Here is a 115,343-nt window from a genome sequence, read left to right as displayed (position 1 = left end):
AGAAGTTTAACTATAGTAGTCTTGCCTGCTCCTGTAGGCCCTACTATGGCTACCTTTTGTCCTTCTTTTATATCACTTGAAAAGTTATTAATTATTATCTTGTCTTCATTATATCCAAACTTAATATTCTCAAATCTTACTCTTCCTTCCACTTCTTCCAATTTAATAGGTATTTCTGATTCCTTAATTTCTTCCTCTTCTTCTAAGAATTCAAATACTCTTTCAGCTGCAGCAACTGTAGATTGAAGCACATTGGATATTTGAGCCACTTGGGTTATTGGTTGAGTAAAGTTTCTTATATATTGAATAAAAGAAAGTATATCTCCTACTTCAATTTTCTTTCTAATAGCATACCATCCCCCTAGAACAGAAACTACTACATAGCCAATATTTCCAATAAAATTCATAATAGGCATCATCATACCAGAAATAAATTGTGCTTTCCAAGCGGAATTATAAAGCTCACCATTGATCTTGCTAAATTTTCCAATTACCTCTTCCTCTGCATTGAAGGCTTTCATTATATTATGGCCTCCATAAACTTCTTCTATATGACCATTTACTTGGCCAAGGGAGCTTTGCTGTTCCTTAAAGTATTTTTGTGATCTCTTAACTACTGTCATAACTAAAATCATGGAAATAGGTAACATGAGTATTGCAGCAATAGTCATCTGCCAAGATATGGAAAGCATCATAATAAGGACACCTATTAAAGTAGTGGTGGAAGTTATTATCTGACTCATACTTTGATTTAATGATTGACTCACTGTATCCACATCATTTGTGACTCTTGACAATACATCTCCATGAGATACCAAGTCAAAATATTTAAGAGGAAGTCTATTAACCTTTTCAGATATATCCTTTCTTAAATTATAGGATACTTTTTGTGCCACACCTGTAACAATAAAACCTTGTATAAAGGAGAACAATGCTGATAATACATATAGACCTATTAAAAGTAGGATTATATTCAATATATATTGAAAGTCTATTCCTCCGCCTTTTACACCAGATATTTTACTTACCAATCCTTCAAATATTTTAGTTGTAGCCTTACCAAGTATCTTAGGTGCTCTTATGGTAAAAATAGTACTTCCTATAGCAAAGATTACTACTATAATTAATCTCAACCTATAGGGTCTTAAATACTCTAGAAGTTTTGAAAAAGTTCCTTTGAAATCCTTAGGTTTTTCAAATCTTCCTCCAATTGGTCCCTGCCCCATTGGTCCTCCTCGTCTTCCACTTTTTATATTTCTTTCACTCATATAGCCAATTCCTCCTCTGATAGCTGAGATAGAGCAATTTGTCTGTAAACATCACAATTTCTTAAAAGCTCCTTATGAGTTCCCATACCCACTATTCTTCCCTCATCTAGAACTATAATATTTTCAGCATTCATTATTGTATTGATCCTTTGTGCAACTATTAATAACGTCCTATTATTAAGTTCTTCACTCATTGCCTTTCTTAAAGCTGCATCAGTTTTAAAATCCAGAGCTGAAAAACTATCATCAAAGATAAATATTTCTGGTTGTTTAATTAATGCTCTAGCAATTGAAAGTCTTTGCCTTTGACCTCCAGAGACATTAGTTCCTTCCTGAGATATTTCAGATAAAATACCTTTATCCTTTTCATCTATAAATTCTTTAGCTTGAGATATTTCTATAGCCTTTAGAATATCTTCATCACTAACATCAGAATTTTTACCATACTTTAAATTACTTTCTATAGTTCCTGTAAATAAAACTCCCTTTTGAGGAACATATCCTATTCTTTCTCTTAAGTCATGGAGTTTTATATCTCTTATATTTATACCATCAAGAAGAATCTCTCCTCCCGTAACATCATAAAATCTTGGAATAAGATTAATAAGAGTTGATTTTCCACTTCCTGTACTTCCAATAAAAGCTGTAGTTTCTCCAGGTCTTGCTGTAAAGGATATATCTTTTAAAACACATTCTTCTGCCCCGGGATATTTAAAACTTACATTATTAAACTCAAGTAATCCCTTTATATCTTTATTAAACTCTTTAATGTTTTCAGATTCTTTAATTGTAAGCTCCTTATTTAATACCTCAGCAATCCTCCCTGCTGATACTGAAGCCCTTGGAAGTATTATTGAAACCATTGATAGCATAAAGAATGACATGATTATCTGCATTGTATACTGCATAAATGCCATCATATCTCCTACTTGTATTGCACCTTTATCTATTTCATGAGCCCCCACCCATATGATAAGAAGCATAATACCATTCATAATAAGCATCATAGTGGGCATCATAGTAGTCATTATTCTTGATACAAATAAATTAGTCTTTGTTAAGTCATTATTTGCATTGTCAAATTTCTTTTCTTCAAACCTTTGAGTATTAAAAGCCCTTATTACCATAAGCCCATTAAGGGATTCTCTCATTACAAGATTAACCCTATCTACTAACTTCTGTAGCTTTTTAAATCTTGGCATGGCTATAGAGAAAATAACTATAACCAAAGTTAAAATAGACATAACCCCTACTGCAACTATCCATGCCATTGAAGTATTTGTTCTAAGAGCTCTTATAATTCCTCCAACTCCAAGTATTGGTGCATAAAATACCATCCTAAGCATTAACATACTAAACATTTGTACCTGCTGTATATCATTTGTACTTCTAGTTATTAAGGACGCTGTTGAAAAATCATCAAATTCACTATTTGAAAAGGCGGTTACTTTTCTGAACACCTTATCCCTTAGGTTTCTGCCTAAACTAGCTGAAACTCTAGCAGATATAAATCCTACACTTATTGATGCTGTCATACTTAAAAGAGCAATAAATAGCATTATTCCACCAGTATATAGGATATAATTAGATTGAGCTTTTTCCATGTTTATTCCTATGGTTTCATACTCTGACTTAATATAATTTGTTGCCGATTGATTTATCATAGTTTCAGGTAGATTTTTAAACTGCTCATCAATCTCACCTTTCATAGCATCAAACTGATCTTTTGGTAAATTCTTCAACAATATAAAAAGATCTGTTCCTTCAGAAAGACTAATAAAAGGATTTTTTCCTTTATTTTTTGCAGCAATTCCTTGGAAAGTTCCATTTTCTATTCCCCATATAATAAGCATTGGTTTACCTAAAAAAGAATTCATTTTTTCAATATCTTCTTTAGCTTTTGTATTTAAAATATATAGTTCTTCTTTTGCTAATAATGGATATTTCTTTACAAAATCTTTATATTCCCTTTCAGTTAAATCTTCCTTATTTATCAGTCTATAGCTACTGTCTAATAAATTTCTTTCATCTTCATTTAAAAACATCTTAATTTTTTCCAATTCTCCTGCCCTAATAACCTTAGGCACTATATCTTCTATTCCATTTTGCTGTATCCCTACATTTACTATATTTGACATATAATCAGGAAGTGCTAATTCCATACTAGCCTGAAATAACAATAACCCTATTATAATAATTATTAATATAGTAAATGGTTTGAACTCTTTAAATAACTTTAACATATTTCCCTCCTACTCTAGTTCATCCCTTTTCATTTATTATTTTTAAGATTATCCCTAATCTGCAGAAATAATCTCTTTAAATTTTCCTTATCTTCTAAGGAAAGATTTCCAAAACACTCTTCTTCCAATATACCTAATATTTCTTTAGATCTTTTACATATTTTCCTTCCTTCTTCAGTAATATATACTCTAGATATTCTTTGATCCTTGTCATCTTGTTTACGCTCCACCAAATTTGCCTTTTCCATTCTCTTCAGCATTATCGTAATAGTTGAAGGCTTTACATTTAATTTTTCTGCCAGTTCTTTTTGACTCTGCCCACCCATTTTATTTAGAATAAATAATAAATGCGGCTGCCCTGGATATACTCCTATTTCATCAAGAAGGAGCAGAGAACGATTATAATGAAGTTTTTGTATTTCCAAGAACATATAATATAAAGACTCTTTATCCATAAAGTGCATTCTAATACCTCCTATTTTAGTTAGCCGTCTAACTATATTGATTATATTACTACCCAGATTTTCGATTGTCAATATGTGAATTATTTCCTATTTAAAAATGTTATAAATAATTAACATAAATAACTTGAATAATTATCCTAGAAGTGATATATTTCTAACTATAGTTAGAAATATATCACTTCTAGGAGGGAAAGATTCATGAGTTCTAAAAAAATTAATCTGTCAACACAATATGTTCTAAAGGCATTGATAGTATTTATGATATTAGTCCTATATATTGTAAATATAGAAGAATTTGGTTTTAAGGAGTATAAACCTATTATTTCTAGGATCTATAGTATAGGATTGCTTTCCTATTATATTATTGGATTAATAAGAAAGAATGAAGAAATTGATGAATCTGCAGAGAAAATACTAAGTAAAGTAAATAAAATATGTCTAAACATGACTCTTGCAGGATGAATATTTTTATTTCTTCTTCTTGGGGAACCAATATACAATGAAATAGTTATTCCACGAGATACCATTGGACTCCTAATGCTAATCATGCTATTTATAATTGTAAGCCTCAGGGCAATTCTATTTTACTATTATGACAGAAAGGGATTATAAAATGTCGACTTTAAAAACCAATTTAAAAGAATATAGAGAGAATAAGAATATGACACAAGGGCAATTGGCTGAATTAGTTGGTGTAAGACGTGAAACCATTGTACACTTGGAAAACGGAAAATATAACCCTTCTTTGAAATTAGCTATGGATATCTCCAAGGTATTTAAAGTTACAGTAGAAGATTTATTTGAATTTGTAGACTAGGACTGTTACATATATAATATGTAACAGTCCTATACATACATCTTATACTCCTAATTAATCTTATTTTATTATATTCACATACTATTAAAATAAAATAATTACAACTATAAAGGGATTGATAGTTATTTATTATGACCATCAATCCCTTTAAAATAAATTTCTATTTAGCTTTTTCTAATGCATTGTTAACTGCAGATATGATTCCCTTGCTAGAATTTGTAGCTCCTGTTACAGTGTCTACATTAGAGGAACCATTATTTTCTATTATTCCTGAAATAATATGTTCTACAGCTGAACCAAAAATTTCCTTAGTATCATTTTGTTCAAGTATTTCAACATTTGATACTTTACCTTTATCTACAGTAACTAGTACTTTAATAGTTGAAGCATGACCTTTACCCTCTCCCTCATATTTACCATCTTTATAAGTTAAAGTTTTAGTATCTGCTTTATCTTCTTTATCATTATTGTCTGCATTATTAGATATCTCGGTTTTATCTTCCCATACAACTACCTTGGCAGTTTCCCTTGTTTCTGTTGCTGCTGCATTCCCAGCGGCTCTTCCAAATACAAATGCTTGTAAAAGCCCATTTCCTGACATATAACCAGGGCCTGCTGTATCAGAAAATCCTTCCATTACTCCACCAGCAGCATATAATCCTTTTATAAGACTTCCGTCTTCTCTAAGAACATGTCCTGCAACATCGGTAACTAGTCCCCCTTGAGTATGTCTCAAGTCAGCTGTTATTTTTATAGCATAATAAGGTCCATTAAAATTTGTTGGAAGATTTGTTCTGTTAAATCTGTCCTCACCTTTTTCTATTCCCTTTTTATATTCATCAAAAGTATTTAAAAGAGTTTTTTCCTCCACTTGCAGTTTAGATGCTAATTCTTCAGGGGTTTTTGCAGAGATAACAATTCCCTTTTCCATATATTCATTAAATTTTGCAGTTTTATCTGCATTTTCTTTGTTAAATACCATATATACATGACTAGTTGGCTGAGCTAAAACATGAGGTGAAAGCTCAGAATATCCCATATGCTCATTAGTAAATCTATCACCTAAAGTATTGACTAATATTCCTCCTCTATATAGGATAAATAAATCCATACTTCCCCCAAACTCCTCACTATATACACCATGACCTTGATATGATTTCATATTTGCAGTATTAGCCCCAAGATCCATTCCCCATAAAATACCATCTCCAGTTGCTCCTGGTGCAACTAATTTAAAAGCATTTTTCATTTCAGGGATATATTTTTCTATCATCTCTGGATTTGCACCATATCCACTAGTTGCTAGAATAGTATTTTCAGCATTAATTCTAATTACCTTGCCATCAGAAGTTTTTGCATAAGCTCCTAAAACTTCACCATCTTTTTCTATAAGTCCTGTTCCAGGAGTATTTAACATAACTGTAATGTTTTCATCATTTTCTACAGTTTCAATTATCTTTTCAGTCATCCCTTTACCTTTACCATCTGCTATATGCATACGATAATTAGATTGTCCATAATATAAGTAATCAGTTATAAGTGTCATTTTTACTCCTAATGATTCAAGCCACTCAACAACATCTTTTGCATTTTCTGCCACAGTATATACCAAATCTTTTCTTACACTATAAGAACTAGGCCTAAAGATATCTCTTGCAAAAAGATCTACATTATCTACTATACCTGCTTCTTCTTGCTGTTTTGTTCCAGAAGCAGGTACTATTCCTCCAGACATAAGAGTAGCTCCTCCTAAGTATCCTACTTTTTCAATTAATATAACCTTCTTTCCATTCTCAGAAGCTGTCAATGCAGAGGTTAAACCAGCACCGCCTCCTCCAATAACCAATACATCAGTATCAAAAGTTTCATCAACTTTAACTTCATTGCTATTTTCTTGTCCCTCAGTCTGAGGTTTAACTGTATCATTAGGTTTGCAACCTACACCTAAAGAGAGTACTAAGAAAGTAGCAAGAATTAATGATAAGATTTTTTTCATTTTCATCTCTCCTCAATCATATTTTGTTTGTATTTTAACAACTTGTTTCATTATAACATAACTTTTTATATTGAGAAGAATTTTGTCGAATTTTTGATTTTTGGTAATTTTCTAAATTTCTTTCTTAAGTTTTCTGTTCTTTTCGTCAACAAACTTTAGATGCCGTTATGTTACAATAGAAGATTTTAATAATCTGCTTGCTTGACTACCTATAAATGGATGATATATTCATATGTACTTAGAAATATGTTAATCAAGGGGTGATTAGAATGTTATTTGACAGAAAAAATATGACTAAAAGTTTAATGATTATTTTATCAATTATCTTTGTTTTTAGTATTACTTCTGATGCAAGACCATCTAATTTAAAATCTCCAATAAGACCTCCATTGGAATCTCAAGATATTATTTCTAGAAGCTTAGAATCAAAGATTGACACTGGGAAAGTTTGTGAATATTGTAATGATACTATTTATAAAGGAATTGATAAAATACATAGTAGAACTTATATAGCTGGCAGTAGATGTTATCATTGTAATAGAGTAAGTGGTACTCATACAACTAAGGTATATACCCGCAGAAAAGTTTCAACGTGTTTGAATGGATGCACTTATAGTACTATAGAATATAATAGAGACTGTCTTAAGATGTCATCTTAGGACAGTCTCTATTTATTATTTTAACATCAATTCTTCTAATTTTAATGGCTCAATATATTCTCCATCTTTGTAAGCCCTCATATTTCCACCAGAGATTTCATCTATTAGTGCTATATGATTATCCTCTCCAACCCTACCAAATTCAAATTTAATATCATATAATTCCATATCCTTTTTAGCCAGTTCATCCTTGACTACTTGACTAATTTTTTTAGTTAAATCAGATAAAGTTTTATATTCTTCTTTGGTCATTATACCTAGCATCTCTAGCCCTTCATCAGTTATTAGAGGGTCATTTCTATCATCATCCTTTAAAGTAACCTCTACATAAGCGTCCAGTGGTTGGCCTTCTGTTGCATACATTCCATATCTTCTTAGGAAACTACCTACTGCTCTATATCTACAGATTACTTCTACACCTTTCCCAAACATCTTTGCCGGTAATACTGTCATGGTAGCATTTTCTATATCTGCATCTACATAATGAGTTGGTATCCCCATATCATTTAATTTTTCAAAGAAAAATTTAGTTAGCCTAAGTCCAGCCTTACCTACCCCTTCTATACTTAATCCTACAGTATTGGCTCCTGGGTCAAAGACTCCATCAGTTCCTGTTACATCATCCTTGAATTTTAATAAATAGTTTCCATTTTCTAATTCATAAACATCCTTAGTTTTTCCTTTATAAACTAAATTCATAATATTAACTCCTTTATATAAAGTTTTTCTACTATATATTAATATATAGTTTTTACAAAAATATATCAAGGCATACTGCAAAGAAAATAAGTATCAAAAATGATGTCATTTTTGATACTTATTGGTTAAATAAATTATTGTGCCTTTACTGTTTTATTTCCTTTTACCTTTACAAGGAATAGTACAATAGCTCCTATTGCTATAATAGCTCCTACAGGATATGCTATTGTTGTAGGTAGCTTAAATCCTTCTGGTGCTTGTAGAAGATACGTTGCTGATACTGCAGTCATAAAGGTTGCAGGGATACTTGTCATCCAATGACTCTTATTATTTTTAACTAAATAAGCCGCTGCTGCCCATAAAACTATCATTGCCAATGTTTGATTTGACCATGCAAAATATCTCCAGATTATATTAAAATCTATTCTTGTTAATCCAAATGCAATGACAAATAAAGGTAAAGCCAAGATTAATCTCTTCTTTACAGGTCCTTGCTCATATTTTATAGAATCTGCTATAGTAAGTCTTGCTGATCTAAAAGCTGTATCTCCCGAAGTAATAGGACAAGCTATAACTCCTAACATAGCTAATATTCCACCAATAGGTCCTAAAAGTGAAGTTGAAATAGTATTTACTACTCCACCAGGTCCACCACCATTAGCTAAAGCATCTTGTAATCCTGGAATTCCATCAAAGAACACCATTGCTGCTGCTGCCCAAATCATAGCAATAACACCTTCTGCTATCATAGAGCCATAAAATATTCTTCTACCATAACTTTCCTTAGTGGTACATCTAGCCATCATTGGTGATTGAGTAGCATGGAAACCACTAATGGCACCACAAGCTATTGTTGTAAATAGAATTGCCCATATTGGTAATCCTGCTGGATGTAGACTTGATACTGTAAAGGCTGGTAATTGGTATCCTTTTATTAATATCATAGTACCAATGCCAAATGCCATTGTAAGTAATGCCAAACCAAATAGTGGATAAATCTTGCCTATTATCTTATCTACAGGTAATATTGTCGCTAGGAAATAATAAATAAATACCAATGCTAACCAGATATCTGCATTACCAAGTCCAAATAATTTAATATTAGCCATTAAGTTAGCTGGACCTGTCATAAATACTGTACCTACTAAAATAAGTAATATGACAGAAAATACTCTCATTATCTTTCTTGCACCTTCACCTAAATAAATTCCAACTATTTCAGATATAGACTGTCCATCATGTCTTATGGAAAGCATACCTGAATAATAATCATGAACTGCCCCTGCGAATACAGAACCTAATGCTATCCATACAAATGCCATAGGTCCAAATAATGCCCCTTGTACAGCCCCAAATATAGGTCCTAATCCTGCAATATTTAATAACTGGATTAAGAAAATTCTTGGCCAGCTCATAGGAACAAAATCGATACCGTCTTCAAGTCTTGTAGCTGGTGTTTCTATGGTATCATCAGCTCCAAAATGATTGTCAACTACTTTTCCATAGACAAAGTATCCTACTATAAGTATAATAATTCCAATAATAAATTGTATCACTAAAAAAACCTCCTTATATTATTTTTGTTTCATTATAATAATACAATAATAAAATATAATTTATTCATCTTTTTAGATAAGAGGTTATATTTAATACCTAAGATGCAGGTTTTGAAGTTGAAATGCATTTCACTCAATATTCATAATCTCTTTGAAGTTTTTTGAATAATACCTGCTTACTGGAATTACTTCTTTACTATTTTTTAGATTAATATTATAAGTAGAGTTAAACCATGGTTCTATGGACTCTATATAGTTTAAGTTTACTATATACGATTTGTGAGATCTGAAAAAGTTTGGAGAATCTAGCTTCTCCATTAGATCATTTAAAGTATAATTTGTTTCAAATTTTCCCTTGTTACTGACAATTATAGTGCTTTTATCTTCTATTGTTGCATATATAATATCTTTTATCTCTATGGGAATAAGTTTATTATTATAATAAAGTGATAACCTTTTATGAGTTGTATGAGCATTAGATTTTATACTTTGAATTAATTTATGCAATTTATTATAATCAAATTTTTCTTTATCTTCATTAAAAATTATATTCTCTAGTCTTTTTTCTAACCTTTCCTCAGATATGGGCTTTAATAAATAATCTATTGCATTTACTTCAAAAGCCTCTATTGCAAATTGATCATATGCAGTTACAAATATTATCATTGGTTTATAATCTTCATGTAATAATTTTCTAGCAACATCTATACCGCTCATCTGTGGCATTTGAATATCTAAAAAAACAATATCTGGTTTAAGTTTTTTGATTAATTCCAAAGCTTCTATACCATGAGAAGCTTCTCCTGCTACTTCTACTCCTTCTATACCGCTTAAAATATATAATAGTTCTTGTCGAGCAGGCATTTCATCATCTACAATTAAACATCTTAACAAATTAACCATCTCCTTAAAATTTAGGAATTACCATAGTAACAGTAGTTCCCTTATTAATTTCAGATTCAATAATTAATCCATATTCCTTTCCATATTTGTTTTTTAATCTTTCATTTACATTTATAAGTCCAATACTTTCCTTGTTACAATTTTCTTCAAATAAGGAATCTAAACATTCCTTAGGTATTCCAACTCCATCATCTTTTACAATTAATTCTGTTTCCATATCATTATCCCTTGCAATTATTTCAACCTTTCCTCCCTCAATCTTACCTAGAACCCCATGTTTTATTGCATTTTCTACTATAGGCTGAAGAAGCAATGGTGGAAGTTTACAATCAATGTTTTCTGGGACATTATAGACAATCTTTAATTTATCTCCAAATCTTGCCTTTTCAATTTCAACATAAGAATTTATATGTTCTATTTCCTTATATAAGTTCACAACTTCTGTTTCTTGCTGTAAATTGTTTCTAAAATAATTACCAAGATGGATTAAAAGCCTACGAGCATTATCTGGTTGGGTTCTAGTCAATGACACTATAGTATTTATAGCATTAAATAGAAAGTGAGGATTTATCTGAGCCTGTAAAGCCTTTAATTCTGCTCTAGACAATAACTCTCTTTGGTGGTCTATCTTACTTAGTTCTATTTGAGTAGAAAACATTTTAGCTAAGCCTAATGCCAATTCCACATCTACTTTCGTTATAGAATTTTCCTGCCCTTTATATAGTTTTAAAGTTCCTATAACCTTATCTTCTTCTCTAATAGGTACAATTACAGCAGATTTTAATGGACAATTACTATAATCACATCCTATTTCTCTTTCAGTATTTGCTACTATATATTCCTTAGTTAATAAGGTTTCTCTTGTTAAACTGGTCTTTATAGGAGTTCCCACTAAATGGTGGTCTGCCCCTATACCAATATGAGCTAATATCTTTTCTGTATCAGTAAATGCAACAGCTTTAATTTTAGTCATATTATAAATTATCTTTGCCGTATCCCTTGCTGTATCTTCATTATATCCTTTTCTAAAATATGCAAAAGTTCTATCAGCAATTTTTAAAGTCAGTTGAGCCTGATATGCAGCTTCATTTTCTATCTCTTTAAAGATGGTATCCGTTATAGCAATAAATGCGGCTATACCTATTCCATTTCCTATAATCATTGGAATCCCTATTACTTTAACTAAATTCACTGCATCAGAAAATGGTCTTGCCACCAAGAGAATTATTAGCATTTGCATTACCTCGGCTATTGCCCCAGATACCAACGCAAAAGTTATTCTATATGGACTATTTTCAAATTTGTTTTTCAATAATCCTGCCATAATACCTTCTGATAATGTTGACATACCACAAGCAATAGCCGTAAAACCTCCAATATCTATTAAAAATCTATGACCTCCTGCAATAACACCTGATAGAACTCCAACTAAAGGTCCTCCAAGTAGTCCTCCTACAAAAACACCAATAACTCTAGAATTTACTAATGCACCTTTTAAATGTATTCCCGTATAAGTTCCTATTATTCCAAAAAAACCAAAAATAATAGATAGCAATAATTTATCTTTAATATCTATATTTTCCTTTGAAACTAGCTTTCTAAATAATCCAACCTTTGAAAGAAACAGTGCCAAAACTAATATAACTCCAACTCTATTGGATAAGTTTTTAAGTAAAATTATTAACACAAAAACACCTCTTTAAATATTTACTTCATCATTAGTATATCATATTTAATTTATTGAAAAAACAAAAAGACAACTTGTATTTAACAGTCAAATTGTCTTTTTCCATGCTTATTTACTTATCTATTTCTTCTTTTATAGTTACTTCCTTTCATTAAATCTACATTTCTAATATGGAAATAATTTCTGTTTCTATAGATTTCTGTGCTCTTTCCATTGTATTCAAATCTCTACTTAAATCCGATAATATACTCTCTACTCGATTATATGCATCATCTACATTTGATATAGATTCATTTATCTTTGATTGTACAAACCAATCAGCAAATAATCCATCGAAGAAAAAGTCTGCAAACTTGGCAAAAGATCCTATGTTTACTTCAATATCTGTAAACTGGTTTACATCTGCCAATTCTTTCTGAAATCTCTTTAGATGATGCTGTACATCATAGGAAAGCTTATTAGCATCATCTATTTTAGAATGTTTTATAATATCTGTAAAAAATCCGCCACCTAACATATCCCAGACTCCCCAACTATGAGCAGACTCTAGAGGCTGCCTTATATCTAAGAGTGCCTTTGATGCATTTTCTCCAGCATTTATAGCTTCTTTTACCTCTTTTATATCTAGTTTTAATTCATTTAATTTATCTAATAAGCTACGAAGTCTTCTTCCTACATGAGTATCATCATTTATTAACATTTCTTGCTTTTCCTTTATGGCTTTTTCATATTCTTGTTTTACTCCCGAATATTTCATTAACTCTTTATTACATTTTTCAATCTCATTTTCTAGTTCTTTTATGGCTAAAACACATTCATCATATTTAATTTTAGCAGCTAAGAATTCTTTCCTTTCTTTATCTAATTTATCTTCTTTTTTTCCAATGAGATTAAAGAAAAATGAACTTAAACTCATACCCTCAAGTTTAAATACATCCTTTTCTTCTTTTTTTAGTGTTTCTTTTAGAACCTCTAAAGACTGATTTTTCTTTTTTAACTCCTCAATGGCAATAGACTTTAATGAATCTAATTTTTCTTTAGAGCGAAGCCTTTCTTTTAAATCATAAATCTCTTCACTGATATCTTTATACATCCATATCACCCCAATACCTTATTTGTTTAAATTATAACATAAAAGGGGCTGTTTAATAACTTATTTATCAGTTATGAAAGGAGTTCCCAAACTTAATGTGATTTAAACCTTCTTTCATTTCACTTGTTAAATTATTATATCTTATTAATTCCTCATCCCTTAATTGATAAGAACCGTCTTCATAATATGTCCCAACATTTTCAATTGATACCCCATAGCTACTTATTGATGGTATTAAGATTATTAATGCAAATAACTTTCTATTCATAGATTATTTATTATTTTTTTGTAAAACATACGATTTGTGGTATATACTATTATAAAAGATAATTAGATGAATTATTCAAATAATTCTAATAATTCATTAAAATCATAGCCATCTTTTTGTAATATGTGAATTCATTATGAAAAGTAATTACATTAATTTAAGTAAAAATATTTTATATGTATCATAGGTAGGAGGAATATATATGAGAATCTTTAAAACTTTATTTTTATTTGTTATGATAATTATTTTATCTTCCTGCAGTAAAACAAAAATTAATATTTATAATGAAATTCTTGATGAAAAACAAGTAGAAAAAATGAAAATAGATACTGATTTAATAAAATTTGATGATTTTGAAATTATAGAAGACTATAATTGGCTTATACTTTTAGCCTTAGATGAAAAAACAATGGAATCAGAGAATAGGGATATTGCTGAACAAAGAGAAAATAAAAAGATAGAAGAAGAACTTTTTAAAATGATGAAAGAAGCTAATGTAGATATCAATGGGATGAATTTAGTAATCAACAAGAATGGCTTTTTAGTCTTCTGGAATAAAAACATTGGAAAAATTTATTTATATGATACTGATAAAAAGTCCTTACAATTCTTGTTAGATACTTATATAGTCCAAAATGAAATATCCCATGAAAAACTTGTTTTCTTAGCAAACACAAATGAAAATACCCTTTATTTAGCAAATGAAAATTATTTATATCTATTTAATCATGAAGGAAGGCAAATGCAGTCAAAAAAGATTCCAGAAAATTTTAACATATCAACTTTAAGAGATAATTTTGCTGTATTGACAAAAGAAGAAAAGTTATACATATATTTATATAGCAGTGATTCTATAAAATATGTATTTCAAAATGATTCTTCTCCTTATTATTATAATGAATATTTAATACTTCAAAAAGGTAATATGATTTATTGTATAGATTTTTTGAATAATAAAATATACCCTTATAAAGAGGAAAATATTGAATCTATGCAAGTATTAGTTATTCCTGGAAGTGATAAAATCACAATTATTGATAATGAAAACTTAAACAAAGCACCTAAAAAATATAAAATAAGACTACCAAAATTATAATTTTATTCTATGAATCTTTTTCTTTCATCCCTTCCTCCAGCTTTAATAATTATTTAGTTTATTAACAATAATATTTATATTATCTTTATCTGATAAATCAAAATTACTGTCTATATAGAATATTTCATTATTCTTTAATAAAATTATACTTCTAGTAAAATCATAATCCATAAAAAAAGCCTCATCAAAATAATCATAATACATATCTGCAGGAATTGCCGTTCTTCTGTATCTTTTAGTATCTTTTTCAATCATTCCATCAAATACATATTTAGCCATCTTATTATTTATAGCCTTTATATATTGAGTTCTTACATAATCTCTATTCCCATCTGAGGACTCTTCATAATAGGTAGATATCTTAGGCAGTAATATACTTCCTTCCCTATAAAAATTTGAATAATCAATTTCCCTTTGGTTAAAATCATTTAAAGTAAGACCTTTATATCCTTCTCTCAATTCTTCTGTTTCCCCTGCATCATATAATTTAGGAATAATTATATTAACCCCTATTACCACTAAAACAATAAGAACTCCAAATAATACTACGTTTCTATCCTTACTTCTTTTTTTCTTATTTTTATTTTTTCTAAATAAAGTTCCTGCTGTAATACCTATGATTACAGGCAATAATGAAAGAGCTCCTTGAAAGTTCCCATTGACCAAATCAGTAATTAATGCAGCTATAGTTAAAACTGCAAATAACAACGCTGGATATAAAAGGGAAAATGTTCTAAATTTTAAATATTTATAATTTATTTTAGGTAGTTTTTCCCCATTTTTAATAGCCACCTTAGCTCGAAATATCCAAAAACCATGTGAAAATATATAAACAACCACAGGTATGATGAATATTAAACTCATTATTGTAATAATCATATCTGAATTGGATTTTAGTCTATTATAATCAACTGGGAATAAGCTACGTGAACTCCTAACAAAAATAAAAAGACAAACTATATATACAATTATTTCAAATAATAAAGATTTATTTATTATGGATTGTTTTTTTCTGTCATCAGTTTGAATGGGCAGTAAATTATCTTCCTTTTGTGAATAAAAAACTTGAATTTTATCAGAAGCTGTTAAAAAATTCCAACCCGAATTTATATATAGATTTCTATATCTCACTACATCTTCATTATGAGGATAGTCAAAAACTGAAAGCTTAGGAAGTAAATCTACACAAAACTTCAACTCTTGGGGCTTTGTCCTCTTATACCTAATTGAATATTCACCAATCTTATCTAACATCCAGCCTTTTTTAGCCATTTCTTCAAAATGTTCTTCCATTGTACTAATATCAGATGCTGAAAATGCAAATAATTCTCTTTTTATATTGGTCATTGTCCCTTCACCCCTAATAGTATATTATCAATGTCCATTTAATATTTGTGTTGTTAATATATTATAATATCATGAATTAGTAAATAAAAAAACTTTATTTATACTGTTTTTTATTATATTAATCTTTACATTTATATATAAATACTATATTTCCTATGTAAGCTATGATTATAAAGGAAGATTTAAACTTAAAAAAACTATATTAGAGCCTTACAAAATTTTATATAAAAAAGGTTGAGCCAAATTGCTCAACCTTCTTTATAACTTATTACTTATTTAAAACCAAGGAAGTGCCTTTATTATCATAGATACCACTATTGTTGTGACTCCCATGGAGGTTACATTTCCAATAGTTGGATGATAATCTTCTGGCAGTTTATCACAGAAATACTCTGCTAAAGGTGGTCCTATTATACCTCCTAATATACCTGCAGTAACAGCTACTCCCACCGATGAACCAAACATCAAAACACAAGCTGGTCCAACACTTACTACTGGTACATAGGTTCCGTACCATCCTTTTTCAACATATTTGTTAAAGTATAAAAATACTCCTACTGATGATCCAACAAACTGGGATAATATAATTGCTGGGATTGCACCTGAAGCATAGGCACCATGGTTTATATTTAATATCCAGTCTAAAGAAGCTCCTATTATAATAAATAATCCAGCTATTTCATTTCCATAAAATTGAGCTTCAGAGAAATCTGCTAAAACTCTCCTTACGGACCATAATGGCTTCTCCATTTCCCTTAGAGCTTCTTCTTGTGATTTCACTGGTCTATTTAATGTCTTGGATGGTACCTTTTTCATCCATGGCAGTGCCTTAGCTATACCACAAACTAATACTCCAGTTATTGCCATAGTAAATACATTTGAAACTACTCCAGGTACTCCTAGGACAGGTATAATATTATTTGTTATCCAAAAAGCCACTGGAAAACCCATAACTCCTCCGAGAATAGAACCTGTGAGTAAAGCCTTTACACTTGGGCCATATAATAACATTATAGCTGGTGGAGCTCCTACTACTGTAATAAATGTTGGTAACCAAGTATATTCTCCATTTTCAAAGAAGGATGTAAAATTTAGAACAAATATTGCAATGAATAATGATAATAACTGAGATGCTAATACCCAAGGCCATAAATTTGAACCATAAGAAACATTGAAGCCTGCTAACCTGGAGTTTTTAACATCTAATCTCCAAGCTACAAATCCTCCTATAATTACTCCTAGAGAAGCAAAAAATCCTGCATAAAATTGAGCTTCTGTAAAATTCATTATATACCAAATAAGTTTATAAAATGGATTATGACCTGCATTAGCCACTATTATATTATAATCTAACCAACTACTTTGAATAGTTATACTGCTTAAAACAAAATATATTAAAAATCCTATTCCAAGTGATATAACAAGACCTGTTAACGAACCTGCATTGTATTGCTTCTTATTAGTTTTCATATTTTCCATATTAATCCTCCAATCTTAGCAGCTAACAATATAAGAAATATAAAATTTTGTCATTCTTTCTATTGATTCTATTTTTATCCTTTCGTTCTTCTGATGACACATATTTTCCTCACCAGGTCCTAGTATTACAAAAGGAATATTGTGATAAGGGATAAGTTGTGAAGCATCAGTATAAAAATTTATGCCTTTAAGCTTCACTTGGTAAGATAATTTCTCATATACAGATATTATCTCTTTTATAAAATTATCTTCTTCATCCATGGTTAAAGGAGGTCTGTTGTTATCTATTTCTACATCTATAGTCATCCCTTGGTTTTCAATCTCCATGTCTTTAGCAATTCTATTAGCATTATTTATAATTTCTTCATGATTAAAACCTGGAATAGTTCTAATATCTAAAGTTGCATTTGCATTTTCAGGTATAATATTAGTTTTTACTCCTCCATTAATTGTAGTAGTTGCATAACTGGAGTTTCCTAATAAAGGATGCTTCTTTTCTAAATCTAAAGTATTCTTAAGCTTATTTATATACTCGTATAATTTTTCTATGGCATTTATTCCTAATTCGGGCTTAGAACCGTGGGAAGACTTCCCTTTTATATGGATACTTAACCATAAAGTTCCCTTCTCGCAAATGCCGATTTGTTCATCAGAAGGTTCTGCGATAAAAACTTTTGATATATCTTGCAATAATTCTTTATCTCTTAAAGTTCGTACTCCTAATCCTCCTGATTCTTCATCAGCTGTAAATACAAACTTTAATGTATGGGGAGGAGTTATGTTGTTTTCTATAAAGTATAGGGCTGTTAGTATCATCGCAGTAACTCCACCCTTCATATCAGAAGTACCTCTGCCATACATATAGCCATCCTCAATTACTCCATCAAAAGGAGGATGTATCCAACTGACCTCATCAGATACTGGTACAGTGTCTATATGCCCTATAAATCCAATTTTATCACGATTTTTCCCCTCTATTTCTATTACTAAGGATCCTCTATTATTTCCATGATCTACTATTTTATATTCTATATCCTGAGGGAAAAACTTTAGAATTTCATTTACTGCATCCATTTCATTTCCAGGTAGGTTAGTAGTATTTATACTAATCAGTCTTTTTAATATTTCTTTTATTCTGTCCATTACCTTAACTCCCCTCTTTTAAATCCGATTCTATCTTTTATATGAGAACATTACTAAGTCTCCTACTCCTATCCTCTTAACCATACCAAATTTACTTACAAATCCACCTGCTCCGCTACCACGTCTCACTGCCCTATTTTCAAAACCTACTACTTCTCCATTTACTATAGTATAAACTGCTGATTTTACTTCTCTATTGATAACAGTTATATTAGCTAAAGCACCTTTACCTAAATGACCTATTTTTTCAATCCACCAAGCATTACCTGTTCTTTCAGCTACCAATCTTGCTGGATTAGAAGTCATAGTGGCAATTGAACTACTTAAGTCTAAAACTCCCATTTCTGCTAATTCTAATATTGCTGGAATATTATCTCTTGTATCTCCAAAACCTTTCATTGTAGCATCGTTCTGTCCATCAGATATAAGAACATCTACTATTCCTTTTTCTAAAGCTTCATAAGCTAGTTGCTGAGATTTTTTAGGTAGAATAAGTCCTTCTCTACTTCCTCCACCTTCTCTTAACATTGTAGTTACAAACTCTCCAGTTATATTTTCATTTTTACATAAATCTATTACTGTCTTCATACCTTCTGCTGCTTCCATATGAGTACCGCATCCCGCAGCTGTTGTATGACCTAGATGAAGTGGTCTTCCTTTAGATAATTCAAATAATCTAATAGCATGATCTGGGTCCTGAGTATGAGTCATGTATAGTAGCTTAGCCTTAGAAGTTATTTCAAATATCTTCTCTATATTTTCATCAGACATTATAAAATGTCCCATATGGTCTTTAATTCCTACTACTAAAGGCGCTGTAGTATTAGTGATTGCATTTCTTGTCATTCTTGATGAAGCTGTTTCTACATCTAATTCACCTTTATATAACTTTATTAATTCATCTACTGATAACATGGTAGATAATACACTTGCTGCCCCTTGATATAAACCAATATTTACTGGTAATCCTCTATCTACCTCAGCTCCTAATAAAGCTGGTGCCATAAAAGTATTTCCTGCTCCAGGGGAAAGTCCCATTGTCACTCCATTAGCTACTGCGCCATAGATTGGGTCTGTACTTACTTCAAATAAATCTCCTAAGTGAAGGTGCATATCTACTATTCCTGGCACAACTAAAAGTCCTTCACAGTTTATTACCATATCTCCTTTTTCCGCGTAAATATCATTTCCTACTTCTACAATTTCATCATTTAGTATAGCCACATCTTGTACTTCTTCAATTCCATTTTTAGGGTCTACTACTAGTCCCCCTTTTAAAATAATTCTCCCTGTCTTTTCTAAATCCTTAAAAGGATCTGATAAGGTATCGTTTTTAACTGAAGCTAACACATCTTTTAACATACCTACTGTTGTTTTATACATGTCTTTTCCTCCTTGTTAACTTTTGGTTTAATACTATTATATAGTTAATAACCTATATACACACTGTTCCTAAGGTATAAAAAAGAAGACTATATTTTAGTCTTCATGTACAAAGAGTATTGGCTACTCATATTCATTAGTTTTAAACAGAACTCTATTTTAAACTTCTCCTCTCTATTGTTTAAATCTAAATTCATTATCTCACAAATCTTGCTAAATCTATATTTTATGGTATTGTAATGAATAAACATCTCTTCTGAAGTCTGTTTTAAATTCCAATCATTTTTTACTATAGTTCTTAATGTATTCATGTATTCTGAATTATTTTCAATATCATAGTCAATTATCTTCTTCAAATATTCTTCACAAAAACTATGGGCATCATCTTCAAGAGAAAGATTATAAAGCATTCTATAAACTCCTAGATTAGAATAAATATGAGTCTTATCTTCTTCATAAACTGTTCTACCTATTCTTACAGCTTTTTGAGCTTCTACAAAACTAATATATACATCTATAATAGACTCTTGATATGTCCCTATTCCTATAGAAACTGTAAATTTACTATTTTCCTTGACTTCTTCTCTTATTTCTTCTGAAACCTTTTCTAACTTTTCAAAAAAATCCTCCATAGAGCCTATATCTTGCTCCACTAGAAACACTATACTATCACTATATATTGTATAAAAACACTGTTTAAAGTTTCTTCTCATTTTAGAATTAACCAAACTGAATATTTTATTCTTCTCATTTTCTAGCTCCTGTGTGTTTTTTAAAGACATAAACTTCTCTTTAAAATTATCTATATCTACTATTAAACAAACAAGACCATTTTCTATTTTCCAACCATATAATGCTGCCCTATTATTTGCCTCTTCTACAGTCCTTATATTATTTATTATCAAATCTTGAATAAATTCATCCCTATATTTTTGCTCTATTTGATAATTTGATATCTCTTTTTGTATATTAAGTTTTAGTACTGTACTAGCATGCTCTATAGTTATATTGTCTAAATCCTCCAAAGAACTTTCTTCACTTTTTTTAAGAATCAAATATCCATAAATAGAATTACTTATTTGAACAGGATAACTATAATATTTATCTAAGATATTTTTAAGTCCTGTATCCTCAACATCTTCCTTGAGTTCATGAGAAGTACCCCTTATATAATTTCGATTAAAAACCAAATCTATGAATGCTATGTCTTTACCTAATATTTTATATAGTATATCCATTATGTCACTAGTACCCTTCCCCTGTATGACCATCTGTGTGAAGGTCTTATGTATATCTTCAGACATCATTAGTTTTTTAGCTTGAGTATTAACTATTCTTGAAAGAACAGGATTTATAATGTCTGTAAAAGCATACCATTTAGGAACATATATAATAGGGAAATTTAACTTATCTCCTGTTTCTTTTACCTCTTCTGGCAACATTTCAATAAATCTACCTATCTTTATTCCTAATGCTGCTGCTCCACGCTCATGTAATTTAATTACTAAATTTTTTAACTCTAAGGGATTGTCTTTCATTATATAACCTGTAGTAACTAAAAATTCTCCACCTTTCATCCAATTGTATATATCTGGAGCATCCATAATACTAACTGTACTTACAGTTTTGTTTAATCCTCCTTCACCTGCCAATATTTGAAAATCTTCGAATTGTTCTATTAGATTTTTAACCTTCATTTCCATATTACTCACCCCTCATAATAAAGTATCACCATCTCCTCAATCTTTATATCTTCAACAAAAATAAATTCCATAATGTAAATTATTCCTTTCGCCTAATTACTATCTTCTAATAAATCTAGTTTTTCTTTAAGTCATCTATATATACTAACTTTCTAAACATCTTGTGGGTTAATTATAACATAAAAAAACTCCCCTCTTAAAATCAGATTTTCTTTTCTAATCTAATCAACCTTAAGGGGAGAAAACTACCATATACTTTTTATATTATGTTGTCAAAAAATTTATTAAATAAGTCACTTCCTTTACCATATTTCCTCTAACAGGATAGCTATGCTCTCTATTAATCCATTCTAAGAGATATCCTCTGATTATCACAAAAATCATAGTTATAAGTTCCTTGGGGTCAATTTTAACTTTGAACTCACCATTATTAATACCCTCTATAATTATTTCTTCTAATATTCCATATAATCGTCTTCCTCTATTATAATCATTTCTAGTCATATGAGATCTCATAATTAATAAATTTGCATAATAGCCCCATTCTTCAACATAGATACCAAAATGATTTACAAAATCAACTATTTGTTCTGACACTGTAGGATGTTGTAAAATATTTTGTTGATTGACTAAAAAGAATTCATCCATTAAAAAAAACATCTCATCTACTATGGCATCTTTAGAATGGAAATAGTGATAGAAAGCTCCAATAGATATATTAGCAGCCTCACAAATATCCTTAACCGTTACATTTTTAAGTCCTTCTTCATCCATAAGATTTACAATAATATTTATTAACTCTTGTTTTCTTCTTACAGATCTCTCCATTTTATAGGACATATAAATATCACCACCTTACAAAAATTATATCATAATAAAAAAATAATTCCCTATGTTTTATAGAGAATTATTTTTTGTTCTATTTATTTTTCCAATGCTGCTGATTGTCCAGCTATCTTACCATATACTACTGTATCTGGTATGGCATTACCACCAAGCCTATTAGAGCCATGTATACCACCAGTAACTTCACCAGCCGCATATAATCCTTTAATTATATTACCATTTTTATCAACTACTTGTGCATCTGTATTTATTTCAATTCCGCCCATAGTATGATGTATTGTTGGCACACGAACAGATGCGTAGAAAGGTCCCTTATTAAATTCATCTTGAAGCAGATTCTTTCCTAGTGGATCAGACATCTCACCTCTAACAGCTTTATTATAGATATCAACTGTGTTTTTCAATGTAGCAGGATCTACCTTCATTTGTTCTGCTAGTTCTTCAATAGTATTTCCCTTAACAGCAATGCCACTTTCAACTAATTTACCTATTGATTCATTGAAATCATTTTTAACATCTTCATTATAATATTCATGTGCATCATGTAGTATCCACATAATTTGATCTGGCTGTTCTAAAAGTCCCTTTGTAAGAGTATCTCTTCTTGAATCTTCAGCTACAAAACGTTCCCCTTTGTTATTGATGAAAAGCTGGTTAGCAGCATTTATACTAATATTTCCAGACATTCCACCAGTTTCAGGATGTCCAACTGGTAATAATTGAATATATTCCATTCCAACTAGATTAGCACCTATAGCTTCAGCCATTACGATACCGTCACCAGTTGCACTAACACTGTTTGTAGAATTAAGGTTTGATAAATCTCCCCAAAGCTCATCATATTTAGCTACTAATTCTTTATTTCTTGCAAAACCACCAGTAGCTATAATCACACCTTTATTTGCATTAACAATTATTTCATTATTTCCCTGTAATCCTTTAACTCCTACTGCCTTACCGTCTTTCATGATAATATCTGTTATTTTAGTTTCTAATATTATTTCAGCATCATCACCTTTTGAGGATATGAATTCAACATAAGCATCTATGGGCCCAGTAGTAAGTGGTTTAATAAATTGATGTGTTCTTGGCCATAATGCTCCTGTAACAGTAGCAATCTCATCTGATATTTTCACTCCTAAACCTTCAAGCCAACCAACAGACTCCTTAGCTCCATATGCAAATTTTTCTATTAGCTCAAGATTACCTTTTTTATCTCCACCGTTAAATGCTTGTAACGCATGAAGTTGTGGTGAGTCAAACATATAAGTGGATTTATTTTTTTTGTATTCTTTAATTTGATCTGCTAATTCACTCATTAACCTCTTATGTATTTCATTAACAGGCTCTTCCTTGGTAATTCCTTCAATTTGCTTAATCAATTCAGGACGCATAGTAAGAGCTTCTTGACGTTTACTATCAACTGCATTATATTGTCCGCCAGCCATTATAGTAGAACCACCTAATGTAGGCATTTTTTCTAATACAATAACCTTAGCATTATTCTGTAATGCAGAAACAGCAGCTGCAAGACCAGCACCGCCACCACCAACAATAACTACATCTGTAGTTTTTTCTATTACTTCTCCATTACTTGAGGACTTATCCACTTCTTTTAATAAATCATCAATATTAGCCCCAGCTTTTTCTAAAGCTTGTTTTACAGCCTCAAGAATAGCTGTACTAGAAACAGTAGCTCCTGATATAGTGTCAATATTTAAACTTTGGTATTCAACTATTTCTTTTGGAATACGCTCTATAGCAGTATCTGATATACCAGGTGTTTCACTATGATTAACAATTTTTACAGATAAAATATTTTCCTCATCTACCTCTACTTCAAGAGTAAGAGTATCACTAATACCTTTTGCTTCACCAGTATATACACCAGGTACAAACTTACCTTCTCCTTTGCTAGAAGAAGTAGGTGCTTTATCCTTGCCACAGCCAACTAAAGATAGTGCCATAGTTAATACTAAAAACAAAGCAATATGCTTCTTAGTAAATTTGAACATAAAAAAACCCCCTTTTATTTTACAGAATGTTTGGCTAGAATATTCTATCAACATATTCTAGTATATATTAAGTTAAAAAAATGTCAATAGTTTTGTCCAGAATTTACAATAAATATAATGATTATAATAAATTGACTTTAATATTCATAATTAAATTTCCTACTTTAGTCTGATATTGTTAGTTATTGCAAAAATATAAGTATTAAGCTAATATGGTGAATGGTGTTTAGTTTTTAACAATACATAGTACACCAAGGTATTCAGGTCATAATTTTAAAAACAGGAGGTATTAACGTGAAAAGCATTAAAGTAAAACTTGTTGTATATTTCTCCATATTAATTTTATTATCATCTATAATTATTGGATCCATTTCTGTAATAAAGGCTGGCAATACAATTAGCACTGAAGCAGAAAACGCACTTATAGACATGGCTCTTAATGGAGCGAAAATAGTAGAAAGTCGAATTAAAACTGAAAAAAGAATACTAGAAACCATAGCATGCAGCCAAGAAATCCAAAGTATGGATTGGGAATTACAAAAAGACGAGCTAGTAAGGCAAGTAAAAGGAACTAATTTTATTGAGCTAGCAATCTCTCATCTTGATGGAAGTACATATTCTTCTGATGGAACAATTATTCAATTGGGAGATAGACCCTATCTAAAAAATGCTTTAAGTGGTAAAACAAGTATATCTGATCTACTGGTTACTCGTGGTGTAAATCAACTAAACTTACTTTATGCTACACCTATAAAAAAAGATGGTGAAATAGTAGGTGCCTTATCCACTAGAGCTGATGGAAATATTCTAAGTGAACTCATTGCAGATATTGGCTTTGGCGAGACTGGATATAGCTATATACTTAATAATGCAGGAACAGTAGTAGCTCATCCTAATAAAGAGTTGGTATTTGAACAATCTAATGCAATAAACTTAGTAGAAAATGATGAAAGCCTAAAAGGTATAGCAGAATTAACTGAAAAAATAATAAAAGAGGAATTCGGCGTAAATAGCTATTCCCTCAATGGTAAAAAGCTATATGCTGGATATGCACCAATTGAGGATACCAACTGGACATTCGTTATTACAGCAGATGAAGCTGAGGTCTTAAATTCAATACCAGAAATGAGAAGAAATGTTATTATATCAATAGCCATAACTTTATTATTTGGTATGGGTATTACATATATTATGGGTGCATTTATTGCTAAGCCAATAATTGAAGCAACTAGATATTCAGAGTTCTTAGCCAATTATGATATTACACAAGATATTTCTGAGCACTTCATGTCACGGAAAGACGAACTGGGATATCTAGGAAAGTCTATGCAAAGTATAACAAATAGTCTTAGAAAGATGATTAATGAAATTCGCAATTCCTCGGAACAAGTAGCAGCTACTTCAGAGGAAATGACTGCAACTATTCAGCAATCAACCATTTCGTCAGAAGAAATATCTAAAACAGCACAAGAAATAGCCAATAGTACCTCGAAACAAGCATCAAGTACGGAATTAGGCTCCTCTAAAGCTAATTTATTAGGTGAAATAATTGAAAAGGAATTAATGTATTCAACAAATCTAAAATCAAGAGCATATGAAATAACGGAGATTATTAATAGTGGTTTAAAGGAAATCGAAAATTTATCTAGAATAACGGAAGAAAGTAATATTGCTTCAAAGGCAATCCAAGAGGTTATATTAAAAGCAAATGATAGTTCTATTAAAATAGGACAAGCCAGTAATGTAATTGCCTCAATTGCAGAACAAACCAATCTTTTAGCATTAAATGCAGCAATAGAGGCTGCTCGAGCTGGAGAGGCAGGAAAGGGCTTTGCAGTTGTAGCAGAAGAAATTAGAAAATTGGCGGAGCAATCTTCAGCGTCTACAATGTCTATAGATGAAATAGTTAATGATTTACAAGCAAACTCTAAAGATGCTGTAACAACAATAGAAAGAGTATCAAATATAGCTAATGAACAAACACAAAGTGTAATTAATAGTAAGGATAAATATATGTTAATATATGAAACCATGAAAAAAGCTGATAAAGAAATTGAGCAATTAAATGTTTCAGGCTTGGAAATGAATAGCATGAAAGATACTATACTAGATACCTTACAAAGTCTTTCTGCCATAGCACAAGAAAACTCCGCTGCTACAGAAGAAGTGACAGCAACAATTGAAGAGCAAGTTGCCTCTATGGGAGAAATTGCAAATGGCAGTGAAGCTCTATCAGAATTAGCACAGGAGTTACAATCAATTATTGTTAAATTTAAAATTTAAGAATATAATTGGTATTTAATTTTCCATATTTAATTGAGTGCGATTAGTCTGCACTCAATTTTTTATGTTCAAATTACAACTTACTCTTTGGAGTAAAATAAAAATAATGGGTAAAATATCCTTAAGGAGTGTGACAGTAATGAATAAAAAGTATATTAAACCAATGGACAAAGAAATTAGAAATAAATTAAATGATATTGAATATCGTGTAACTCAAGAAAATGCTACTGAAAAACCTTTTTCCCATGAGCTTAATAATAATTATGGAGAAGGCATTTATGTGGATATAGTGTCAGGAGAACCACTGTTTACCTCAAGGGATAAATTTGATGCAGATTGTGGATGGCCTAGCTTTACTAAACCTATAAAAGATGAGTATGTAGTTGAAAAAATAGATTCTAGTCATGGAATGATTAGAACAGAAGTAAGAAGCAAATATGGTGATTCACATCTTGGTCATGTATTTAATGATGGTCCTAAAAATAAAGGCGGATTAAGATATTGCATAAATGGTGCTTCTCTAAGATTTATTAAAAAAGAAGATTTAGAAAAAGAAGGATATGGCGAATATATTAGCTTATTTGACTAATTTATGAATTATTATTTTAAATTTACTCTTTACTAATTCACCCTTATGGTTTATATTATAAATACCCCCATATGGTATATATAATATAATTATAAAGGAGGATTTAGACTTGAGCAATCAGTATATTAAAACAAATCGTACTTTTACTGCTATTAGAAAATATGGTTGGCTCTTTACATTATTAGTAGCAATTGGTGGCTTATGGGAACCAAAACTAGGTTTATTAGTTATCCTAATTATGACTGGGTTAATTGTAACTTCATTTTTTACCGGAAGATATTGGTGTGGTAATTTTTGTCCCCATGGCAGTTTATTTGATAGACTGTTACTACCCATAAGCAAAAATAAAAAAATTCCTAAATTCTTAAAATCCAAACCTATGATAATTGGTTTTTTTGGATTTTTTATGTTTAATTTTTCTAAGAAAATAATAAAAATATCAAAGTTATGGGGTAGTTATGCTTTCTTGGATAAATTAGGATTAATCTTTGCTAACACATACCTAATGGTACTAATTATTGGTGGGCTATTAGCTATTTTTACTAACCCTAGAACTTGGTGTCAATTCTGCCCTATGGGCTCATTACAAAAATTATCATATACTTTAGGAAAAAACTTAGGCATTCCTAAGAAAACCGAAAAAAAGGTTACTATCTCTGATAAAAGTAAATGTTATAATTGCGGAAAATGTTCTAAAGTATGTCCTTTCCAACTGACACCTCATTTAGAGTGGTCTGATAAAAATCAATTTGATAATATAAATTGCATTAAATGTTCCACTTGTATAGAAAATTGTCCAGCTAAGATTTTATCACTTAAGACTGAAGAAGAAGCAATGAAGCTAAAAAGTTTATAAGTATAAAGTATTAAATACTGAGATTATGGAAAACTCCTTGATTTAAGAAATGGTATTATTTAAACAATTAATTTTCAAGGAGTTTATCCATTGATTCTTTTAAATTTGGTACTTTTCCGATAGTCTGACTTTTATTTATTTTCTTTATATATATTTTATATCCTATTTATGCTATAATATAATGATATAAATTTTAAGTAAGGGATTGAAGTATATTGATTAGTGTAAATAATATAAGTTTAAGATATGGATCACAAAAATTATTTGATGATGTAAATTTAGTTTTTACTCCTAGTAATTGCTATGGTGTAATAGGAGCTAATGGTGCTGGTAAAAGTACTTTCCTTAAAATCTTATCTGGGGAAATCGAACCAAATACTGGTGATGTTTCTATTGATAAAAATGTTAGAATGTCTGTGCTTAAGCAAGATCATTTTGAATATGATGAATGCCAAGTAATTCAAACGGTCATTATGGGAAATAAAAGACTTTATGAAATAATGATAGAGAAAGATGCAATATATGCTAAAGAAGATTTTTCTGATGAAGATGGTATTAAGGCATCAGAACTTGAGGCAGAGTTTGCTGAAATGGATGGATGGAGTGCTGAATCTGAAGCTTCTTCATTATTACAAGGTTTAGGTATAGGAACTGAACTTCATGAAAAGAAAGTAGCAGATTTAACTGGTAATGATAAGGTCAAGGTATTGCTTGCACAAGCATTATTTGGTAAGCCAGGTATATTAATATTAGACGAGCCTACTAACCACCTTGATGTAAAGTCAGTAAGATGGCTGCAGGAATTTTTAGGAGATTTTGAAGGTACAGTTATAGTTGTATCCCATGATAGACATTTCCTAAATGAAGTATGTACTCACATGGTAGATATTGACTTTGGTAAAATAAAAATGGTTGTAGGTAACTATGATTTCTGGTATGAATCAAGCCAGCTAGCTCTTCAAATGATGAAAGACCAAAACAAGAAAAAGGAAGAAAAAGTTAAAGAATTACAATCATTTATTGCTAGGTTTAGTGCCAATGCATCTAAGTCAAAACAAGCAACTTCACGTAAGAAATTACTAGAAAAAATTACTTTAGATGATATACAACCTTCTACTAGAAGATATCCTTTTGTTGGGTTTACTATGGAAAGAGAAGTTGGAAATGAAATTCTAACAGTGGAAGACGTTTCCAAAACAATAGATGGAGTTAAGGTATTAAACAATGTTAGTTTCAGAGTAAATAAAGGTGATAAAATTGCTTTTATTGGAGATGAAATAAGTATTACTGCCTTATTTAAGATTATAATGGAAGAAATGGAACCTGATAGTGGGAGCTATAAATGGGGACTTACTATTACAAAATCATATTTCCCTAAGGATAACTCAGAATTCTTCAATGATGTAGAACTAAATTTAATAGATTGGATGAGACAATTCTCAGTTGACCAATCTGAAATATATCTGAGGGGATTCTTAGGCAGAATGTTATTCTCTGGTGAAGAGGCGTTAAAGCAAGCCAAAGTATTATCTGGGGGCGAAAAGGTAAGATGTATGTTATCTAAAATGATGCTAAGTAATGCCAATGTTTTAATTCTTGACCAACCTACTAACCATTTAGACTTAGAATCTATTACTTCAGTAAATAATGGATTAAAGGATTTTAAGAGTAATGTATTATTTACTTCTCATGACCATCAATTTATTCAAACTATTGCAAATAGAATAATTGAAATAAAGCCTGATGGATTTAACGACAGAATGATGACTTATGAAGAATATATAGAAAAATTCTATTAAAAGGCTTAGCCTTTTAATAGAATTTTTTATTATCTTTTATGAAAACTTATTTCTCAAATATTGACTTAGTCTATCTATTATAATTATCATAATGGAAACTCCTAGAAGTAAAAGTCCAACCTTTTCCCAATTTCTCCATGTTATATTCATAGCTAAAATAGTACCAATTCCTCCTGCCCCTATTACTCCTAAAATTGCAGAATTTCTAATATTTGATTCTAATCTATATAGTACAAGACTTATAAATGTTGAAAATGTATGAGGTAGAAGTCCATGTCTATAAGCTTGAAAATTTGCTGCTCCTGTTACAAGTATACTGTCTTTTACATTTTCCTTAGTGTTTTCTAATACCTCACTATACATCTTTGTAAGCACCCCCATTGTATAAATACTAAGAGCCATGGCTCCAGCTAATGGTCCTGGTCCTATACCACGAAAAAATATTATTGCCGTTATTAGCGGGGGAAAGGTTCTTGATATATTTATAATCCCCTTAAAAAGTACAGATATGATCTTATTTGGTGATGTATTATATGCAGTTAGATATGCGAATAACAAAGAAAATAATGCACCCATTATTGTCGCAAAAATAGCTATAAAAAAACTTTCCCCTATTCCCTCAATAAGCTTAGGAAAATAATTCACATCTATTTTAACCATTCTTACTACTATATTTCTCCCTTGATTTAATCCAAGTATCAATCTATCATAATCTATACCTAGAGATTTAAACGCTAAATATATTAATCCTATTAAAAACATAGGTATAAATATTATCTTTACTATTTGAAATCTTTTATACTCTGCTATTGATTTAAACTTAATAGATGAATGCTTTAAATATCTTCTAATATACAAACTTAAAAAATCTATTAATAAAATTGTCAAGAATAAAACCAATATTATAGTGGCCAAGTTATCATATCTTAGATGATTTAAATCTCTCCACATAATCTGACCTATTCCGCCAGCCCCTACTAAACCTAAGATAGTTGCAGATCTAATATTTGTTTCTAATACAATAAAAAATATGGATATTGACAATTCAAATATATAGGGTAAAATACAATACCTTAATATCTGTATGGAATTTGCACCTATAGCTCTAATTGAATTTAATTGATTTTCTTTAATAGACTCAATATATTCTCTAAATAATCTTATGGAAATTAAGAATCCAATAATTGTAAGAGCAATAATTCCTGAAAATCTTCCTATGCTAAATATACTAACCAACAGGGCCGCCCATATTAAACTTGGAATAGTTCTAAAAAAAGAAAATATCCCATTCAATATTCCTGCCAAATATCTATTTGGTGTTATATTATCTGAAATAAAAAGAGAAAATGGTAAAGCTAATATAACTCCTAATATAGATGAAATTATGGCAATTTGAATTGTTTCAGTTAATTTTTCAAATACATCAATACTATAGGATAAATTAGGTCTTAAAATCCTACTAAGAAGATCAAGCATACTAGGTACGCCCTTGTATAATTTAATAAAACTAAAATTTACATTTAATCCTAAAAAAACTAGAAATATAATAAATCCAAACAAATATAAGAATTTACTTCTTATCCTTTTAGTCATATATTCCTTTGAGGATTTTATCATCTAAATCACCTGCTCTTCCGTCAAATAAAATCTTTCCCTTTTTAAGAGCTATGATTCTATTACAATATCTTTTGGCTAAATTTACATCATGTAAATTAATAAGTATGGTAATATTCTTCTTTTCATTAATGGTTTTAAAATAATTCATTATGGTTTGAGAAGAGGATATGTCCAAACTTGCTACAGGTTCATCAGCCAATATTATCTTGGGTCTTTGGCAAAGGGTTTTGGCTATTGCAACTCTTTGTTTTTGTCCTCCACTTAACTGATCTGCCCTCTCAAATATTTTTTCACTTAATCCAACCTGATTTAATGCCCTGTTTGCTCTTTCATAATCTTCATCATTAAATATACCAAGAATTGATTTAAAGGAAGACTTATATCCAAGCCTTCCCATCAATACATTATCTAAAACTGAAGATCTATCAATTAAATTATAATCTTGAAAAATAAAGCCGATTCCCCTTCTCATGGCTCTAAGGTTATAGTTATTAAGTTCTATTATATCCACATTATCTATATAAATCTTTCCATTTATAGGTCTAACTAGGAGATTTATAGTCTTTAGCATAGTAGATTTTCCGCTACCAGAAGAACCTATTATCCCTACAAACTCACCTTGCTCTACTTCTACATTTGCATTATCCAATGCCAATACATTTCCATCATATGAAACCGTAACATTCTCCAATTTTAGCATTAGACCAACTCCTAATTACCTTCTTTTAAATCCACATCCATAGATTCTGCTGTAGTCCTTATAATATCATAGTCACTATCTGTCGCTTCTTCAAATCCATACATATTAAATAGATCCTTTAAAAGTTTTGCACCTTCTTCAGATTTTGCTACATTTAACAAAGCATTTTTTATATTCTCTTGCATTTCTTTATCCATATCTCCTCTTACGGTCACAGATATATTTGGAATATAATCTGTATATCCTAAGACTTCCGTTTTTTCCATAGCTTCTGGAAAATCTTCTTTATATCTATCTCTTGCATCTACAAAGGTAGTGGCTACATTAACATCACCATTTAAAAGTAATTGTAATGCCTTATCATGCCCTCCAGCATATATATATTCCATATCCATTTCCAAATCTATTCCCTCTTTAATTAAATGTGCCCCTGGAAATAAATAACCTGATGTAGAAGATGGATCTACAAAGGCTACTTTCTTACCTTTTATGTCTGAAAAACTTTTAATCCCACCATCTTTTCTTACTAAAAATTGAGAACGATATTTTGCTTCTCCTGATTTATTTAATGCTGTTAATATGACATCTGCTTTACTTTCCTTATTAGCTAAGACATAAGCAAATGGAGGAATAAATCCAAAGTCAACTTGCCCCGAACCTAATCCCTCTACTACACCAACATAGTTAGTAGCAGTAAAACCTTCTACTTTAATTCCAAGTTCCTTAGATAAGATTTCTGTCAAAGGCTCAACTGATTCAATTAATTTATCCCCGTCTTTCATAGGAACAAAACCCATTTTTATAACTTCTTCTTTTTTCTGAGTACATCCGACAATGGATATCACTAAAATTAAAACTAATAATAAAACGATTATCTTTTTCAACTTATTCCCTCCTACTCTTAATTTATTGATTACAGAATACTACACTTTTATATTAATTGCAATACACTTTTGTAATATTTCAGATACACCACTTTTTATATCGGTATGCTTTTGCTCATTAAAAAAGACAGCTAGTAGCTGTCTTTTTTAATACTTAAATGAAAGTTTTTCTTATTTTATTAGTTTTAGCAAAATCTCTAGTTTCAATCTATTCATAGGATTATCTAAATCAAAATTTATTAACTCATTTATTTCTTCTATTCTTTTTCTTACTGTATTTATGTGTACATAAAGTTGTTTTGCTGCAAGGCTATAATTCATCTTACATTCTAAATAGACTCTTAGAGTTTCTACAAGCTCCTTATACTCAGGATTATCAAGTAAGATATTTATATCTTTTGCCATTAATTTAATTTCATCTTCCTTTATATCCATCCATGCAAAAACTCCTAATTCAGAATATTTCAGATACTCTTCATCTGGATATAGTATTTGACCAATTTTTATAGTTTGTTGACATCTTAAATAATTTCTCTTTATTTCATATATTGTACTTTCATTATCTGAAATACCAAAAACCATTTTTATATTTTCAATTTTTGATTCTATTCTCCTTTTAAAAACCTTAGCTGATTCCTCAACTTGTTCTAAGTTTTCTTCTTTTGAAATCCTATTATTTGCTGGAAGTAAAAAAATACAACTGTTATCATCTACCATAGCCATTCTAACTTCCATATGGGATATACTACTATTTATGGCTTCTTTAAGTTCATCTTTATAACTAGCTAAATGGGATTCCTTTTTTTCTTGCTCCATCAAAATTAAATAATAGTTTAAATTTATATCCAAACCTAAATCACTAGCTTTTTTAGATATAATTTCATCCTCCCATAAGCTTCCAGATATAATTTCTGTAATAAATTTTTCAAATCCTATATCTCCAATGCTTTGAGCTACTAATATTTGTTCATATAGTGATTGAAGAAGCAAAAATCCTATTCTTAAAGCAAACTGATCAAAATAGTCAATAAGTCCTGTAGCTTCCACCACTACAAAATAAGCTTTTACCTTATCTCCCACTGTAATAGGTACAGTAATCCAGCTATAAGGTCTTTCATATTTATCATCATGAAATCTATACCTTATCATCTTAAGATTATCACATAATATTTCTTTTGTAACTTCAATTGTTGGGTTCCAAAAATCTCCTATCTGAAAATCATCCATAAGATCTATAAATGTAGATGAACTATAATAAGCTTTCTCACTTGATAAATCATAGAGCATTGATGGAAAATTCATTTCTCCTTCCATTTGTGACAATATCTTATTTATCTTTCTTGATTGATAGCTTAAATTAGAAAAACTCTTTGGATTAATATTTCCTATTCTAAATTGTCTAATATTTTTATTCATTACAAGAACATTAAGTTGGTTCATTATGTCCATCCAAGAAGGATCAATTGGAATATTTATAAGAGGTATATTATGCTCATTGAATATAGATATTATATGTTCTGGAACAGTTTTTAAATATCTATCTAATTTAATTCCCATACCTGATATTTCTCTAAATATATCTGTTTTTATATAATCTTCAAACAACTTGGGATGTTGTTGAAATACATATCCTGATGATATGACAAATTCTCTACCCTTTGTCCATTTATATCCATCTGGAGCATCTAATATAGCCATTCCTTGTATTTGATTATCTAATCCCTTGTTACCTGCTATTAATTTAAAATCCTTGAAAAATTCTGCATTGAGCATTTCTCTTATAGTTAGACCCACAGTATCGCCTACCTTTATATAGTGCTAATATTATACCAAAATTTTATAAATAATATAACATAAAAGGGGTCCATTGGTTCTTATATGAATAAAGTATCATATGGAGCCTTATGGATAATCCCCCTTTATATTAATCTTTCCTATTTAAGCGGACTTATATACTTCCTATTTTCTGTTCTTTTATTAAATTCATTTTTTGCTTCTTCAACTAGCTTTGGATTATTTAGTAAATCATACATCATCCCTGTAAAAATCTCTGCTGCATAAATCATCCCTTTTGATCCCATTGAGGAACCTGATGATGAAGTTGCTTGCCATGAATGAGCTGGAACACCTAATGGCCAGGTAGCAGTAAGGAATAAATTCATAGGCATTATCCAGGATACATCACCACTATCAGATGAACCAGAAACTACTACTGAGCCTACTTTCTCCTTATCTAGTACTTCCTGATGAAGAAATATTTTCTCATCACTATCTATATATTTTTTAATTTCAGCTTCTACCATATTAGGTTCTAGAGTTTCTTGAATAGTTTTTGCAAATTCTAATTCTTTCCCTGTATAAGAAGGCACTCCGATCTCTACCATGTTTTTATGAGTTAAATTATATAATACATTATTTGGCAATTTCTCATAGCATCCACCTAATATTTCATATTCAACAGTTGTTTCAGTCATCATTGCTGCACCCTTTGCGATCTTAAACAATCTTTCTGTAATTTCTTCTACGTCCTTCCTATAGGGTGCTCTAACAAAATACCAAGATTCTGCTTCCTTTGGTACAATATTTGGTGCTCCTCCTGCATTAGTTATTGTATAATGAATTCTAGCAGAATCTATAACATGCTCCCTCAAATAATTTGCACCTACATTCATCAACTCTACAGCATCTAAAGCAGATCTTCCTGACTCTGGTGATTGAGCCGCATGGGCTGATATTCCATGGAATTTAAACCTAATGGAGTTATTAGCTAAATATGCCTTATCTATTGCTACATTTGCATTCATAGGATGCCAACTAAGGGCTAAATCACAGCCATCAAAAGCTCCTGCCTTAATCATTTTTACCTTGCCTATTAAAGTTTCTTCTTCAGGACAACCATAGAACCTTACCGTTCCACTTGTATTTGTTTCTTCTAGATATTTTTTAACTGCAATTACAGAACCCAGAGCTGCACTTCCTAGTAAATTATGTCCACATCCATGGCCTGGACCATTTATCTCTACTGGATTAAATTTTGTATCTAATGATTGGGATAATCCTGGCAATGCATCATATTCTCCTAACACTGCTATTACAGGTGAGCCATTGCCATATTCACCAATAAAAGCATTTTCCATTCCATCTATTTCTTTTATCTCAAATCCATAAGATTTTAAAACTTTTCTAAATAAATTTGACGAATCCTTTTCATTTCCAGAAGTCTCTGGATTATTCCATACCTTTAAACTTACCTCTTTTACTTCTTCACTTATATCTCCCAAATATTTTAATACCTGTGATTTATTCAATTTAAACCCTCCCTATAATTATTTTTATAGAAGTTTTTTCTTATATAAAGTTGTACCTATAGCCATAGTTCCAAATACAGCACCTAATGTAACTATATAAGATGGATGCCCTGGTAAGAAGCTAAATACTCCAACCTTTAAAGCAAAAGTTAATCCTAAAGCTATTCCCAATGCTATTGGTGCCAATTTTAACTTTTTAAGAGCAAATTGAACAAATATTGCTCCAAATAGTGCTGGTAATAAAAAGTTAAATGAAGCAACTATGTTCTCAGGCAAAGACCCTAAAATTGCTGCACCTGCAAATACTCCTAAAGCTAATATCACAATGTTTACAATAACTGATGTTGCCATACCTAATGTAGCTATTATAGTTCCCTCTTTTGTACCAGGTTCTACTCCTGCTACATTTTGTGATACTGCTGCAGCTGGAATTCTAAGATTAGAAATATTACCAGTTATAAAGGCCATATATGTTCCAGGTACTCCAATTATAGGAAAATATGATATTGGCTCCACTATCCAAACTACGCCTACTGCTGACGCTATGGCTATAAATCCTGTAATTATTGCACTTACGGGTGGAACTAATTTATATACTACTGCAAGTACTAAAGCTGGTCCAAATGACAATAATACACCTAACCAACCAGTTATTTTCCCCCATTTAATGATATATGGTAAATACACTCCTTCAAATTGATTGCTTTTTTCCATTTTAAAATCCTCCTCTATAAGTAGGTCTATATTAATGCTGCTATTACCATTCCGCCGAATAATGCTATGGTTAAAGCCCATTCTTTAAGCCATTTAATATTCTTTTTATCTGCTATAGGAGATAATATAAGCATGATTGCAGCACCTGTTAAGGCTGCAATAGTATTTTTATTCATTGCTATTAAATGTCCTGATACCAATGAACCAAAAGAACCTAACATGGCTGTTATGGATATTATACTTAATAGCCCTTTATCTCCTTTGGAAAACTTAGTCTGAACTTTTTCCATTTTATCTGCTGTTAATGTAGAAAATATTATCCATCCTAGGGATCCCAGTATCATGGTCCAAACTGCATTTGCAAAGGCTATATTTGTCATTGGATCTATTCCCATCTTAACTCCTACTGCTTCTGTTCCAAAGCCTGCGGCCATCATCTCAAACATTACTGAACCTATAAAAGACAATCTCATCCATGCCATAGGCCCTCCTACTGTTACTAATAATGATAAAAGTCCTGTTAAAATTACGATTGAAGGCCCTAAAGATGTAATAAAGCTACTCTTTATTGCACTCTTCATTTGTTCTTCTGTAAGTCCTATTTCTTTTCCTGTACTATAAGATTTCTTAGCAAAAATAATCGCTTGAAATAATGCCAAAGATATTGCTAGACCTGCTGCTAGCCACATGGGAAAACTGTTTGCAATTTTTAAATAATCCATGTTTATTCCTCCTTAGTTTATTGTTTATCTAAATATTATCACTCTCATATATGTCAACCAATGTAAAAACTTTTCTTATTTAATGTGGTTTATGAAAATATTTTCATAAATAGAAAATAGCCTATGGGAAGGGGGACTACCCATAGGCTATTTTCTAGTTTAAATCTGTAAACTCTATATCAATTTTTTCTTCCGTATTATTTCTTATAACTGTTAATGTTGCTTTATCTCCTTGTTTATATTTATAAAGTGCTTTTTTCAGCTCATTCATATTTGATATTTCACTATCATCTATTTTTAATATTATATCTCCATTTAATAAGCCTGCCCTAGATGCAGGAGTCTTTGGTCCTACTTCTAATAAAATTACACCTTTTTCTGTTGATAGTTTTATTCCTAATCTATATTGATATTCTGCTACTGAAACTCCTTTTATTCCCATATATACAGTCTTATATGTTCCATTTTTGACTACTTCTTCAGCTATTACCTTTGCTTTGTTTATAGGTATAGAAAATCCTAATCCTTCTGCTGACTTTATCTTAGCTGTATTAATCCCTATTACTTCACCCTTACTATTTAGAAGTGGTCCTCCGCTATTACCTGGATTAATAGATGCGTCTGTTTGTATTAAATCTTCTATTACATTACTTTGTCCCACTTGAATAGTTCTACTAAGTCCAGATATTATACCTGATGTAACAGATCTTTGAAATTCCAACCCTAATGGATTTCCTATGGCTACAGCTATCTCTCCAACCTCCAGTTTATCTGAATCTCCTAAAGCAGCTACTGGAAGTCCTGTAGCATCTACTTTAACTACAGCAAGGTCTAATATACTATCATTCCATAATACTTTACCTTCTTTTTTATCTCCATTTTCAAATAATACATTTATAGACTTAGCATTCCCATCTCCTACTACATGGGAGTTTGTAAGAATATATCCATTACTATCTATTATAACTCCTGACCCTATTCCTTCTACTTCCTGCTGAGAAAAGAAAAATTGTTGTACCTCTACAGAGGTTATACCCACTACTGAACTCATTGCCTTTTTAGCAACAGCAGATACTGTATTTATATCATCATTAGTTGTAATGTTTACTGGCGCTGCTGTATATTGACTATTCTTTGGATTAGGTAATACTTTTCCATATAGATTTGGTCCTATATAAGAAGAAGTTAATCCTCCCACAATTGATGCTATTAATGCTAAGGCTATATAGGAAATGAAGCTCCCTTTAAAGGATTTCTTCTTGGGCTCCTTTTTCTCTTCATAACTTCTGTAAATATAAATATCCTCTGGTATTTTATAATTTTCTTCTGTCCTAAACTCTTTATTTTCATCCATAATATTACCTCCCATTTTATTTAATTGACAATTTACAATTGACTATAAAAATTATTAAAACCTATCTTTACCCAGGTTAAATATATATGTGAAAAACAAATTAAAAATATAAGGCATTGAAAATAATTAATGGTTAATCTTCTAATTATTTTCTAAATTATTCATTATTATTTATTTCTTATCTTAATTTTAACCTTATATTATGAAAATAATATGGTAGAATTATGTTTTTGTTGTGTGATTTAGTTTTTATTTTATATATTTGTTATAATATTCTTAGTAAAAGGAATTCTATAATGGGGTGATATATATGTCCTATAAAATATATTTAGTAGAAGATGATGAAAATTTAAATTTAATTCTTACATCATACTTAAAAAAAGAAGGTTGGAATGTATCTTCATTTTTAAAGGGTGAAGATGCAGAAAAGGCAATAACAAGCCCTCCTGATTTATGGATTTTAGATATTATGCTTCCAGATATTGATGGCTACCAATTAATTAAAGAAATAAAATCAGCTACTCCTAATATTCCAGTTATATTTATTTCTGCAAGAGACGCTGATATTGATAGGGTTGTAGGCCTTGAACTAGGTAGTGATGATTACTTACCTAAGCCTTTTCTACCCAGAGAATTGGTAATTCGGGCTAGAAATATTCTTGATAGATTTAACACTAATATTTCTCATATATACAATCTTACACCTTATATTATCAATGATAGTAGTAGAATAGTGAAGCTTGAAGAAAAAATAATTGATCTTACTTCAAAAGAATATGACCTTCTAATATACTTTGCTAAAAATCCTAATATAGCATTATCTAGAGAACAAATCTTAGATCATATATGGGGAAATGACTATTTTGGCTCTGATAGAGTTGTAGATGATTTAGTTAGAAGGCTTAGAAAGAAAATGCCTAAACTAGACGTGGAGACTGTCTACGGATATGGTTATAGGGTGAATAAATCATGAAAAATTATCCATTAGCTGTTCAAATTTGGATTGTTATCGCTATTATTACTTTATCTATTTCTATACTGTTAGCCTTTATACTTCCTTCTACCTTAAGAGATTTTTTTACAAGAGAAATCTATGCTTCTATTCATTCTGCTCAGGATTTAGTATTTAATCAATTTGATAGTAATATATACAGAGACTATATTGGCTCAGATTTCTTTGGTAAAGATGAGCAGGTGCTGGAAAATATACGAACTGTAAAACATTTTATAATATATGATGATAATAAAGTAATAATAAGCTCTAAACTTCCAACAGATTTCTTAAAAAAAGTCCAACAAGAAGCTCTCACTCAAGAAAATGTCAGCCAAGAATATAGGGGAGATATAGATGGGGGAAAAGTATTTTATATTATTTCAAAGGGTAAAGCATTAGGTCGTGATGCTTTTCTTGTTTCTTATATGAGTGATTCTTACAGGGAAGATTTAGTTGAAACCTTATTTAAAAAACTTATCAATCTTATGGGATTAGTATTTTTATTTAGCTGGATTCCAGCAATATTATTATCGCGATATTTATCTAGACCATTGGTGGATTTAGAAAGAAAAGTAGGGAAATTGGCAAATAATGAATGGAATGAACCTATAGAATTAAATCGAAAAGATGAAATAGGAAAGCTGGGTTTTTCCATTGAATATCTTAGAAAACAGCTTATACGTCAAGATGAAGCAGAACAATCTTTCCTACAACATGTATCCCATGAATTAAAAACTCCAGTAATGGTGATCCAATCTTTTACCCAAGCAATTAAAGATGGGATATACCCCAAAGGTACTTTAGAAGATTCCATAGATACAATAGATGATGAAGCCAAAAGACTTGAAAAAAAGATTAAAAATTTATTATATTTAACTAAATTAGATTACTTGTCTAATCATGAAGTTGATAAAATTAATTTCTCACTTGATTCTTTAATTAAAGATATTGTTGATAGATTTTCTTGGCATAGAGCAGATATAAATTGGTCATTAGACCTTATGCCCATATCTATAGTAGGAGATGTAGAGCAATGGAAAATTGTAATAGAGAATCTATTAGATAATCAAATGAGATATGCAAATAGTAAAATTCTTATTTCTTTAAAAAGGGTTGATAATAAAACTATTCTAAAAATATGGAATGATGGACCAGCTATTGAAGAAAAACTTTTAAAGACAATGTTTAATAAATTTAATAAAGGATATAAAGGTGAATTTGGTCTAGGACTAGCAATAGCATATAAAGTAATAAAATCACATAATTCCAATATCTTTGCTATAAATGAAAAAGAAGGGGTATCATTTTATATAGAGATTTTTAGTTAGGAGCTGATTATATGAATAGGTTAAATATAAAGATAGAGCATATATTCCATAGTGGATTAACTGTAGAAACAGAAAATTTGTTTTTAGTATTTGATTATTATAAGGGAGCTATTTCTTTAAAAGATAAAAAAATCATAGTCTTTGCCACACATTCCCATGAAGACCATTTTAATCCTACAATCTTTAAATGGAGAAATAAGAATAAAGACATAAATTATATATTAAGCTCAGATATAAAAATTAAAGATAAGGATGAAAATATTTATAGCATAGCACCCTATGAAGAATTGGAATTAGAAGAAGTTAAGATAAAAACCTTTGGCTCTACAGATATGGGCGTATCTTTTCTTGTTAATATAGATAATATAAATATTTTCCATGCAGGAGATTTAAACTGGTGGTATTGGGAAGAAGATACTGAGGAAGAAAAGTTAAATATGGAAAAAGATTTCAAAGAAGAAATATCTAAGATTAAAAACTTTCCCATTGATATAGCCTTCTTTCCTGTAGACCCTAGATTAGAAAATGCTTTTAGTCTAGGAGCTGAATACTTTATCAATGAAATATCCCCAAAATATTTAATACCAATGCATTTTGGGGATAACTTTAGTACGACGAAAGACTTTATCCACAAAATGGATAGTATAAATACTAATATTGTGGAAATTAATCACAGAAACCAAATAATATACCTTTAACAAACACAAAAGGAAGAAATTTAAATTTCTTCCTTTTGTGCTTTTATTAATCTTTCTTTTATAAACCTTATATCATCAGATATATATCTATGTTTCACATCAGCTACATTGAAATTAACTGTTTTAAAAGCAAACTGAAAAAAATATCCTCCTGCTATGGACATTATAGCAGTTCCTATACCTACTGACCCTCCTAAAAAATAGCCCACAGCTATGGCTAATATCTCTACTGAATTCTTCACAAACCTTACGGATTTATTTGTTTTTTTAGTCAAGGCAACCATAAGTCCATCTCTAGGACCTGCACCAAAGCCTGCACCAATATACATATAACAGCCGTATCCTAAGACAAGCATACCTAAAAACATCATTAACAAACTAGGTAAAAAAGCATCAAAAATAGGAATCAATCTATTAATCATTAGAAAATCAACAATTATTCCAATGACTAGCATATTGAAGATTGTTCCCCAACCTATATTTTGTCCTAGAAATGCATCTATTATAACTATTATAAGCCCCGCAATTATACTTGCTCTTCCTATAGGAAGATTAAAAACATTTCCCACTCCTTGATGAAATACATCCCATGGAGCAACTCCTAAATTTGCATTTATAGTCATCACCATACCTACAGCACATACAAAATAACCTATAAAAAGTCTAATTATGGCAATGATTGTTTTTTTCATATAATTAACTCCACTGGACAATGATCAGAACCCATTACATCTGAATGTATAGCCGCTGACTTTATTCTATCTGCAAGGATTTCTGATACTATAAAATAGTCAATTCTCCAGCCTACATTTCTATCTCTAGCTTGTCTCATATAGGACCACCAAGTATAAGCATCTTCCTTATCTGGATAGAAATGTCTAAAGGTATCAATAAATCCTGATTCTAATAATGCAGTCATCTTTTCTCTTTCCTCATCAGTAAAACCTGCATTTTTTCTATTTGTACTAGGATTTTTCAAATCTATTTCTTTATGAGCAACATTTAAGTCACCACATAAAATTACAGGTTTTCCCGTCTCTAAACCCTTTAAATAAGATTTAAAGTCATCTTCCCATTTCATTCTATAATCTAATCTTGCTAATTCCCTCTGAGAATTTGGAGTATAGACATTCACTAGATAAAATTCATCATATTCCAAGGTAATAACCCTACCTTCATTATCATGTTCATCTATATCTATACCATAAGATACATCTATTGGCTCAACCTTGGTGAATACTGCTGTTCCTGAATACCCTTTTTTCTCTGCATAATTCCAATATTGATAATATCCTTCTAAGTTTAAATCTATTTGTCCTTCTTGTAATTTAGTTTCCTGTACACAAAATATATCTGCATCAATTTCCTTGAAAAAGTCTAGAAATCCCTTTCCTACACAAGCACGAAGCCCGTTTACATTCCAAGAAATTAATTTCATTACTAATGCCCCCTTAATAATTATAATTTTAATATTCGTCTAAAAATGAATGTTTTTCTCCATCTTCCTGCCAACCTAATATCCCATTCATATTAACATTTTCAGCCGCTCTAAAAATATTAATATCAACATTTACAAAGTCTTTCCTTAAATTTTCAATTAACTCCTTTATTTCATACCTCTTATTTCCAATTTTTTTAGCTGCAACCATACAAGCACAGTTTAAAGGCCATATTCCTGCATTTTGAATAAACCTTTGAATGTACAACTCTTCAATCAAATATAAAGGTCTTATTAACTCAAGTCCTTCAAAATTCTGAGCCTTTAGTTTAGGTAACATGGTTTTAAAACTACCAGCACATAGTAGATTTAACATTGTGGTTTCTATAACATCGTTAAAATGATGACCTAAAGCAAGTTTATTACATCCTAATTCCTTTGCCTTACCATATAAAGAGCCTCTTCTCATCCTAGCACACATATAGCAAGGGTAATCACTGGCTATTCTATCTGCAACTTGGAATATATCTGCATCATATATATGAACTGGTATATTTAAGTATTTACAATTATCCTCCAAAAGTTCTCTTATCTCTGAATGATACCCTGGATCCATGGCTATAAACTCTAATTCAAAATTCCTATTTCCATTCTTGTATAACTCTTGAAAAAGTTTTGCCATAAGAAGGCTGTCCTTCCCACCTGATATGGCTACTGCTATCTTATCTCCATCTTGTATAAGTTCATACTCTTTTATTGCCTTAATAAATTTTGCCCATACATGTTTTCTATATGTCTTTATAATACTTCTCTCTATATCAACTAATGGTTTTCTTTCATTGAAAGGAACCAGTATTTCACAACCTGTTCCTTTAAGACCATTGTCCTTTTCCTCCATTATTATCACTCCATCTAAATTCATTAATTATTATAGTTTCCATAAATATTATTCTTCTAGTAATTCTCTTTGAGTTAAAACTTCTCCATTATCCTTATCTCCAAAATATACAGTTCCCCATACTCCTATGAGTATCATAATAGCCCCAATAAAATCGTACCAGAAAAAATCTTCTTTTAGTATAAGAACTCCAGCTAAAATAGATACTATAGTACAAAGATTAGCAAAAACTGCAGACTGTGACACTGGTATCTTGGATATAGTGTAATTAACCATAAAAAAGGCAACTATTGATGATAAAATTCCTAAATATAATAGGGGAATTAGGGCTTGACTATTTCCTAATGGTGTAAAGTAACTCTTCATTGTACCTTTTGTTAAATTAGTTATTGTTAGTATTATGTTGAAAGAAATAGCTCCTATCCACATCATTACATAAGTTATCTCAATAGGAGTAAAATTCATTGATGATTTTTTTGATCCAATATTATAAAAGGAAGATGCAATTATGGCTAAAAACAAAAAAATAATTCCTAAAAAATTACCTGATAAACTTAAGCTATCCTTCATTATATTTATGAAAACAACTCCCCCTACGGATAATGCTATAAATCCTAACTGATATAGATTAAGTTTTTCATGTAAAAATATCATACTAAAAATAGCTACGAATACAGGTATCAAGGAAATCATAAGACCTGCCTCTGATGAAGATGTCATACTTATTCCCATAGATTCAAAGAAAAAATATAATACAGGTTCACAAAATGATGTCAGTAAAACCATTTTAATATTCTTTCCCCTTAAATCTACCTTAATAATTTTAAATACCTTTAGTGCAGTCATAGTTAATGCTGCTAATAAAAACCTGAAAGCAATTAATTCTATTGGCGTCATAACTTCTAATCCTATCTTAGAAAACATAAAAGAAAAACCAAATATAATGGAATATATAATTGCTGAAATTATAGGCAGATATTTTGTATTTTTCAAAAACAACATCCTCTCTCAGTAAATATAATATTATATTAATCCTATTACTTCCAATAATATAACATATTTTTATATTTATTCGCAACTATAGAAAAAGCCTAGGATTTACAAATCCTAGGTTCTATAATAAATAATATTATTTTAATTTTTTGTTTAACCTGTCCAATAAAATTTTATTTGGGTCATTACTTAATTCCCAAATCATAACTCCACCTAATCCCTTTGATTTAATATATTCTGCCTTATGCTCAATAGATTCTTCATTCTCATAGGATATAAAAGTCATTCCATCATAAAGCCATGGCACCATGGATTCTGAATGATAATATTTTATAACTCCTGGTTTATTTAAGTATTTTGAAACTATATCAGCATAACTAATAGATGAGCCTCCTTTATAAGTCTGATATAGTCCATTAGCTGATAAGTTTACCATATTGTATTGCTTACCAAAAAAAGGAACCCCCATAACAATCTTCTCTTTAGGAAATCCTGCATTTATCCAAGATTTTACTGCAGAATTTATACTCCATTTAACATAATTTGGGGAAGAATTGTTTGCATATAAAGGCGAATTAAAATCTGTATATTTGTCCCAAACTCCATGCATATCGTAAGTCATTATATTTGCAAAGTCTATATATTTATGAATATTCCATAATTCAACATTTTCAATATACATACTGCTTGCTCCGCCTGCAATAGATAGTGCATAATATCTTCCATCTTTTTTACCTTGTATATCTAGTTTTTCTCGTATTGTCTTAAGTAAGAGAGTAAAATTTTGTTTATCTTCTTTCCTGCTCTTATTTGTTGAAAGTCCTCCAGCTACTGGATATTCCCAATCTAAATCTATTCCATCAAATCCATATTTTTTAATAAATTCCACACAATTATTTGCGAAATTATTCCTAGACTTGTCCGTTAAAGCCACATCAGAAAACTTATCAGACCATGTCCATCCACCAATAGATATTAGTGTTTTTAGTTTTGGATTAGCCTTTTTAAGTTCATTTAGTTTTTTTATATTAGAAGGGTCTATATATGAATCTCCTAAAATTACTTTTAAATCTTCACTGATATTTGCGAACCCATAGTTAATATGAGTTAACTTAGTTGCATCAACTTTATCTGGTGTAAAACCTGAATAAGCTGACCAAGAAGTATAATATCCTATAACCTTTTTACCTTGATTTTCAATTGACTTAGCCATTGCCTGAGGGGCTGCAGATAATATACTAAATGCTAAAATACAGATAATAACTGAAAATATGAATTTTTTCATATACATAGAGTTTATATTCACAAAAATCCTCTCCTCTTACAGAATAAACCTATGTTGATATATTATAGTGTTTCAGATATTATGTCAACTTGTAGAAAATGGCAATGAATGAAGTAAAATGAATATCTAATAAAGATAGAGTCATTTTATTATCTATCATTGCACTTATAGCATATTTACTGTATAATTTCTTTTTGTAAAGTATTTTTTTATTTAGGGGAAGATTAATATAATATTTTTATTATAGAAAGGAAATATAAAATGAAACTTGGAATAGTAGGCCTACCAAATGTAGGAAAAAGTACGCTTTTTAATGCAATAACACAAGCGGGTGCAGAATCTGCTAACTATCCTTTTTGTACTATAGAGCCAAATGTAGGTGTAGTTGCAGTACCAGATGATAGACTTGAGAAATTAGCAGAAATTTATGAATCAAAGAAAATTGTTCCAACTGCTATTGAGTTTTATGATATAGCAGGACTTGTAAAGGGAGCAAGCAATGGAGAAGGACTTGGAAATAAATTCTTATCACATATTCGTGAAGTAGAAGCTATAGTACATGTAGTTAGATGCTTTGAAGATGTAGATGTAGTCCATGTGGACGGCAATATAGACCCTCTTAGAGATATAGAAACTATAAATTTAGAGCTAATGTTTTCTGATATGGAACTTCTAGAAAGAAGACTTGAAAAAACTAAAAAGGCCGCTAAAGGTGATAAATCTCTAGGTACAGAAGTAGAACTTATCCAAAGAGCTTTAGAATCATTAGAAAAAGGAAAGTCTGTAAGAACTCTAGAATTATCTCCTGAGGAAAATGAAATCATCAAATCCTTTAATCTTCTAAGTTCAAAACCTGTTATCTATGCATCAAATGTTTCAGAAAATGACTTAGCTGATGGTGGAAACTCAAATCCTTATGTAACTAAAGTAAAAGAATTTGCTTCTACAGAAAATGCAGAAGTAGTCGTAGTTAGTGCACAAATTGAAGCAGAAATTTCATTATTAGCCGATGATGAAAAACTAGAATTCTTAAAGGATTTAGGTGTCGATAGCTCTGGTCTTGATAAGTTGATACAAGCATCTTATAGTCTACTAGGACTTATAAGCTTTTTAACAGCAGGACCAATGGAATCTAGGGCTTGGACTATAAAGAAAGGTACTTTAGCTCCTCAAGCAGCTGGCAAAATTCACTCTGATATAGAAAGAGGATTTATCAGGGCAGAAGTAATAGCTTTTGATGATTTAATGGCTCATGGAGGCAATATGACTTCTGCTAAGGAAAAGGGACTTGTTAGAATCGAAGGAAAAGATTATGTAATGAAAGATGGAGATGTTGTATTATTTAGATTTAATGTGTAAAAAAATAATATAATTAAAAAACAGCCCATAGGCTGTTTTTAATTTTATATACTTATTTCATTACCACTATTTTCTTATTATCATGGTAAATTATTTCCACAGGTATTTCATAAGTATTCATAATAATATCTTCATCTATTACCTGATTTTCATCACCATAAGAAAATATTTTAGTATCCTTTAATATTAAAAACTTATCACAATACCTTGATGCTAAGTTTAAATCATGAATAGATATTATTATACTAATATCTCTTTTTCTTGATATATTTTTTAATATCTCCATAGTCTTTTTTTGATGCTTCATATCTAAATTACTAGTAGGTTCATCTAGAAGTATTACCCTAGGTTCTTGAGCCATAGCTCTTGCTATCATAACTCTTTGTCTTTCTCCACCAGATAACTGATTTATTCCTTTAAAAGCAAAGTTCTCCAACTGAAAGTCTTCCATTATCTCCAATATAGCTTTATTACTCTCATTTGAATTTTTATTATTATATGGTGTTCTTCCCATTTTTATATACTCAAATACAGATATAGGAAATACTAAATCTATATGTTGAGGTACATAGGCTATATATTTCGCTCGTTCTTTTAAGGATAAATTTCTTAAATTTATGCCATCTACTGTACAAGTCCCCTTGTTTTTTAATAAATCTAATATACATTTTAATAAAGTGGTCTTTCCAGTACCATTGGGTCCTAATAATCCCAATATCTCTCCACTTTCTACTTCAAAGGATATATCTTGTATTATCTTTCTACTATCATATGAGAAGTCTATGTTTTCTACTTTTAAACCCATCAATAACTCCTCCTATTTAAAACTACTTGATGTAAGAATATGGGTACCCCTAAAAACGATATTACTATTCCTACTGGTACAATTACAGGTGATAATATTAATCTGCCTATTGTATCTCCTATAATTATTAGCATGGCTCCCATAATGGCTGATCCTGGTAATAAATATTTATAATTATTACCTATAATGGCTCTTGCTATATGTGGTGCTGCTAAACCTATAAATCCAATAACACCTGTGAAACTTATTATTGCTGCTGTAGATAAAGAAGCCAATATGCTTCCTATAATTCTTAAAATTACCGGATTTATTCCCATGGTTTTTGCTAATTCATCTTCCATAATTGCCACAATTGTAAATTTATCATTTAATAACATCAATATTAATAAACATGGAATTACAAAAGAACCTACGATTTTTACATGTATCCATTCTGCTCCATTTAAAGTTCCAAATGTCCAATTTATAACTTTAGCTAATTTATTATCATCTGCAATAAATTGTATAGTTGTTGAACATGCTTGAAATAAATAGTTTAATGCAATCCCTGTTAATATTATGGACTGTGAACTCATAGACATTTTCTTTGCTATTAAAAATATTACTATTGTACATATTATAGCAGCCATAAATGCATTTGTTACAATACCAAGCTGAGAGCTTCCGAACAATCCAAAACCAAATACTATGGCTATAGAAGCTCCAAATCCTGCTGCACTAGATATACCTATGGTAAAGGGACTAACAAGGGGGTTCCTTGTTATTCCCTGCATTATTACCCCTGATATAGATAAACCTATTCCAGCTAGTAATCCTAGGACTGTTCTAGGTAACCTAAGATTTAATATAACCTTTTCTGTAGTACTTAAGTTTTGGGATCTTAAAATTCCCTTTAATATTGTTTTCCAAACATCCATAACAGATGAGTCCGTTATTCCTAAGGAAGTACAGATTACAGATATTATTAATAAACCTATAAATGCTAATATTAGAGATATTATCTTCCTAGTTTCTTTCTTCTGATAACGTTCTAGTATTTCACTTCTATTGTCTATCATTTAAGATCATTGACTCCATAAAAGTGACCTTCAATATTTTTAAATCCTTGGAAATCTTCCATCCAAGCTCTAAATACTTCATCTGGATTTAATTCTGGTAAAAGGTCTGGATACATCCATTTAGCTATATACATTGTACCTACTAATTTTGATGCCCCGCCATGGCTAAACTGAGTCATGAAAAATACTTCTTCATTTTTAACTGCGTTTATATCATCCCAACCAGGTCTTGAAATTATTTCATTATAGGTGTTTACAAAATCATCTTTTGTTGGTGGTTCATATAAACCAGTTCCTTTTATAGCCTTATCTGGAGTTATTAATTTTATAATAACATCTGGATTTCTTTTTATTACTTCTTCTGGATCTATTTCAGATTTTTTTATGTTTTCAAAATTACTTGCAAATATATTGTTTGCTCCACCAAAGGCTGCCATATCAAAGAAATAATCTCCTGGTAATGTAGAATTTAATGAAGATGTAGTTTCTAGATATAGAGTCTTCTTATGTTCTTCTGGTACATTTGCTTTAATATATTCTAGTTTATCATTAAAATAATCATAGAATTCTTTTGCCTTATCTTCTGTTCCAAACATTTTTCCTATGTTCTCTACTTGATTTTTAAAGTCAGAAGTATCGTATCCTGAAATTACAAAAACTTTAATTCCAAATGGAGAAAGTTTTTCTTCCGCTTCTTCATATGTACCATTAGATGGTAATATAAGAACTTGAGGGTTTAATTCAATTATCTTTTCATAGTTTAATTCACTTTGTCCTTTTCCTATTACATTATTAGGATCAAACTGAGCCCAATATTCCCTATCTTGAGCAGTATTTGTATCTACTGCTATAACCTTATCAATTGCTCCAGATGCTCTTATTAACTCAGAGTTATATCTATTTGCTACAACTGCTGTTTCAACTGGATAAGGCAAAATAACTTCTCTACCTACATTATCAATTAATGTAATTTCTTGAACTTCATTTTCTTGTTCCCCTGCTACATTTGATTCTTCTTCCTTAATTACTTCTTTTCCCTTACATCCTGCTAGTCCTAAAGTTAAAGCTAGTAATAAGGCTAATAATAGGGTTAGTTTTTTATTCATTGTTTTCTCTCCTTTTAAAAATATTATTGAACTTTATTACTAAATCCTAATAAAAAAACTATTATCTTCATATTCCACAATTCTTCCCAAGGAAATATAAAAACAATAGTACATAACTGTTTTCAATTACCTATTTTCGACGGAAATAGGAATAAATTCAAATATTAAGCAGGTTTTCTGACTTATGCATAACATATGTTTAGCCTTCTCGCATTAGCAATGGCATAATTAAACATACTATCATTTACAGCGACCGGATCGTTTAAGATTTTCACTTAATTCCCTTTTAACGATATTTTAATTATCGCACTTAATATCTTATTCAATTAAAATTATTATAACATCCTTATATTCTTATATCAAACCTTTAATAACAAATAAAATTTAATTTATAAACCTATAAAAATTAGCCTGTATAAAAATATTTTTATACAGGCTAATTTATTGAAGACTTAATGTAATTGTTGCTCTAGTCTATCCTTTACTTCTTCGGGAGTTAATCCTCTTGCATTTACTACTGGAGCTTTAGTTTCTGTATCACTAATCCCTAACATATCTGTATTATATCCTGCAGTTACAATAGCATCAAGACCACTTAACTTTGGAATATTATTATCTATAGATTCACTTAAGATTTCTATAGAATAACCTTCATTAGTTAGATAATCTGCCACATTTCTTAGTCCCTTTTCCACACCAATCTTTTTCATATATTTATCACCTCTAAGGTATTTTGTACAAATTAATAATATAATATACTCCGCTTTCTTTTAGCTTTATTGTAATTTATAACTGTAATAATAATATGATTTAGTGGGAAATTATATATACTATAATTCAGATTGGAGGAATAAAAATGACAATAAAAGCTTATTTTGGAGAAATAAGTGCAGCAAATAATGCTATTAGAGAACTTGAAGAGGCTGGATTTAGTGGTGCCTTTGTAGATATCAATGACCATTATATAGGAAATAGAAATGTTAAAACAAATAATCCTGGAACTAGTACTGCACCAAATCTATCCCAATTAATTTTAAATTCTGGCTCAGATGGTTTAGATAATGGAAATTCTCCTTTAGCTGCTGCTAATCCTATGGTTAGCGGCATGAGTTCTTTTGAAGAAATAGCAAATATAAACTACGTTGTTAGCGTAAATATAAGTGGTAAAGACTCTCAAAAACCTAGAGATATTCTTAAAGATAATGGCGGATATCTAGGGAATCCAAACATTAGTGGAGAGAAAGCCATATCTAATGCAGAAGTTGATTTAACAAAAGCTATTTCAACCTTAGAAGATGATGTTTAATAAAGATACTCCCAAAGGGAGTATCTTTATTATGCAGCTATATTAAAATTATCTAATTCTTGTACAACATTTCTTATCCATTTTTTAGATTGAAGTCGTTTAGCTTCAAAAAATATCTTAACTACTTCTTCTAAAGAAATTATTAAAAATACTTGCTCTAAAGGAAGTTTAAAATATACTGCTGCTACAAATCCTGCTGGAATGGCAAAACACCAAACAGTTCCAAGCTGAACTAGCATGGAATATATAGTATCTCCTCCTCCTCTAAATACACCTACTATCATAAGAACATTGAAAAATCTAAGAGGGGCAAAAAATGCCATAATCCTAAGGACTTTTATTGTAATGTCTAATGTATCCTTGTTAATTTTAAATAATCCTGCAACAGCTGGAGATGCAATCCATAATAACATTCCAGTTATAAGTCCTAGAATGGGGGCAAAAATACCTAGTTTTATTGCATAATCAATTGCTAATTTCTCTTCTCCTGCTCCAATTTTATTCCCTACCATAATCGCAGCTCCATTAGCAAGTCCTATGGAAAATACCATAAACATATTATTAATAGTGCTGGCTATTTGCATACTAGCAACCTCACGAATCCCTATTTTTGCATATATTACTGAATATACAGATAGACCTACAGCCCATATTAACTCATTGAGTATTACTGAAGAAGATGTTTTAAAATACATCCTAATAAATTCACGATCAAATCCTATAATATTTTTTAATTTACTAGGTATAACAGAATTAGATTTATATGCACAAATAACTATAAATATCATCTCTATAACTCTAGCTATACTTGTAGCTAGAGCCGCTCCTGCTACTCCCATTGCTGGAAATCCAAAGTATCCAAATATAAAAACCAAATTTAAAAAAGCATTTGTTAGTACGCCTATTAAGCTTCCAAACATTGGTAACCTTGCAATACCTATACATCTCAATGCTGTGGAATAGGTTTGAGTAATACTGGTAAGTACAAAAGTTACGGAGATAATTCTAATATATTGGACACCTAGTTTTATAACTTCACTATCCTTAGTAAATATTTTTATTATCTCTTCGGGAAATAAATAAGCTGGAATAAAAAATAAGACTGAAACTATAAGGCTTAAAACTATATCTAATCCTAACATTTTCCTTATATTAAAAATATCTTTCTTACCCCAAAATTGAGACATAAATATCCCTGCTCCTGCGTTAATTCCTGTTAAACATAACATGAATATGAAAAAATACTGATTAACTAAACCTACAGCTGCAATTGAACTTTCTCCAAGTCTTCCTATCATTAGATTATCAACCATATTTAGTGATGAACTAATTAAATTCTGCAAAGTTATTGGTATAACTAATGTTAGAATTGCAAGAAGAAATTTCTTGTCTTTTGATGTCTTTTTCATTTACGTCATTCCTCCTATTTTTTGACACAAAAAAGCAAATGGGTATTGAAAGCTGCCCATCTGCTTCTATATTTATTATATATTTAATTAAATTTACAATAATAGATTATATAAGAATTTTTCATAATGGTCAATGTTTTTCCTGCAATTAGTTTATACTAAGATACCTAAATACCTTTTATTCTAATTCCTTCTCTTATTTCCTTATGTGGTGAAAGTATAACGATTTCTCCTTCTCTTAAACCTTGTATAATTTGGACATCTTTATCACTTTCTATTCCTGTTATTACCTCTCTCAGTTTTGCCTTTCCATTGTCATCTATAAAAACATAATCTTTTCCATCTATGATAAATAATGCTTTTTTAGGTACTATTAATATATCATTTGCCTTTTCTGTAATTATCTTTACTTCTAAATCATAGCCTGGTCTAAGACCTCTTTCATTACCATTTATTTCAATATGAACTTTTACCCTCTTTTGCTGAATACCTAAGTCAGAAGTTTTAGCAAAAGCATAGGGATGTATCTTTTTTACTATACCTTCTAAATCAACTATGTTTAAATCTTTATTTGTTATGTGAACCCTTGCTCCTTCCAAAACCTCCATCACATCTTCCACTAATATATCGCTTTCTATATATAATTTGTCTATATTTCCAATATCCATAATAGAAGTTCCTTGTTGTATGTAGCTGCCTTCTTCAACAAATTTACCAAATACTATTCCATCAATATTAGAATTTATACTGGAGTCTTTATACGATTTTTCTAAATCTTTTTCTTGTATATCTAGCTGTCTTAATTGTGTTTCAAATTTAGTAACTATATCTTGTGATATAGGTTTTTTTATAATCTCTAGGTCTAGTTTAGCTTTTTCTAAGTTAATAGTTTCTGATTCCATCTGTAATAAAGCCTCTTGGTATTCTTCATAACTTATAGCCCCTTCATCATATAAAGTTTTTTTATTATCTAATATCCTCCTAAGGTTCACAAGTTTCTTTTCTAAATCTTCTATTTCTAACTCTAATTTTGAAATCTCCCTATTATCTATAGGTTTTTTTGCTTCATTATATTCAGCTAATATAGCTTTTCTTTTATTGCTTAATTGTTCCATATCCCTTATAATTTCATCTTTATCTAATATTACTAATACATCTCCCTTTTTTACTTTATGACCTATATCTACTAAAACCTTTGAAACCATACCTGTAGTTGCAGAATATATATTTACTTGGTTTTCAGACTTTACTACTCCTAATTCTTCTACATACTTAGTTATATTTCCTTTTTCTACTGTAGCTGTATTTACTTCTATAAATCTTTTAGCATATTTTATATAGGATACTGTGACAATGATTATAATAAATATAATAGCAATAATAACTTTCTTTTTCACCTTATTCACATCCTTAAATTATAGTTAATATTATACATAGAATATCCAGTTGAAAATACTCCCTAATTATCCTTAAGATATTCTATTCTTTAATGAATCTATAAAATTCAAATGATAAATCTTTCTAATGGTAGCAAGTTGTGCTAAGGCAATAAAAATTATAGTAGAAATTGCAGTAATTATATAACTGCTAGGCTTTATTATAAGAGGAATACTATACATATCTGCAGAGAGAGATAATACAAGCACTTTACACATTCCATATCCCAATGGAACACCTGCTAATAATCCCCAAAATGTCATTATTGTATTTTCTTTAGTAACTAATCCATAAATTTCCTTTTTATCAAAACCCATTACTCGTAAAGAAGAAAATTCCATAGCTCTTTCTCCAATACCAACAATAGTTACATTATAAACAATAGCAAAGCCTAAAACCCCGCCAAATATCATCATTACTCCTACAGAATAGATAATAATATCAATAAACTCTAAAATACTATTCTTCATATCTTCAATAGACTGTATCTGTCTTATATTTTTAACATTTTGAAGTTTTTCTTCTAAGTTACTACTAGAATTCAATATTGCACCTGTTATAACTTGCTTTTCTTCTAATAATTTATTTATTTCATCTATATCCATATATCCATTGCTTCCTAAATACTGCTCTACAATACCTTTAACTTCAAGGGTTTTATCTTCTCTATCAAGTATAAGATTTTTTACTATTATCTTATCACCTACCTCTGCATGAAGATTATCAGCTACTATTTTAGAAAGTAAAATTCCGTCTTTTGGCAGTTTAATTTCATTTCCATCTATATCTTTAAAAAAATATAATTCTGTATCCCTTTTCAGTCCAATAATATTAACTGTCTTTTTTAACCATCCTCTCTTTAATTCCAATGGAATTTCCACCTTTGGCTCTATATAATCTATATCTGCAACTTGAATCAGCTCCCTTATTGCATTATGATTCATAGGAACAGCAAAATCTATATTATAATCCATTCTTTGAAGTTCTCCATACTGTATATCAAATAGATTGTCCCATACATTCATCATAAATATAGGTACCATAGTAATTCCATAGGTTAAAGCAATTCCTAAAACTAAAAAAATTCCTCTCTTTTTATTTCTAAATATATTTCTGACTACCATCTTCCAACTAAAAGACATTCTATTCCAAATAAATTTAATATCTTCTATCCAAATTCGTTTACCTGTCTTGGGGGATTCAGCTCTCATAGCATCTGCTGGTAAAATTTTTATAACATTTCTAGCTCCAATCATCCCAGACAATATACAGAATATAACTGTTAGCAATATACCATAAGCAAAATATATATAATTTATCTCCATTTTAAACATAGGAATATTCATATATTGTATATATAAACTGGTCATGAAGGTAGAAAGTGGTATACTCAATCCAGCCCCTATAATAGAACCTACTAAACCAATTAATACTGAAAACTTAGCATAATGAATTAATATATTAAAATTACTATATCCCAATGCTTTCATTACACCGATAGACATTCTATCATTTCTAACAATTCTAGATAACATAATATTTATAATTACTGCAGAAACTATTAAAAACAATAATGTAATAGAAGCAGCCATATTTTCCAACTGCTCTACTTCTTCCATCATTACACTATGACTTAGCTGTCCTTCTCTCTTAACAACCTTTTTAACTATGTATTTATCCAATTTTTCTTCTATTTCATCTATAATACTATCTATCTTATTTATATAATTATCTTCTACTTTAATCATTATTTCATTATATGTACCTTGATAGCCTAAGGTAGATTGTGCAAACTCTTCAGAAACATATAATATGCCAAACTTCTCTGGTGCTGGAAGCAGTGCCTGTTCATTTTCCATTAAATATATATATTCTGGACTGCCTACAACTCCTACTATTTCCATAGGATATTCCCTGCCTTTAATATAGGGTACTATCCTATTACCTAGCTTCATATTTCTAGCATCAAAGAATTGCTGCAATACCATTGTAGATTTTGGGCTGTTTTTTAAAACTTTACCATCTATTAAAAATATATCATTTAACACATAATCTTCATTTGGTATAGATACTATCCTAACGTTAACCTTTTCCTTAGGATTCTTTACCCTTAATGGTACGTCTGCACTTATTCTTCCTTGGACTTTTTCAATACCGTCTATAGCTGAAATTTCCTTTATAACTTTCTTAGGTACCTTAGAAACCTCCACAAAAATATCCCCAAAATTAGTCACATCATAATAATGAAATATTGTACTATTAAGATTATCAGCTACCATACTTAAAGAAATATAAATAGTCAGTGCCAATATAATCATTATGGAAATAGAGATAAAAGGTCCCCTATTATACTTCACTAGTCTCAATAACCTTATATCTAATTTTTTCATTACCATTCAATCCTTTCTGGATTAATAGGATTATCATTTCTTTTAATATCAGTTATTTCACCACTTCTCATTCTAATCACTCTATCAGCCATTTGTCCTATAGGCGTATTGTGTGTTATAACAATAACTGTTTTTTTATATCTTTTATTAATATCCTTTAGTAATTTTAAAATCTTAATTCCCGTTTCAAAATCTAATGCTCCAGTAGGTTCATCACAAAGTAATAACATGGGATTCTTTGCTACTGCTCTAGCAATAGCAACTCTTTGTTGTTCACCGCCGCTCATCTGTGATGGAAAATGGTCTTCCCTATCCTCCAATCCAACACTTTTTAATACATCATCAATATTTAAACCATTCTTGCAAAGTTCTGTAGCTAATTCTATATTTTCTCTAGCCGTTAAATTAGCCATTAAGTTATAAAATTGAAATACAAAACCTATTTTCTCTCTCCTATATGCTGTTAATTTCTTGTCATTATAATTTGTAATATCTTCATTATCAATAAATATCTTACCTTCTGTTGGTAAGTCCATTCCTCCTAAAATATTTAAGAGAGTGCTCTTCCCAGAACCACTAGGTCCCAAGATAACTAGAAATTCTCCCTTATATATTTCAAGATTTATATTCTTTATAGCGGCTACTTTCACTTCTCCCATTTCATAAAATTTATTGAGAGCCATGATTTTTAATAAAATATTAACTTCCATATTCTTCACCTTCTCATCTTCCTAAAAGTCCATACTTTAGAAAGTCATAAAGTTTTTCTGTAAAATCTTCTAGCTCCTCATTACTATTTATATCATCAAATACCTCTTTATCTATTCCTTTTATTAGTGCAATCAATATATTTGCTATAAAAGCCTCATCTATATTTCTTATTTCTCCTTTATTAACTCCTTCTCTTACAATATCCTCAAATATAATCTTGGCCATTCTCTTTTTTTCTTCCATAAGCTTTTCATAAATGTATGGATTATCAAAAATATCCTTGTAAAGTGCCATAGAATATTGTTTGGAATGTTCCATGCCAAAATTTAATAAAAAATCTATCCTATCTAATGTGCCTTCTATTTTGTCTATTTCATTTTTTATATCCTTAAAATACCTATCCATAATAGATAATATAATCTGTATGAAAAGCTCTTCTTTCGAAGGAAAATACTTATATATAGTCATCTTGCTAACTCCTGATTCCTCAGCAATCTGATCCATAGAAGTAGCTTTGTAACCCAACTTTAAAAACAATTCTTCAGCCTTTTTTATTACTCTGCTATATTTTAATTCACTTTGACTAATCATATATTTCTCCTTTTTATACTATTATGCTCACATAGTATAATAGTATAGTTTTTTTGTCAATATTTTTAATATTATTCTTGTATCATTTTATATTGTAGTGGAAAAATACTTATACTGGATAAGTTTTATTATTACAGAAAGTAGGTACTATATATGGAAAAAAGATTTCTTGCGCCATCAGAAGTTGCAAAAGCAATAATTGCATCTGCCGAAACAAAAGTTAGTTTATCCGTAACTCGATTAATAACTCTTGGAATAATGGCTGGAATTTATATTGGATTTGGAGCTTTTGGTAATATTGTTATTATGCAAACCTTAGGTAATATAGATATTGGATTAATGAAGTTTTTAGGTAGTTCTGTTTTTCCTGTAGGTTTAATGTTAGTTGTTTTTTCTGGTTCTGAGCTTTTTACTGGAAATAATTTAATGACAATGGCTTTAATGGATAGAAAGATATCTATAAAAGGATTGTTAAAAAATTGGTCTTTAGTGTATCTAGGAAACTTTATAGGTTCATTAATTTTAGCTTATCTCATCTATAAGTCACAGTTAGTAAACAAAGATATATTAAACATTACATTTAATATAGGTAGTTCTAAAACAGCTTTAAGCTTTCAAGTTGCTTTTATAAGAGGTTTATTGTGTAATATATTAGTTTGTCTTGCTGTTTGGATGGCTGCATCGGCACAAGATATAGTTTCTAGAATATTTACTATATGGTTTCCAATAATGTTATTTGTATTGTCTGGATATGAGCATAGTATAGCAAATATGTTCTTTTTATCACTAGGAAAATACTGCGGACTTAATATTACTTGGTCTAATATATGGTTTTCAAATTTAATCCCAGTAACCTTAGGTAATATTGTAGGTGGTGGACTAATTATACCTATTGCCTATTATATTGCCTATATTCTTCCTGCTAAAAATGATTAACAAATAAAAACAAGGTACATTTATTAATATATACCTTGTTTTTATTATAGTTTATTTACTTGTAATTATTTTCTCTTGCTATTGCTTCATCTCTAATTTCTTCTTTCATTCCTTTTAGAGATTCTTCTCTTCTTTTGTTTTTCTCCATTAAAGCTTTTTTCATATTTTGGTCATCTGTTTCTGCAATCATTTCTTCTGCAAGATTGTAGTTTTTAATAGTGTTATCAATATTAAATTGTATTTTTTCAACATTATCTCTTCTATCATCTGGTTTTGGTTTATTATTCATAATTTTCATCTCCTTACTTTCATTAATTTATTTTTGATTTGGTAAATGCTACAACCCAGTTATTTACCTATTAGTTGTTTTTGTCCTATCTCAACTAGCTTTTTAGTCATCATCCCACCTACTGTACCAGCAGCAAATATCTTTTCCACTGAATTTAGTGGACCTTTTTCCAAAACACTCACCTCTATATGAAATTTTTATTCTTTATTATTTTGCATATTTTAATGATTTTAAATACTAGGTAATTTAATGAAAGTAATAACTCAATTATCTTATTAAGTATATTGTAATTTATATGTGATTAAATCGACTATTATATTAATTATACTTACTTTCCATAATACTTAAATATTAACAAGAAATTATAGTAAAATAATTTACGTACAAATATAATATAAACCTTAGCCTAAAGCTAAGGTTTATAAGATAATCATAATATTTTTCTCAAACTGGATATAAAAAATATTCTATTCTTCATTTTTTATAAATTCTAATACTTTTTCTGCATGTCCCTTTGCTTTTACGTTTCTAAACTCTTTTACTAACTCTCCCTTTTTATTGAATATAAAGGTGGATCTTTCAACTCCCATATATTCCTTTCCATACATCTTTTTAAGTTTCATTACATTAAATAAATTATGGATCTCTTCATTTTCATCACTAAGAAGCAAAAATGGTAAATTATGCTTGTCCCTAAATTTAGCATGGGATTTTAAGTTATCTCTGCTTATTCCCATTATAACAGTATCTTGCTTTTGAAATTCATCATATAAATCCATAAATTCTAATGCTTCTGTAGTACAACCTGATGTATTGTCCTTTGGATAAAAATATAATACTACATTTTTTCCCTTAAAATCCTTTAGTGAAATATCCGTTCCATTAGTTTCCTTTAATACAAAATCATAATTTAACATATTAACCCTCCTATTAACGAAATTCATTGATATTTTAATTATAACATATTTATAAAATTTGAAATAACATGATGTGTTTAAGCATTTATACTACTTTTATTTAAATAAATAACCTCTAAGAAATTACTATCCTAAAGGTTATTTATGTATTTAACTCTATATATTTATTGATTTATTCCAATACCATATCCTCATCAATATTATCATTACTAGATAGAATATTATATAGTCTTGCTAAGGTAGCTTCTTTATAAGGATGGACAAAGATTCCTCCTATACCAAAGAAAAGCAAGCCCAAAATATACCAGCCCCAGAAAGATAAATCTAATATAAATATATCCATTTTATGCCCTTCTGTCATATCCATACTTCTTCTTATAGCCTCATTAGGTGATAAATTAGGTTCATCAGATAAAATATATGGTACCATTATATATTCATAAGATTTTATTATTCCTGGTATTATAAACAATAGTGTCCATAATAAATTATATAAATTTCTTACAAATTGGGTTTTTACAATTCCAAAATATTCCCTAGAGTTGAAGGTTGAAAATAAATTTTCTACATTCACATCATCCTTAAATCCTTTAAGAAAAAACCTACTCTTACCTACTTCAAGCGCATAACCTATGGTTATTGAAATTATTAAGGAAATAATAATTATTATTGGGATAAATCCTCTTGATATATAAAATATAGGAGATATACCAAACTTTCTAGCTGTAAAATTAAATGCAATATTATTAGGCTCGAAAGCTATTTTATTTCGCATTATATCCATTGTTTGAATTTGATTATGTCTATCAGGTGCTTTAACCTTAATGCCACTATTGCCAATTATAACTACAATAAGACATACTAAAAATGCTTTCCAATAATGTTGTCTCAAAAAATCCTTTGCATAATTCTTAATCTCTTCCCTTGACCACATAAAATCACCCCTTAAGTTATAATAACTAAGATTACTACAACCCATTTTAAATCATATCTCATCCCCTTCAAACCAATTTATTTATATCTACCCCTTATTCTATTATAATATCAGACAATAGTTTGTTATGATATTAATTTAGTATATTATACCTATAAATAAAGGTTGCTGGATTAAAGTATGATTTTCTCATACAATTTTATAAAGCATCCACATAATCCTTTGCTTCCTTTAATCCCATCCCAGTAGCATCTCTTAACTTCTTTATTGCCTTAACTCTTTTATTCTCCGAAACAAGCTGTACTAACTCACTTTTAAGCTCATCTGGTATATGTTCTATTGACGATTCATATAATCCAAGATGCTCCATAATTTTATCTAGTTTTGATTCTATTCTTTTTTGATTACGATGCAGTTCACTAATATTGGTGCTAAAAATAGTAAACAAAATAACTATCAAACCCATAGATACATATTCCATACTTCAACCTCCTTCACTAACTAATATAAATTTCTTGTATCTAAGTCTATATAAATATATTACATACCATCCACTGAATTCTCTATACATTTTCTTAGTTTTAATCTCTTATATTTCAGCCCACATCCCATAAGAATAGATGGTAACAAGTTTTCAAATAATAGTAATAATGGAATTGTAGGTATACCTAAAAGAAAGTCAATCATTGTAAATGGAGTATAGTAAATATTAAATAATATCCAATACTCACTTAATTCTCTAGGTACTTCTAATAAGTTTTTACCAGTTATTGAAAATATATATGTCCATAATCCAATACCTATAAGAGAAATAATACTACCATTAAAAAAGTCATATTTTTTATTTTTGCTAATATTTAAAAATGTACCCATGTAAACGTAAGAAATTGTTAATATTATAATCAAAAATATCCTACTTAGTATATTGGTTGTATATTTACCAAGTGTAGGTCCAGTTGCAACAAAGATTATTAATAAAATAGAAGATACTATTACAATAGCTAAATGTAATAGTAATGCCTTTATATTATTTATCATTTTAATTCTCCCATGTTTAATTTTATTTATAAAATAACACTTTCCATTTTATCTTAATCATAACAATTTATCTACTTATGATAGGGTTCTCCCTTCATTATTCGCCATCCTCTATATACCTGTTCCAACAATATAAGTCTCATTAATTGATGTGGAAATGTCATTTTTGAGAATGATAATTTAAAGTTACTTCTATTTATTACATCTTTCGATAATCCTAAAGAACCTCCTATGACAAAGGAAATATCATTTATACCATTTATCATAAGCTCCTTCATCTTTATTGATAAATCCTCTGAAGATAGTTGTTTCCCTTCTATAACTAAGGCTATAACGAAAGAACTTTGAGGAATCTTTGATAGTATTTTATCCCCTTCTTTATTCTTCACCATATCCATTTCTTTTTCTGATAAACTTTCAGGAGCCTTTTCGTCATCAATTTCAACTATATCTAATGAACAATATCTTGATAATCTTTTAGTAAATTCTTTGATACCTTCTTGTATATATTTTTCCTTTATCTTTCCTACTGCAATAATTCTAATATTCATAGTTTGTTCCTTTCATTCTAAATGTATATTTCTTATATATTACCACAAATAGCTTGATTTTAATATTTGTATTAACATATCCTTTATAATAGCTTCTATATCCATAATCTTACTATAGAAAAAATCTATAATCCATAAAACAATCATAGTTTGTTTTTATATCCATTTTTTCTTATTTTTTTTATGCTAATATATATCTTGATAATAAATAATAGAAAGGAGACATAAAATGTCAAAAAAGTCAAGAAAATTAATGTTGCCAATAACAATTTTAATGATATTATCATTAACTTTAGCTGCCTGTTCTAAAAAGCCAATTGATAAGTCTGAAGAACCTACTCCTGAACCAATAGAGGATAAGGTGGAAGGAATCCAATCAATTGCTACTGCAGATTTAAAGAATAAGTTAAATGATGATTTGTGGGTAATAGTTGATACTAGAATTAATGATGCTTATAATGGTTGGAAACTTGAAGGAGTAGAAAGAGGAGGACATATAGCTGGATCAGTTGACTTTTCAGCTAATTGGTTAAAACTAGATGTTGAAAACAAGGAAAACATTTTAAATGAGGCTCTAAAAACTAAGGATATCAGCTCCAGTAAGAACATAGTATTATATGATGCCAATGGTAAGGATGCTTTGGAAGTTGCAAACTTTTTAGCTAATAAAGGGTATGAAAATTTATATACCTATGATGTTAATGAATGGGCTAAGGATTCTAGTCTTCCAATGGAAAGCTATACAAACTATCATATGATTGTTCCTGCAAGTATAATTAAAGAAATTCTAGATGGTAAAACTCCCGAAACTTTTGAAAATGCTAAAGAAATTAAAATCGTTGAAGCTAGCTGGGGTGAGGAGGATACATCTTATGCTAATGGGCATGTTCCTACGAGTTTCCATATTAATACAGATTCCATAGAACCACCTCCAACATGGATGTTAGCTAATGATGCTGCATTAACTGAATTTGCTTTAAGTCATGGTTTTACAAAGGATGATACTGTAATAGTAACAAGTGAAGCTCAAATGGCTGCTTATCGTGTAGCCTTAGCATTACGTTATATTGGTATAAGTGATGTAAGAGTATTAAATGGTGGGCTAGGTGCTTGGGTAGCAGCTGGATATGATGTTGAAAAAGAAAGTCATAAACCAACACCTGTGACTGATTTTGGTGCAACAATACCTATTAATCCAACTTTAATAGACACTATTTCAGAATTAAAAGAATTATTGCCTAAGAAAGATGAGTTTACACTAGTTGATAATCGTACTTGGGATGAATATATTGGTGAAAGTTCAGGATATTCCTATCATGATAAGAAAGGTCGTATTCCTGGAGCTATCTTTGGTAATGCTGGAAAAACTGATTCCAATTCATTAGATTATTATCGTAACTTAGACAATACTATGCGTAATGGTGAAGAAATAGTTAATATGTGGAAAGAATATGGAATAGATACAAATAAGCACCTTTCATTTATGTGTGGAAGTGGATGGCGTGCTGCAGAAGTATTATATTATGCAAATGTTATGGGACTTGATAACACTTCACTTTACAGTGATGGATGGATTGGATGGAGTAACAACAATAATCCATCAGAAACTGGTGAACCTAAATAGTGATAATATGAGGAATAGGACTACAATGAATATAATTAAATCTGTTCTTTATGGATTTATTGCATTGATACAAATAGGGTTTATTACTATTGTATTTATAATAAATAGCTTAACAAGAAAAAAGGCAGGAGTAATGAGGCATATTTACTCTCGAAGACTTCAATACGAGCAAAGTATATACTCTTCTAGTAATTTATTGAAGCATAGCATTTTGGGAGTAATTCTAGGCATCTTATTTATTGTGCTATTTATATATTCCATTAAGAAGAAGCAAAACCCATTTCTTAGGATTCAATTAATACTAGGTTTAGTAATGAGTTTATTAGTACCTATTGTTATAAATAGCAATTACTTTATAAATATGATGTCTTATCCATATTTTATAATGGCCTTCGAATTAATATTATTGATTCAAGCTATTGTAGTAGCATCAATATATTTAACAATTGCTTCTAAGGACTAATATAAAGCAGCTGTACAACTAAGTTGTACAGCTGCTTTATTCTCTTTTTAAGGATTTTAATTGTGAATTAAGTTTACTCTATCATATTATCTCTAAAAAATACTATCATCCCATAATTCGCGAGTATCTCCATAAACTGATCATGAGTTGAGCCTTCTAAAGCCTTCATCTGATTATTATCTTGGTATCTTCTTTCATTTTTCTCAATCTCTTCTTCAAATATATCAATGGCTTCTTCTCTGGTTTCTAAATTTTTAAGTAAATCTATGTATCTATCGTATTCTCTAGATAACTCGTCAATTATAAACTGATCTAATTCAGGATAACGTCTTACATATTCTTTTAGTACTTCTTCTTTATCTTTAATTTTAAACATATAGCACACTCCTTTCCGCTAAAGTAGTACCTTATTATTACCCAAAATTATAATAAATATTCAACTTTAAAACCATTTTTTTACTTCATCTAATAATTTAAAATTAGTCAAGTCATAATGCAAAGGAGTCACCGTTACATATCCTTCCTTTAGATAATATCTATCTGTATCCTTTTCTATTTCTGTTTCTCTTCTACCTTTTAACTTTAATATCTTTTCTCCTTTTTCATTATAGTCCATAAAATAATAATCGTAAATTACTCCACCTATTTTACAAACTTTTATCCCTAGTATATCTTCTTCCTTTTTATATGGTACATTTATATTTAAAACTATATTAGATTTACTTAATTGCTCTTTAGATTCTTCTAATATTTTTTTTGCATATTTAGCAGCAATATCAAACCTTGCATTGCCATCTACTAATTCAGCTGACACTGCTATAGAAGGTATCTTATAAATATTTGCTTCTATCGCTGCTGATACTGTTCCTGAATAAAGAATATCCATACCTGAATTCAATCCTATATTTGTACCAGAAAAAACCATATCTACAGGACCATCAGCTAAAACTTCTAAACCAGTTCTAACACAATCTGCTGGTGTACCAGATATACTATATGCTTTGGATCTAATCCCTTCTAACTCTACTTCCTTCACTACTAAAGGTTGAAATAATGTAATAGCATGACTCTGTGCAGATCTTTGAATTTCAGGTGCTACTATAATCACTTCATGATCTTTTTCTAATTCTTTTGCTAATGTATATATTCCCTCCGCCATTATTCCATCATCATTTGTTAATAGTATCCTCATCCATAGTCCTCCTTAATATTTTAGAATTTTGTAAATGTAATTTCTGTCTTTATCTCTTCTCCACCTCTATTTATTGTTAAAATTGCTTTATCTCCAATTCTATATTTATATAACATCTTTCTCAACTGAGTCATAGTTTCAACATTTTGGTTATCTATCTTAACTATTACATCTAAAGGTTTTAAATCTGCATTTACTGCTGGTGAATTGGGAAATAGTTTTACAATTACAACTCCATTATTTGTTTTTAACTTAACTCCAGATTGTCTTTCATACCTATCTACCTCTATACCTTGGAAACCAATATATACATTATTGAAACTACCTTCCTTGATTACTTCCTCTGCAATTGATTTAACAAGATTTATTGGTATGGCAAAACCCAGCCCTTCTCCAGTCTGAATTTTTGCCGTATTTAATCCAATAACTTCTCCTTTATTATTTAAAAGTGGACCTCCGCTATTCCCTGGATTTATAGAGGCATCAGTTTGTATTAAATCTTCTATTACATTATATTGATCTACTCTGATAGAACGATGTAATCCTGAAATTATACCAGAAGTTACAGACCTTTGGAAATCAAGTCCCAGTGGATTACCTATTGCAATTGCTAATTGACCAACTTCTAGTAAATCCGAATCACCTAAATCTGCTACTTGGAGATTTCTAACTTCTACTTTCACTATTGCTAAATCAAGAGCCGAGTCATACCATAAAACTTTACCAGGCATTTTATCCATATTTTCAATAAGAACAGTTATACTCTTTGCCTTTCCATCTCCTATTACATGTGAATTAGTTAAAATATATCCATTCGAATCTATTATTACCCCTGAGCCAACTCCCTCTGTATCCCTAGCCCAAAAGAATTCCCTAACTTCTTGAACTGTAGTTATACCTACTACAGAGCCTATATTCTTTTTCGCCACAGCAGTTACTGTAGAAATATCTTCCATCGGAGTTATATTTATCTTGTTTATATTTTCAACTTCTTCTCTTACAAAAATATCCGGCATAGGCAATATTTTGCCATATAAGTAAGTTGGTGCAATATATACACTTAAAACACCACCTATAATTGCTCCCACCAATGCTACTATAAAATATGAAAGAATTCCCCTTTTCTTAGGTGGTCTATTATAGCTATAATAATTATAGTCCCCCATTCTAATACCTCCTTATAGATTATAAATTGTTGTTGCTCTATCCCTATAGGTTAAATCCAATTTAATATCCTTATTTACATCTATTCCCTGACTTAACAACAGATTGCTAACAGTTTTATAAGCAATCTCAGGTGTATTATTATCTCTACTTAAATGCCCTAACAATATAATTTCTTCATTTCCTTGTATAATTTCTCCTAAAGTCATAGCTGCATCATCATTGGATAAATGTCCATTGGCACTAAGTATTCTCTGTTTTAATGGCCATGGATAATTACCTTTCTTTAGCATATCTATATCATGATTGGATTCTAACAAATAAAGATTAGAATTTTTTATATTTGATTTAATATTATCATTTACTTTTCCTGTATCAGTTATAATACTAATTTTAACCTTATTATAAAAAAATATATAACCAACTGGTTCCAATGCATCATGAAAAATATTAATTGGATAAACTTGAATATCTCTAATATTGAAATAATTTTCAGATTTAAATATTTTTATATTCTTATCCTGTATCTTTCCAATTGTCTTATTCATACCTATCCATGTACTTTCATTGGCATATATAGGTAAGTCATATCTTCTTGAAAAAACTCCTACTCCTTTTACATGGTCAATATGCTCATGAGTCACCACTATTCCATCTATATCCTTTGGATTCACTCCTATTGATGATAATAACTGCTCCAATCTTTTCCCAGAAAATCCAGCATCTATTAATATTTTTGATTTCTCAGTTTCAATATATTGACAGTTCCCAGAGCTACCGCTAGATAAGGAACAAAATTTAACTTCCACAATAATTTCCCCTTTTTTATATTATAGTTTATATATGTAAAAAAAAGAAGAATTTCTAATTCTTCTTTTAATAATTATCTATTATTATCTTATACCCATCATCAAACAAAACCCTCCATGCTGGGAATGTATTTCCCTTTCTTGGATCATTTGGCTCCTTAACATATTTTTGTTCCATCGGCCCAAAGTAATAGCATAAGGAGATATCTTTTATAGTTTTTCCATACACTTCTTCCTTGCCTAGCAAGCTAAGTATAGCCTTTGGAGCAGTACTAATATATATAGGTGTCTCCCCTTCATTTAACACCTTTAGCCATATTCTGTCTAACCTTCTGACTCCTCTACTATCTATTTCCATAGTTGTATTAGCTTTCTCTAGATACTTATCCTTATATATCTTTGAAAATTCTAGATAATAAGTATCTCCTTCATTTTTTATATATGATAATAGCATATCCGAAGTATCATAGTTTCTTTCCTCAAGAAATTTAATTGCAATGGTTTTAGCAAGTTCACTATTTAAATTCTTATATTTGTTTTCTTGTTTTTTATTTTCATAGCTTAATATCTTTTTATTTGTAATTAATATATATTCATCGTTATATATGATTCCTGTAGTTCCCTTGTCCTTTGATTCTATTTTACCTTTGCCATTAAAATATTTTCTATTAGCCTCATATGAATCTAACATTTCATATTCCACTGTTAAAATATTTAAACTTGGAATTTCCTTAGGCATTTCTGTATCTATAAAAATATTTTTATTATTTAGAAGTTTAGTTACATCGTCGATAAATCCTTCCTTAGTTGTTGTTTCTACTTGTCTTTGACTTGACAGCAGAACAGCTACCAATAATATATTGGTTACTAGAAACGCAACTATTAAGATGGTTTTTGCCTTTGACCAATCCATTTAATTCACCATCCGATACTCCTTATTTTTTTTCATATACTAAAGATCCATTATAGATATCAAAGGCATAAAGCCCATCATTCATTTTTATAACCCATACTCCTATTAATTCATCACCCATATCTTTTAAACAAGGATCAAAATATGCCAAATTAATATCTTGTATAAAGGATGATGATAAGATCTCTTCTATATCTGGCATCTCTTTATCTTTTGGAATAATATTATTTTCTTCCAAGTACTTTTGAGTTATAAAATCATAATTCATATCTATTACATCAAAAGAAGCTAACATCCTTTCCCCTTGTGGAATATTGTCTACTGGCTTATTCATATCTTTTCTAATAAAATGTTTATAAGACCTTATATGATTATTAAATACCTCTATTTGAACAAAATCTGACATTCCATTACCTAAGATTACAGGAATACCTCTAACCCTATATCTAAATGTTAAATTATAACCTAAACTATCGTCTGCCCTGATTTCTTCAACTTTAGATAAATACATTCCTTTTGATACTCCTACATTTTTAGATATAAAACCAGCTGCAGTGCTTAAACTTTCATATAAATTTCTCTTCTTTACCACTTGTTCTAAAGGATGAAAATACTCTAAGGTACCATTAATATTTAATTTCAGAACTCTTTGATTATAGATATACATAGTTGAGCCGCTATTTTCAACTATTTCTCTTATATAATCAATATCTTTCTTAAAAAATTTCTTTGCTAACTCTTTCTTTTCTTCATCGTCTAAGTTTCTTATCTCGTTTTCTACATAGATTTCTGGCAATGTATTTTTCATTTCATATGAAATATATATATCATTGTTAATTTTTAAAGCTTCCCTTATTGAACGATAATAATTATAATTCCCAGCCTCTTCTATAGTCATAATCTTTTCCTTAAGATTGGTAGTATCAACAGATTTATCATATATACCTATATGGTTTTGCCCATCAGAAAAGACAAAAAAAGGATCCTCTTTACCTAAATAGATATAAATGCTACTTACATTAGGTATTGTATCTACAACAAGATTAGGATCTTTGACGTCTAAGGCCTTAGCCAATATATAAGTATTTATTTTATCAGGAAAGTAAAAACTTATGGATCTTTTTCCATTATAAGTTAAAAACTCATCATTTGGTAAGTCTACAATTTTAATGTCCTTCGATCCCAAGATACCATTTAAGATTGCTCTGGAATTTGTCCATAATCCATACTTAGAATCATCATAAAAAATAGTATGATTTTTATCATTGAAATTTAACAGATACTTATTAGGCACTATCATATCTGATAACAAATATGAGGAGCCATATGCTTCTTGATCTTTGCTAAGTATATGAAACATTTCATTTGGCAATTCCATCCATAATTTCTTAGTAAATAGCAAACTAATACATACTAATGATATCAATAGGTAAGTTTTAATCCTTTCTTTCACATTAACCATCTCCAATATCATAGGTAAGTATTATTTTAGTATCTGTATCATATCTGTAAGTTTTACTTCTTTTGTTTCAGCCCCCATTTCTGGAATCTTTACATATACAATTTTCTCAACAGTTGGAACTCCATCTACACCAAAATCAACAATTATTTTATTAATACCTGTTACTAAATCAAGTTGCTTATCAAAAAAACCCATATTGCCTGCTTTTACAGTTTCATTAAAAACTTCTATATAATCATTTTTAGTAGGCAATTTAAGAAGATTAAAACTCTTTCTTGTAAGGTCAGTAGTACCATATACTTTAATTACAATAGAAGTTCCAGAAGGAGCTTTGCCATTTATAAAAATAACCTTATCCTCTGTAGAATAAGCATCTTTCTCAGGATTTATCACTTGATATTTAGATATATCATTTTTCTGCTCAGCCTTAGTCAATTGCTTGGTCTCAGTTGATTGCTCCACTTTAGGTGTTTGTTCAACTTTGGGTAGTTGCTCTGGTTTAGTTGTTTGATCAACTTTAATTATATTAGTTGGATTACCTGTATTTGTTGGATTACCTATATTAGTTGGATTAGCTAAAGCTGTTGAACTAATAGCAATTATACTAGTGCCAATAAATAAACTAGCTAATGTCTTTTTCCACATTCCATATCCTCCTTTACACATTACTTTAATTGTATTATATATTACATATATTACAAAACTGTTACAACATAATTAAGATTGAATTACACTTTATTAAATGGTATTCTTATTTCTACGGCAGTTCCCTCATTAAAATCACTTTCAAGTAGAATTTCACCACCATGAGCTTCTATTATTTGCTTTGCAATGGAAAGACCAAGTCCAGTGCCTCCAGACTCTCTACTTCTTCCTTTTTCTACCCTATAAAATCTTTCAAATATTCTATTCTGATCTTCTCTGGGGATACCTATGCCATTATCTTTTATCTCTATACTTATAAATTTATCTAAACCTCTTGAAATAATTTTTATCTCTCCATTATCTTCTGTATATTTTATAGCATTGGAAACTATATTTAGTATAACCTGCTCTATGCCATCTTTATCTATTACAATATCTGGTAAATCCTCTTCCATATCTACAATAACCTTGTGTTTCTTTTCTTTGAAAGAAAATTCTAATTTCAATAGTATTTCCTTTAAAAGCTCATTCACTGAAACCTCTTGTTTTTTCCAAGTGGTTTTTTTATAGTCTAAATTTGAAAGCTGTAATAAATCCCTTACAAGTCTTGTCATCCTATCACATTCATCATCAATTACAGACAAAAACTTCTTTCCCATCTCGTCATTAACTGTATCTTCCATCAATGTTTCTGTATAACTTTTTATAGTTGTAATAGGCGTCTTTAACTCATGGGATACATTGGCTACAAATTCTTTCCTCATATTATCTAGTTTATGCTCATTTGTCATATCTTGAAACACTATTATAAGTCCACCAATATTGTTCTTTTCATTTTTAAAGGGAGCGTATTTAACCTTATATACATGACTATCTATCTCCAAAGTTCTAGCTCCGTCTAGAGTTGCTTCATCATCATAATTAATCCCCTCGAGGTTTATAAGTTTTAAAGAAATTATCTCTCTAAAAGTACTTCCAGATTCTAAAATTTTTCCTTGAGTTGATTCTAATATATCCATAGCAATAGGGTTTGCGTGTATTATATTTCCATTAATATCTACTGCTATAACCCCTTCTGCCATATAGTTAAAAATCGTATCTAATTTAGATCTTTCTAAATCCATTTCCTGTATTGTATCTTTTAATTTTAATGTTAGATGGTTAAACATACTAGCTAATTGACCGATTTCATCGTCTGACTTCACCTCAACAAATTGGTCAAAATTCCCCATTGCCATTTCTTCTGCTTTATTCGTTACATCCCTGATAGGCTCTGTAATACTTGAAGCTATTAAATAGCCTAGAAACACTGTAATTAAAAGAGCCATAACAGTTGCATTTGTAAGTATCTTTTTTGATTCATTGACCGTTACATATACATTCTGTAAATCAGATACCATATATATTACTCCCTTGACCTTACCTACCCCCGTTAGAACTGGATAAGCTATATGGTTCTCTTTATTTTCTCTTGTAACTTGACTTGCCTTTTTTTCTCCTCTATAATAAGCTTCTACTATTAATGTTGGATCAAGTTTAGAATACAATGCATTTTTCCCAACTACCTCCTTATATTCCTTTGATGATGAAGCTATTATAGTAGGTAATTCTTCATCATATATTACATATAATATTTCATTGCTGCCTAATCTCCACTCACTTAATGTCTGTTGTATTTCTGATTGCACACTAAGCCAATCATCTTCTGCTAAATATGAAGACGATTCTATTATAGTTTGTATATTCTGTTCCATAGAACTAGTAATATTTGCTATCTGCTGGGTTTCTAGCCTTCCAATAATAAATATACCAACTATAACCATTGCAATAAATACTAGTAAAAAATAAACTACAATAAACCTCCATTTTATACTAGCAAACATAGTTAAGCCCTCCTGAAGTAATAGCCTACACCTCTTTTAGTCAAAATATATTTAAAATCTCCACTATTATCCTCTATTTTTTCTCTCAATCTTCTAACTGTAACGTCTACAGTTCTAATATCTCCATAATACTCATATCCCCATACTTCTTCTAGCAATTGTTCTCTTGAAAATACTTGGTTAGCACTAGAGGCTAAGAATTTAAGTAATTCATATTCCCTAAGAGTGAGATCTATAATATTTTCACCTTTCCTAACTTCATATTTATTTAAATCTATTATTAAACCATCTGAAGTGATCATATCATTTACATTATTTGAATTAGAAGTATTAGAAAAATCAACCCTTCTTAGATTGGCTTTTACTCTTGCAATTAATTCTCTCATGCTAAAGGGTTTTGTAATATAATCATCAGCACCAAGCTCTAAACCTAATACCTTATCTACTTCTTCCTCTTTTGCCGTAAGCATTATAACTGGAAACTTATATTTGACTCTAATTTCTCTTAAAACTTGAAATCCATCTTTTTTGGGCATCATAATATCTAAAATAACTAAATCTGGAATAAATTTATTAACAGCGTGCACTCCTTCTTCACCATCATAGGCTGTTTCTACACTGTACCCTTCCTTTTCTAGATTGAATTTTATTATATCTGCTATGGCCTTTTCATCATCAATCACCAATATTTTGTTATCCATATTGAATCACTCCAATTAATTATTTACATAATTATTCTTATATAATTAGATTATCTAACAAAGAATATTTATTGTCAAATATTTATTATATTTTGGCTACGATTTACAATTATTTATCTTGTATTTATCATTACTTTAATATATAATAATACCATTCGAAGGGGAGTAGCTTAAAAATAGTTAATCGTCAATACGGATTTTCCCGGTTAACTACCTAGCATTCTTAGGAAGCAAGACCTTTGGTTAAATTAAATAATTTAACCAAAGGTCTTTTTGTTTTATTTTACTCTTAGGTGGTATACTATTTATAAGATTTGGAAGGAAGGGGATATTTTTGAAGGAATGGTATAGTAAAAGTAAGGAGGAAATATTATCAGAATTAAATACTAACCTTAATTCTGGTCTTACAAAAAATGAAGTAAACCTTAGGTTAGAGAAGTATGGTTCTAATGATTTAAAAGAAGAAGATAAAAAAAGTTTCTTTTCTAAAATTGTAGCACAGTTTTCAGACTTTCTTATTCTAATTTTAATAGGTGCTGCAATTATCTCTTTTGCTGTTGGTGAATCAAAAGATGCTGTAGTTATAATAGCTATAGTCATGGTAAATGCATTTCTAGGCATATATCAAGAAGGAAGAGCTGAAAAAGCCTTAGATGCACTTAAGAAAATGTCCTCACCTAATGCTAAGGTTATTAGGGATGGTAATACTGAAATATCTCCTGCTAGTTCTTTAGTCCCCGGAGATATTGTAGTCTTAGATGCTGGAGACATCATACCTGCTGACTTGAGGCTTATAGAAAGTTCCAATTTAAAAATTGAAGAAGCTTCATTGACTGGCGAATCAGTACCTGTAGAAAAAGATAGTAATGTATTTTTTGAAGAAGAAGTATCATTAGGTGATAGAAAAAATATGGCTTATATGAGCACTGCTGTTACCTATGGAAGAGGAAAAGGTGTAGTTGTGGGTACTGGTCATGATACTGAAATAGGTAATATAGCCACAATGATTCAATCCTTCGAAGATGAGGTAACTCCCCTACAGAAACAATTAAATCAACTTGGCAAAGTTCTAGGGATTACTACTATAGTTATTTGTATCGCTGTTTTCGGTATAGGGCTACTTCAAGGTAGAGAAGTTTTAGAAATGTTCATGGTAGCCATAAGCTTAGCAGTAGCTGCTATTCCAGAAGGCTTACCGGCTATTGTAACCATTGTTTTAGCCATTGGAATGAACCGAATGGTTAAAAGAAATGCAATAGTTAAAAAACTTTTAGCAGTTGAAACTTTAGGTTCTACTACAATTATTTGTTCTGATAAGACAGGTACTCTAACTCAAAATGAAATGACCGTAGTCAAAGTTTTTACAGATGGAAAGATAATAGATGTAACTGGGGGAGGATACGAACCAGTAGGGGAGTTTAAAATGAAAGAAGATAATATAAAGGTAGAAGATATAGGTGATTTTCAAACTCTTCTTTCAATATCTGCATTAGCTAATGATGCTAATTTAGAGAAGACATCTGATGGATATAAAGTTATTGGTGATCCTACAGAAGGGGCTCTAATTACACTAGCTGGTAAAGGTAATATCAATAAACAATCTATAAATAAGGAGTTCCCTAGAATAGAGGAAATTCCCTTTGATTCCGATAGAAAAATGATGACTACATTCCATAAAGATTATATACCTAGTAAAATCGTTTCCTTTACTAAGGGAGCTCCAGATATAATTATCAATAGATGTACTCGTATTAGCATGGATGGTAAAATCTTAGATTTTGATGATACTTTAAAAAAGGAAGTATTAAAAGTAAATAGCATTTTCTCAAAGGATGCTTTAAGAGTATTAGCCTTCGCTTATAAAGAGTATAATACCTTACCTAATACCATCTCTCCTGATTCTAACGAAGTAGATATGACCTTTATAGGATTAGTTGGTATGATAGACCCTGCAAGGCCAGAAGCAAAGGATGCTATAGCAAAATGCAAGGAAGCAGGTATAAAGACTGTTATGATAACAGGAGATTACAAAGAAACTGCATTTGCCATAGCAAAAGAACTTGGAATGGCAGAGTCCATAGATGAAGCTATGATGGGAGAAGAATTAAATAAAATTTCAGATGAAGAATTAAGAGAAGTGGTTAAAGATATAAAGGTTTATGCTAGAGTTTCACCAGAACATAAAGTAAGGATAGTAAGTGCATTAAAAGCTAATGGTGAAATAACAGCTATGACTGGTGATGGTGTAAATGATGCACTGGCTTTAAAAAGAGCTGATATTGGTGTATCTATGGGTATTACTGGTACAGATGTAGCTAAAAATACAGCAGAATTAATTTTAACTGATGATAATTTTGCATCTATTGTATCTGCAGTAGAAGAAGGTAGAATAATATATAGTAATATTAAAAAATTTGTTTTCTTCTTATTATCTTGCAACATAGGTGAAATATTTCTAGTGTTTACTAGCATATTATTAAATCTACCAGTACCTTTACTAGCAATTCAATTATTGTGGTTAAATTTAGTTACAGATAGTTTTCCTGCTTTGGCCTTAGGAGTTGAAAAAGGTGATCCTGATATTATGGATACTCCTCCTAGAAATCCTAATGAGCCTATTCTAACAAAAAATATGCTGTTAGGAATATTACTCCAAAGTTTAGCAGTAGGAGTGGCAGCTTTACTTGCTTATAGATGGGGACTTACTACCTATGCAGATAATATAGATAAAGCAAGAACAATAGCTTTTACATCTCTAATAACAGCAGAATTATTAAGAGCTTATTCTAGTAGATCACAAAAATATACATTGTTTAAAATAGGATTTTTTACAAATAGAACTTTAGTATATGGAACCCTATTCTCATTTATTTTATTACTAGGAGTTCTATATATACCATTTATGCAACCAATATTTTATACCTTTGCTCTTGGAATAAAGGATTGGGCTGCAATTTTAGAATATGCCTTTATTCCTTTAATAATTGGAGAAATAAGTAAACTTTTTATTAAAAAATAAGAAAAACTTCTACAAAGCATTAAAAATAGCTTTTCTTAAAAATCATTTTCGGAAAGTTATCTTTTTATAAAACATTAAAGTAGAACTTTTCTATTCGTTATAAAAAAAGCCCTGGGGCTTTTTTTACTTTTTGGAACATTTTATTTTTTTATAGCATAGAATAGACCAAGGAAGGTGGTAATGGTGAAGAAAATAATAAATACAAAGCTTTGCCCTATTCTAAGTGCAAAAATAATGTCGCAATCAATTGAAGATGTTCCTGTAATCATACAATTTAATAATAGTGGTTCAAATCTTAAAAAAAATATAAATAGTTTATCTAATAAAATTAAATCTGAGCTACCCTTAATAGATGGTTTTGCTGGACTTATGTCTACAGAAACCATCTATCGAATTGTATCTAATCCTGAAATAGACTATATTAGCTTTGACTCAAAAATATATACTCTATTAGATATTGCAAACCCAACTATGGATGCATATTTCCCACATGATAAGGGTTATGAAGGCAATGGTATTACAGTAGCTGTAATTGATACAGGTGTAGCTCCCCACTATGATTTAACAAAACCTTACAATAGAATAATTGGGTTTAGAGATATAGTTAATAATAGAGAAGATCCTTATGATGATAATGGCCACGGTACACACGTAGCTGGAATTATTGCTGGTAATGGATTTTCTTCCAATGGAAAATATATGGGAATAGCTCCTAAGGCCAACATACTAGGAGTTAAAGCATTAGATGAAAATGGTAGTGGAAATATTTCAGATATTATTGCTGCTATATCCTATATAGTTGAAACAAAAGATAGGTTTAATACAAAAATAATAAATCTTTCTTTAGGTACTCCTGCAAATAATACCTGTGATAGAGATCCTTTATGTAAGGCTGTAGATATGGCTATAAAATCTGGATTAATAGTTATTACTGCAGCAGGAAATAGCGGACCTAAGGAAGGAACAATCCTTTCACCAGGAATTAATAAAAATGCCATAACAGTTGGAGCTGTTGATGATAAAAGGACAATAGATCCATCTGACGATACCATTGCTCCTTTCTCCAGCAGAGGACCGACTATAGAAGGTTTAATGAAACCCGATATAGTAGCTCCTGGAGTAAATATTAGATCTTTGTCTAATATTAAACTAGATAATTACTCATCATTAAGTGGTACATCTATGGCTACACCCTTAGTTTCAGGTTCTGTTGCACTTTTATTAAATAAGCATGGGGATCTTTCACCACAAGAAATAAAGAATAGAATTACCTCTTCTTGTATAGACTTAAACGAAGCAAAAATAAATCAAGGAGCAGGTATGTTAAATTTAAAAATCTTATTTAAAGACGATAAAAAAACCAAATTAAATAATAGTCCTCTAAAATCTAATGAATTTGGAGGAGAATTATTTGAAACATTGCTTATGATTTTAATTATAATTTTTTTACTTGATTCTAGAATATAAATATAAGCCTTTACCATTTTATATATCTTAACAATATTTTTATTTTTTAATTTGCTATTCTAAAACTAATAGAGGAAGCTAATGCTTCCTCTATTTTAAGTAACTACTTGGATTATAATTTTTTCCATTCTTTAAAACTTCAAAATGAAGATGTGAACCTGTAGATCTTCCCGTATTCCCAACATTAGCTATATGCTGGCCTTTATAAACCTTATCTCCTGTCTTTACTAGTATCTTACTACAATGAGCATATCTAGTTCTAAATCCATTTCCATGATCAATTTCAACTAAATTACCAAAAGCACCTCTATAGCCGACATATACTACTTTACCACCATCAGCTGCTTTTATGGCTGTACCTGTTTTTGCTGCAATATCAAGACCCCTATGCATTCTTCCGTTTCTCATCCCATATCTGGAAGATATACTTCCTCTAGTAGGCATTGCAAATGCTCCTGTTGCAACAGTTCTTGGTACTTCTTTTGTTCCTTTAACTATTATCTCATTAACAGGATTTTGAACTATATCTTCTTTTAAAATCTCTTTTTCTACTACAATACCATTATGTTTTACTTCATTTGCTACTATTTTTCTTTCTCCATCAACACCAGCTACCTTAGTCTTTTTCTCATTCTTATACATCTTGTCATTGTATTCAATTTCTGTTTCATACTTTATCTTCTCTGTATATTCTACTTCTGACATAGTAGATACTGTAAGAACAGGTTTTGATACTACTAATTTTACTTCATCACCTATCTGTATTTTCTCAGGTTTTTTATCCGGGTTAGCATTTATTAAATCATCCACTGATAAATTATATATTTTTGCTATGGTCCAAAAACTTTCTCCTACTTCTACTATATGAGTTTTTATATCTTCTGAACCTGTTAGCAAATGATTATATAGTTCTTCAGAATTACCAATCTTATATAAAGGCATTTCTTTTTTAACTATTTCCACATTTTCAATCATTTTTATTTCTTTTATATTTGTGTCTTCCCCAACTTCACTTTCATATGGCTCTTTTATCCTATTAATTACATTTTCAATCTCTGTTTTAGTCTTCAATGCGCCTATTTCCACATCATTAACCTTTAATACATAGCCATATACTAAGAAACTCATCTTTGATTTAATTTCTTTTTTCAATTCCTGATTAGATGTTATTACGTCATCCTTTGCTTTTACTTCCTCAAACCTAATGCCTTTATCTAATACTACATCAATCTCATATGTATTTGCTAATTCTGTTTCCAAAACATTAAGAATTTCTGTAATTTCTTCCTGTTGTCTTACAGTACCAATTTTATCATTGCCAAGATATACATCAAAGGCCTTCATTCTAATTTGATTAATTTTATACCCCATAATACTTAATGCTATTATTGATATAATCATCAACTTTGTTAATGCCATTTTCATATTTATATTTTTAAAATTTATATTTTTAAATTCGATATTTCTACAATAGTCAACAATCTTATTTGCTCGATTTCGTAAGTTTCGTAATTCTACCCTTAAATTGGGTTTTTCCATCCCGTTACCTCCTAATATAAATTATTTAAATCACGATTGTAATATGATTGTAATCATTCTGTAACAATTATATCATAGATTAATTTTTTTTCAACATTATGGCATGTCTAATTAACCTTATTATATTCTATTTCCTATAATTTATACATTTGCCAGAATAATAGAAATTTCAACATATTTCTTCATTGATTTTTAATTTATAAAAATACAATTAAAATTATTAAAAATTTTTAATATTTGTTTTTATTATTATAATGAAAGTATTTATATTAATTTTAAGGCAATACTTTTAATACCTTTATATATTTAATTAGAGTGAATATATAAAAATATTAAGGAATAGGAGGAAGTAATGAATATATTTAATAAAAGTAACTATATAGATTCATCTTCACCTTTTGCTTTATCTAAATTTTCGAATCTAGTCTTCAAATATTTATCTGAAGAGCATACTAAGAATGAAGATTTAATTATACTTTGTATTGGAACAGATAGATCTACAGGTGATTCTCTTGGTCCGCTAGTTGGACATAAGCTAAAACCCATTATTAAAAACTATAAAGATGTAAATCTAATAGGTAATTTAGAAAACCCTATACACGCTCAAAACCTTCAGGAAACAATTGATAAAATAAATCATGACTATGATAATCCTTTTATTCTCGCCATAGATTCTTCGCTTGGTAAATATGACCGTATAGGTTATTTATCAATTAAAAATTCACCTTTAAAACCTGGCTCAGGTGTAAACAAGGTTTTACCTTCAGTTGGTAATATAGCTATTACTGGAATTGTAAATGTTAGTGGAATGATGGAATTTATGGTACTACAAAATACTAGGCTATCTTTAGTAATGAATATGGCAGATATCATATCTAAAAGTATTTATTTATCTCTTTCTAGATTATATAGTGAAAAAAATCAACTGTATATATTAGAAAGGTAGCTTATAGCTACCTTTCTAATATATTACATTTAGATAATTTTTTCTTTATATTCACCTATTATTGCCCTATCTATGGCTTGTATTTCTTCTACAGATAAGGGATAAATAGACTTACCAAATTTAATTGGTTTTGCATAACTAGTTGTATGCTCCCTACCATAAATACTAGTAAGTACAAAACCATTTTGAAACTTATCCAGTAATGCAATGGAAAAGCTTAAATCAGAACCCATATCACCAAAGGCATTATATCTTACAAATCCAACTTTTTGTATAGCAAAGGCTAACTTCGTTTCAATACTTTCTATTTTCTGATCTATAGTATTCATATCTAAACGAATATCTTTAAGTTCTTCATTAGTCTTTATTAGAAGTTCTTCTATATTTACACCTTTAACCCCTCTAACAAGCTCATCATATTTATCTTTTACCCTAGATATTCTTATTTCAGCTATTAGATATAATAATACTAATGTAAATAATGCTGCAATAAGTCCTATCATAATTTCTATACTGTATAATGCCACAAGTTCTCTTAGCTGAACCATATAATTTCCCCTCTCTATACTTCCTTTGCCATCTCTCTTAATGCTTTAATAGCAAACTCTATTTCTTCATGTGTATTTTCATATCCAAAACTAAATCTAACTACACCTTGCTCAAAGGTTCCTATAGTTTTATGTGCTAATGGGGCACAATGCAATCCTGGTCTTACTGCAATATCATATTTGGAATCTAAAATATAACTTATTTCAGATGAATCTGCATCTTTTATATTTAGGGCAACAACTGGTGCATGATAGCCAATCTCTAATGGTCCGTATAGTATAACTCCATCTATTTTTTGTGATTCTTCAATAAAATGTTTTGTAAGTTCTTCTTCTTTTTTTCTAATATTATTTATTCCCTTTTCAAATATATATTTAATACCAGAACCAAGTCCTATTATACCAGGTGCATTTGGCGTACCAGATTCAAATTTATCTGGAATTACATCTGGCTGCTCTAGTGAATGAGAAATACTACCAGTACCTCCTTGAAAAATCTCGTCCAATTCTATACCATCTCTAATATAAAGCCCACCAGTACCTTGAGGTCCTAACAATCCTTTATGACCTGGAAAAGCAAGTAGATCTATATTCATTTTCTCAACATCTATATTATATACTCCAGCAGACTGAGCCCCATCTACCAAATATACTATACCATGTTTCCTTGCAATTTTTCCAATAGTTTCTATATCCATTATACTTCCTGTTAGATTGGAAATATGAGTAGTTACAATCATTTTAGTTTTTGGTTTAATACTAGCTTCAATATCTTTTGGGTTTATCCTTCCCCTAGAATCCCCCTGTACTATTGTATTTTCAACTCCCAATTTACTCAAAAAAGTAATAGGTCTCAAAACAGAGTTATGCTCCATAGATGTTGTAATTACATGATCTCCTGGCTTTAACATTCCCTTTATAGCTGTATTTAAGCTTTCTGTACAATTAAAAGTAAATATTACATTCATAGGATTTTTTATGTTAAATAATTTACTAATTTGAGTCCTTGTATCAAATATTCCCCTACTAGCTTCTAATGCTTTTTTGTGACCTGACCTCCCAGGATTAGCCCCATATTCTACCATAGCTTCCATTATAGTATCGTATACTATCTTTGGTTTTGGATAAGATGTTGCAGCATTATCAAAATATACCATGAAATCACTCCTATTTTAAAATTTAGTTTACATTAATCTTCATTACAAACTTTAATAAAATCAAATTTCTCTACATCAAACAATCCCATATCTGTAAGTTTTAGTTTAGGTATTACAGGCAATGCCATAAATGCTAATGTCATAAAAGGATCTATGCTTTTGTTTATATTCAATCTTTCATGAGATAATTTTATCATTTCTTTTAGAATAGCATTGGTTTCTTGAATTGGACTCGATGTCATTATACCACCGATTTCTAAAGGCAAAGATTTTATTACTTGTCCTTCAGATACAATTGTAAGTCCTCCACCAATATTTTTTAATTCTTTTATTGTGGCTAAAATATCCTCATCATTATCTCCTACAACTATCATATTATGCGAATCATGACCAATTGTTGAGCCTATAGCTCCATCTTTTAATTTAAAATTTTCAATCAGTCCAACACCAATATTTCCAGTAGCAAAGTGTCTTTCAATTACTACCATTTTCAAAATATCCTCATTGGAAAATTTAAAGTATCCATTATCTACACTTACTTCCTTTACTATCTTTTCAGTAACTAAACTACCTTCAATTACACCTATTATATTGGCTTTATTAGTTTTCATAGGAATTTGAATGTCTTCTATTTTTACATCTTTTATTTTTACGGATTTAGTCAGACTTTCCGGTAAATAAATCTTAGAATCAAATAAAGCTTTATTATCTTCAGCCACTAGATTACCATTCTTAAATACCTTTACTATATTAAAATCATCCAAATTATCTATTACAACTAAATCTGCTATATATCCTGGTGCTATGGCTCCTTTTCCTTTTAATCCATAACATTCTGATGGATTTAAGGTAGCCATCCTAATGGCATCTACTGGATCAATTCCAAGACTTATTGCCAATTTAATATTAAAATCTATACTACCCTCATTAATTAAATCCTCAGGATGCCTATCATCAGTACAAAATAAGAATCGTCTCAAATTATCTTTATTTACTGCCTTAATTATATTTCTTAAATCCTTTGCTGCTGAACCTTCTCTGATGAGAACATACATACCAAGCCTAATACGATCTATTACTTCTTCCACTGTAGAACATTCATGTTCTGTCTTTATTCCTGCAACAATATAAGCATTTAAGTCCTTTTCTTTAATCATAGGTCCATGACCATCTACTACTTTATCTTTAAATAAAGTTAACTTATCTAATATTTTATCATTTGCAGATATAACTCCAGGGTAATTCATCATTTCCCCTAGACCAATTATAGTTTCTTCATCTGATAATTCATTTAAATCCTCTGCCTCTAATATGGAGCCCGAATTCTCAAAATCAGTTGCCGGTACACAACTTGGCAGCATTATGCGAACATCTAACGGAGTATTTTTACTATCATCAATTATATATCGTATACCTTCTATACCTTTAACATTCGCAATTTCATGTGGGTCGGCTATTATTGTAGTTACACCCCTAGGTAATATTACCTTAGCAAATTGTGATGGAGATGACATAGAAGATTCTATATGAACATGGCTATCTATAAATCCAGGAGATAAATATTTGCCCTTTAAGTCTATTTCTTTTTCACCATGATATTCTCCTATTCCCACTATTCTGCCCTTATCAATGGCTACATCTCCTTCTATTATCTCACCAGTAAAAACATTTATTATATTTGCATTTTTTAGTACTAACTGTGAATCTTTCATACCCTTTGCCTTAATTATGAGACTCTTAAGTTGTTCCTTAAACATGCTATTCCCCCCAAGTTTTTAATAATGAAGATTATTTTATTGATACTAATATTATAATACAATATTCTTATGAGTAAATAAAGAGAAAGAGAAGGTTTTCCTTCTCTTATCCTAATCTTTTATATACTATATTTAGCAATTCCTCTTTTAATGATTTTCCTTCTTTTAAAATACTATCTACCTTGGCTGAAACTTCTTTCTTAAATTCTTCATCTTTTATACTACCTAAATTAATTGTTACATTAAATAATGCACCTTCTAGACCTGAATAAGCTAATAATGTACCTACTCCAACATCTGTAATAGCATTAACATTTCCATAATTAGCAAAAACATCTTGTAATTCTAATATCCTTAAGCATTTCTCTGCACATCTCAAAGGAACCTCTAAAGCTACTTTATATCCTTCTTGAATTGCCTTTGTCCTTGCCATCTTTTCTTCATCAGTTTCCTTTGGAAGTTTAAAAGCTTCCATTACCTTATCGAAGGCTTTTGTATCTTCATCTACAATACCAGTCAAATCTTCAATAAGTTTTTCAACTTCTTTTGAATTATTAGCTATCTTTGATTTAATCTCATCTGAAAGCTCCTCATATGCTTTTTTACCAACTGTTAAATTATTAACCATATTAGTTAAGGCTCCTCCAAGACTCCCTACTAAAGCAGCAACACTTCCACCTCCCGGAGTTGGTTCTCCACTAGCTGTAGCAGCTATGTATTCCTTTAGGCTTTTATTTATAAACATTTATACATACACCTCCTATTTGTATTTTACTATACATTATAAAAAAAGGGAACATCTAATGTTCCCTTTTAATAGTCTTTAATTTATTGTCAAACTATCTTTGTTGTTTAATAAAAGTAGTATCATAATCCTTTAATATGGCCGCCGCCTGAGGGGCTAATACTAAAAGACCTATTAAGTTAGGAATAACCATCAAACCATTAAACATATCTGCCATATCCCATACTACTTCAACCTTTAGGAATGAACCTAAAATAATAAAACCAAGTACTGCTATTCTATAAATATTTACAGCTTTAGCACCAAATAAATATTTAATATTTGCTTCTCCAAAGAAATACCATCCTATTATAGTAGTAAATGCAAAGAAAAATAAACTAATTGCTATAAAGTTTGCTCCAAAGTTGCCAAGACCTATTTCAAATGCCTTTTGAGTCATTTCTATACCTGTAAGACCTAAAGTATTAGCTCCTGTAACTATATTTATAAGTGCTGTAAATGTACATACTATCATTGTATCTATAATAACTCCAACCATAGCAACCATACCTTGTTGTGCTGGATGGTCTACTTTTGCAACAGCATGGGCATGTGGTGTTGAACCCATACCTGCCTCATTAGAGAATAATCCCCTTGCAATACCATATCTTGCTGCTTGTTTCATTGTAACACCTAAAGCTCCGCCTACTGCTGCTTGAGTCGTAAATGCCCCTGCAAATATGCTTTTAAAAGCAGGTCCTATTGCAGAAGGATTTTTAAATACTATTACAAAACTACCTATAATATATAATAACGCCATAATTGGCACTACTAATTCTGCAAAACTAGCAATTCTACTCATTCCACCTATTAATATAAGAGCAGCAAATATAGCAGTTATAACTCCTATAACAACTTTATTAATTCCAAATGCTGAATTAACAGCTGTTGCTATTGAGTTTGATTGAACCATATTACCAACAAATCCTAATGCTATTATTATAGTAACAGCAAAAAATCCTGCTAAAAATTTGCTTTTTACACCTCTAGATAAATAATATGCAGGACCTCCAGTAACCTCATCGCCAGATCTATCAACATATTTTTGTGCAAGTACTGCTTCACCAAAGTTTGTAGCCATACCAAGTATTGCAGATATCCACATCCAGAAAATAGCTCCTGGACCTCCAGCTGCTATTGCTGTTGCGACACCTGCTAAATTCCCTGTACCTACCTGTGCTGCTACTGCAGTAGCTAAAGCTTGAAAAGATGTCATTCCATCTGCATCAGCCTTTTTATCTTTTTTAAAGATTCCACCAAAGGCCTGTTTAAACCCTGGTCCTACTTTACTAATTTGTGGGACTCCTAGTCTAAAAGTATAATAAATTCCTGTAAGTAACAAAGCATATATTAGGAACTTATCCCACAAAAAACTGTTTACTGCATTAACAAATGATTGCATTGAACCTTCCTCCTTCATTAAGTATAATAAATTTTTATGACACACATTTTAATATATCATTATTTTATAACTTTGTAAACTTATTTCGTTAATTTTTTTACAATTAGTATACCTTATTACTCTATATTGCCTATCTCTTATACAAATAATTCTAACTTTAAATAAAAAAATCAACCAATTTTTGGCTGATTTTACATATCATATAAATATAGTACCTTTTATAACTATTTTAGCATTTCCTCCGACTTTAATTATAGACCTTTCCATATCCTCCTCAATTTGACAATGTATTGTACTAGGTCTATTCATAGATTCTCCCTGATAAGATATTATTCTATTATCTTTAATTAGATTATTCTTTTTTAAAAAATAGATTAATGCCCCATTTGATGTCCCAGTTGCCGCTTCTTCATCAATTCCAACTAAAGGAGCAAAATTTCTAGTATATACAAATTTTGAATCTATCTTTGGCAAGTAAAATGCATGGACACCTGTTATATCTAATTGCTGGGAAACATTCTCTAATTCTTTCATATCAATATCTAATTTATCTAATACTTCCTTTTTATTTATAGGTAATATAACATCTGGAAGTCCAGTAGAAATTATTTCTGGATATATTATATTATCCAAGACTCCTATATCTTCTATATTTATTCTCATGGACTTAGTTAAAGAAGACATATCCGTAATACTCTTTATCTCCTTTGGAGTAGCTTGTTCCATGAAAACCTTATCTACTTCACCATCCCTAAATATTATATCAACTGATAATTTTCCTATTTTTGTATTCTGGTAAACTGTCTTTATTCCATTGTAAATAGGTTTTATATAGCCAAGTTTAGCTAAAGTATAAAATGTTGCAATTGTAGCATGTCCACATAAGTCTACTTCGCAAGCTGGGGTGAAAAATCTTACTGTAAATAAATTATCATCTTTTATAGTTACAAATGCTGTTTCAGATAAATTCATTTCCTTAGCAATATTTTGCATTGTATCTTCCGTTAAATATTCTGCATCTAAAACTACCCCCGCTGGATTTCCTCCAAATGTCTTATCAGAAAAAGCATCTACTTGATATATATTTATTTCCATATGCAATTCCCCTTTCAAACCATAAGACTTTTTATATACCATGATAACAGAATATGAATTTTCAGTAATTTATGATTATTTATTTTGTCAAGATATCCATAATTCGTTCCAAATCTTCATATCCATAATATTCTATTTCGATCTTACCCTTCTTATTCCCTTGTACCAAATTAACCTTTGTTCCTAGTGTCCTCATTAAACTTTCTTCTAACTCTATTGTATGTGAATCTTTTATCTTTTTATCGTTGTTATCAGGTGTAGATTTTTTATTAGCTATTTCTTCTACTTGTCTGACATTCAAATTATTATTTATTATCTTTTCAGCAGCTAATAATTGTTGTTTTTTATCTTTAATACTTAGTAATGCCTTTCCATGTCCAGATGTTAAGTTTCCTTTAGATATATACTCTATAATATTATCTTCTAAGTTTAGAAGTCTAACAGTATTTGCTACATAAGATCTGGACTTTCCTATCTCATTTGCTAGTTCTTCTTGTTTTAAGTTATAGTCTTTCATCAGCTTTTTATATGCCAAGGCTTCTTCTATAGGATTTAAATCCTCTCTTTGTAAATTTTCAATTAAAGCAATTTTTGCTGACATTTCCGTATCTATATCTTTCAATATACAAGGGATTTCATGTAATCCCGCAGCCTTAGAGGCCCTAAAACGTCTTTCACCTGCAACTATCTCATATTTATCTTTTATCTTCCTAACTATAATTGGTTGTATTAATCCATGTGTTTTTATGGAATTAGTTAAATCTGATAGTGCTTCTTGATGAAATTCTTGCCTTGGCTGGTTCTTATTAGGTATAATTAGATTTATATCTATATTTTCAATAGTTTTTTTTGATAAATCATTATCCTCATTGATTATTTCTTCAGATATTAGAGCAGATAATCCTTTTCCCAACCCTCTTTTTTTCACACTCACATTATCACTCCTCAGATAATTCTAGAAATTCTTCAGCCAATTCCATATATGCTTCTGCTCCCTTTGATTTAGAATCATAATCCATAATCGACAATCCATAGCTTGGAGCTTCTGCTAACCTAACATTTCTAGGAATAAGACTTACATAAACCTTTCCCTTAAAAAAACTTTTTACTTCATCTACTACTTGTATAGATAAGTTTGTCCTCCCATCAAACATACTAAGGACAACCCCCTCAATTTCCAAATTAGGATTTAATCCCTTTTTTACAAGTTTTATTGTTTCAAATAATTGACTTACACCTTCTAATGCATAGTACTCACATTGAATAGGTATAATTACACTATTAGATGCAACTAATCCTATTACAGAAAGTATACCTAATGATGGAGGACAATCTATGAAAATATAATCATATTTATCTTTAATATCTTCTAGCTTACCTATTAATATTTTTTCCCAGTTTCCTTCTCTTGCTAATTCTATTTCTAAACCAGCCAGCTCATTATTTGACCCAATTATACTTACACCTTCCGCCGAAGTTTTCATAATTGCATCTTTTAAATCCACGTTATTCACTAATACATCATAAATAATAGGATTTCCATTGTTTTTATCTACTCCCAATCCTGATGTTGAATTCCCTTGAGGATCAATATCTATTACAAGAACTTCCTTTCCCAACTTTCCCAATCCTGCACTTAAATTTATGGTGGTTGTAGTCTTCCCAACACCACCTTTTTGATTAAATATGGATATAATCTTACCCAAAAAACCACCACCTAATATTTTTTATTACCTAATATGATATCAGATTATTTTAATATTTGAAAGAATTCTTTAATGTTTCACGTGAAACATTAAAGAATTATGATAAAAATATAAAATTCAAGACTGTTTCTAAAAGGATATATTACTAAACTCTCAACCTTATACTATATAGTAACGTTTTCCCTTCATGAAATAATTTATTAAATACATTATTGTTTTGGATTCTCAATTGATGATTTAGAAAAATGAATTCTATTTAACTTTCTTATTTCTCTATAATAATCAATGTACAATAAAATATTGTACAGATAATACTAACACTAAAACTTACTATAATTGAAATATCTGATTGAAACATTAAATCCAAAATTGAGCTTATACCAAACATAGTCAATAAAAATATAAAAATAGACTTTAATACCATCTTCATAAATCTATCATTATATTCTAATATTTCCTTGTCTTTGGCATCCACAGAGTTATCTCCTTCCTATTGCTCATTTATATATCACTATGATGTAAAATATAAATGTTCTATATTTTATAAAAACTCACTTTAGTTACAATACATTTTCATCCTTTAATTCTTTTATTGCCTTTTTTATAGCCATTTTAATTACAAAATATAGGATTATTGCTGGTATACCAATATATATAGGTAATAAAAATAAAATCGTAGGTAAAATTCCAGATAAAATTTCCATTATCTAAACTCCTCCTTAGAATTTAAGTTTCTTTACATAGATTTACATATACGAATTTAAACATCAGCTTTTAAAAACTATTAATTCCCTATTCTTTAATTAGTCTTATATCATCTATAGTCAAATCATTTGGAATTAAAATATAAGATATAACAAAGAATAAAATTACTATGGACAACATAAAGAAAATTGTCAACAACAACCCTCGCTTCCATGTTTCCAATGTAGCTTCATGATATGAAATATCAAATTTTTTATCTAAAGTATATCTATAAAAAAAAGTAAATGATATGACCCCTATAGAAAGTAAAATATTTTTTATTTTTAATTTAATTCTTAATCTATTACTTATTTCATATACATTATTTTTTATTTTTATTCGATTTGGATTTCTATTATAACTAGAAACTCCACAAAACATCAATTGCTTCTTTAATGAGTTTTTCATAAATTCTCCTTTCTAAAACAATTGGATAGCCTCTTTCATCTAAATTATTAATTAATTTAATGTATTAGAGCAACTCTTATTTATACTTAAGTATTCTCCAAATCAATACTAATAAAAAACTCTATTACACAACCAATATTTTTTGCTATTGACTTACCTTCTTTCTTTATTATAAATGTTTTCATTAATAGTCCTATTTCAATGCATAAAATTGAGGCACTTATTGTAATTTTACTAAAAAATGGTGAAAATTCCTTGTTTGAAATTAAAACAATTAAAATCGGTATAATTATAATAAGCGTAGCAAGAACATATAAAACTCCACTTAAATTTGTACCTACCACTAAAAAATCCAATTCTTAGATATTAAATAGTCAGTACATCCTAGGCACAACTAAATCAAACTAGACTCTATACTTTTATTCCCACTTCTATATTTTGCTATTTTATCTACCCCAAAAATAACAAACCCTAATAAAGTATTCTTGCTTTACATTATCTTGCTGCTGAAGTATTTTATGTAAATAATATTCAATTAACAATCATATCCGTATAAGTCAACATATATCTTACTAATTTACAGTTCTATTACGATATATAACCAGAGTGATTGCATTTAATATGATAGTAACAGTGAGAAGAACTGCTGAAACGAAAGTTACAGCACCTGTTGTATCCATTAATGCAGACCAATCTGCAATCTTAACTAAATGGTTGTTATAGAAAATCTGAAAACATAACGAAATAGCACAGGCACTAATACTAATAACAGATAAAATAGCCCAATTATCATGATTACGTTTCTCAGACTTAACCAAGCTAATTATTGGTAATATCCAAGCTATTAAACCTAATGCCAAGCTTCCAACATTTAACAAACCCATAATTATTAAAACCTCCTAATTTAAAATATATTGCTGGTTTCTATACTAATATTCAATTAAAACAATAAATTCAAGGCTAAAAAACTAATAATGAACAATAAGATAATTGGAATAAATAAATGTATTTTCTTTTTTGTCTCTTTATATCTATTCCATTCATCTATTGCCTGACTAATAAGTGTTATCACAGCTAGAGTAATAAAAACATTACGTGGAATATCAATTTTCATAAGTACAAATATTAAATATGTAACTGAAACTATACCTACAATAGTTCGTCTTACCTTTTCCATATGATCATCTCCTAATAGGATTTTAAAATACTTCTTATGGTTTTTTCTATATATTTACAATTTAATACTACAAATTTTTCTACTAATATATTATATTAAGTGTAATCTTCTCAATGATAGCTGAAACTCTAAAATCCATTTAAGTGAATTAGTTAAACTTGTTAAAAGGATATCTTAAATCATCACTATATCCAGCACTTGCTTTTCACCACAGTTCTTTTATATAATGTACAGACAGAAATATTATCTTTTACAAATAAAAAAATCTCTAAATATCCGTCAACTTACATAAATACCTTACACCTAATCCCTATATAAAGTTTCCCTATGTTTTCTATACTTAAAGAATTGAATCCTATATCAAAAAATCCTTGTCCCATTTCTAAAAATCTGGAATTTAAAGAATATATTTTATATCAATCATATTTTCCACTTCTATATATTATTTCCTAAAACAATAACAAATAATTAATGTTCCACGTGAAACATTAATTATTACATTTTTCTTCTAAAAATGGAGTATACATCATAATTGCATGATTCTCTGTTATATATTCATCATCTATTAATTTTCCTTCAAAATTATATTTCTTCCTATATAAAACATTGTGCCTTGTATAGCCTCCCCAAATTTCAGAATAAATCCTATGGTCTTTTTCATGAACTTCATATGTATATATTGGCTTTGATGTACTCCTCCATTCTCCGTATAAATATTCTTTACCTATTTCTACATATAACTGATATGGCTCTCTTGTTTCGTTTTTTATCATTAAATCCCTATAATTATAGACACAAGTTGCACCACTTCCAAAGGGTTGAGTTCTACTAGAATCAGGGAAAACATCATAACTATGTCTATATCTTTCTACAACTGTCAATGGTGTGTGGATTGTCATCCAATATATAAGATTTGATAGCTGACATAATCCACCACCTACCCCTGGTTTAAAGTTACCAGAAAATAATACAATACCATTTTTATAACCTTTCCATCTTGTAGGTCTTCCTATTAATTTCCAATAGGAAAAGGTTTCTCCTGGATTTATTATTACTTTATTAATTTTTTTCACTGCAATTCCCAGATTAATAATTTTATTATATTGTAAATACATATCTACATCTTTTAGCTTCCTAATCAATGGTGTTTGATGTATAACTTGAATATAAGGTAACAAAGCGTTTGATTTTTCTTTCGAAAACCTTATCCCTCCAAATATCCATTGAATATACCTCTTAGAAGTATAATAACTCTTACCTGCTATTAACCTAAGTTTAGACCTTTTAATAGGCTTTAAATCCATTTAACTCACCTTTTTCTTTTATTATGTTTTTTTAATTTTTTCTCCTTAATTAAATAACTAATAAAAATAGTGCCTATTGAAGCAACTAACTTAATTTTCCAAAGATGAAAGAAATTTTTTATAAAATAGTCTAAGGACTCTAACAATTTAGATGATTCAATAGGTGAGAAATATTTTATCCTTGTACCTGGAAAAAATCCGAACAATGTAAATATAATTATAAATGATATAAAAACATTAACTTTATTATCCCTCATTTACTTCACCTCTTTTGTCCTAAACTTCTTAACTTGTATAAATCATATCATAAAAAAATTGCTTTTGTAATTATTAAGTAAATTGTAATCATAATGTAATTAATTATGGGAGATTATTCTATTACTTATATTTTGTTAGTTATATCACTTATTGGGTATATCTAATTTAACCATAAGTAAATTTTTAAAATAGGAAGTGATTTAATGACTAATATAAAAATATTTTCAGATTTTGCTTGTCCATTTTGCTATATAGGCTTTTCCATAGCCAATAAATTGAGACAAGAAAATCCTCACATAGATATGGAATGGATTCCTTACGAATTGGATCCTAACTTATCCTTGACGGGAGATATACTTACTAATTATATTCCTCAAGACCAAATAGACATGAGCTATAAAAGAATCGAAAGATTAGGAGCAGAGTATGGATTAATATATAATAATAAAACTAAAAAATTTAATACCCATAGATTACACAAAGCTGCACTTTATGCCAATGATAAAGGTAAATACTATGAGTTTGCTAAAGAGTCCTTTAAAAGCATATTTCAATATGGTAAAAATGTTGGAGATCCCTTAATCCTTAATGAAATAGGACTAATAGTTGGACTCAATATAATAGAAATGAATAATTATATTGATAATAATTATTTTGATGAAAAAATGAAAGAAGCTAAAAATTTAGTATCTGTTTACAATATAGATAGTGTGCCTACTTTTATAGTGGATGGTAAAAAGAAAATAACATTATTAAAAGATTACGAAAAATTTAAAAAAGATTTATTAAAATAAGCTTTATAAAAAACAATAAATGTTCCATGTGGAACATTTATTGTTTTTTAAATTATAATTAATATTCTATAAATCTCCACCTATAACTCTTGTAAAATTATAGTTTATATTAACCTTTAACCCTTTGCTATGATTTTAAAGCAGTAGTTCAATATCATAAATTTTCATTTTGTTTTCTAGATTTTATCTGAATACATTACTTATTTTAACCATCTATGATATTATGTCTAAACAAAATTATTCCTATAAAACAACCTTTTATCCCAGTTCAGATAAATAACATACCTGTTAAAAATTAAATATTAATTTCTTTTAAAGACTATAAATAATTCTCTGGTTTTCTTGGGTATTAAAATATAATTATAAACCTTTTCAATTATTCCTTATGGCTCTAAATTTATAATTTTTATTTATTAATATTTTTTAATTATTTATAAATTCAACAAAAATATAATAAAATAATTTACCAATGACATTATTTAAAAATACTTTATATTATATAATATTATAAAATCTATTTAAAGCCCTTATAAGTCAAAATTTAAACTTTATTTATTAATTATACCTACGATATGTACTTTCATTTAAAACCCTTTTAAAACTTAAAATACAGCCTCGTTTTTTAGTGATTTATTTCCAAAAAACTTTTTATTAATTTACTTAATCTCTATATAAAAGAAAAAGCAATAAGTAAATGTAATTATATATTATATAAATTCTTAGAAAACTTACTTTTTCTTAATATATAAAATTTATCAAAATCCAATTCTTATACATACTATAATTATAAGTTATACTTCTCTAAATATATAGTCTTTTAAATAAAATAATATTTCATTGGACAACATTATTTTATTTATCTGTTAAATTTTATAATATGTACTTGCTTATGTGAATATACATATTTTATACAAGTATTTATAATTCAAAATAGGAGAGTTTAAATGAAAAAAATAATAAGAAGTCTTAATAATTTAATTAATATTACAATTATAATTATAATATTGACATCAATAATTATATGTAATATGTATCCTAAAGCTATTTATACATTTTCAAACAATCCTGCTGCTATTGTATCTAAGGGATCAAAAGAGGAAAAAATTTTAGCTTTAAGTTTTGATGATGGTCCACATCCAAAATATACTCTTGAAATTCTTGATATCTTAAAACAATATAATGTTAAAGCAACTTTTTTTGTTTTGGGTAAACATGCTGAATCTTATCCCGATATAATAAATAGACAAGTATCTGAAGGACATGAAATAGGAAATCATTCTTACTCCCATATAAATATGAAAAAAGTATCTGATAAGATAATTAAGGAAGAGTTTGAAAAAACCCAAGAAATAATTTATTCAATAAGCAATATAAAACCTAAAGTTTTTAGGCCTCCTTATGGCAATTATAATGATGATGTAATCAAGATAGTCAGCAGCGATAATTTATCAGTAGTTCTTTGGACTTTCTATCAAGATTCAAAAGATTGGAGTAATCCTGGAGTAGATGTAATAGTTAATACTACCTTATCAAAAGTACAAAATGGAGATATTATATTATTACATGATTATGTTTATAAAAAAGAAAGTCACACTGTAGAAGCTTTAAAAATAATTTTACCAAAATTAATTGACGAAGGATATCGGTTTGTTACTATATCTGAGTTGATTGATATTTCTCAAGGAAAAAAAGTATTGAGTAACTTTAACTAAGTCTAAAATATATGTTTTATATAGAAAATAAAGCCAAGATTATGATCCTGGCTTTATTTTGGTATTTTAACAACTACTTCTACATGGTCACCTTTATCCACTTCTTTATATTCTGCTTTAATGCCAGTATCTTTAATAGCAGAAAAAGCCTTTTTAATTGTATTTAAATATATTCTGATATTTATTAAACTTTTAATATTTTGTTTTACTTCATTATATTCTTTCTTAGTTAAATCATCTAGTATATCGTTTACTAAAGCTTCCGTCTTATTTACATTTAACTCATTATTTATTACTCTTTCTAAGATTTTTCTTTTTAAATCATCATCTGCTAATTTTAACAAAGCCCTTCCATGTCTCTCTGTAAGATTATGTTCTAGTAAATCCTTCTTTATATCCTCCGGTAATTTTAAAAGTCTCAATTTATTAGCAATTGTAGATTGATTTTTCCCCATCTTTTCAGCTATTTCTTGCTGAGTAAATCCATGATCTTCTATTAAATTATTATATCCTTCTGCCTCTTCAATAAAGTTTAAGTCTTCTCTTTGTAAATTTTCCATTAATGCAATTAAAGCAGATTCCTTATCTCTATAATCTACTATAATAGCTGGTATTTCATGAAGCTCAGCCAATTCAGATGCCCTAAGCCGTCTTTCTCCAGCTATTAGTTCATAAGAATCTTCATTGATTTGCCTAACACTAATAGGTTGAATTACTCCGTAAGCTTTTATAGACTGACTTAACTCTTCTAAAGCTCTCTGATTAAAATCCTTCCTAGGCTGATATGGATTTGGTTTAATAATAGATATAGGAATATATTTAATTTCTGGTTGAAAATTTTTCATATGCATCCCTCTTCTCAATTGACTTTATTATATATTTCTATATAGAAAGGAATATTTCCTTCTTTATTGCCCAAGTTTTTTCCTACAAATTCCCTTATATTATAAAGGATTTTTCTTTGGTTTTCCCCCTGCTCTAGGATATTTTGTAGGAGTTTCTTGAGTTTTGTTTATTATTATCAAAGAATGTACTATATCTGAATTAGGAATCCTAACTATTTCCTTCTTAAAAACTTTTCCTCCTAAGAGTTTTATACCTTTTTCAGATTCCTTTAGTTCTTCATCTACATCTGGACCTTTCATGGCTATAAAATATCCTCCTACCTTTACAAATGGCATACAGTATTCTGATAATGTATTTAAAGAAGCTACCGCTCTAGATATACAAATATCATATTGTTCTCTATATTTTGGATTTTTACCAAACTCTTCTGCTCTACCATGTACGGCCTCTATATCTTTTAAGCCTAAAGTGTTAATAACCTCATTTAAAAAAACGATTCTTTTATTTAAACTATCTAATAAAGTAACTTGAATTGCATCATTAAAAATTTTAAGAGGTAATCCTGGAAAACCTCCACCAGTACCTATATCTATTACCTTTTTCTTTCCATCAAATAATTTCGTAACTATTGGTGTTAAACTGTCTAAAAAATGTTTTATATCTATTTCACTATCATCAGTTATGGCTGTAATATTTATTTTTTCATTCCATTCTTTCAATAAATTTTTATATTTGATAAAATGGTCTTTTTGTTCCTTATTTAGTTCAATCCCTAAATCTCCTACACCCTCTAGCAAGGTTTCAATATTACTCATCTATCCCTACCCTTTCTCCTCTTCTTTTTTGCTCTAAGTAAATTAATAATACATTTATATCTGAAGGTGTAACTCCTGATATTCTAGAAGCTTGTCCTACAGAATCAGGCTTTATATTATTTAATTTTTGTTTTGCTTCGTTGCTTAAACCCTTTATTTCGTTATAATCAATATCTTGATTTAATTTTTTATTCTCTAATTTTTTAAACTGCTCTATTTGAATCATTTGTTTCTTTATATAGCCTTCATATTTAATTTGAGTTTCTACTTGAAGTCTAATTTCTCTTAATAAATCATGTCTGTCTAAATCAAGGACTGATAAAGCATCATAGCCTAGTTCAGGTCTCTTTATTAAATCATAAAGAGTTGTAGGAGTATTTATAGGCGAGCTATTTAGACCCTCTATTATATTATTATTTTCTATAGTTGGATTTATCTGTACTTTTTTAAGTCTTTCAAGTTCTTTTTCTATAGACTCTTTCTTCACAATGGTCTTTTTATATCTTTCCTCTGTTACTAATCCTATCTTATAACCACGCTCTGTAAGCCTTAAATCTGCATTATCCTGTCTTAAAGTAAGCCTGTATTCAGCCCTTGATGTCATCATTCTATAAGGCTCATCTGTACCCTTTGTAACTAAATCATCAATTAATACTCCTATATATGCCTCTGATCTATCAAGTATAAAAGGTTCTTCACCTCTTATATTTAATACAGCATTTATTCCTGCAATTAAACCTTGAGAAGCAGCTTCTTCATATCCAGATGAACCATTTATTTGCCCTGCGAAGAAAAGATTATTTATTTCTTTATGCTCCAATGTTCTCTTTAGTATTGTAGGATCTATTGAATCATATTCAATTGCATATGCGGATCTCATAAATTTTACATTTTCAAGTCCTATGATTTCCTTATACATTTCTAGTTGTACTTCTTCTGGTAATGTGGAACTAACACCTTGTACATACATTTCCTTAGTAGATAAGCCTTCTGGTTCTATAAAAACTTGATGTTTATTTTTATCAGCAAACCTTACAATCTTATCTTCAATAGATGGACAGTATCTAGGTCCTACCCCATCAATATCACCTGCATACATAGGTGAGCGATATAAATTATTTCTTATAATTTCATGCATTTTTTCAGTAGTATAAGTCAAATAACATGGAACCTGTTCTTTATCAAAAATCTTATCCATATTTAAGAAAGAAAAAGGTATAACTTCCTTATCACCTGGTTGGATCTCCATCTTTGAATAATCTATGCTATCTCTATGGACTCTAGCTGGAGTACCTGTTTTTAGTCTTCTCAATTTAAATCCTTTTTGCTTTAAGGAATCTGATAAAATTACGGAAGGAAACATTCCATCTGGTCCTGATTCATAATTGATCTCTCCCATGTAGATTCTTCCCTTTAGATAGGTACCTGTAGCTAAAACTACAGCTTTACAATTATAAATAGCTCCTGTTCTAGTTAAAACTCCTTTCACCTTATTATCTTCCAAAATTATATCTATTGCTTCTCCTTGTCTTAAAGTTAAATTTGGCTCATCTTCCAATACTTTTTTCATTTCAGTATGATATATCTTTTTATCTGCCTGAACTCTTAAAGAATGAACTGCTGGCCCTTTAGAAGTATTTAACATCCTAGACTGTATAAAAGACTTATCTATATTTAAAGCCATCTCTCCACCAAGTGCATCTATTTCTCTTACTAGATGTCCTTTTCCTGTACCACCTATATTAGGGTTACAAGATAAGGCTACTATGGAATCTAAGCTCATTGTCATTATCATAGTATTCATGCCCATTCTACTACTTGCTAAAGCTGCCTCAACACCTGCATGTCCTGCGCCTATTACTATAATATCATATTCTCCTGCAAAATAATGTTTTACTTCTTTCATAAATTTCACCTTTCTAAAATAAGGAGGAAAACTTCTCCTCTAAATAATAAAATTAATAACTTTTCAATAAGCTATAATCTAGTTATCTTCCTTGTCTGCAAGTTACACACATACCATTATTGTTTACATTTAGCGATATTCTAAATTTTAATCTTTTAATTCTCAATTCTCAATTGTTTTTTACTTCCCTATACAAAACTCAGAAAATATTTTATCCAATATATCTTCTCCAATAGTATCACCAGATATTTCACCTAAGTTCTCCCAACAATTCTTTAAGTCTACTTCTATACAGTCTATTGGTACATTTCCTCTTATATCTTCTATTGCTTGAGTTATATTTTCCAATGCCTTAACTAATTGATTTTTATGTCTTACATTAGTAACCATAGTATCAGAATAGACTTCAACTTCTCCACTATAAAACATATTTTTTATACTTTTCTCTAATAAATCTACACCTACACCTGATGTAATAGATGTGGTTATTACTTCCCTATTGTTTATAATAGACTTTAAATAAGATTCATCATATTTAGTAGATAAATCCGTCTTATTTAAAAGAATAATACTTTTCTTATCCTTTATTAGTTCTATTATCTCATAGTCCTCATCAGACAGTTCCCTCGAAGCATCAAATACTGCAATAATTAAATCTGCTTTTTCCACAGTTTCTTTAGCCTTATCTACTCCAATTTGCTCAACAATATCATCCGTATTCCTTATTCCAGCAGTATCTATTATTCTTAGTGGTATTCCATCAATATTTACATATTCCTCTATAATATCCCTTGTAGTACCTGGTATATCCGTCACTATAGCTCTATTTTCTCTAAGGACTGCATTTAACAATGAAGATTTTCCTACATTTGGCTTACCTAGTATTACAGTATTTAAACCATCTCTTAGTATTTTACCTCTGTCTGCAGTGGATAAAAGTTTTTCCAGTTCTTCTCTTACTTTATTTCCACTTTTCTCTAAATCCTCATATGTGACTTCTTCTATATCTTCATCGGGAAAATCTATAGAAACTTCTACATGAGCAATCATTTCTAACAATATATTTCTTATTTCTTTTATCTTTCTTGATAAGGAACCCTCCAACTGATCTAGTGACGTCTCAAAACTTTTATCTGTCTTAGCTCTAATCATATCTATTATAGCTTCTGCTTGAGATAAATCTAATCTACCATTTAAGAAGGCTCTTTTAGTAAATTCACCTGGCTCAGCTAATCTAGCACCATTAGATAATATCAGTTCCAAAACTTTTTTTACTGAAATTATACCACCGTGACAATAAACTTCCACCATATCTTCTCTAGTATAGGTATGGGGACCCTTCATATAAGATATTAAGACTTCATCAATTAATTGATTGTTTTTTTTATCTATTATATGACCATATACTAATTTTCTATTATGATCATTATTCAATTCTTGAACTTTATTTCCTTTAAATATGGTATTTCCAATATTTAAAGCATTTTTCCCACTAATTCTTACTATACCAATACCTGCTTCTCCAACAGCAGTAGAAATGGCAGCAATAGTCATAATATCACCTCTTTTACATCTATATATAAAGGCTAAAATAAATTATAATTTTTATTTAACTCTAATATATCATTAATAATAAAACAATAAAACAATTTTTAAATATAATATCTATTATTCCAAAATCATTCATTTATATAAATTTTTGTAAATTTTCTTATATCATAAGAGAAACCCAGTATAATACTGGGTTCCTAACTTTATTTTGATTGAATAACTACCCTTCTATAAGGTTCATCACCTTCACTATAAGTAGTAATCCCTTGAATATTTTGTAATGCAGAATGTATAATTCTTCTTTCATAAGGGTTCATAGGTTCTAATTTTATAGGTCTTTTAACATACTTAGCTTTTTCAGCCATCTTATTTGCCAATCTTATTAAGGTTTCTTCTCTCTTAGCCCTATATCCTTCTATATCTACTATAACCTTAATATAATTATCTTTATTCTTATTTATAACTAAGGATAGTAAATATTGAATGGCATCCAATGTATTACCTCTCTTACCTATTAATATACCCATATCAGTGGAGCTTATGTCCTTTATATCTACAATTAGGTTATCCCCTTCTTTTTTTACCACATTAACCGCATCTATATTCATTGAGCTTAATACTTTACACAAGAAGTTATCAGCCATTTCAATAGGATCATAGATGACTGAAACCCTAATTTTTGCATCTTTCCCGCCGATTAAACCAAATAATCCTTTACTTGGCTCATCTATTATTTCTATTTCAACATCATCTTTATTTACATTTAATTCTATTAAAGCCTCTTTTATTGCCTCATCAATGGTTTTTGATACCTTAATAACAGACCTCATGACTTTAATTCTCCTCCTTAAACTTCCCTAAAGACCTATTGGAAACTAACTGTTGTATAATTGAAAAACTATTACTTATTACCCAGTACAATGCAAGCCCTGCAGCAAACCCCCTTGCTGCCATAAATATCATTATAGGAAGGAACATATTCATCATTTTTTGTGTAGCCTGAGCTTGAGGATCTGTAGTTGCTGCAGCCGTCGTCATCGTTTTACTTTGCAAGTAAGTGGTTGCTGCAGCTAATAATGGTAAACCCCAGATATATGGATCTGGATTATTTAAATCTTTAATCCAAAAAAATGTTTTATTCATAGCTTCATAAACCCCTGGATCTCTAAAAGCAAATGTTGTAGGATTTCCCATTACCTTAAAAAATGCAATAATGATAGGAAATTGTATTAAAAGAACTAAACACCCTGAAGCAGGATTATATTTATGTTCTTTATATAATTCTGCCATCTTTGTCTGCATTGTCTGTGGATCACTTTTATATTTATTTTGAATTTCTTTCATCATTGGTTGAATCTCATTCATCTTCTTTGAAGACTTACTTTGGTGTAAACTAATAGGTAAAAGTATAAGTTTAAATATTATAGTTGTTATAATTATAGCCATTGCATAGAAAGAAAAATTTGCTGGCTCTGTACCAATTTGGGATACCATATCATAGATAAACTTCAATAAACTACCTAATATATTGCCTAAAAAAGCCGTCATTTATAAACCTCCTATCATTTAAGCGGATCATATCCTCCTTTATTAAATGGATGACATTTTAATATTCTCTTTATAGTTAAATAAGTTCCTTTAAAAAAACCGTATTTGTCATAAGCTTGTATAGAATACTCTGAGCAAGTTGGATAAAATCTACAATTTTTCCTAGTTAATATATATTTCGATATAATATTCTGATAAATCTTAATTAAAAAAATAGCAATTCTAGCCATTGTTATCACGTTGGCTTGTCAACATACCTGCCAATTTTAGAATATGAAGCATTGCACTTTCTAATTCCTTATAGGAAATATCTACTACATTTTTCTTGGGTATAAAAATTAAATCATAATTACTCTTTATATTATTAAAATTCAATCGATAAATTTCTTTCATTTTTCTTCTTATTTTATTCCTAACAACAGAATTCCCTATTTTCTTAGTAATAGAATAACCTACCCTAGAATTTCCAACACTATTTTTTCTCACATAAAGAATTAAATTTCTATTCCAATAATTTTTTCCACCACTATAAACTTTCCTAAACTCTATATTACTTCTCAATCTATAAATTTTGTTCATTGGATTTACTCCCTCTAAATAAAACAAATGGTCGTTATAAAAAGGCCACCTGATTAGCGGCCTTATGCAGTTAGTTTCTTTCTTCCTCTTCTTCTTCTTGCTTTTATAATTTCTCTACCTGACCTAGTTTTCATTCTCTTTCTAAATCCATGTTCTTTGCTTCTTTGTCTCTTTTTAGGTTGATAAGTTCTTTTCATTGAAAAACACCTCCTTCGATAATATAACTTCAGAAAATATATAAACAATTAAATAATATAGAGTTTTCCCATAAGAAAACATAAATACTACTAATGATTATATTTATTTGAAGTAAATATGTCAAGAAATTTCAACAAAACTAAATTTGTAAAAAAGTTATTAACAATCTGTTTAAGTTGTGGATAATTTTATTGAATATATTCTTAAATTTTGATATCATAAAATAACATGTGGATATTACTTTTAACTTATCAATATCCAAAAGTTATACACATTTTGTGGATAGTTTGTGTATAACTTTCATAATTATCCACTTTTTTTATTAAAACATACTATTTATCTATTTTTTTATCATTACACTTATTTGTTTTTTCCTGTTGATAAGTTAATATTTTTATTTATTATTTTTTTAATAACATTTTATTAATAGCTTATCCACAAATATATTTTATAGACTTAAATCTTTTATATCTATATATTTTCATTTTTTTGTTGATAACTATGTTTATAACTTTTTAAAATAAGTTTATTTTTTTTTCTATTGGTAATAATTTTAATGAACAGGAGGTAAAAAAAATGGCTTCAAGTTTAGATAATATTTGGAATGAAGTGTTAAACCTAATTAAAGTTGAATTAACCGAAGTTAGCTTTAATACTTGGCTAAAAACAATCGAACCTATAAGTATCTCTTCTGGTAAGGTAGTATTAGCAGCACCTAATGAATTTACAAAAGGAATTTTAGTAGGTAGATATCTAAATTTAATAAAAAATGCTTTTTCTCATGTTACTGAAGAAGAATTTGATATTCAATTTATAATACCTGGAGAAGAATATTCTCTAAATATAGGACAACCTATGATTCAAGAGGTCAATGATAATAATCAAAGATCACAATTAAATCCAAAATATACCTTTGATACATTTGTAATAGGTAATAGTAATCGTTTTGCTCACGCCGCTTCTTTAGCTGTAGCTGAAGCACCAGCTCAAGCATATAACCCTTTATTTTTATATGGTGGAGTAGGTCTTGGTAAAACCCATTTAATGCATGCAATTGGGCATTATACACTTAGCCAAAATCCAAATTCAAAAGTAGTATATGTAACATCAGAAAAATTTACAAACGAACTTATTAATTCTATAAGAGAATATAGAAATGAAGAATTTAGAAATAAGTATAGAAATATAGATGTCCTTCTAATAGATGATATCCAATTTATTGCCGGTAAAGAGGGAACTCAAGAGGAGTTTTTTCATACATTTAATGCTTTACATGAGGCTAATAAACAAATAATCATATCTAGTGATAGACCACCAAAAGAAATCCCTACTTTAGAAGATAGACTTAGGTCTAGATTTGAATGGGGACTTATTGCAGATATTCAACCACCAGATTTGGAAACTAGAATTGCTATACTTAGAAAGAAGGCTAATGTTGAAAATATCAAGGTTAATGATGATGTAATGCTTTACATAGCTTCTAAAATTCAATCAAATATTAGAGAACTTGAGGGGGCGCTAATTAGAGTAGTAGCTTATTCTTCTCTAACGAACAGTGAAGTCACTGAAGAATTAGCTGAAGAAGCTTTAAAAGATATACTGTCAAGTAACAAATCTGTAGAAATCACTGTAGAGTTAATAAAGGAAATAATAGCAAAAAACTTTAAAATTAAGATCGACGATTTTAACTCAAAAAAAAGAACTAGGGCTATAGCATATCCTAGACAAATTGCTATGTATCTGACAAGAGAATTAACAGACTTATCTTTACCTAAAATAGGAGAAGAATTTGGTGGAAGAGATCATACAACAGTTATACATGCATATGACAAAATAAGTACAGATATAAATGAAAACTCCGATTTAAAAAGAAAAATTGATGACATAGTAAAAGAATTAAAAGGGTAAGTTCATAATTTATGTGGATACTTTTTATATTTATAAAATACTTATCCACATGTTATTAAATCAATAAAATATTCGAGATTTCCATATATAAAGATTTATCCACATACTCACAACCCCTACTACTATTACTACTATATATTTTATATTCTTTCTATATCTGGAAAAAAAGGAGGATTAAAATAAAACATGAAAATAAAAATAAATCAAAAAGATTTAAGCAAACACATAAATATTGCACAAAAAGGTATATCAACAAGAACTACTTTACAAATATTAGATGGTATATTATTAGAAACTTATAAGGATAAATTAAAACTTACTGGAACAGATTTAGAAATGAGCATAGAAACATATGTGGATTGTGAAATAGAAAAAGAAGGTTCTATAGTAGTTAATTCAAAAATATTTGGAGATATAATTAAAAAGCTTCCAAATGCACCTATTTATATAGATGTGGATAACAATAATATCAATATTAAATGTGAAAATTCGGAGTTTAATATATTAGGAAATTCAGCCAAAGAATATCCAGATTTACCTATAATTTTAGAGCATACTACATTTCAATTACCAAATGATTTATTTAAATCTGCAATAAGACAAACAGTATTTGCTACTACTCAAGATGAAACTAGACCATCTCTAACAGGAGTATTACTTGAAATTGTGGATAATAATATTTCTTTTGTAGCTTTAGACGGATATAGGTTAGCTTTAAGAAAATTACCTATAAAATCAGACGTTGAAATTAAAATAATAATACCAGGCAGAGCCTTAAATGAATTAAATAAAATAATAGAGGATAATGATAGTAATATAGAAATTGCAACGGCATCTGGGCACATAGTGTTTAATATAGGAGATACAGTAGTATATTCTAGATTATTAGAAGGACAATTCTTTAATTATAAAGAAATTATAAGGAAGGATCATAAAACATCTGTAATTGTTAATAAAAGAGCATTTCAAGATAGTTTAGAAAGAGCATCTTTATTAGCAAAAGAAGAAAAGGCTAATTTAGTAAAATTAAGTATAATAGATGAACAAATATTGATAAAATCTAACTCTGAAATAGGAAATGTAAATGAAGTAATTATGACGGAAATTAATGGAGAAACTGTAAATATTGCTTTTAATTCAAGGTATATATTAGAAGGTATAAAGGTAATTGATGCAGAAGATATACAATTAAATTTTATGGGTAGTTTAAATCCATGTATTATAAATCCATTGCAGGATGAAAATTATACCTATTTAGTTTTACCAGTTCGACTTGCTCAAGATGATTTTTAGAGGAGAGATATATTTATGAAGGAAATATTAATAGATACCGATTATATTAAATTAGATCAATTTTTAAAACTCGTGGGTTTCGTACAGACTGGAGGTCAAGCAAAAATTATAATTGATGAAGGTAATATAATAGTAAATGATGAGGTAGCTTTTCAAAGAGGAAAGAAAATAAGAAAAAACGATATTGTTGAAATAAAAGGTTATGAATCTTTTGTTATAATATAATATTATTCGCCTTAAGGGGTGTTTATTTTGCATGTAAAAAATATTAGACTTATAAATTTTAGAAATTATCTTAGTCTAAATATAGATCTAAATAAAAAAGTAAATATATTTATAGGGAAAAATGCTCAAGGAAAAACTAATTTACTCGAAGCTATATATATATGTGCAACAGGAAAATCATTTCGAACCAATAGAGATAAAGAAATAATTAATTTTAATAAAAATGAAGCTTATATTGGTGCACAAATGAATATAGAAAGATATGAAAAATTTATTGAAGTTAAATTAGAAAGGGAAAAAACAAAGAGAATTAGGGTAAATAAACAAGAATTAAAAAATCATAAGGAATTATATAGTGGATTAAATATAGTTATTTTCTCACCTGATGATTTAAAATTAATAAAAGGAGGACCAGGGGAGAGACGAAATTTTTTGGATATGGAGATTTCTCAAATAAAGCCTGTTTATAATTTTAATATAAATAGATATAATAAAATTCTATTTCAAAGAAATAATCTATTAAGATCAAGTAAATTTCAATCAAATGTAAATTCTCTTTTAGAGATATTTGATTTGCAGCTTGCGAAAATAGGTACAGATATAATTTTAGAAAGAGATAGATATATAAAAGAACTTTCTAATATATCAAATACTACTCATAATAAAATAACTTTATGTAATGAAGAATTACAGTTAAATTATTTATCCAATATTGAAATATTAGATAATAAAATAGAAATGGAAAAAAAATATTTAAATAAGCTAAAAAAATATATTGAAAAGGATATAGAAGCCTCTTCTACGCAATTAGGCCCTCATAGGGATGATATATTAATGACAATAAATAATAAGGATATTAAAACCTATGGTTCTCAGGGACAACAAAGAACTGTAGTATTATCTATAAAATTAGCAGAAGTAGAATTAATAAAAATGCAAAGAGGACTTTATCCAATTTTACTTTTAGATGATGTTTTTTCTGAATTAGATGAAGAAAGACGTAAATATTTAATTAAATCTTTTCAAGATATGCAAACATTAATAACAGTAACGGATGCTATAGATTTAAAAGAAATGGAAGCAATAGAAAAATCAATATTTTATATAGAAAATGGAAAATTAAAATAGATAGGAGTCATGATATGATTATTCATATAGGCGATAATAATTATATATTTGAAAAAGATATAATAGCTATATTGGATAAAAAAGCTGCAGAAGGTACAAAAAAAACTAGAGAATTTATAAGTAAGATAATAGAAGATAATTGCTTAATTGGAAATTTGGATTTAAATACAAAATCCTATATAATTGTATCAGATAATAGTAAAACGATGATTTACACATCAAATATATCTTCAAGGGCATTAGCTAATAGAAATAATTATGAATAAAAAATAGGATTGGAGGTAATTTAATGGCCAATGAAAAAAATGAGATAAATAGTAATGATAGGCATTATACGGCTAAAGATATACAAGTTCTTACAGGATTAGAGCCAGTAAGGAAAAGACCAGGTATGTATATAGGTAGTACGGGACCAAAAGGACTCCACCATTTAGTGTATGAAGTAGTAGACAATAGTATAGATGAAGCTTTAGCGGGGATTTGTGACACTATTAGGGTCACTATTTTTGATGATAACTCTATTAAGGTATCAGATAATGGAAGTGGGATACCTGTTGAAAAACATCCACAAACAGGAAAATCTACTGTAGAAACTGTTTTAACTATATTACACGCAGGTGGTAAATTTAATAATGGTGCATATAAGGTATCTGGCGGATTACATGGTGTTGGGGTTTCTGTAGTAAATGCATTATCTGAATGGTTAGTAGCTAAAGTAAGAAGAAGTGGAAAAGAATATATGCAAAGATTTGAAAGAGGTTTAGCTAAAACAGATCTTGAAACTATAGGAGATTCCAATGAAACAGGTACAACTATTCATTTCAAACCAGATACAGAAATATTTGAAACAATAGTATTTAGTTTTGAAACATTAGAGCATAGATTTAGAGAAATGGCATTTCTAAACAAAGGAATTAAGATTATATTAGATGATGAAAGAGAGGAAAAAACAAAGGAATTCCATTATGAGGGAGGAATAAAGTCTTTTGTAGAATATATAAATAAGAATAAAACTCCTATACAAAAAGAAATAATGTATTATGAGGGAGAAAAAGATGGAACCACTGTAGAATTAGCATTGCAATATACAGATAGTTATGCTGAAAATATATTTACATTTGCAAATAATATAAATACTCCAGAGGGTGGAACACATTTATCAGGATTTAGAACAGCTTTAACTAGGGTCATGAATGATTATGGTAGAAAGTATGGGATTATAAAAGAAAAAGAGGAGAATCTTAGTGGAGATGATGTAAGAGAAGGTTTGACAGGTATATTATCAGTAAAATTAATGGAACCTCAATTTGAAGGTCAAACTAAGAGTAAATTAGGGAATAGTGAAATAAGAGGTGTAGTTGAATCTTTAACCTATGATTTTTTAAATATATATTTAGAAGAGAATCCTAAAGATGCTAAAATAATATTAGATAAATCTATATCTTCTCAAAGAGCAAGGGAAGCTGCTAGGAAAGCAAGGGATTTAACTAGGAGAAAATCTGTATTAGAAAATACTACATTGCCTGGGAAATTAGCTGATTGTCAAGATTCTGGTATAGAAACAACAGAGATATATATTGTAGAGGGTAATTCAGCTGGTGGTAGCGCAAAACAAGGTAGGGATAAGAAATTTCAGGCCATACTACCTTTGAGAGGGAAAATATTAAATGTAGAAAAGGCTAGATTAGATAGGATATTAAGTTCTGAAGAAATAAAAATAATGATTACAGCTTTTGGAACAGGCATAGGTGAAGATTTTGATATTGAAAAACTAAGATATGGAAAAATAATATTAATGACAGATGCCGATGTAGATGGTGCACATATAAGAACCTTATTATTAACATTTTTCTATAGATATATGAAAGAATTAATAGATAATGGACATGTATATATTGCTCAACCACCACTTTATAAAGTAACTAAAAGCAAACAAGAACATTATGTATATGGTGATAATGAATTAGATAATTTATTAAATGAATTAGGAAGAACTAACTATGCCATCCAAAGATATAAAGGTCTTGGAGAAATGAATCCAGAACAATTATGGGATACAACTATGAACCCAGAAACAAGAACGCTTTTAAAAGTAACATTAGAGGATGCTGTATCTGCTGATGAAGTATTTACAACTCTAATGGGGGATAAGGTACAACCAAGAAGACAGTTCATTGAAGAAAATGCTAAGTTTGTAAAAAACTTAGATATATAGGAGGTAGAGCATGGATAGAGAATTTGATAATGTAGTAGAAGTAAATATAGAGAAGGAAATGAAAAAATCCTATTTAGATTATTCTATGAGTGTAATTATGAGTCGTGCTTTACCAGATGTTCGTGATGGGTTAAAGCCCGTTCATAGAAGAATAATCTATGCTATGGATGAGCTTAGTATGGGTCCAGATAAACAATATAGAAAATCAGCTAGAGTTGTTGGGGATGTACTAGGTAAGTATCATCCTCATGGAGATACTTCAGTTTATGATGCAATGGTTAGATTAGCCCAAGATTTTAATACTAGATATCTATTGGTAGATGGTCATGGAAACTTTGGCTCCATCGATGGAGATGGTGCTGCAGCTATGCGTTATACAGAAGCAAAAATGACTAAGCTTACAATGGAAATGCTTAGAGATATAGAAAAAAACACCATAGATTATAGACCAAATTTTGATGAAACTTTAAAAGAACCTGTTGTTTTACCAAGTAGATTTCCTAATTTATTAGTTAATGGTTCATCAGGTATAGCAGTAGGGATGGCAACAAATATTCCTCCTCATAATCTTAAAGAAGTAATTGATGGTGTTGTAATGCTTATAGATAATCCAGAATCTACAGTAGATGATTTAATGACTGTTATAAAAGGACCAGATTTTCCAACGGCTGCTCATATAATGGGTAAAGAAGGTATAAAAGATGCTTATAGAACAGGTCGTGGAAAAATAATAGTAAGAGCAGTTGCAGAAATAGAAGAAACAAATAAAGGTAGACATAGAATAATAGTAACTGAACTGCCATATCAAGTTAATAAAGCTAATTTGATTGAAAAAATAGCTGAATATGTTAGAGATAAAAAGATAGAAGGAATATCTGACTTAAGAGATGAGTCTGATAGAGAAGGTTTGAGAATAGTTGTAGAAATAAAGAGAGATGCAAATCCAAATGTTGTCTTAAATAATCTATATAAACATACACAATTTCAAACTACCTTTGGAGTTATAATGTTAGCTTTAGTAGATAATGAACCCAAGATTCTTAATTTAAAGGAAATATTAACTTATTATATAGAGCATCAAAAAGATATAATAACTAGAAGGACCCAATTTGATTTAAATAAAGCTGAAGAAAGAGCTCATATAGTAGAAGGGTTAAAAATAGCACTAGATAATATAGATGAAGTAATACGTATAATAAGATCTTCAAAGACTGAGGCTATAGCTAAAGAAGCTTTAATGAATAATTTTGCTCTATCTGATAAACAGTCCCAAGCTATATTAGATATGAGATTAAGACGTCTTACAGGACTTGAAAGAGAAAAATTAGAAGAAGAATATGAAGGGTTGATAAAGGAAATCAATAGATTTAAAGAAATATTAGCTAACGAAAGATTAGTATATCAAATAATTAAAGAAGAAATTTTAGAAATTAAAGAAAAACATGGAGATCCAAGAAGAACTAGAATAATGCATTCAGCTGATGATATAGATATAGAAGATATGATAGAAGAAGAAGATGTTGTAATTACATTAACTCATTTTGGCTATATAAAAAGAACTCCAGAATATACTTATAAGACTCAAAAAAGAGGAGGAAAAGGAATAATAGCCTTGACAACTAGGGAAGAGGATTTTGTAGAAGATTTATATATTACATCAACTCATGATACTATATTATTCTTTACCAATAAAGGTAAGGTGTTCTCACTAAAAGCATATGAAATTCCAGAAGGTGGCAGACAAGCAAAAGGAACAGCCATAATAAATCTATTAAATTTAACTGGTGATGAAAAGGTAAGCGCTATAGTACCTATAGATAAAAATACTACAGAAAGTAATCTTGTTTTTATTACTAAAGAAGGTATAATCAAAAAGACTGGTTTAGATAATTTTGAAAACATTAGAAAAAATGGTATTATAGCTATTAGTTTAAGAGATAGTGATGAGTTAATAGGTGTTAGAAAAACCGATGGAAATAAAGAAATAATTGTCGTGACTAAGAAAGGTATGTCCATTAGGTTTGATGAAAATGATGTTAGGGAAATGGGAAGAAATGCTATGGGTGTAAAAGCAATTAGTTTGAAAGATAATGATCAAGTTGTTGCCATGGAATTAGTAGAAGAAGGAAAGAAATTATTAGTTATTTCAGAATATGGCTTTGGAAAAAGAACTGCACTAGATGAGTATAAAACTCAAAACAGGGGAGGAAAAGGATTAATAACCTACCATATAAGAGAAAAAACTGGTGATATAGTTTCAGCTAAGGTTGTTGATGATAATGATGAACTATTGATGATTTCATTTACTGGTACAATTATTAGATTGATAGCTAAGGATATTTCAATTATGGGTAGAAGTACACAAGGAGTTACTCTTATGAAGATGAAAGATGATAGAGTAGTAGCTGTAGCAAAATATGTAGAAGAAGAATAATTAAGTTGATAAACTATAATCCTTTATTTTATTTAGATGTTTTAATGTAGTTAATAAAATAAAGGATTTCTTTTTTAGGTAAAAGTTTCTAATTACGGGTATTTTGCTTTACATTAAATCATTTTTATTATAAAATTAATACATATTGTATGTAGATAGAGGAGGGCTTGTGATGTCTTTAAATATGGAAGTGCAATTCGATAATAAAGAAAACAAATGGATATTTTTACCCAATGGTGAAATAGATATTTATACTTCTTCAAAATTTAAAGAAGAGATATTTAAATATTTTAGTAGCAAAGAGACAGATATAATAATAGATGGACAGAATTTAAAATATGTAGATAGTACTGGTTTAGGAGCATTAATATCTATTTTAAAAAAACTTAAAGATAATGATTATAAAATTTATTTATCAAATATTAAACCAAATATAAGAAAAATATTTGATATTACAGAATTAGACAAGCTATTTATTATAAGAGGTGAAAAGGATGAATAAAGATGTAATAAATCTGACAATACCCAGAAAGCCAGATTATATTAGTTTAGTTAGGCTTACTACCTCGGGAATAGCATATAGTATGGGATTAAATGTAGATGATATAGAAGATATTAAAGTTTCTATAGCTGAGGCTTGTATAAACTCTCTTATGTCAGATGATGGAGAAGAAATATCCTTAGTATTTGAAATAGATGAAGAAAAGTTATCTATAGAGGTGGTAAATGTAAAAGAAAATATACCTGATGATCTAGAAGAAAAAAAAGAAAGAGAACTAGGTTTATTAATTATAAAGTCATTGATGGATGAAGTTGTGTTTAATGAAGATGGAATAAAAATGGTCAAATATATAGAGGATGATGATCAATGACTAACAAGGGGACAGAAGGAAGAGAAAATAGAGAATTGAAAGATAAGGCAGAGATTAAAAACTTATTTAAATACTATAGTAAAAATAGGGATAAAGATACTCGTGATAAGTTAATTGAAAAACATATATATATAGCAGAGATTTTATCTAAAAAATACGCAAATAGAGGTATAGAATATGATGATATTTATCAAGTAGCTTGTATCGGCCTTATATACGCTATAGATAGATATGATATAGATAAGGGTTATGAATTCTCTAGCTTTGCAACCCCAACCATAATAGGAGAAATCAAAAAATACTTCAGAGATAAGGGCTGGACCATAAGAGTACCTAGAAGAATACAAGAACTATCTAAGAAGATAAATAATGCAAAGGTATTTTTGTCCCAACAATTACAAAGATCACCTACAATTGAAGATATAGCCAACTATCTGAATTATTCTGAAGAAGAAATATTAGAAGCAATGGAAGCTAGTAAAGTATATACTCCCCAATCTTTAGATGTAACCTATGATTCAAATAATGAAGATAAGGATGTTAATTTAGCAGATTTAATAGGGGAAGAAGATCAATATTTCAGTAGAATTGAAGATAATGATTTTTTAGTAAAGACTATGGAAAAATTAAATGATATAGAAAAACAGATATTAATTGAAAGATATTTTAATAAAAAAACTCAAGTTGCTATAGCAAAAACATTAGATATATCTCAAATGACAGTATCTAGAATAGAGAAAAAAGTTTTGGATAAGTTAAGAAAAGAATTAGAAAGAACATTGGTCTAACAATTGAGATTTGATAATGAGCTATTATAGTATAAATTTCAAAATAAATGCAAAGATTATTTAGAAGGAAACTTGTCTAGAAAGTACTAAAATCAATACTTTTTAAAAAAACTTAAAATTTATTTGAAATAAGTGTTGACTTTATTTACTAATGAGAGTATTATAGTAAAAGTCGGCTGCGACATTGAACCAAAATAAATCAGATAAAGATTTTAAAAAAAGTTCAAAAAAACAGTTGACAACTCTTGGAAAAGAGAGTATGATAGTAAGAGTTGGCTGTGACACTAAACTTTACAAATCTACAAAACGATTTAGAAAAAGTTCAAAAAAACAGTTGACAGCAAACGAAAAGTTTGCTATACTAAGTAAGTCACCTCAAGGGGTGACGATGAACCTAGAAAA

At 29.4% G+C, this 115,343-nt stretch carries 113 protein-coding genes and 1 riboswitch (1 of these 114 running past the window's edge); of the genes, 32 read left to right on the top strand and 81 right to left on the bottom strand.

Annotated features, from left to right (window positions below; genetic code table 11):
- The 3 genes in view from RT714_RS06375 to RT714_RS06365 are tightly spaced (at most 29 nt apart) and all read right to left on the bottom strand, a layout consistent with a single transcriptional unit that may run on beyond the window.
- Positions 1-1,268, bottom strand: the 5' portion of a protein-coding gene (locus tag RT714_RS06375) for an ABC transporter ATP-binding protein (RefSeq protein WP_313756749.1). 580 nt of this gene lie to the left of the window's left edge; only the first 1,268 of its 1,848 coding nucleotides appear in the window; its start codon is at positions 1,266-1,268; its stop codon lies beyond the left edge, outside the window.
- Positions 1,265-3,511 (bottom strand): ABC transporter ATP-binding protein, encoded by a 2,247-nt coding sequence (locus tag RT714_RS06370; protein WP_313756748.1) that lies wholly within the window; start codon positions 3,509-3,511, stop codon positions 1,265-1,267. Before RT714_RS06370 ends, RT714_RS06375 begins: the two co-directional genes overlap by 4 nt.
- A gap of 29 nt (positions 3,512-3,540) precedes the next feature.
- On the bottom strand, positions 3,541-3,975 hold the full coding sequence (locus tag RT714_RS06365; RefSeq protein ID WP_313756747.1) for a MarR family transcriptional regulator: 435 nt from the start codon (positions 3,973-3,975) through the stop codon (positions 3,541-3,543).
- Positions 3,976-4,173: 198 nt separating this feature from the next.
- Between RT714_RS06365 and RT714_RS06360 the strand changes: the two genes are divergently transcribed.
- Together RT714_RS06360 and RT714_RS06355 are read left to right on the top strand one after the other, a co-directional pair.
- Positions 4,174-4,437, top strand: a complete 264-nt coding sequence (locus RT714_RS06360; protein ID WP_313756746.1) for a hypothetical protein — start codon at positions 4,174-4,176, stop codon at positions 4,435-4,437.
- Positions 4,438-4,588: 151 nt separating this feature from the next.
- Positions 4,589-4,792: a helix-turn-helix transcriptional regulator gene (locus tag RT714_RS06355; RefSeq protein WP_313756745.1), complete on the top strand. Its 204-nt coding sequence runs from the start codon at positions 4,589-4,591 to the stop codon at positions 4,790-4,792.
- 160 nt (positions 4,793-4,952) lie between these two features.
- Here RT714_RS06355 and RT714_RS06350 read toward each other — a convergent pair whose 3' ends face one another.
- On the bottom strand, positions 4,953-6,788 hold the full coding sequence (locus tag RT714_RS06350) for an FAD-dependent oxidoreductase (protein ID WP_313756744.1): 1,836 nt from the start codon (positions 6,786-6,788) through the stop codon (positions 4,953-4,955).
- A 269-nt stretch (positions 6,789-7,057) separates the two neighbouring features.
- On the opposite strand from RT714_RS06350, the gene RT714_RS06345 reads away from it, so the two are divergent.
- Entirely contained in the window at positions 7,058-7,447 is a 390-nt protein-coding gene (locus tag RT714_RS06345; RefSeq protein ID WP_313756743.1) for a hypothetical protein, read from the top strand.
- A 15-nt stretch (positions 7,448-7,462) separates the two neighbouring features.
- Here the strand turns inward: RT714_RS06345 and RT714_RS06340 are convergent, their stop codons facing one another.
- The 6 genes from RT714_RS06340 to RT714_RS06315 form a co-directional block, all read right to left on the bottom strand.
- Positions 7,463-8,146, bottom strand: a complete 684-nt coding sequence (locus tag RT714_RS06340; protein ID WP_313756742.1) for a phosphoribosylaminoimidazolesuccinocarboxamide synthase — start codon at positions 8,144-8,146, stop codon at positions 7,463-7,465.
- 134 nt (positions 8,147-8,280) lie between these two features.
- Positions 8,281-9,702, bottom strand: coding sequence for a carbon starvation protein A (locus RT714_RS06335; protein WP_313756741.1), 1,422 nt, complete (start codon positions 9,700-9,702; stop codon positions 8,281-8,283).
- Positions 9,703-9,831: 129 nt separating this feature from the next.
- Entirely contained in the window at positions 9,832-10,596 is a 765-nt protein-coding gene (locus tag RT714_RS06330; RefSeq protein ID WP_313756740.1) for a LytTR family DNA-binding domain-containing protein, read from the bottom strand.
- 13 nt (positions 10,597-10,609) lie between these two features.
- A complete protein-coding gene (locus RT714_RS06325) occupies positions 10,610-12,292 on the bottom strand; it encodes a sensor histidine kinase (RefSeq protein WP_313756739.1) in 1,683 nt (560 codons plus the stop codon).
- Positions 12,293-12,449: 157 nt separating this feature from the next.
- Positions 12,450-13,385 (bottom strand): hypothetical protein, encoded by a 936-nt coding sequence (locus tag RT714_RS06320; protein WP_313756738.1) that lies wholly within the window; start codon positions 13,383-13,385, stop codon positions 12,450-12,452.
- Positions 13,386-13,452: 67 nt separating this feature from the next.
- The gene (locus tag RT714_RS06315) at positions 13,453-13,653 is read right to left on the bottom strand and encodes a hypothetical protein (protein WP_313756737.1); all 201 of its coding nucleotides are present in this window, start codon (positions 13,651-13,653) and stop codon (positions 13,453-13,455) included.
- Between the two features lie 202 nt (positions 13,654-13,855).
- On the opposite strand from RT714_RS06315, the gene RT714_RS06310 reads away from it, so the two are divergent.
- On the top strand, positions 13,856-14,749 hold the full coding sequence (locus RT714_RS06310) for a hypothetical protein (protein ID WP_313756736.1): 894 nt from the start codon (positions 13,856-13,858) through the stop codon (positions 14,747-14,749).
- 42 nt (positions 14,750-14,791) lie between these two features.
- Here RT714_RS06310 and RT714_RS06305 read toward each other — a convergent pair whose 3' ends face one another.
- From RT714_RS06305 to RT714_RS06275, 7 genes are all read right to left on the bottom strand, one after another.
- A complete protein-coding gene (locus tag RT714_RS06305; RefSeq protein ID WP_313756735.1) occupies positions 14,792-16,096 on the bottom strand; it encodes a DUF2812 domain-containing protein in 1,305 nt (434 codons plus the stop codon).
- 276 nt (positions 16,097-16,372) lie between these two features.
- Positions 16,373-17,575 carry a hypothetical protein gene (locus tag RT714_RS06300; RefSeq protein WP_313756734.1) on the bottom strand — a complete coding sequence of 401 codons (1,203 nt, stop codon included), beginning with the start codon at positions 17,573-17,575 and terminating at the stop codon, positions 16,373-16,375.
- Between the two features lie 15 nt (positions 17,576-17,590).
- Positions 17,591-18,718: a M20 family metallopeptidase gene (locus RT714_RS06295; protein ID WP_313756733.1), complete on the bottom strand. Its 1,128-nt coding sequence runs from the start codon at positions 18,716-18,718 to the stop codon at positions 17,591-17,593.
- Positions 18,719-18,748: 30 nt separating this feature from the next.
- Positions 18,749-20,101, bottom strand: coding sequence for an amidohydrolase family protein (locus RT714_RS06290; protein ID WP_313756732.1), 1,353 nt, complete (start codon positions 20,099-20,101; stop codon positions 18,749-18,751).
- A gap of 89 nt (positions 20,102-20,190) precedes the next feature.
- The gene (locus RT714_RS06285; protein WP_313756731.1) at positions 20,191-21,804 is read right to left on the bottom strand and encodes a PucR family transcriptional regulator ligand-binding domain-containing protein; all 1,614 of its coding nucleotides are present in this window, start codon (positions 21,802-21,804) and stop codon (positions 20,191-20,193) included.
- Positions 21,805-22,068: 264 nt separating this feature from the next.
- Positions 22,069-22,632 carry a TetR/AcrR family transcriptional regulator gene (locus tag RT714_RS06280; RefSeq protein WP_313756730.1) on the bottom strand — a complete coding sequence of 188 codons (564 nt, stop codon included), beginning with the start codon at positions 22,630-22,632 and terminating at the stop codon, positions 22,069-22,071.
- Between the two features lie 95 nt (positions 22,633-22,727).
- Positions 22,728-24,665 (bottom strand): flavocytochrome c, encoded by a 1,938-nt coding sequence (locus RT714_RS06275; protein WP_313756729.1) that lies wholly within the window; start codon positions 24,663-24,665, stop codon positions 22,728-22,730.
- Between the two features lie 294 nt (positions 24,666-24,959).
- On the opposite strand from RT714_RS06275, the gene RT714_RS06270 reads away from it, so the two are divergent.
- The 4 genes from RT714_RS06270 (at position 24,960) to RT714_RS06255 (ending at position 30,192) form a co-directional block, all read left to right on the top strand.
- Positions 24,960-26,948 carry a methyl-accepting chemotaxis protein gene (locus RT714_RS06270; protein ID WP_313756728.1) on the top strand — a complete coding sequence of 663 codons (1,989 nt, stop codon included), beginning with the start codon at positions 24,960-24,962 and terminating at the stop codon, positions 26,946-26,948.
- A 139-nt stretch (positions 26,949-27,087) separates the two neighbouring features.
- Positions 27,088-27,537, top strand: a complete 450-nt coding sequence (gene msrB / locus RT714_RS06265) for a peptide-methionine (R)-S-oxide reductase MsrB (RefSeq protein ID WP_313756727.1) — start codon at positions 27,088-27,090, stop codon at positions 27,535-27,537.
- A gap of 109 nt (positions 27,538-27,646) precedes the next feature.
- The gene (locus RT714_RS06260; protein WP_313756726.1) at positions 27,647-28,393 is read left to right on the top strand and encodes a 4Fe-4S binding protein; all 747 of its coding nucleotides are present in this window, start codon (positions 27,647-27,649) and stop codon (positions 28,391-28,393) included.
- Positions 28,394-28,608: 215 nt separating this feature from the next.
- Positions 28,609-30,192 carry an ATP-binding cassette domain-containing protein gene (locus RT714_RS06255; RefSeq protein WP_313756725.1) on the top strand — a complete coding sequence of 528 codons (1,584 nt, stop codon included), beginning with the start codon at positions 28,609-28,611 and terminating at the stop codon, positions 30,190-30,192.
- 36 nt (positions 30,193-30,228) lie between these two features.
- Here the strand turns inward: RT714_RS06255 and phnE are convergent, their stop codons facing one another.
- The 8 genes from phnE to RT714_RS06215 form a co-directional block, all read right to left on the bottom strand.
- The gene (gene phnE / locus RT714_RS06250) at positions 30,229-31,785 is read right to left on the bottom strand and encodes a phosphonate ABC transporter, permease protein PhnE (protein ID WP_313756724.1); all 1,557 of its coding nucleotides are present in this window, start codon (positions 31,783-31,785) and stop codon (positions 30,229-30,231) included.
- Entirely contained in the window at positions 31,778-32,509 is a 732-nt protein-coding gene (phnC, locus tag RT714_RS06245; RefSeq protein ID WP_313756723.1) for a phosphonate ABC transporter ATP-binding protein, read from the bottom strand. The genes phnE and phnC overlap by 8 nt, the downstream gene beginning before the upstream one ends.
- An 11-nt stretch (positions 32,510-32,520) precedes the next feature.
- On the bottom strand, positions 32,521-33,393 hold the full coding sequence (locus RT714_RS06240) for a phosphate/phosphite/phosphonate ABC transporter substrate-binding protein (protein WP_313756722.1): 873 nt from the start codon (positions 33,391-33,393) through the stop codon (positions 32,521-32,523).
- 171 nt (positions 33,394-33,564) lie between these two features.
- Positions 33,565-35,166 carry a PucR family transcriptional regulator gene (locus RT714_RS06235; RefSeq protein ID WP_313756721.1) on the bottom strand — a complete coding sequence of 534 codons (1,602 nt, stop codon included), beginning with the start codon at positions 35,164-35,166 and terminating at the stop codon, positions 33,565-33,567.
- Between the two features lie 161 nt (positions 35,167-35,327).
- On the bottom strand, positions 35,328-36,701 hold the full coding sequence (locus RT714_RS06230; protein ID WP_313756720.1) for an amidohydrolase: 1,374 nt from the start codon (positions 36,699-36,701) through the stop codon (positions 35,328-35,330).
- Between the two features lie 24 nt (positions 36,702-36,725).
- On the bottom strand, positions 36,726-37,415 hold the full coding sequence (locus tag RT714_RS06225) for a hypothetical protein (protein ID WP_313756719.1): 690 nt from the start codon (positions 37,413-37,415) through the stop codon (positions 36,726-36,728).
- Between the two features lie 26 nt (positions 37,416-37,441).
- Positions 37,442-38,137, bottom strand: coding sequence for a DUF5058 family protein (locus RT714_RS06220; RefSeq protein ID WP_313756718.1), 696 nt, complete (start codon positions 38,135-38,137; stop codon positions 37,442-37,444).
- A gap of 154 nt (positions 38,138-38,291) precedes the next feature.
- Positions 38,292-39,491: a trypsin-like peptidase domain-containing protein gene (locus RT714_RS06215; protein ID WP_313756717.1), complete on the bottom strand. Its 1,200-nt coding sequence runs from the start codon at positions 39,489-39,491 to the stop codon at positions 38,292-38,294.
- Positions 39,492-39,801: 310 nt separating this feature from the next.
- Between RT714_RS06215 and RT714_RS06210 the strand changes: the two genes are divergently transcribed.
- From RT714_RS06210 to RT714_RS06200, 3 genes are read left to right on the top strand one after another with little or no spacing between them, the layout of a single operon-like run.
- Positions 39,802-40,464 (top strand): response regulator transcription factor, encoded by a 663-nt coding sequence (locus tag RT714_RS06210; protein WP_313756716.1) that lies wholly within the window; start codon positions 39,802-39,804, stop codon positions 40,462-40,464.
- On the top strand, positions 40,461-41,813 hold the full coding sequence (locus RT714_RS06205; RefSeq protein ID WP_313756715.1) for a HAMP domain-containing sensor histidine kinase: 1,353 nt from the start codon (positions 40,461-40,463) through the stop codon (positions 41,811-41,813). Before RT714_RS06210 ends, RT714_RS06205 begins: the two co-directional genes overlap by 4 nt.
- Positions 41,814-41,824: 11 nt before the next feature.
- Positions 41,825-42,511: an MBL fold metallo-hydrolase gene (locus RT714_RS06200; RefSeq protein ID WP_313756714.1), complete on the top strand. Its 687-nt coding sequence runs from the start codon at positions 41,825-41,827 to the stop codon at positions 42,509-42,511.
- Positions 42,512-42,531: 20 nt separating this feature from the next.
- On the opposite strand, the gene RT714_RS06195 is transcribed toward RT714_RS06200, so the two are convergent.
- The 5 genes from RT714_RS06195 to RT714_RS06175 all read right to left on the bottom strand — a co-directional run bounded on the left by RT714_RS06195 (position 42,532) and on the right by RT714_RS06175 (position 47,146).
- Positions 42,532-43,203: a YitT family protein gene (locus tag RT714_RS06195; RefSeq protein WP_132984239.1), complete on the bottom strand. Its 672-nt coding sequence runs from the start codon at positions 43,201-43,203 to the stop codon at positions 42,532-42,534.
- On the bottom strand, positions 43,200-43,949 hold the full coding sequence (locus RT714_RS06190; RefSeq protein WP_132984240.1) for an exodeoxyribonuclease III: 750 nt from the start codon (positions 43,947-43,949) through the stop codon (positions 43,200-43,202). Before RT714_RS06190 ends, RT714_RS06195 begins: the two co-directional genes overlap by 4 nt.
- A gap of 28 nt (positions 43,950-43,977) precedes the next feature.
- Positions 43,978-44,847, bottom strand: a complete 870-nt coding sequence (locus RT714_RS06185; RefSeq protein WP_313756713.1) for an ATP-binding protein — start codon at positions 44,845-44,847, stop codon at positions 43,978-43,980.
- A 48-nt stretch (positions 44,848-44,895) separates the two neighbouring features.
- Positions 44,896-45,840, bottom strand: a complete 945-nt coding sequence (locus tag RT714_RS06180) for an EamA family transporter (RefSeq protein ID WP_313756712.1) — start codon at positions 45,838-45,840, stop codon at positions 44,896-44,898.
- 136 nt (positions 45,841-45,976) lie between these two features.
- Positions 45,977-47,146, bottom strand: coding sequence for a glycoside hydrolase family 18 protein (locus tag RT714_RS06175; protein ID WP_313756711.1), 1,170 nt, complete (start codon positions 47,144-47,146; stop codon positions 45,977-45,979).
- 240 nt (positions 47,147-47,386) lie between these two features.
- On the opposite strand from RT714_RS06175, the gene ychF reads away from it, so the two are divergent.
- The gene (gene ychF, locus RT714_RS06170; protein WP_313756710.1) at positions 47,387-48,484 is read left to right on the top strand and encodes a redox-regulated ATPase YchF; all 1,098 of its coding nucleotides are present in this window, start codon (positions 47,387-47,389) and stop codon (positions 48,482-48,484) included.
- 52 nt (positions 48,485-48,536) lie between these two features.
- On the opposite strand, the gene RT714_RS06165 is transcribed toward ychF, so the two are convergent.
- The 4 genes from RT714_RS06165 to RT714_RS06150 all read right to left on the bottom strand — a co-directional run bounded on the left by RT714_RS06165 (position 48,537) and on the right by RT714_RS06150 (position 52,163).
- Positions 48,537-49,289: an ABC transporter ATP-binding protein gene (locus tag RT714_RS06165; RefSeq protein ID WP_313756709.1), complete on the bottom strand. Its 753-nt coding sequence runs from the start codon at positions 49,287-49,289 to the stop codon at positions 48,537-48,539.
- The gene (locus tag RT714_RS06160; RefSeq protein WP_313756708.1) at positions 49,289-50,347 is read right to left on the bottom strand and encodes an iron ABC transporter permease; all 1,059 of its coding nucleotides are present in this window, start codon (positions 50,345-50,347) and stop codon (positions 49,289-49,291) included. The genes RT714_RS06165 and RT714_RS06160 overlap by 1 nt, the downstream gene beginning before the upstream one ends.
- The gene (locus RT714_RS06155; RefSeq protein WP_313756707.1) at positions 50,344-51,453 is read right to left on the bottom strand and encodes an ABC transporter substrate-binding protein; all 1,110 of its coding nucleotides are present in this window, start codon (positions 51,451-51,453) and stop codon (positions 50,344-50,346) included. Before RT714_RS06155 ends, RT714_RS06160 begins: the two co-directional genes overlap by 4 nt.
- A 149-nt stretch (positions 51,454-51,602) precedes the next feature.
- A riboswitch (cobalamin riboswitch) is annotated at positions 51,603-51,782 on the bottom strand.
- Positions 51,783-51,905: 123 nt separating this feature from the next.
- Entirely contained in the window at positions 51,906-52,163 is a 258-nt protein-coding gene (locus RT714_RS06150) for a YkuS family protein (protein ID WP_072972928.1), read from the bottom strand.
- 146 nt (positions 52,164-52,309) lie between these two features.
- Between RT714_RS06150 and RT714_RS06145 the strand changes: the two genes are divergently transcribed.
- Entirely contained in the window at positions 52,310-52,759 is a 450-nt protein-coding gene (locus tag RT714_RS06145) for a hypothetical protein (RefSeq protein WP_313756706.1), read from the top strand.
- A gap of 29 nt (positions 52,760-52,788) precedes the next feature.
- Here RT714_RS06145 and RT714_RS06140 read toward each other — a convergent pair whose 3' ends face one another.
- The 5 genes from RT714_RS06140 to RT714_RS06120 all read right to left on the bottom strand — a co-directional run bounded on the left by RT714_RS06140 (position 52,789) and on the right by RT714_RS06120 (position 59,297).
- A complete protein-coding gene (locus RT714_RS06140) occupies positions 52,789-54,168 on the bottom strand; it encodes an MATE family efflux transporter (RefSeq protein ID WP_313756705.1) in 1,380 nt (459 codons plus the stop codon).
- A 167-nt stretch (positions 54,169-54,335) separates the two neighbouring features.
- Positions 54,336-55,565, bottom strand: a complete 1,230-nt coding sequence (locus tag RT714_RS06135) for an efflux RND transporter periplasmic adaptor subunit (RefSeq protein WP_313756704.1) — start codon at positions 55,563-55,565, stop codon at positions 54,336-54,338.
- Between the two features lie 72 nt (positions 55,566-55,637).
- Positions 55,638-57,995, bottom strand: a complete 2,358-nt coding sequence (locus RT714_RS06130; RefSeq protein WP_313756703.1) for an ABC transporter permease — start codon at positions 57,993-57,995, stop codon at positions 55,638-55,640.
- Positions 57,995-58,705 carry an ABC transporter ATP-binding protein gene (locus tag RT714_RS06125; protein WP_313756702.1) on the bottom strand — a complete coding sequence of 237 codons (711 nt, stop codon included), beginning with the start codon at positions 58,703-58,705 and terminating at the stop codon, positions 57,995-57,997. Before RT714_RS06125 ends, RT714_RS06130 begins: the two co-directional genes overlap by 1 nt.
- A gap of 13 nt (positions 58,706-58,718) precedes the next feature.
- Positions 58,719-59,297, bottom strand: a complete 579-nt coding sequence (locus tag RT714_RS06120) for a TetR/AcrR family transcriptional regulator (RefSeq protein ID WP_313756701.1) — start codon at positions 59,295-59,297, stop codon at positions 58,719-58,721.
- 153 nt (positions 59,298-59,450) lie between these two features.
- Here RT714_RS06120 and RT714_RS06115 point away from each other — a divergent pair, with 153 nt between their 5' ends.
- Positions 59,451-60,233: a formate/nitrite transporter family protein gene (locus RT714_RS06115; protein WP_313756700.1), complete on the top strand. Its 783-nt coding sequence runs from the start codon at positions 59,451-59,453 to the stop codon at positions 60,231-60,233.
- Between the two features lie 55 nt (positions 60,234-60,288).
- Here the strand turns inward: RT714_RS06115 and tlp are convergent, their stop codons facing one another.
- The 7 genes from tlp to rlmH all read right to left on the bottom strand — a co-directional run bounded on the left by tlp (position 60,289) and on the right by rlmH (position 63,962).
- Entirely contained in the window at positions 60,289-60,522 is a 234-nt protein-coding gene (gene tlp, locus RT714_RS06110) for a small acid-soluble spore protein Tlp (RefSeq protein WP_313756699.1), read from the bottom strand.
- Positions 60,523-60,581: 59 nt separating this feature from the next.
- Complete coding sequence (locus tag RT714_RS06105) at positions 60,582-60,695, bottom strand: small, acid-soluble spore protein, alpha/beta type (RefSeq protein WP_313756698.1); 114 nt, start codon at positions 60,693-60,695, stop codon at positions 60,582-60,584.
- 294 nt (positions 60,696-60,989) lie between these two features.
- The gene (locus RT714_RS06100) at positions 60,990-61,439 is read right to left on the bottom strand and encodes a peroxiredoxin (protein ID WP_313756697.1); all 450 of its coding nucleotides are present in this window, start codon (positions 61,437-61,439) and stop codon (positions 60,990-60,992) included.
- Positions 61,440-61,611: 172 nt separating this feature from the next.
- Positions 61,612-62,373, bottom strand: a complete 762-nt coding sequence (locus RT714_RS06095; RefSeq protein WP_313756696.1) for a DUF975 family protein — start codon at positions 62,371-62,373, stop codon at positions 61,612-61,614.
- A 199-nt stretch (positions 62,374-62,572) separates the two neighbouring features.
- Positions 62,573-62,854 carry a ribosomal protein L7/L12 gene (locus RT714_RS06090; protein WP_313756695.1) on the bottom strand — a complete coding sequence of 94 codons (282 nt, stop codon included), beginning with the start codon at positions 62,852-62,854 and terminating at the stop codon, positions 62,573-62,575.
- A gap of 59 nt (positions 62,855-62,913) precedes the next feature.
- Positions 62,914-63,411: a hypothetical protein gene (locus tag RT714_RS06085; protein WP_313756694.1), complete on the bottom strand. Its 498-nt coding sequence runs from the start codon at positions 63,409-63,411 to the stop codon at positions 62,914-62,916.
- A gap of 71 nt (positions 63,412-63,482) precedes the next feature.
- A complete protein-coding gene (rlmH, locus tag RT714_RS06080; protein ID WP_313756693.1) occupies positions 63,483-63,962 on the bottom strand; it encodes a 23S rRNA (pseudouridine(1915)-N(3))-methyltransferase RlmH in 480 nt (159 codons plus the stop codon).
- A 229-nt stretch (positions 63,963-64,191) separates the two neighbouring features.
- Here rlmH and RT714_RS06075 point away from each other — a divergent pair, with 229 nt between their 5' ends.
- Positions 64,192-65,586 (top strand): rhodanese-like domain-containing protein, encoded by a 1,395-nt coding sequence (locus RT714_RS06075; RefSeq protein ID WP_313756692.1) that lies wholly within the window; start codon positions 64,192-64,194, stop codon positions 65,584-65,586.
- Between the two features lie 25 nt (positions 65,587-65,611).
- Positions 65,612-66,049 carry a hypothetical protein gene (locus RT714_RS06070; RefSeq protein WP_313756691.1) on the top strand — a complete coding sequence of 146 codons (438 nt, stop codon included), beginning with the start codon at positions 65,612-65,614 and terminating at the stop codon, positions 66,047-66,049.
- A gap of 73 nt (positions 66,050-66,122) precedes the next feature.
- Here the strand turns inward: RT714_RS06070 and RT714_RS06065 are convergent, their stop codons facing one another.
- The 9 genes from RT714_RS06065 to yycF all read right to left on the bottom strand — a co-directional run bounded on the left by RT714_RS06065 (position 66,123) and on the right by yycF (position 74,818).
- Positions 66,123-66,425, bottom strand: a complete 303-nt coding sequence (locus RT714_RS06065) for a hypothetical protein (protein ID WP_313756690.1) — start codon at positions 66,423-66,425, stop codon at positions 66,123-66,125.
- A 66-nt stretch (positions 66,426-66,491) separates the two neighbouring features.
- A complete protein-coding gene (gene surE / locus RT714_RS06060; protein WP_313756689.1) occupies positions 66,492-67,241 on the bottom strand; it encodes a 5'/3'-nucleotidase SurE in 750 nt (249 codons plus the stop codon).
- 20 nt (positions 67,242-67,261) lie between these two features.
- Positions 67,262-68,407 (bottom strand): trypsin-like peptidase domain-containing protein, encoded by a 1,146-nt coding sequence (locus RT714_RS06055; protein WP_313756688.1) that lies wholly within the window; start codon positions 68,405-68,407, stop codon positions 67,262-67,264.
- Between the two features lie 12 nt (positions 68,408-68,419).
- Entirely contained in the window at positions 68,420-69,214 is a 795-nt protein-coding gene (locus RT714_RS06050) for an MBL fold metallo-hydrolase (RefSeq protein ID WP_313756687.1), read from the bottom strand.
- 67 nt (positions 69,215-69,281) lie between these two features.
- On the bottom strand, positions 69,282-70,127 hold the full coding sequence (locus RT714_RS06045; RefSeq protein ID WP_313756686.1) for a two-component system regulatory protein YycI: 846 nt from the start codon (positions 70,125-70,127) through the stop codon (positions 69,282-69,284).
- Between the two features lie 22 nt (positions 70,128-70,149).
- The gene (locus tag RT714_RS06040; protein ID WP_313756685.1) at positions 70,150-71,580 is read right to left on the bottom strand and encodes a hypothetical protein; all 1,431 of its coding nucleotides are present in this window, start codon (positions 71,578-71,580) and stop codon (positions 70,150-70,152) included.
- 30 nt (positions 71,581-71,610) lie between these two features.
- A complete protein-coding gene (locus RT714_RS06035) occupies positions 71,611-72,234 on the bottom strand; it encodes a hypothetical protein (RefSeq protein ID WP_313756684.1) in 624 nt (207 codons plus the stop codon).
- A gap of 83 nt (positions 72,235-72,317) precedes the next feature.
- Complete coding sequence (locus RT714_RS06030) at positions 72,318-74,117, bottom strand: ATP-binding protein (protein ID WP_313756683.1); 1,800 nt, start codon at positions 74,115-74,117, stop codon at positions 72,318-72,320.
- Positions 74,118-74,119: 2 nt separating this feature from the next.
- Complete coding sequence (yycF, locus tag RT714_RS06025) at positions 74,120-74,818, bottom strand: response regulator YycF (protein WP_313756682.1); 699 nt, start codon at positions 74,816-74,818, stop codon at positions 74,120-74,122.
- 334 nt (positions 74,819-75,152) lie between these two features.
- On the opposite strand from yycF, the gene RT714_RS06020 reads away from it, so the two are divergent.
- Both RT714_RS06020 and RT714_RS06015 read left to right on the top strand, forming a co-directional pair.
- On the top strand, positions 75,153-77,837 hold the full coding sequence (locus RT714_RS06020; RefSeq protein ID WP_313756681.1) for a calcium-transporting P-type ATPase, PMR1-type: 2,685 nt from the start codon (positions 75,153-75,155) through the stop codon (positions 77,835-77,837).
- Positions 77,838-78,017: 180 nt separating this feature from the next.
- Positions 78,018-79,304 (top strand): S8 family peptidase, encoded by a 1,287-nt coding sequence (locus RT714_RS06015; protein WP_313756680.1) that lies wholly within the window; start codon positions 78,018-78,020, stop codon positions 79,302-79,304.
- A 90-nt stretch (positions 79,305-79,394) separates the two neighbouring features.
- Here the strand turns inward: RT714_RS06015 and RT714_RS06010 are convergent, their stop codons facing one another.
- On the bottom strand, positions 79,395-80,843 hold the full coding sequence (locus RT714_RS06010) for a M23 family metallopeptidase (protein WP_313756679.1): 1,449 nt from the start codon (positions 80,841-80,843) through the stop codon (positions 79,395-79,397).
- A 352-nt stretch (positions 80,844-81,195) separates the two neighbouring features.
- Here RT714_RS06010 and yyaC point away from each other — a divergent pair, with 352 nt between their 5' ends.
- On the top strand, positions 81,196-81,789 hold the full coding sequence (yyaC, locus tag RT714_RS06005; RefSeq protein ID WP_313756678.1) for a spore protease YyaC: 594 nt from the start codon (positions 81,196-81,198) through the stop codon (positions 81,787-81,789).
- A 29-nt stretch (positions 81,790-81,818) separates the two neighbouring features.
- Here the strand turns inward: yyaC and RT714_RS06000 are convergent, their stop codons facing one another.
- The 16 genes from RT714_RS06000 to RT714_RS05925 form a co-directional block, all read right to left on the bottom strand.
- Positions 81,819-82,337 carry a DUF4446 family protein gene (locus tag RT714_RS06000; RefSeq protein ID WP_313756677.1) on the bottom strand — a complete coding sequence of 173 codons (519 nt, stop codon included), beginning with the start codon at positions 82,335-82,337 and terminating at the stop codon, positions 81,819-81,821.
- Between the two features lie 14 nt (positions 82,338-82,351).
- Positions 82,352-83,494 (bottom strand): aminotransferase class V-fold PLP-dependent enzyme, encoded by a 1,143-nt coding sequence (locus RT714_RS05995; protein ID WP_313756676.1) that lies wholly within the window; start codon positions 83,492-83,494, stop codon positions 82,352-82,354.
- Positions 83,495-83,526: 32 nt separating this feature from the next.
- The gene (ade, locus tag RT714_RS05990) at positions 83,527-85,251 is read right to left on the bottom strand and encodes an adenine deaminase (RefSeq protein ID WP_313756675.1); all 1,725 of its coding nucleotides are present in this window, start codon (positions 85,249-85,251) and stop codon (positions 83,527-83,529) included.
- A gap of 106 nt (positions 85,252-85,357) precedes the next feature.
- A complete protein-coding gene (locus tag RT714_RS05985; RefSeq protein WP_313756674.1) occupies positions 85,358-85,996 on the bottom strand; it encodes a cyclodeaminase/cyclohydrolase family protein in 639 nt (212 codons plus the stop codon).
- A 94-nt stretch (positions 85,997-86,090) separates the two neighbouring features.
- Entirely contained in the window at positions 86,091-87,437 is a 1,347-nt protein-coding gene (locus RT714_RS05980) for a sodium:alanine symporter family protein (RefSeq protein ID WP_313756673.1), read from the bottom strand.
- A gap of 198 nt (positions 87,438-87,635) precedes the next feature.
- Positions 87,636-88,532, bottom strand: coding sequence for a PhzF family phenazine biosynthesis protein (locus RT714_RS05975; RefSeq protein ID WP_313756672.1), 897 nt, complete (start codon positions 88,530-88,532; stop codon positions 87,636-87,638).
- Positions 88,533-88,611: 79 nt separating this feature from the next.
- Positions 88,612-89,466: a ParB/RepB/Spo0J family partition protein gene (locus RT714_RS05970; RefSeq protein WP_313756671.1), complete on the bottom strand. Its 855-nt coding sequence runs from the start codon at positions 89,464-89,466 to the stop codon at positions 88,612-88,614.
- A 4-nt stretch (positions 89,467-89,470) separates the two neighbouring features.
- Complete coding sequence (locus RT714_RS05965; protein ID WP_313756670.1) at positions 89,471-90,238, bottom strand: AAA family ATPase; 768 nt, start codon at positions 90,236-90,238, stop codon at positions 89,471-89,473.
- A gap of 265 nt (positions 90,239-90,503) precedes the next feature.
- The gene (locus RT714_RS05960; RefSeq protein ID WP_313756669.1) at positions 90,504-90,713 is read right to left on the bottom strand and encodes a hypothetical protein; all 210 of its coding nucleotides are present in this window, start codon (positions 90,711-90,713) and stop codon (positions 90,504-90,506) included.
- A gap of 85 nt (positions 90,714-90,798) precedes the next feature.
- The gene (locus RT714_RS05955; RefSeq protein WP_313756668.1) at positions 90,799-90,942 is read right to left on the bottom strand and encodes a hypothetical protein; all 144 of its coding nucleotides are present in this window, start codon (positions 90,940-90,942) and stop codon (positions 90,799-90,801) included.
- Positions 90,943-91,030: 88 nt separating this feature from the next.
- Complete coding sequence (locus tag RT714_RS05950; protein WP_313756667.1) at positions 91,031-91,390, bottom strand: hypothetical protein; 360 nt, start codon at positions 91,388-91,390, stop codon at positions 91,031-91,033.
- A gap of 86 nt (positions 91,391-91,476) precedes the next feature.
- Complete coding sequence (locus tag RT714_RS05945; RefSeq protein WP_313756666.1) at positions 91,477-91,746, bottom strand: hypothetical protein; 270 nt, start codon at positions 91,744-91,746, stop codon at positions 91,477-91,479.
- Between the two features lie 216 nt (positions 91,747-91,962).
- Positions 91,963-92,274, bottom strand: coding sequence for a hypothetical protein (locus tag RT714_RS05940; RefSeq protein WP_313756665.1), 312 nt, complete (start codon positions 92,272-92,274; stop codon positions 91,963-91,965).
- A 56-nt stretch (positions 92,275-92,330) separates the two neighbouring features.
- The gene (locus RT714_RS05935; protein ID WP_313756664.1) at positions 92,331-92,567 is read right to left on the bottom strand and encodes a hypothetical protein; all 237 of its coding nucleotides are present in this window, start codon (positions 92,565-92,567) and stop codon (positions 92,331-92,333) included.
- A 488-nt stretch (positions 92,568-93,055) separates the two neighbouring features.
- Positions 93,056-93,871, bottom strand: coding sequence for a VanW family protein (locus RT714_RS05930; RefSeq protein ID WP_313756663.1), 816 nt, complete (start codon positions 93,869-93,871; stop codon positions 93,056-93,058).
- Between the two features lie 5 nt (positions 93,872-93,876).
- Positions 93,877-94,128 (bottom strand): hypothetical protein, encoded by a 252-nt coding sequence (locus RT714_RS05925; RefSeq protein WP_313756662.1) that lies wholly within the window; start codon positions 94,126-94,128, stop codon positions 93,877-93,879.
- 204 nt (positions 94,129-94,332) lie between these two features.
- Here RT714_RS05925 and RT714_RS05920 point away from each other — a divergent pair, with 204 nt between their 5' ends.
- Positions 94,333-94,923 (top strand): DsbA family protein, encoded by a 591-nt coding sequence (locus RT714_RS05920; protein WP_313756661.1) that lies wholly within the window; start codon positions 94,333-94,335, stop codon positions 94,921-94,923.
- 944 nt (positions 94,924-95,867) lie between these two features.
- The gene (locus RT714_RS05915; protein WP_313756660.1) at positions 95,868-96,635 is read left to right on the top strand and encodes a polysaccharide deacetylase family protein; all 768 of its coding nucleotides are present in this window, start codon (positions 95,868-95,870) and stop codon (positions 96,633-96,635) included.
- Positions 96,636-96,688: 53 nt separating this feature from the next.
- Here the strand turns inward: RT714_RS05915 and noc are convergent, their stop codons facing one another.
- The 9 genes from noc to rpmH all read right to left on the bottom strand — a co-directional run bounded on the left by noc (position 96,689) and on the right by rpmH (position 104,077).
- On the bottom strand, positions 96,689-97,480 hold the full coding sequence (noc, locus tag RT714_RS05910; RefSeq protein WP_313756659.1) for a nucleoid occlusion protein: 792 nt from the start codon (positions 97,478-97,480) through the stop codon (positions 96,689-96,691).
- Between the two features lie 99 nt (positions 97,481-97,579).
- Positions 97,580-98,296 (bottom strand): 16S rRNA (guanine(527)-N(7))-methyltransferase RsmG, encoded by a 717-nt coding sequence (gene rsmG, locus RT714_RS05905; protein ID WP_313756658.1) that lies wholly within the window; start codon positions 98,294-98,296, stop codon positions 97,580-97,582.
- Positions 98,289-100,202, bottom strand: coding sequence for a tRNA uridine-5-carboxymethylaminomethyl(34) synthesis enzyme MnmG (gene mnmG / locus RT714_RS05900; protein ID WP_313756657.1), 1,914 nt, complete (start codon positions 100,200-100,202; stop codon positions 98,289-98,291). Before mnmG ends, rsmG begins: the two co-directional genes overlap by 8 nt.
- 180 nt (positions 100,203-100,382) lie before the next feature.
- On the bottom strand, positions 100,383-101,756 hold the full coding sequence (gene mnmE, locus RT714_RS05895) for a tRNA uridine-5-carboxymethylaminomethyl(34) synthesis GTPase MnmE (protein ID WP_313756656.1): 1,374 nt from the start codon (positions 101,754-101,756) through the stop codon (positions 100,383-100,385).
- A 200-nt stretch (positions 101,757-101,956) separates the two neighbouring features.
- Entirely contained in the window at positions 101,957-102,583 is a 627-nt protein-coding gene (jag, locus tag RT714_RS05890) for an RNA-binding cell elongation regulator Jag/EloR (RefSeq protein ID WP_313756655.1), read from the bottom strand.
- Between the two features lie 4 nt (positions 102,584-102,587).
- On the bottom strand, positions 102,588-103,301 hold the full coding sequence (locus RT714_RS05885) for a YidC/Oxa1 family membrane protein insertase (protein WP_313756654.1): 714 nt from the start codon (positions 103,299-103,301) through the stop codon (positions 102,588-102,590).
- Positions 103,302-103,315: 14 nt separating this feature from the next.
- A complete protein-coding gene (gene yidD, locus RT714_RS05880; RefSeq protein WP_313756653.1) occupies positions 103,316-103,531 on the bottom strand; it encodes a membrane protein insertion efficiency factor YidD in 216 nt (71 codons plus the stop codon).
- A complete protein-coding gene (rnpA, locus tag RT714_RS05875) occupies positions 103,524-103,880 on the bottom strand; it encodes a ribonuclease P protein component (RefSeq protein WP_313756652.1) in 357 nt (118 codons plus the stop codon). The genes yidD and rnpA overlap by 8 nt, the downstream gene beginning before the upstream one ends.
- A gap of 62 nt (positions 103,881-103,942) precedes the next feature.
- On the bottom strand, positions 103,943-104,077 hold the full coding sequence (gene rpmH, locus RT714_RS05870; RefSeq protein WP_313756651.1) for a 50S ribosomal protein L34: 135 nt from the start codon (positions 104,075-104,077) through the stop codon (positions 103,943-103,945).
- Between the two features lie 577 nt (positions 104,078-104,654).
- Here rpmH and dnaA point away from each other — a divergent pair.
- The 11 genes from dnaA to RT714_RS05815 form a co-directional block, all read left to right on the top strand.
- Positions 104,655-105,986 (top strand): chromosomal replication initiator protein DnaA, encoded by a 1,332-nt coding sequence (dnaA, locus tag RT714_RS05865; RefSeq protein WP_313756650.1) that lies wholly within the window; start codon positions 104,655-104,657, stop codon positions 105,984-105,986.
- Between the two features lie 186 nt (positions 105,987-106,172).
- Complete coding sequence (gene dnaN, locus RT714_RS05860; RefSeq protein ID WP_313756649.1) at positions 106,173-107,279, top strand: DNA polymerase III subunit beta; 1,107 nt, start codon at positions 106,173-106,175, stop codon at positions 107,277-107,279.
- A gap of 15 nt (positions 107,280-107,294) precedes the next feature.
- Complete coding sequence (locus tag RT714_RS05855; RefSeq protein ID WP_313756648.1) at positions 107,295-107,504, top strand: RNA-binding S4 domain-containing protein; 210 nt, start codon at positions 107,295-107,297, stop codon at positions 107,502-107,504.
- An 18-nt stretch (positions 107,505-107,522) separates the two neighbouring features.
- Positions 107,523-108,632 (top strand): DNA replication/repair protein RecF, encoded by a 1,110-nt coding sequence (recF, locus tag RT714_RS05850; protein ID WP_313756647.1) that lies wholly within the window; start codon positions 107,523-107,525, stop codon positions 108,630-108,632.
- A gap of 14 nt (positions 108,633-108,646) precedes the next feature.
- Positions 108,647-108,898, top strand: coding sequence for an extracellular matrix regulator RemB (remB, locus tag RT714_RS05845; protein ID WP_313756646.1), 252 nt, complete (start codon positions 108,647-108,649; stop codon positions 108,896-108,898).
- Between the two features lie 23 nt (positions 108,899-108,921).
- On the top strand, positions 108,922-110,847 hold the full coding sequence (gene gyrB / locus RT714_RS05840) for a DNA topoisomerase (ATP-hydrolyzing) subunit B (protein ID WP_313756645.1): 1,926 nt from the start codon (positions 108,922-108,924) through the stop codon (positions 110,845-110,847).
- A 10-nt stretch (positions 110,848-110,857) separates the two neighbouring features.
- The gene (gene gyrA, locus RT714_RS05835; protein WP_313756644.1) at positions 110,858-113,281 is read left to right on the top strand and encodes a DNA gyrase subunit A; all 2,424 of its coding nucleotides are present in this window, start codon (positions 110,858-110,860) and stop codon (positions 113,279-113,281) included.
- Positions 113,282-113,453: 172 nt separating this feature from the next.
- Entirely contained in the window at positions 113,454-113,783 is a 330-nt protein-coding gene (locus RT714_RS05830) for an STAS domain-containing protein (RefSeq protein ID WP_313756643.1), read from the top strand.
- Positions 113,776-114,153, top strand: coding sequence for an ATP-binding protein (locus tag RT714_RS05825; RefSeq protein WP_313756642.1), 378 nt, complete (start codon positions 113,776-113,778; stop codon positions 114,151-114,153). Before RT714_RS05830 ends, RT714_RS05825 begins: the two co-directional genes overlap by 8 nt.
- Complete coding sequence (locus RT714_RS05820; RefSeq protein ID WP_313756641.1) at positions 114,150-114,941, top strand: SigB/SigF/SigG family RNA polymerase sigma factor; 792 nt, start codon at positions 114,150-114,152, stop codon at positions 114,939-114,941. The genes RT714_RS05825 and RT714_RS05820 overlap by 4 nt, the downstream gene beginning before the upstream one ends.
- A 184-nt stretch (positions 114,942-115,125) precedes the next feature.
- Positions 115,126-115,343: hypothetical protein (locus RT714_RS05815; RefSeq protein ID WP_313756640.1), on the top strand; the 218-nt coding region annotated here is incomplete at its 3' end.

The sequence above is a fragment of the Tissierella sp. genome, assembly GCF_032104385.1.
GTDB lineage: Bacteria > Bacillota > Clostridia > Tissierellales > Tissierellaceae > Tissierella.
Note: the sequence above shows the minus strand (reverse complement) of the source record. Positions and strands in the feature narration are given on the sequence as shown.

Coding starts and splice junctions, on each gene's coding strand:
- RT714_RS06370 (WP_313756748.1), bottom strand. CDS start 3,511: ATGTTAAAGTTATTTAAAGAGTTCAAACCATTTACTATATTAATAATT.
- RT714_RS06365 (WP_313756747.1), bottom strand. CDS start 3,975: ATGCACTTTATGGATAAAGAGTCTTTATATTATATGTTCTTGGAAATA.
- RT714_RS06360 (WP_313756746.1), top strand. CDS start 4,174: ATGAGTTCTAAAAAAATTAATCTGTCAACACAATATGTTCTAAAGGCA.
- RT714_RS06355 (WP_313756745.1), top strand. CDS start 4,589: ATGTCGACTTTAAAAACCAATTTAAAAGAATATAGAGAGAATAAGAAT.
- RT714_RS06350 (WP_313756744.1), bottom strand. CDS start 6,788: ATGAAAAAAATCTTATCATTAATTCTTGCTACTTTCTTAGTACTCTCT.
- RT714_RS06345 (WP_313756743.1), top strand. CDS start 7,058: ATGTTATTTGACAGAAAAAATATGACTAAAAGTTTAATGATTATTTTA.
- RT714_RS06340 (WP_313756742.1), bottom strand. CDS start 8,146: ATGAATTTAGTTTATAAAGGAAAAACTAAGGATGTTTATGAATTAGAA.
- RT714_RS06320 (WP_313756738.1), bottom strand. CDS start 13,385: ATGTATAAAGATATCAGTGAAGAGATTTATGATTTAAAAGAAAGGCTT.
- RT714_RS06315 (WP_313756737.1), bottom strand. CDS start 13,653: ATGAATAGAAAGTTATTTGCATTAATAATCTTAATACCATCAATAAGT.
- RT714_RS06310 (WP_313756736.1), top strand. CDS start 13,856: ATGAGAATCTTTAAAACTTTATTTTTATTTGTTATGATAATTATTTTA.
- RT714_RS06305 (WP_313756735.1), bottom strand. CDS start 16,096: ATGACCAATATAAAAAGAGAATTATTTGCATTTTCAGCATCTGATATT.
- RT714_RS06300 (WP_313756734.1), bottom strand. CDS start 17,575: ATGGAAAATATGAAAACTAATAAGAAGCAATACAATGCAGGTTCGTTA.
- RT714_RS06295 (WP_313756733.1), bottom strand. CDS start 18,718: ATGGACAGAATAAAAGAAATATTAAAAAGACTGATTAGTATAAATACT.
- RT714_RS06290 (WP_313756732.1), bottom strand. CDS start 20,101: ATGTATAAAACAACAGTAGGTATGTTAAAAGATGTGTTAGCTTCAGTT.
- RT714_RS06285 (WP_313756731.1), bottom strand. CDS start 21,804: ATGGAAATGAAGGTTAAAAATCTAATAGAACAATTCGAAGATTTTCAA.
- RT714_RS06280 (WP_313756730.1), bottom strand. CDS start 22,632: ATGGAGAGATCTGTAAGAAGAAAACAAGAGTTAATAAATATTATTGTA.
- RT714_RS06275 (WP_313756729.1), bottom strand. CDS start 24,665: ATGTTCAAATTTACTAAGAAGCATATTGCTTTGTTTTTAGTATTAACT.
- msrB (WP_313756727.1), top strand. CDS start 27,088: ATGAATAAAAAGTATATTAAACCAATGGACAAAGAAATTAGAAATAAA.
- phnE (WP_313756724.1), bottom strand. CDS start 31,785: ATGACTAAAAGGATAAGAAGTAAATTCTTATATTTGTTTGGATTTATT.
- phnC (WP_313756723.1), bottom strand. CDS start 32,509: ATGCTAAAATTGGAGAATGTTACGGTTTCATATGATGGAAATGTATTG.
- RT714_RS06235 (WP_313756721.1), bottom strand. CDS start 35,166: ATGCTCAATGCAGAATTTTTCAAGGATTTTAAATTAATAGCAGGTAAC.
- RT714_RS06225 (WP_313756719.1), bottom strand. CDS start 37,415: ATGGAAAAAAGCAATCAATTTGAAGGAGTGTATTTACCATATATCATT.
- RT714_RS06220 (WP_313756718.1), bottom strand. CDS start 38,137: ATGGATTATTTAAAAATTGCAAACAGTTTTCCCATGTGGCTAGCAGCA.
- RT714_RS06215 (WP_313756717.1), bottom strand. CDS start 39,491: ATGGATGAAAATAAAGAGTTTAGGACAGAAGAAAATTATAAAATACCA.
- RT714_RS06210 (WP_313756716.1), top strand. CDS start 39,802: ATGTCCTATAAAATATATTTAGTAGAAGATGATGAAAATTTAAATTTA.
- RT714_RS06205 (WP_313756715.1), top strand. CDS start 40,461: ATGAAAAATTATCCATTAGCTGTTCAAATTTGGATTGTTATCGCTATT.
- RT714_RS06200 (WP_313756714.1), top strand. CDS start 41,825: ATGAATAGGTTAAATATAAAGATAGAGCATATATTCCATAGTGGATTA.
- RT714_RS06195 (WP_132984239.1), bottom strand. CDS start 43,203: ATGAAAAAAACAATCATTGCCATAATTAGACTTTTTATAGGTTATTTT.
- RT714_RS06190 (WP_132984240.1), bottom strand. CDS start 43,949: ATGAAATTAATTTCTTGGAATGTAAACGGGCTTCGTGCTTGTGTAGGA.
- RT714_RS06185 (WP_313756713.1), bottom strand. CDS start 44,847: ATGGAGGAAAAGGACAATGGTCTTAAAGGAACAGGTTGTGAAATACTG.
- ychF (WP_313756710.1), top strand. CDS start 47,387: ATGAAACTTGGAATAGTAGGCCTACCAAATGTAGGAAAAAGTACGCTT.
- RT714_RS06165 (WP_313756709.1), bottom strand. CDS start 49,289: ATGGGTTTAAAAGTAGAAAACATAGACTTCTCATATGATAGTAGAAAG.
- RT714_RS06160 (WP_313756708.1), bottom strand. CDS start 50,347: ATGATAGACAATAGAAGTGAAATACTAGAACGTTATCAGAAGAAAGAA.
- RT714_RS06155 (WP_313756707.1), bottom strand. CDS start 51,453: ATGAATAAAAAACTAACCCTATTATTAGCCTTATTACTAGCTTTAACT.
- RT714_RS06150 (WP_072972928.1), bottom strand. CDS start 52,163: ATGAAAAAGATTGGTGTGGAAAAGGGACTAAGAAATGTGGCAGATTAT.
- RT714_RS06145 (WP_313756706.1), top strand. CDS start 52,310: ATGACAATAAAAGCTTATTTTGGAGAAATAAGTGCAGCAAATAATGCT.
- RT714_RS06140 (WP_313756705.1), bottom strand. CDS start 54,168: ATGAAAAAGACATCAAAAGACAAGAAATTTCTTCTTGCAATTCTAACA.
- RT714_RS06130 (WP_313756703.1), bottom strand. CDS start 57,995: ATGAAAAAATTAGATATAAGGTTATTGAGACTAGTGAAGTATAATAGG.
- RT714_RS06125 (WP_313756702.1), bottom strand. CDS start 58,705: ATGGAAGTTAATATTTTATTAAAAATCATGGCTCTCAATAAATTTTAT.
- RT714_RS06120 (WP_313756701.1), bottom strand. CDS start 59,297: ATGATTAGTCAAAGTGAATTAAAATATAGCAGAGTAATAAAAAAGGCT.
- RT714_RS06115 (WP_313756700.1), top strand. CDS start 59,451: ATGGAAAAAAGATTTCTTGCGCCATCAGAAGTTGCAAAAGCAATAATT.
- tlp (WP_313756699.1), bottom strand. CDS start 60,522: ATGAATAATAAACCAAAACCAGATGATAGAAGAGATAATGTTGAAAAA.
- RT714_RS06100 (WP_313756697.1), bottom strand. CDS start 61,439: ATGTTAAATTATGATTTTGTATTAAAGGAAACTAATGGAACGGATATT.
- RT714_RS06095 (WP_313756696.1), bottom strand. CDS start 62,373: ATGTGGTCAAGGGAAGAGATTAAGAATTATGCAAAGGATTTTTTGAGA.
- RT714_RS06090 (WP_313756695.1), bottom strand. CDS start 62,854: ATGGAATATGTATCTATGGGTTTGATAGTTATTTTGTTTACTATTTTT.
- RT714_RS06085 (WP_313756694.1), bottom strand. CDS start 63,411: ATGATAAATAATATAAAGGCATTACTATTACATTTAGCTATTGTAATA.
- rlmH (WP_313756693.1), bottom strand. CDS start 63,962: ATGAATATTAGAATTATTGCAGTAGGAAAGATAAAGGAAAAATATATA.
- RT714_RS06075 (WP_313756692.1), top strand. CDS start 64,192: ATGTCAAAAAAGTCAAGAAAATTAATGTTGCCAATAACAATTTTAATG.
- RT714_RS06070 (WP_313756691.1), top strand. CDS start 65,612: ATGAATATAATTAAATCTGTTCTTTATGGATTTATTGCATTGATACAA.
- RT714_RS06065 (WP_313756690.1), bottom strand. CDS start 66,425: ATGTTTAAAATTAAAGATAAAGAAGAAGTACTAAAAGAATATGTAAGA.
- surE (WP_313756689.1), bottom strand. CDS start 67,241: ATGAGGATACTATTAACAAATGATGATGGAATAATGGCGGAGGGAATA.
- RT714_RS06055 (WP_313756688.1), bottom strand. CDS start 68,407: ATGGGGGACTATAATTATTATAGCTATAATAGACCACCTAAGAAAAGG.
- RT714_RS06045 (WP_313756686.1), bottom strand. CDS start 70,127: ATGGATTGGTCAAAGGCAAAAACCATCTTAATAGTTGCGTTTCTAGTA.
- RT714_RS06035 (WP_313756684.1), bottom strand. CDS start 72,234: ATGTGGAAAAAGACATTAGCTAGTTTATTTATTGGCACTAGTATAATT.
- RT714_RS06030 (WP_313756683.1), bottom strand. CDS start 74,117: ATGTTTGCTAGTATAAAATGGAGGTTTATTGTAGTTTATTTTTTACTA.
- yycF (WP_313756682.1), bottom strand. CDS start 74,818: ATGGATAACAAAATATTGGTGATTGATGATGAAAAGGCCATAGCAGAT.
- RT714_RS06015 (WP_313756680.1), top strand. CDS start 78,018: ATGGTGAAGAAAATAATAAATACAAAGCTTTGCCCTATTCTAAGTGCA.
- RT714_RS06010 (WP_313756679.1), bottom strand. CDS start 80,843: ATGGAAAAACCCAATTTAAGGGTAGAATTACGAAACTTACGAAATCGA.
- yyaC (WP_313756678.1), top strand. CDS start 81,196: ATGAATATATTTAATAAAAGTAACTATATAGATTCATCTTCACCTTTT.
- RT714_RS06000 (WP_313756677.1), bottom strand. CDS start 82,337: ATGGTTCAGCTAAGAGAACTTGTGGCATTATACAGTATAGAAATTATG.
- RT714_RS05995 (WP_313756676.1), bottom strand. CDS start 83,494: ATGGTATATTTTGATAATGCTGCAACATCTTATCCAAAACCAAAGATA.
- ade (WP_313756675.1), bottom strand. CDS start 85,251: ATGTTTAAGGAACAACTTAAGAGTCTCATAATTAAGGCAAAGGGTATG.
- RT714_RS05985 (WP_313756674.1), bottom strand. CDS start 85,996: ATGTTTATAAATAAAAGCCTAAAGGAATACATAGCTGCTACAGCTAGT.
- RT714_RS05980 (WP_313756673.1), bottom strand. CDS start 87,437: ATGCAATCATTTGTTAATGCAGTAAACAGTTTTTTGTGGGATAAGTTC.
- RT714_RS05975 (WP_313756672.1), bottom strand. CDS start 88,532: ATGGAAATAAATATATATCAAGTAGATGCTTTTTCTGATAAGACATTT.
- RT714_RS05955 (WP_313756668.1), bottom strand. CDS start 90,942: ATGGAAATTTTATCTGGAATTTTACCTACGATTTTATTTTTATTACCT.
- RT714_RS05950 (WP_313756667.1), bottom strand. CDS start 91,390: ATGAAAAACTCATTAAAGAAGCAATTGATGTTTTGTGGAGTTTCTAGT.
- RT714_RS05940 (WP_313756665.1), bottom strand. CDS start 92,274: ATGGGTTTGTTAAATGTTGGAAGCTTGGCATTAGGTTTAATAGCTTGG.
- RT714_RS05935 (WP_313756664.1), bottom strand. CDS start 92,567: ATGGAAAAGGTAAGACGAACTATTGTAGGTATAGTTTCAGTTACATAT.
- RT714_RS05930 (WP_313756663.1), bottom strand. CDS start 93,871: ATGGATTTAAAGCCTATTAAAAGGTCTAAACTTAGGTTAATAGCAGGT.
- RT714_RS05925 (WP_313756662.1), bottom strand. CDS start 94,128: ATGAGGGATAATAAAGTTAATGTTTTTATATCATTTATAATTATATTT.
- RT714_RS05920 (WP_313756661.1), top strand. CDS start 94,333: ATGACTAATATAAAAATATTTTCAGATTTTGCTTGTCCATTTTGCTAT.
- RT714_RS05915 (WP_313756660.1), top strand. CDS start 95,868: ATGAAAAAAATAATAAGAAGTCTTAATAATTTAATTAATATTACAATT.
- noc (WP_313756659.1), bottom strand. CDS start 97,480: ATGAAAAATTTTCAACCAGAAATTAAATATATTCCTATATCTATTATT.
- rsmG (WP_313756658.1), bottom strand. CDS start 98,296: ATGAGTAATATTGAAACCTTGCTAGAGGGTGTAGGAGATTTAGGGATT.
- mnmG (WP_313756657.1), bottom strand. CDS start 100,202: ATGAAAGAAGTAAAACATTATTTTGCAGGAGAATATGATATTATAGTA.
- mnmE (WP_313756656.1), bottom strand. CDS start 101,756: ATGACTATTGCTGCCATTTCTACTGCTGTTGGAGAAGCAGGTATTGGT.
- jag (WP_313756655.1), bottom strand. CDS start 102,583: ATGAGGTCTGTTATTAAGGTATCAAAAACCATTGATGAGGCAATAAAA.
- RT714_RS05885 (WP_313756654.1), bottom strand. CDS start 103,301: ATGACGGCTTTTTTAGGCAATATATTAGGTAGTTTATTGAAGTTTATC.
- yidD (WP_313756653.1), bottom strand. CDS start 103,531: ATGGCTAGAATTGCTATTTTTTTAATTAAGATTTATCAGAATATTATA.
- rnpA (WP_313756652.1), bottom strand. CDS start 103,880: ATGAACAAAATTTATAGATTGAGAAGTAATATAGAGTTTAGGAAAGTT.
- rpmH (WP_313756651.1), bottom strand. CDS start 104,077: ATGAAAAGAACTTATCAACCTAAAAAGAGACAAAGAAGCAAAGAACAT.
- dnaA (WP_313756650.1), top strand. CDS start 104,655: ATGGCTTCAAGTTTAGATAATATTTGGAATGAAGTGTTAAACCTAATT.
- dnaN (WP_313756649.1), top strand. CDS start 106,173: ATGAAAATAAAAATAAATCAAAAAGATTTAAGCAAACACATAAATATT.
- RT714_RS05855 (WP_313756648.1), top strand. CDS start 107,295: ATGAAGGAAATATTAATAGATACCGATTATATTAAATTAGATCAATTT.
- remB (WP_313756646.1), top strand. CDS start 108,647: ATGATTATTCATATAGGCGATAATAATTATATATTTGAAAAAGATATA.
- gyrB (WP_313756645.1), top strand. CDS start 108,922: ATGGCCAATGAAAAAAATGAGATAAATAGTAATGATAGGCATTATACG.
- gyrA (WP_313756644.1), top strand. CDS start 110,858: ATGGATAGAGAATTTGATAATGTAGTAGAAGTAAATATAGAGAAGGAA.
- RT714_RS05830 (WP_313756643.1), top strand. CDS start 113,454: ATGTCTTTAAATATGGAAGTGCAATTCGATAATAAAGAAAACAAATGG.
- RT714_RS05825 (WP_313756642.1), top strand. CDS start 113,776: ATGAATAAAGATGTAATAAATCTGACAATACCCAGAAAGCCAGATTAT.
- RT714_RS05820 (WP_313756641.1), top strand. CDS start 114,150: ATGACTAACAAGGGGACAGAAGGAAGAGAAAATAGAGAATTGAAAGAT.